Genomic DNA, 113,441 nt, shown 5'->3' on the forward strand with positions numbered 1-113,441 from the left:
TCGACGATGTTGCAGCCCTGTCCGGCCAGATAGTTCGAGATCGCCGCAACAATCCCACGCGTCGATTGGCACGTCACTGTCAATACATAGCTCGTCATGCTGATCTTCCTCCGCCATTCGCGGCCAAAATCCCTCCTTTGCGCCGGGGCGATCTGTCCCGGCACATGGGTCAATTCTCGCGTCTTTTTGCGCACTCAGATATCGAGCGTGCTGTCGCGCTCCCATTGCGTGAAGTGCGAGCAGTAGGCGTTCCATTCCTGATGCTTGAGTTTCAGATAGGCTTCGGAGAATTCCGAACCGATCGCCTGCTTCAGCCCCTCGTCCTCGTCATAGGCACGCAGCGCATCGAGCAGATTGAGCGGCAGGCGCGGCGCATTCTTCACGAGATGACCCTCCGCATACATGTCGATATCGTGATGAGGCCCGGGATCGGCCATGCTGCGCAGGCCATCCAGGCCGGCGGCGATGATGACCGCCTGCAGAAGGTAGGGATTGACGGCACCATCGGGCAGGCGCAGCTCGAAGCGGCCGGGACCGGGCACACGCACCATATGCGTGCGGTTGTTGCCAGTCCATGTCACGGTATTGGGGGACCAGGTAGCACCCGATGTCGTGCGCGGCGCATTGATGCGCTTATAGGAATTGACCGTCGGGTTGGTGATCGCCGCCAGCGACGAGGCATGTTTCATGATGCCGCCAAGGAAATGCTTGCCCTCGGCCGACAGACCGAATTCAGCTTCCCTGTCGGCAAAGACATTGGTCCTGCCATCATTGCTCCATACGGAAATATGGCAATGGCAACCGTTGCCCGTGAGCCCCTTGAAAGGCTTCGGCATGAATGTCGCTCTGAGGCCATGCTTCTCAGCGATCGACTTGACCATGAACTTGAAGAAGGAGTGCTTGTCCGCCGTCTTCAGTGCATCGTCGAACTCCCAGTTCATCTCGAACTGGCCGTTCGCGTCCTCATGGTCGTTCTGATAAGCACCCCAGCCGAGCTCCAGCATATAGTCGCAAATCTCGGCGATGACGTCATAACGGCGCATGACGGCCTGCTGGTCGTAGCAGGGTTTTTCGGCGGTGTCGTATTCGTCCGAGATCTTCGAGCCATCGGCGGTGATCAGGAAGAATTCGGCTTCGACGCCGGTCTTCACCCGCTTGCCTTCAGCCTCGGCCTGCTTGACGAGCTTCTTCAGCACGTTGCGCGGCGCCTGGGCGACGATCTCGCCATCCATCAGCAAATCGGCGGCGACCCATGCAACCTCTTTCTTCCATGGGAGCTGGATGACGGAGGAGGCGTCCGGCACGGCAAAAAGATCGGGATGGGCGGGTGTCATGTCGAGCCAGGTGGCGAAGCCGGCAAAGCCGGCGCCCTCTTCCTGCATCCCGACAATCGCCTGCGCCGGCACGAGCTTGGCGCGCTGACCGGAAAAAAGATCCGTATAACTGATCATGAAATATTTGATGCCTTTGTCCTTTGCAAAGGCAGCAAGATCCAGTGTCATTCTCGTTCCCCTTTGGATTTCTTCGAGACACTTCGATGATGCATGCAACGTCCGGGCCTCTCAGGCCCAGACGGAATCTTAAAAGCCTCCCTTGCCCGGGTACCAATTGGTGCCGGCAAGCGGAATCTGCGCCATGGCGGCAGCTTCCATCGTCAGCGCACAGAGGTCTTCCGGCTCCAGATTGTGCAGGTGATTTTTGCCGCAAGCGCGCGCGATCGTCTGCGCCTCCAACGTCATCACCTTGAGATAATTGGCCAGCCGCCGGCCCGCAGCAATCGGATCGAGCCGGCTTGCGAGCTCCGGATCCTGCGTCGTGATGCCGGCCGGGTCCTTGCCCTCATGCCAGTCGTCGTAGGCGCCGGCCGTCGTACCGAGTTTCTGATATTCTTCTTCCCACTTGGGATCGTTGTCGCCGATCGCAACCAACGCCGCCGTGCCGATGGCGACCGCATCCGCGCCCAGCGCCAGCGCCTTCGCCACATCGGCGCCGGAGCGAATGCCGCCGGAGATGATGAGCTGCACCTTGCGGTGCATGCCGAGATCCTGCAGCGCCTGGACCGCAGGGCGAATGCAAGCGAGCGTCGGCATGCCGACATTCTCGATGAAGACATCCTGCGTCGCGGCCGTGCCGCCCTGCATGCCGTCAAGCACGACGACATCGGCGCCCGCCTTCACGGCAAGAGCGGTATCGTAATAGGGGCGTGCGCCGCCGACCTTCACATAGATCGGCTTTTCCCAATCGGTGATCTCGCGCAATTCCATGATCTTGATTTCGAGATCGTCCGGACCGGTCCAATCCGGATGGCGGCAGGCCGAACGCTGATCGATGCCCTTCGGAAGGTTGCGCATGTGGGCGACACGATCGGAGATCTTCTGGCCGAGCAGCATGCCGCCACCGCCGGGCTTGGCGCCTTGACCCACAACGACTTCGATTGCGTCGGCACGGCGCAGATCCCTAGGGTTCATGCCGTAGCGCGACGGGAGATACTGATAGACCAGTGTCTGCGAATGGCCGCGCTCCTCGTCCGTCATGCCGCCGTCACCCGTCGTCGTCGATGTTCCAGCAAGCGTCGCGCCGCGGCCGAGGGCTTCCTTGGCGTTGCCGGAAAGCGCGCCAAAGCTCATGCCGGCAATGGTGATCGGGGTCTTCAGCGTGATCGGCTTCTTGGCGAAACGGCTGCCGAGGACGACGGTCGTATCGCACTTCTCGCGATAGCCTTCGAGCGGATAGCGCGAGATCGAGGCACCGAGGAACAACAGGTCGTCAAAATGCGGCACCTTGCGCTTGGTGCCGGCGCCGCGAATGTCGTAAATGCCCGTCGCCGCCGCGCGGCGGATTTCGGCGAGCGTATGATCGTCGAAGGTAGCAGACTTGCGAGGCGGCGTGTGCGGATTGTGGTAGTTCATGAGGTCCCCTTCGCCTTAGTACGCGTCGGCATTGTCGATGTTGAAATTATAGAGCTTGCGCGCCGATCCATAACGCTTGAACTCCTCCGGCCTGACGCCGCGCACGCCGGCCTTTTCCAGAAGCTCGGAGAGCTTCTCCAGATGCTCCGGGCGCATTTCCTTTTCAATGCAATCGGAGCCAAGGCTTTTCACCGAACCGCGGACGAAGAGCTTGGCCTCATAGAGGCTGTCCCCCAGCGCATCGCCGGCGTCACCGAGCACGACGAGATGGCCGGACTGCCCCATGAAGGCCGACATATGGCCGATATTGCCGTAGACGACGATATCAATGCCCTTCATCGATATGCCGCAACGCGAGGCGGCATTGCCCTTGATGACAAGCAGGCCACCCTGCCCGGTCGCCCCGGCATACTGGCTGGCATCGCCTTCGATGACGACGGTGCCGGACATCATGTTTTCCGCAACGCCTGGGCCGGCCGAACCGTGGATGGTGACGTTGCCGCCATCATTCATGCCGGCGCAGTAATAGCCGACGGAGCCCTTGATATCGACGGTGACGGGCGCGTCGATACCGGCGGCCACCGCATGATGGCCGCGCGGATTGACGACTTCGAAAGCAGTATCGTTGGTGCCGGCGGCGAGGCCATGAAGAGCGCTGTTGAGTTCGCGCAACGGTGTGACGGATAGGTCGAAAACTGGCATGTAAGATCTCTCTCGATTGCGGCGCTTCTGATCAGGCAGCCTTTTCGTGATCCCAGAAATAGACGGTCGCCGGCTCCGGCTCCCAGATACGGGCATCCTCGATGCCCGGAAGATTGACGAGCGCGCGATATTCGGAGCCGAAGGCGACATACTGGTCAGTCTCGGCCATGACGGCCGGCTTGCAGGCGATGGGATCGCGAACGACGCCAAAGCCGGACTTGGTGCCGACGACGAAGGTGAAGAAGCCGTCGAGATCGTCGACGGCGCTTTCGAGTGCCGCCCCGAGATCCTTGCCTTTCGCCATCTCGGCCGTGAGATAGGCAGCGGCCACCTCTGTATCGTTTTCCGTTTCGAAGACCATGCCCTCGCGCTTCAGCTCGCGGCGCAGGTTGTTGTGGTTCGAGAGCGAACCGTTGTGAACCAGGCATTGGTCCGAGCCGGTGGAGAAGGGATGGGCGCCGAGCGTGGTCACGGCCGATTCCGTCGCCATGCGAGTATGGCCGATGCCGTGCGTGCCAGACATGGCGGTCACGCCAAAGCGGGAGACCACATCCTTCGGCAGGCCGACTTCCTTGTAGATCTCGACGGTATCGCCGCTGCTCATGACGCGGATATTCGGACGTGATGCCGTCAGGGCCGCCCTACCCTCGTCAAGCTTGTCCTTGGCAAGGGTGATAACCGCATGCGTGCTCTTGACCACGACGGATACCGGGATGTCGAGCGCGCGCCGGAGTTCATATTCCAGGCCGTCGAAATCCTTTTCCGGATCGGCCGACTGGACTGTGATCTTTGCCGTCTTGCCATTATCGTTGCCGTAGATCGCAATGCCCGCACTATCGGGTCCGCGATCGGTCATCGTGATCAGCATGGAAGACAGAAGCGCGCCGAGTTTCGGCTCCAGCGCCTTATCTTTCAAGAAAAGACCGACAATTCCGCACATGCCCAAACCCTCCGTTTTCGCATCTGCAAAAATGGCTAGCAGGTCCAATGCGGTTTTTCAACTCAAAAGAATAATTTTTTCTTTTAAGGCAAGTCAGTCAGTCTTGCCTCTTTGTGGATAGCTGATGATCGACAGGTATTTGGCCGGCAATTTCACCAGCACCTCCGGGCCATGCGGCGCATCCGCATCGAAGAAGAGGCTGTCGCCCGGCTGCATGGGGTAGAGCTGATCGCCGTGGCGGTACATGACCTCACCCTCGAGCATATAAAGGAACTCCATGCCCTCATGCTGGAACGTCGGGAAGACATCGGAATCCGCCGTCAACGTGATGAGATAGGGCTCGACGATGACGCCGCTCGAATTGTTGTCGATATGGCCGAGGAGATTATATTGATGGCCCGCGCGCGTACCACGGCGTTCGAGTTCGACACCCTGACCGGCCTTGACGAAGACGGCGTTGCGCGGCTCTTCATAGCGACGGAAGAATGCGGTCAGCGGCACACCGAGTGCACGCGATAGCGATTGCAGCGTCGTCAGCGACGGCGAGATATTGCCATTTTCGATCTTCGACAGCATGCCGAGCGAGATCCCCGTCGCGGCGGCAAGATCCGTCACAGTGATGCCGAGCTTCTTGCGATAGGCGCGAACCTCGTGGCCGATCGCCATTTCGAGATTGTTTTCCTTCGGCTCGCGCACCGCATGCGGATTTTGGGAGAAGGCCGATCGTCCAGCATGGGATTGATCATCGGCCGATACAGTGTCTGCCTTGGTTTTCATTCCGTATCCTTCTTGCCGGCAGGGCTTGCTGGGAAGGACTCTATCCTCCCAGTGAAATGTTCTCAACTACGACGAAAATCAGCTACGGCGGGTTTCGCCGGGGGCGATCCCGTAAAGGGAGCGATAGGCTCTGGAGAAATGCGCGCCGCTTGAAAAGCCGGTGGCGACGGCAATCTCGGAGATAGAAAGCGGGCTCTGCTCCAGCAACCGCCGGCCATGCTGCAATCTTATTCGCCGATATTGATCAAGGAATGTCGAGCCGAGATGAACGGCAAACAGCCGGTCGAGATGACGCGGCGTAACGCCAGCGATGCGCGCCATGGCGGTGCGGTCGAGCGGCATTTCGATCGTCTCCTCCATTTTTTCCAGCACGCTCAGCAAGCCCGGATGGTGAACGCCGTAACGCTCGGCGAGCGAACCGCGTTGCGGCGCAGTCGGCTCGCCAACTTCGGTATGCAGATACCAGTCGCTGACGCGGCGAGCGAAATCGGCACCCATGCGCTCTGATATCAGCACATGCATCATATCGAGCGGCGCGATGCCGCCGCCGCAGGTGATACGATTGCCGTCGATGACGAAGCGTGCCTGGCGCGGCGATAGCGCGGGGAAGGCTTCGAGCAGGGCCGGCGCGTGCTCCCAATGAATGGTGAAATCGCGCTCGGCCAGAAGACCGGCGGCGGCCAATAGATAAGGACCGCCCGAGATGCCGCCGATGCGAACGCCCTCACGCGCGAGCTGGCGCAGGCAGGCAAGGACCGAAGGGTAGTGCCAGTCTCGCGGCGATCCGCCGGCGCAGACGAAAACCGTGCCAAGACCTGAGCCTCGACCAGGAAGAGGTTCGGCCGGCACCGGCACGCCGCCCGACGAGACCGCCGGGGTGCCGTCCGGCGAGAAGATCGACAATCGATAGATTTCCCGCCCGGCCAGGAGATTGGCCGCCCGCAACGGCTCGCTTGCCGAGGCAAAGGACATCAAGGCGAATCCCGGAATCAGTATGAAACCAATATTCTGGCTATTTTTGCTATCGATCGCCGTCATGTCCCTTTTCTATCGAAAAAGGTCCCAATTGGGCAAGTCGGCATTTGCCGCTCTGTCATCATGAACGCAATTCAAAGCGGACCTGACCATGCGCTATTCGGCTTTCTCTGTTTTCCTCAACGGTCTTCGCGGCAATACCGGCTGGGCGCCTGCCTGGCGCCAGCCGCAACCGAAGCAACATTATGATGCCATCATCGTCGGTGGCGGCGGCCATGGGCTGGCGACTGCCTACTATCTCGCCAAGACCTTCGGCATCACCAATGTTGCCGTTCTAGAGAAAGGCTATCTCGGCTCTGGCAATATCGGCCGCAATACGACGATTATCCGCTCGAACTACCTGCTTCCCGGCAACAATCCGTTTTACGAGCTTTCGATGAAGCTCTGGGAAGGGCTGGAGCAGGATTTCAATTTCAACGCCATGGTCTCGCAGCGCGGCGTGCTCAATCTCTTCCATTCGGATGCACAGCGCGACGCCTATACCCGGCGTGGCAATGCCATGCGCCTGCACGGCGTCGATGCCGAGCTGCTCGACCGCGAAGCCGTTCGCAAGAAGCTGCCCTTCCTGGACTTCGAAAACGCACGATTCCCGATCATGGGCGGCCTGTTGCAGCAGCGCGGCGGCACGGTGCGCCACGACGCAGTCGCCTGGGGCTATGCCCGCGGAGCCGATAGCCGTGGCGTCGACATCATCACCGGCTGTGAAGTCACAGGCATCCGCACCGACCAGGGCCGCGTGACGGGTGTCGAGACGACGAAGGGGTTTATCGGTTGCGGCAAGCTTGCGCTGGCGGCGGCCGGCAATTCCACCGTCGTCGCCGATATGGCGGGGCTGCGTTTGCCGATCGAAAGTCATGTGCTGCAGGCTTTCGTCTCCGAGGGCCTAAAGCCATTCATCGATTGCGTCGTCACCTTCGGCGCCGGCCATTTCTATGTCTCGCAATCCGACAAGGGCGGCCTTGTCTTCGGCGGCGATATCGACGGCTACAATTCCTATGCCCAGCGCGGCAATCTCGCGACTGTCGAACATGTCGCCGAAGCCGGTGTGGCGATGATCCCGGCACTGACGCGCGTGCGCTATCTGCGCACATGGGGTGGCATCATGGATATGAGCATGGACGGCTCCCCGATCATCGACCGGACCCACATCGACAATCTCTATCTGAACGCCGGCTGGTGTTACGGCGGCTTCAAGGCCACGCCGGCCTCGGGCTACTGCTACGCCCATCTGATCGCCCGCAACGAGCCGCATGAAACGGCGACGCAGCTGCGCCTCGATCGCTTTCGGCGCGGCTATCAGATCGATGAAAAGGGCGTCGGCGCCCAACCGAACCTGCATTGAGGACATGACACGATGGCAAGCCTGATTTCCTGCCCTCACTGCGGCACCCGGCCCAAGGAAGAATTCACCATCAAGGGCGATGCAAGCCTCCGCCGCCCTGCTCCGGATGCCGGCGCGGAAGACTGGTACGATTACGTCTATTTGCGCGACAACCCCAAGGGGTGGCACAAGGAATACTGGCACCATTCCTCCGGCTGCCGCCGCTGGCTGATCGTCGAACGTGACACGGTCACTCACAAGGTTCATGGCGTCAGCGACGCGGCACTTGCCAAGCTCGGAGGTGAGGCATGAGCAGCTATCGCCTCTCCTCCGGCGGCCGGATCGACCGCTCCAAAACCGTTGCCTTCAGTTTCGATGGCCGAGATTTGACCGGCCATCCGGGCGACACGCTTGCCTCCGCGCTTCTTGCCAACGGCATCCAGCTTGTCGGCCGCAGCTTCAAATATCACCGGCCGCGTGGCATCCTGACGGCGGGTGCCGCCGAACCCAATGCGCTCGTCACGACCGGCACAGGCGGCCGCACCGAGGCCAACAGCCGCGCCACGATGATCGAGCTCCATGAGGGGCTGATCGCCCGCAGCCAGAACCGCTGGCCCTCGCTTGCCTTCGATTTTGGCGCCGTCAACGGGCTTCTGTCGCCCTTTCTCAGCGCCGGTTTCTACTACAAGACCTTCATGTGGCCGGCCGCCTTCTGGGAAAAGGTCTACGAGCCACTGATCCGCAAGGCAGCCGGTCTTGGCAAGGCGTCCTATGACACCGATCCCGATTCCTACGAGAAGTGCTGGGCGCATTGCGACTTGCTCGTGATCGGTGCCGGGCCTGCAGGTCTTGCCGCGGCGCTGACCGCGGGACGCGCCGGAGCGCGCGTCATTCTCGCGGACGAAGGCTTTGATCTCGGCGGCAGCTTGCTCTCGGAGAGCAGCTCGCCCCTCAACGACATGTTGGACGAACTCGACAGCCTGCCGAACGTGCAATGCCTGTCGCGCACGACGGTTATCGGCTGGTACGACGACAATGTCTTCGGCGCGGTCGAACGCGTCCAGAAGCATGTGGCAACACCCGACCCCCGCCAGCCTGTCGAACGCCTCTGGCGCATCATCGCCAAGCAGGCGATCCTTGCGACAGGCGCCGAAGAGCGGCCGCTTGTCTTTGGCGGCAACGATATTCCAGGCGTCATGATGGCTGGCGCCATGCGCAGCTATCTGAACCGCCAGGCTGTCGCGCCCGGCAAACGTACGGTCGTCTTCACGACCAACAGTTCCGGCTATCGCACTGCCGCCGACCTTGAGGCCGCAGGCATTGACGTCGCCGCCATCGTCGATACGCGCGCCACAGGTGAACACTGGAACGGCAAGGCGCGGGTGCTGACCGGTGCATGCATCATCGATGCGGTCGGCCCCAAGCAGGTCCGCGGGGTCAAGATTGCGAGCGGCTCGGGCATGCAGGAGATCGATGCGGATGCTTTGGCCATGTCCGGCGGCTGGAGCCCGATCATTCACCTTGCCTGCCATCGCGGCGCCAAGCCGGTCTGGTCGGAAAAGCATGCAGCCTTCCTGGCGCCGGAAAGACAGGAAGGCTTGCTGATTGCCGGCTCCGCGGCCGGTCTTGCCTCCATCGATAGCTGCCTTGGCGACGGAGCGATCAAAGCCGCCGAGGCGCTGGAAGCCATCGGCTTTGGCAAGGTCGCTCCCGCTTTTGCTTCAGCAGAAGAAGTACCGACTGTTGCCGCGCGGCTCTGGCATATCAAAGGCGGCAAGGGCAAGGCCTTCGTCGACTACCAGAACGACGTGCATTTGAAGGATCTCGGGCTTGCCGTGCGCGAAGGCTATGGTGATGTGGAACTCGCCAAACGCTATACGACGAACGGCATGGCGACCGATCAGGGCAAGCTTTCCAACATCAATGCCATCGGCATCCTCGCCGACGCCCGAGGCGTCTCACCGGCCGAGGTCGGGATCACGACATTTCGGCCGTTCTATACTCCTGTTTCCTTCGGTGCTTTGACAGGTACTTCGCGGGCTAAGCATTTTCAGCCGGCGCGAAAATCCCCCTTGCACGAATGGGCAAAGAAGAACGGCGCAGTCTTCGTCGAGACCGGCCTCTGGTACCGCTCCTCCTGGTTCCCGTGCGAAGGCGAGAAGACCTGGCGCGAAAGTGTCGATCGCGAAGTCCTGAACATTCGAAAAAATGCCGGCATCTGCGATGTTTCGACGCTCGGCAAGATCGAGATCTTCGGCAAGGACGCGGCAACCTTCCTCGACCGCATCTATTGCAACGGCTTCGCCAAGCTGTCCGTCGGCAAGGCGCGCTACGGCATCATGCTGCGCGAAGACGGCATGATCTATGACGACGGCACCACCAGCCGCTTGAGCGAAGACCATTTCTTCATGACCACGACGACGGCGCTAGCCGCCGGCGTGCTCGCCCATCTGGAGTTCTGCGCCCAGACTCTATGGCCCGAGCTGGAGGTCTATTTTGCGTCATCAACCGATCAATGGGCTCAGATGGCGGTCGCCGGACCGAAATCGCGGACGATCCTCTCCGAGATCGTCGACGAAGATATTTCCGACGCCGCCTTCCCGTTCATGAGCGCGCGCGCGGTCTCATTGTTCGGTGGCAAGCTTGAAGGCCGCCTCTTCCGGATATCCTTTTCGGGCGAGCTCGCTTACGAGCTCGGCGTGCCGGCGGCCTATGGAGAGTTCGTCGCCGACGCCATCATGGAGGCAGGCGAGAAGCATGGTATCTGCGCTTATGGTGCCGAAGCGCTCGGCGTCATGCGCATCGAGAAGGGCCACGTCACCCATGCGGAGATCAACGGCACAGTCACACCGGGCGATCTCGGCTTTGCCCGCATGGTTTCGACGACCAAACCCGATTTCATCGGCAAGGCCATGCTCCAACGCGAAGGCCTGCAGGCCGCCGACCGGCCTTGCATCGTCGGGGTCAAACCGGTAGATCCGGCGACCAGCTTCCGTACCGGTGCCCATATCCTTGCGGACGGTGCGGCGGCGACGCTCGAAAACGACCAGGGCTATGTGACATCGAGCGCCTTTTCCCCCAGCCTCGGCCATACGATCGGGCTCGCTCTTATCAAGAACGGACCGGCGCGCGTCGGCGAAAAGATCATCGTCTGGAACGGGCTTAGAAACGAATACACGGATGCCGTGATCTGCAGCCCGGTCTTCATCGACCCTCAGAATGAGAAACTCCATGCCTGATTTGCCGATATCAAAGCCGGTCCTTGCCGGAAAGGCCGTTCTGCAAGGCCGGACCATCCGGCTGGAAGCCCTGCCGGAGGGCCATCTCCTGCATGTGATGGGTGCAACCACGAGCGAAGAGCTTGCGGCCCATCTTCCCGCGGCCGGCCTCAAGCAAAGTTCCGTACGCCCGGCGGGATACCGGCAATGGTTCATTGCCGGCAATGAGCCGCTCGCCGAATCCGAAAGGCAGGCTCTGGCTGATACCCTGGCCGGCCGTGCCTTCATCTGCGACCAGAGCCACGGCCGTATCCGCATCCTCATTTCCGGCCCGAACGCCCCCCAGCTGCTCAACAAAGGTACGGCCGTCGATCTGCATCCATCGAGCTTCCCGGAGGGGGGCAGTGCCATGACGCTTTTCGGTCATATCTCGGTGCAGCTCACGCGCACCGGCATGAACGATTTCGAACTGACTGTGCTGCGCAGCTTTGCGGAATCGCTTTATGAGGAACTCGAGGTTCTGGCTCGATCTCAGGGTGCCGAGCAGCTCGCGCTCTGAACCACATCCAAAGATGTTTTGGCGCGGATATAGTCAGGCAAGACTATCTTGCTCGCAGCCGTCATACGCGCAACGCGCGAGGTGCGCCTCAAACACAACGTTAGTAAGAAAAACTTATAATTAGTCCCCTGTTAACCATCTTGAGCTTAGAGATTGTTGATCCAGAGGCACGTCCGCCTTCCCCTGTTTTGCGAATAAATCGTTCATGTCGATCATCCACGCCCTCGGCGCAAATAGCGGTCGCCTCATCAGAATCACCTTTGGTCCGGGCGGACGCGAGCGCCCGCCAGTACGCGCAACGGGCAAAGCCAAACTCGCCAAAGCTCGCATCATGATGCTCGCGGGTGGGCTGCTCGTCTGTTATGTGGCGATCTTTGCCAGGCTTACCTATTTCGATATGGAGCCAAGGGCCGACACGTCGGCGATTCCGCCGGACCATGTCAGCGCTGCGCGCCCGGATATCGTCGACAGAAACGGCGAATTGCTCGCAACCGATATTCGCACCGTCTCGATGTTTGCCGAGCCCAACCGCGTGATCGATCCGGACGAGGCAGTGGAAAAAATCGCCTCGATCTTTCCCGATATCGACCGCAAGTCCCTTTATAAGAAGCTTGCCGACCGCCGCTCGCATTTTGCCTGGCTGCGCCGGCAGCTGACGCCGAAGGAACAGAGCGAAATCCTGGCGCTCGGCATTCCGGCGATCGGTTTTCGGCCTGAGGTCAAGCGCTTCTATCCAGGCGGGCGAACCGCCGCACATATTCTCGGCTATGTCGATATCGACAATCATGGCGTTGCCGGCATGGAGAAATATCTCGACATGCAAGGTCTGTCGGATCTCGCGTCCACGGGCCTGACGAGCCGCGACCAGCTGGAGCCGGTGCGGCTTTCGATCGACCTGCGCGTCCAGAACATCGTCCATGACGTGGTGTCGGACGCAATCAGCCGATACCAGAGTCAGGCGGCAGGCGCCGTCATTCTCGACATTCACACCGGTGAAGTCCTGGCTATGGCCTCCGCCCCCGATTTCGATCCGAACGATCCGCAGGCTGATGTCAAAGGCTGGCTGAACCGCATGTCGAACGGCACAGACGAGATGGGCTCGGTGTTCAAGACCTTCTCGATCGCAATGGCCATCGACACGGGTATGGTCAAGCTGACGGACACCTTCGACGCCAGCTCTCCCTTGCATTACGGCGGCTTCACCATCCATGACGACCGCGACGTGCCGCGGCGTGTTCTGTCGATCCCTGAAATCTTCCGCTATTCGTCCAACATCGGCACGGCCAAGATGATGGACAAGGTGGGCATGGCCATCCAGAAGAGCTATCTGACCCGCTTCGGGCTGTTGACGAAGATGCAAACCGAACTGCCCGAGGTGAAGGCGCCCAGCCAGCCAAAGGTTTGGAAGAAGCTCAACTCCATAACCATCGCCTTCGGCCACGGCGTCGCCACCACGCCGATGCAGACCGCCGTCGCTGGCGCAGCCCTCATCGACGGCGGCAAGCTGATCGAACCCTCCTTCCTTCCGCGCACACAGGAAGAGGCGGAAAAGACCGAGACGATGATCGTCAAGAAGAGCACCAGCGATACGATCCGCTATCTCTTCCGGCTGAACGGCGAACAGGGCACCGGCCGAGCCGCCGACGTCCCCGGCTATCATGTCGGCGGGAAGACGGGCACCGCAAACAAGGTCATTCACGGCGTTTACTCGCACAAGCTCAGCTTCAATTCGTTCCTGGCCGCATTCCCTATGGATAACCCGAAATATGTGGTGCTGGCCTTCATCGATCAGCCGCTGACGGGCGTGCACAACCTGAACCTTGCTGCAGAAACAGCGGCACCCATGGTCCATGACATCATCAGCCACGCCGCGCCGCTGCTCGGCGTCGAGCCCGATTTCGGGTCGAACTTGCTCGCCGCCTATTGAAGATTGGAGCAGTTCCAGGAAGAGTGCGCGGCGGATTTCCGTCCGGAATTGCTTGAAAACAAAGAGCTGGAACGGATTCGAAGAATCCGTCAAACGCCGCTATAGCCACAGCCGCGCAAGAAAAAAGTGGCAGCCTCGCGTGCATGATCTTCCATCTGCGACTTCACGGGCGTCAGATCGGCATGAAACAGCGAGGATATCATCATCGGCAGCAACGCCAGATCGATGAAGTATCGGGTGGTGGCTTCAAGGTTAGCCGGTGCGAAGGCAGGCAATGACTTGAGTTCTTCGGCCTCCGCCAATTCTGCCACGAGTTTCATTGCGGTAGCCGTTCCATGTGCCCGCATGGCATAGTGGATCGTCGTTGCCAGATCCGGATGACGGGTCGCTTCACCGATCACGCTGCGTATGAGCCCGATGGTCTCCGACCTTATGGCGCGCTGGACGATCAAGACACCTGCGGATTGGAAGCGTTCAAGGATGCTGCCCGACGTGGCTGAGGCCACCATTTCACCGGATTTTTGCGCCCAGCGGATGACGACTTCTCTGAACAAGGTCTCCTTGTTGATGAAGCGCGCATAGATGCTCGGCTTGCCGGCTCTCGCCACCTCGGCAATCTCGTCAATGCTGGCGCCCTCATAACCTCGGGCGATGAAGACCTGGAGGGCGGCCTGCAGAATTCTGTCCTCGACCTCTCCCGCCCTCTCCCGCGGCGGACGGCCACGTCGCGTTGCATTTGTCTTTGCCGGCGTAATCTGGGGTTTTGCCATTTCCCGCGGCATGACGGACCTCACTGCTTTTTGATTGGCTTGGACGCGGTTTAGCACCCTCCGCGGCTCTTGACTAACATCCCGATCAGTTCTACGTCAATATTTAAATTGAACGTTTCATTTCAATTTATGCCCTTGTGATAAAAGAGGTAGAAGATGAGCACGCCTCAGGATGAGACTCTCGGAAAATTGATCGTGCTGGAGCCGAAGACGGCCGGCGGCAAGGTAAATCATGAGCAAAGCGGCCTCTCGGCCGAACAGGAAAGGGCAGAAGTGCCGCAACCCGGCGACAAAACCCGAATACCTGACGAAACCGAAACGCCGGATGATCCCGGCCAGAAGGACGCGACCGGCAGCCCCTCCCGGCGCCGTCGGATGCTCCTGATCGGCGGAAGCGCGCTCGCTGCGGCAGCCGTGGTAACCTTTATCTATTGGGACAACGCCTCTCATTATGAAAGCACCGACGATGCCTTCATCGCTGCGCGGCAATATGCCATCACCTCGCGCGTAGCCGGTTATATTTCTTCCGTCCCCGTCACCGATAACCAGCACGTCACGAGCGGCGAAGTGATCGCCCGCATCGATGATCGCGACTATCAAACAGCTCTGGAGCAGGCACAGGCTCAGGTCGCTGCCGCAAACGCCAATATCCAGAATACGGAGGCGCAGAAGCGGGTTCAGGAAGCGAATGTGGAAGAGGCCAAGGCTCAGGTCGCACAGGCCCAAGCCAACCTCGTCTTCGCCCAGCAGCAAAACGACCGCTATCAGGGGCTGGTGAAGAGCGGCTCCGGCACTCTTCAGGAAGCGCAGCAATATACATCGCAATTGCACCAGCAACAGGCTGCACTGAACACCGATCAAGCCTCGCTGACCGCTGCGCAGCGTCAGCTCGACGCCTATGACTTCCAGATCGCCAACGTTCAGGCAACTCTTAAGCAAGATCAAGCCCAGCTCGACCAGGCCAAGCTCAATTTTTCCTACACGACGATGACAGCAGCTCAGCCCGGTCGAGTGGTGCAGCTGTCGGCCGGCGACGGCGAATATGTGCAGGCGGGCACGAATCTGGCCATGTTTGTGCCGGACAAGCTCTGGGTCACGGCCAACTTCAAGGAAACCCAGCTCGATCATATGCGCCCGGGCCAGCCGGTAACGCTGACTATCGACGCTTATGGCGGCCGCACGATCTATGGCCATGTCGCAAGCGTGCAGCCGGGATCGGGAACGGCATTCTCATTGCTTCCGGCAGAAAACGCCACCGGCAACTATGTAAAGATCGTCCAGCGCGTTCCCGTGAAGATCAAGCTTGATGACGTGCCGAGTGATGTCGCATTGGGCCCAGGTATGTCCGTCGTCCCGAAGGTGCGCACCGATGCCAGTCCCTCCTTATGGGAAAGCTTGAGGAACGTGTTGTGAGCACGAACGGCGTCGCCAGATCGGTGGCAAACCCCTGGATCATTGCGATCGTCGTCGCGCTTGCCAGCTTCATGGAAGTGCTTGACACAACCATCGCCAACGTCGCCCTGAATTATATTTCCGGCGGCCTCGGTGTCAGCCAGGACGAAGCGTCCTGGGTCGTCACCACCTACCTCGTTTCCAACGCCGTGATCGTGACGGCCACGAGCTATCTCGTGCGCATTCTCGGTCGCCGGACTTTCTTTCTCAGCTGCCTTGCGCTCTTCACCATCAGCTCCGTGATGTGCGGCTTTGCGCCCAATCTGCAATTCCTGCTGCTCGCCCGGATCCTGCAGGGCATCGGTGGCGGCGGCATGGTGCCGGTTGCCCAATCCATTCTGGCCGACAGCTTTCCGCCGGAAAAGCGAGGGCAGGGCTTTGCCTTGTTCGGCGTGGCCGTTGTCGTTGCTCCTGTGGTCGGGCCGACATTGGGCGGGTGGCTTTCGGATAATTTCTCATGGCACTGGTGCTTCCTGATCAACGGTCCCGTCGGCATCCTGACGCTTGCCGCCGTTGCCATGCTGATCAAGGAACCGGCAGGAGCAGCGCAAGAGCGCGCCCTGAAGCGCAGCCACGAGCCCGGCTTCGATTGGATCGGCTTCGGACTCGTCGCCACCTTTCTTGGAATGCTGGAGCTGATGCTCGACCGAGGATTGGAAGACGATTGGTTCGGCTCCAGCTTCATCGTTGCGGCAGCCGTGATCTGCGCGCTTGCCTTCCTGCTGATGATCCCCTGGGAACTGAAGCACAAGAATCCAGCTGTCGACATCAGGATGCTGGTCAGCCGACAGTTCGGCACCTGCTTTCTGGTAATGATGGCGACGGGCGCGCTTCTGCTCGCCACGACGCAATATCTGCCGCAGCTGGTTCAGCAGAATCTCGGCTACACCGCAACCTGGGCGGGGCTGATGCTGTCTCCCGGCGGCGTGGTCACCATGGTGATGATGTTCGTGGTCGGCTTCCTATCATCGAAAGTACAGCCGAAATATCTGATCGCGATCGGTGCCGGCTTCGTCGCCCTGTCGATGTATCAAGTAACCAGCGTCTATAGCGCCGTAGGTTTCTGGTATCTCGCCGAAGCCCGCATGCTGCAGGGGATCGGCCTGCCATTCATCTTCCTGCCGATCACCTCGGCCTCCTATGACGGGATTCCCGCCAGCAAGACCGACCAGGCCTCCGCGCTGCTGAACGCCGCTCGCAATACCGGCGGATCGATTGGCGTGTCGCTGATTTCCAACATCATCACCCATCGTGAGCAGTTCCACCAAAGCCGCCTGGTCGAACATATCATCCCGTCGAACGGCGCCTATCAGGATACCTACGGTCAGTTGAGCAACTATTTCATGGCGCAAGGAAGCTCGGTTCTGACCTCCCACCAACAAGCACTCGCCTGGATCAATCAGCAAATACAGAACCAGGCTTCGTTTCTTTCTTATGTCGATGCTTTCTGGGTTCTGACGCTGATCTCGCTAGCCGCCATTCCCCTTGCCTTGACGTTACGCAACGTAACGCTCGGCAAGAAAGCATCCATGGGACATTGACGCACCGGCGCTTCCGGTCGGAGCTTTCGAGGCGACGGAAGTTCCGACCCGGAAAGAAATGGCCGCGGGGCACTCTCAGCTACCGCGGTTCATCACCGCTATCGCGACGCGTCGGCGGAACTTCACGGACAAAAACCCTGACAGCTGTCAGGGTTTTGGCCCATGGCCGCCAGAGGTAGCGCGACGCATGTTGCCTCTCTGCCGGTCGCCGGGCGACGCAAACCTCCCAGGACCGCCTTTCCAGCGTTCGTTATTTGCAAAACCCTGACAGCTGTCAGGGTTTCGGTGCGAACACCAAGGCTGAGCGGGCTCGCTCCGGCCAGAAAAGAACTACCCCGACCAGGTGTTGAAGGTGGCCCGGCCAACCCGCCAGGATCGTCCCTCGCAGATATCTCCATTGCGGCTACCTTGAACTTTGGGAATTCCGACATGTCCCTTGAGTTATACGCAGCATTCATCGCGGCAACGGTCGCGTTCGTACTGCTGTCAGGTTCCAACGCCGCGCTGACTACGGCGAATTCTATTGCCTATGGTCGCAGGTTCGGATCACAGTCCTTGAAACAAGTACGGCAACGATCCAACACATCGAAAAGCCGGGAGAACTTCACTTGCTGGTCATGAGCGATGTTATCTTCGCCATGCCAGAAGCGTCGGTAGCCGACGAATAATAACTGAAATCAAGGAGAGGTATGATGAACGCTTCACAGTTTCTCATCGGCGAGAGCGATGGGTGGCTTGTCAGCCATCGCGCGAATTCGGCCCTTCCCGGCTATCTCATGATCGCATCGAAAAGATCCGCAAATGATCTTTTCGATCTACCCGATGCCGCTCTTAGGGAGATCGGTCCGCTGCTGGTGCTGTCTCAGGCAACATTGAAACAGGAGCTGGGCGCTCCACGCGTCTATATCGGCCGATATGGTCATGTTTCCGGACTTACCTTTCACTTCCATGTCATCCCCATTTACGATTGGGTGGAGAAACTGTTCTGGCAAGATGCTCGCTATCGGATCCTCGAACAATTTGCCGAAGGGGAGGGGGAGACCGAAACGGACGGCGCGGAACTGACCCTGTTCGTCTGGCGCGAATTCTGCGAACGTCTGCAGCCGCCTGAGATTGAAGGACCAAATGTTCCGGAGACCATCGCGCTCCTGCGCGAGGCGATGCGGTTCTGTCTGCGGGCGATTTGAGCGATGTGCTTAATCGACAATTTCCTTGACTAATCGGTCGGTTTGGCATGCTATATCACGCAAGACGGACGAAATGCTTCGCTTTCCGTGCCTAAATTCGGCGCTGTCTAAATAACGGATTTTCAAGGAAAAATTTGTAATAGAGAAGCTAAATCCTGGTTAGCTTCCATGAGCCATACAGCGTGGATGCAGGCTTCGGAGCCACGCAAAGGCGCCACGCCCAAGCGGTAATTTCGCCTCAAGGATCGGGGTAAAACAGCCTCCCGATGAGCATTTTTGTCGGCTTTTTGGATGAATTTTCGTCCAGCTTTCCCAATCACCGGATATCCCGAACCAATGAATTTCCAAGGAAGCTTGGGCTCGCCCGCGAGCGCGGCCTCAGCTGCCACCCACTCATGACTAATGGGCAACGTCGTGAGATAGCGCGACAAATGCGATCGGCTGAGACCGATCCTGGTCTAGGTAGCTCAAAGCCAAGGCTAACTGCTCTGGCAGTTGCCGCGCGGGCTTTCGGATGACTGCAATCGCCAAGACGCATTACAAAATTGTAAGGGTGCTATTCATTTTCGGTTAAGTCTCGATCGGTCATCAAAGTCATGCGTAAACGCGCAGCATCAACCCCCAATGCTTACGAGGTTTAATATGAAAAGCCTGCTTCTCTCTTCGGTGATCGCCCTGGCATCCATGGTCGCCGTCAGCGCCCCCTCTCAGGCAGCTCCGTTTCATCGTCATCACCACGATTGTTTCGTGAAGACGGTGAAGCATAAGGTTCATGGCCACTGGGTCGTCCGCAAGGAACGCGTCTGCCGTTAATCCAAGGCGCGGGTCTAGGCCGCCGCCGACTTTCGGCGGTCAATGGACGGCCATGGCTGAAAGATCGGCTTTGGCCGTCTCAATTGATGGAAAGGACTGTCCTGCCGCCGCTCGCTCGGTAACGGCCGAGGCTCATTCCAAGGGCGTATTTCAGATCGTCGATACCCTGGAAACTGAAGCAACCCATCACGAAACCCTCAATATGATATTGCTGTCTCTGTTATTTGCTCGAAGCAATGCCATGAGCGCGGGACCGAGTGAAAACTCACCGCGTTTCGCCTTTGATGTAAGATCTCGCAGATAAGCGCCGGCCGAATTGATATGCCCTGATCGCTCGAGAATACAAGCTATCGTCGCGGCGGCGTTTTCCGGCCCCATTATCTCGCAAGCATCCTGATAGGCCGAAGCACTGACGCCCAGCATAGATCGCACGACGACCGCCGCGCACATCAGGTCTCGCCAGCTGTTGATAATGCCCGTCGGCCCATAGGAGCTTATTTCCGGGCACGCCTTCAGCACGAGGGCTAAAGGAAATATTCGCATCGCTTCTTTCCTGGACCCGCCTCTTTCTATGGACCTCGTGTCCGGCTTTGTTCGAAAGCTTGGTTCAAGTTCATTAAGAGATTCGGGATTCGAACTCTGTATGTGCTGCTCATCATGGGCATCATTGGTGCTATAATTTTCAATTTCTTGCTGCGTTTCCAGCAGGTTGATGATCTCGCGGCGAAGAAGCTCCATGTCTTCGAGAACGGAAATGATGTCGGGCATCGTCGGCGAACGAGGAATGCGAGCGACGATGGCGTTATAGCTGTCTTCGATCGGCGCCCAGTTGCCACCGAAGCCTTCCGTGCAGGCCGCCGTGATCAATTTGCGGACGTCGCGCCGGCAGATCGTCAGGCTTTCCTTGGCGCGACGAAGGGCCATTCGCTCCGCCACGACCTGCTGAGCCGTGATCGCAAGCTCCTCGGCGCGCAGCAGCAGCGGTGAGATATCGAAGCCGAATGCGTTTTCGATCTCACCCGTCCGGCTTTTTCTCGCATAGCGCTTGCCATTGGCGCTATCCTTTCTGGCGATCAGGCCAGCCTCGACGAGAAGCGCAAGATGCCTGCGAAGTGTGGCGCCCGCGATGCCGTGAGCGCGCAAGGTCAACTGCGCATTGGATGGAAAGACAACGAGCTGGCCACCCTGGCGGAGTTCATTTTCGGGATAAAAGCTCAATAGAGCGTCAAGCACGGCAAGGCTACGATCTTGCAATCCGAGCTTTTGCCGCGCTTCGGATGCGTCTCGAAAGACTTTCCATTTATCGACCGACTTGCCAGGCTCGATCCTATTTACGGCGATCTGTTGCCGAAGCAGGGCAAGCGTCATCGGCCGCCGCCCAAAAGGCGTCGTTACACTTCCATTCTGCATTTTCCTCACCTTCAAGAGGCAAAAGAAATACGATCACCAAAAACGGTGCCAAAGACTCTTGACTGGGATTCGAGGAAATGCGATTCTTCAGTTGCTACATTGAAGAGAAGGCTTCCACGACGGCAACGTTTGGGGGCCTTTTTTCTTTTGCTAGGTTTCCTTTCCAATCAAAAAACCCTGACAGCTGTCAGGAGTTGCGTTTGTTTCTCGAACGAGTGAAGCGCTCGACAAGGTCGGGCAGCTCTTCCTCGATAAATCTTACGAATTCCGTGCCCAATTTGCCCTCGGCGGAGATTCGAACCTCTCCAGGCGATGTCGTAAACACACCCAGCCTGGCTCCCGATGTATCGGAAATCGCGATCTGGGTGTTGCGTGCCTCAGGCGGAGGCTTGATTGCCTTCAACGCCACCTGAAATCGCTGGTCGGAGGTTTCATTGGCCTTATTCGCGTCGGAGAGAGCGGCGCGCACCGTTTCAAGGGCGTTTGGAGCCGCGGAGATTGTCTTCGCCAGGTCCAGCCAACGTGGGCGGCCGACTTTCGGTGCCCTGCCGATCGCTTCGATGATATCCGCTGGAATCGTGCGATAGACGCTACGCATTCGCGCGAGCTCCGCATCCTCGATAGAAAGGGCAGCGTAGATGTGGCGTGCCTTGATGCCTGCATCGTCCATGCGCGAGGCAAACAGGGCGCGTTCAATCCATGTCAGATCCTGACGGCTGGCATTTTCAATACCCTGAGCTAGGACCAGGTCGAGATCGGAGATCTCGACCTCTATGGCACGAACGGTTCGGCCGAGCTCAAGAGCGGCGCGCCATCTGCGATGGCCATAGACGACCTGATACCGATCGCTTGAAGAAGGGTGTCGTCGAACCTGAATCGGAACCTTTTGGCCTTCCTCCTCAAGGGAACGCTTGAATCTCTCGAAATCCTGAGCATCGTCGTCGGGCAGGCGATCCGGATAAGGAGACGCATCGATCACATGAGGATCAAGGTCCTGTATCCAGCCTTCGCCGGATTCGACAATCGCACGCAGCCGATCTCGCTCCGCGCGTATGTCTCCGATTGCGCGATGCGCGGCGCCGATCACGCCAGCGCCGACGCGCCCCGATTGCGCGGGGGCAGGGGCAGAAGGCGTCGGATCCGCCGTGCTTTCGCTGCTTTCCAACTCGGCGGAAAGCAGGCCGAAACTGGCGACGATGGATTTTCTCGGGCTTTTGCTCATCCACGCCCCCAACTTGTATTGATGAGATGAACGATGGCTTCGTTGACGGCGTCTACCGCCTCGCGGGCGCGCTTGTGTGTGTCTCGGCCGATCTGCCCCATTTCAAGTTCGTAGAGGGAGCGCTTGGCAAGCCCGGCAGCCTCGACCGCGGTGCTCTCAATTGCCGTCGGCAAGAGGACATCGGTGCCGAAGAGATGGCGCAGCATCGCAACGACTTGCGATTGCGGCGCATCGTTCGGGTCGTGGCGCGTGATCAGATAGCGGATGAAATCCTGATCGAGCTGCGCGCCGCTTTCGTCGAGCACGCTGATAAGGTCGCCCATCATGAGCAGGAACTGGCTCATCGATGCCACGTCGAGCATGGCCGGATGCACCGTAATGATCATGCTTGTAGCCGCGTAGATGGCGCTAAGGGTCAGAAATCCGAGCGATGGCGGTGTGTCGAGGATGACGATGTCATAATCCTCTTCGACTTCGGCAAGCGCCAGCTTGAGGCGCTCGAAAAAGATGGCGCCGGAGCCGGATCTTTGGGCAAGAACGCGTGGCGTCTCGTGCTCATACTCCATGACCTCCAGGTTACCCGGAACGAGATCAATGCCGTCAAAATAGGTTTTGCGAATGATTTCGCGGATCGAGCGCCTCTCGGTCGCGTCGTATCTGAGTGCGGCATAAATGGTTTCGTTGGCGCCGACATCGATTTCCGGCTGAGCGCCGAACATAGCCGAAAGCGAGGCCTGTGGATCGAGATCGAGTGCGAGCACGCGATAGCCATGCAGCGCAAGATAATGTGCGAGGTGAACGCAAGTGGTCGTCTTGGCGCTGCCACCCTTGAAGTTGGCGATCGCGATCACCTGCAGATGTTCCCCCGGTCGCCGCCGAGGCAGGAAGCGAAGGGCTTCTGCCGGCTTCTGCTTGGCAAACAGCTCCCGCAATTCGTTGATCTGGGCAAGCGTGTAGACGCGATGGTTGTTTTCCAATCGGCTGGGAACTGGGCCGCGGCCTTCGCTCGACATCAGCTTCAGGGTCGAATCCGGGATCGAAGTCAGCTTGGACACTTCGTTGGTCAGGAACTGGCGCAGCATCTTCTCGGATTTCGGCGGATACATGCGCGTTCTGAGCTGCTGGAGCTGACCAGACAACACCGTTGCATGCCGCGCAATTTTGCTGGCTGCATTTTCCTTTGAAGGAGCTAAAGTCTCCGTGCGGTTCGCTATCGCCATTTGTCCCTCTTGGCGGCCTGTCGCCGGTTTGCCGACCTTTGCCCGCCAGAAGATAGAACACGATTCTGTCAGGCCGTCCAGAGATTAACGGTTAATGACTGGTTAACGTGTGACAGCTAAGACTCTGTCCTTCGCCACTTAATACGCTGCTTTTCCTATATTTTCTGCAGTAAGTCGCCGAAGATGGCCGCAGCGATGACTCACACCTTTTGATAGTAAGTGCGATTACCATCGATCGCCCGACGCCTATCCGGCTAAGATTAGCGACGATTGTCGTCGATGAGAATCACTATATCGGTCCGGGTGAGTCGACCCACAACGGGTGATCTCCCGCGAAATCTCAGCCTTCCTTCGCGGCCGATACAGGTGAAACGCATGGTGAAGAATCGCGTCGTTCGGCATCCGGGACGCCCGGGCGCGACAGTCTGCCTTTCTGCACCAACGGTTTTTCCCGAGGGTTTTCTCCTGGCCATCAGATGGTTTCGACATCGCCTTAGTCGAAGTATCGCGGAAATATCCGTTGTGGACGAATCATCACTATCCCTTGTCGAAAGGCGGGTCGGCTCTAGTTTGCGAATCATTAATGATTTGTGAGGGTTAGTGATTTTGAGTTATGATTGGAGCGGCGTCAGGACACGACGCATCAAAGCGATCAAGATGGCAGTTTCGGTGATGATCGCCGTTGCAATTCTCGGCACCCCAACAATGCTTTGGCTGCACGGTTCGTTTTGACCATCAAGCGGCTTGAACCGTCCGCTGACAACGTCGGGTAGGTTCATGTTTAGTGCCTTTCGGACAATGGGGTTGGAATGCATAACCCCATTGCCGGCGATGAGAGCGATCGCTTGCATCGCAGAACGCCGATGCGTCAGGCCTTTATCTCGATTGCCACTCGGCCTGCGAGCGGTCGAATTCCAGATTCTTCGATACATGATCGATAAAGCGGGCCAACAGGGGGCTCGTATGTTTGCGATTCCAGCAGATCCCAACCGGCCATCTTGCTTCCGGTCCTGAGAGAGACTGCTTGTGGCTGGACCCCGCCAATGCCTGCACACCACGCCAGGGCAGGAATGCCGCGCCGAGGCCGGCAGAAACGATGGCATGTACCGTCAGGATGTCGTCGGCATATTGGGCGGTGCGAGGCTCGAAACCGGCAAGCGCACACCAGCGTCTGATCTGGTCAGACAGTCCCGGTCCGCGCGATGGCGAAAGTGCCACGAAGCCAAGCTCATTCAACTCCGCCAGCCGATCCTGGGCCGGTACGGTCACCTCAATTGGAAGCACCAGGGCCAGACGCTCTTCGATGAGGGGCGTGAAAGCCAGGTCGCTATCTTCCTCCGGTGCCCGACAGAAACCGATATCAAGCCGGCCGTCGAGCAGGCGCCGATGCTGCTCCCGCGAAGGCAGGTCGTTGAGCGTGATGCTGCAATCCGGCGTTGCCGCACGAAAGCCGGCGATCAGCCGCGGCGCGACGGCAAGGGTCGATATTCCAAATCCGATATCGAGGTATCCGGTAAGGCCAGCCATGGCGCGATGCATCTTGCGGTCGACATCGTCGTTCAATTGAAGAAGCGGCCGCGCTTCGCGCTGCAGAAGTTCTCCAAGAGGCGTGAGTTTGGCGCCATGGCGGCCGCGTTCGAACAACGCTCCGCCCATTGCCGCTTCCAAAGCCTGAATCTGCTTGGTCAGGGTCGATTGGGTGACGAACAGTTTTGCCGAGGCCTTGCCGTAGTGGCCGGTGTCGATCAATTGAATGAAGGATCGGAGGAGCTTTATTTCCATTCTGTCCAGGAATAATTTCAATCGATAAAGTCATTTTACGAAAGAGAAGCCACATGGTCAAATTGCTTCATGGCGAAAGGAGCAATCGACATGGCGCTCAAAATTTCATCCGTGCAGTTTCAGCATCGGGCCAATGACAAGGCCTATAATCTCTCGCGCATAGAGCATTTTACGGAAGAAGCCGTTCAGGCTGATAATCAGCTCGTCGTCTTTCCTGAGATGTGCATCGGCGGATATTGGCATGTTCCCAAGCTCGATGGTCCCGCGCTGCAGGCGCTGGCGGAGCCGCTCTCCGGTCCATCGATCAACCGGGTAGCCGCCCTGGCGCGGGTGAAGGGCATTGCGATCGGTGTTGGCTTCCTCGAGTTGGGTGAAAACGGAAAGCTCTATAACAGCTATGCGGTTTGCATGCCGGATGGGAGCGTCTATTGCCATCGCAAACTGCACGCCTGGGAGCACCGCCTTATTTCCAGCGGCGATGCCTTCACGGTCTTCGATACACCTTGGGGAATTCGTGCCGGCATCCTGATCTGCTGGGACAACAATCTGGTCGAGAATGCGCGTGCCACGGCACTGCTTGGCGCCGAATTGCTGATCGCGCCGCATCAGGCCGGCGGCGGCCATTCGGTTAGTCCGCACGGGCTGAAGCGGATACCGGTCGAAAAATGGATCAATCGCCACGAAGATCCGGAGGCGATCGAGGCCGAATTTCGAGGTCCGAATGGCCGGGAGTGGTTCATGCGCTGGCTACCGTCGCGCGCCCACGACAACGGAATGTTCCTCGTCTTCAGCAACGGCGTCGGACAGGATGAAGACGAGGTGCGCACCGGCAATGCCATGATCCTCGATCCCTATGGTCGGATCCTGGCCGAAACCTGGGCGGCCGCCGATGCGAGGGTGAGCGCTGAAATCGATCTGGCATTGCTCGACAAGTGTACGGGCCAGCGCTGGATAAGAGGCCGTCGCCCGGAACTCTATAGTATCCTGACACAACCCAATGCCAACGGTCTCGCCCCAATGGACGCGCGTTACTCGGAAGCGTCTACCCGCACCAGCGGGTAGGGTTGATTTCCATATGCCTGGCCGTCGTCTATTTACCCGTCGTTTCTTCGAGATCGGCATAGACCAGATAGCGAAGTGGCCCCGAGGTCATGGCGTCGAAGGGAAAGCAAGTCGCCAGCACGAGATGGACGCCGCGCGCATCGGGGTCGATCTCTGCTTCATCCCAGCGGGCAACGGCCATGTGGGTCACGCGGAAGGTGAAGATCTGGCCATCGCTGCGCGCGATGCGGAGACGGTCGTTCTCCCTGATATTTCTCAGGAAGGTAAAGTGAGTATCGCGGTGCGCCGCATAGACGGCCGTGCCCTCTTCGCCAGCCTGCGGGGTGTTGTCGAGGTGGCCGGGGCCGAAGGCAAGCGCCTGGCCGCTTACGCCCTTGAGCGCGATGGCGGAAACGCCAAGGCGCGGAACTTCGATACGCGCCACCGGCCACGTGTCGGCCCAACTCCAGGGTTTGACCGGTGTTCCTGATATCACGCTTTCGGCAAAGGCGCGCTCCAGGAGAAGCTGCGCCAAGGCCGCTTTGGCATAGATCCATCCTCCCTGTGCGGCGAGGAAGAGACCGGCGGCGATGAGAATGCCGGCCGCAAAAGTCAGAAGGGAGCGCGCTGGCGCGCTCCCGATGGTTTGGAGGCGAGTGGCGACGATCATGCCCGGTTCCTTCGCAATGCGAGGAACAGCAGCGAAGCCCCACACAGAAGAGCAAGCAATCCCTGAAGAATGAGAAGCATTCCCGGCGTTGCGGTCTGAGGTAGCGGAACGCTGGTCTGAGCCGGTGCGGAGATTGGCTCGAGCTCCGCATCGCCATCGGCGCTCTCCGACTTGTCGGCTGCCTGCTGATGCCTGGTGTCAGCCTTCGCATCCCGCGTTGTACCGATGCCGAGAAGCTTGTTGTAATCCCAGCCTGCGGGAAGCTGCAATGGAATGTCGGCCTGTGTCAGCGGCGCGTTTGTCGGCCGCAGACGCTTGGTATCGACGGCGAGGAGACTTGTGAGACGTGTGACCAGATGATGGTCGAGCGCCAATTGCAAGATGCGCTTGTCGGCATCGGCCTGCGAGATCTTGCCTAGCGTGAGATTGACCTCGGCATCGTCGATCTGGCGCCCTGCCCAGATCTTGGAGATGCCTTTGGCATTGCTTGCCTGATCGAGCGGCAGGGAGATCGTCCAAGGGCGGTCACCGATCTTGCCGCTGACGGTCAGGGTTCCGGCTGCTTTTCCCATCCGGGCCGCCAGAACGAGCGGTTCGCCATGGTAGATGTCGGGGAGGAGATTGGGCGACAGGCTGGCATTCTTTTCCGAAAAGGAAGCCGCGACATCGGTGACGGCCGGATTCTCCAGCCTGTCGAAGAGGGCGCGCATGCGCTCGTTCACTTCGGCGACCGAACCGATGTGGGTGAAGCTGCCACGGCCAAGTTCGGCCGCGCGGCTCATCAGGTAGGTGTTCGGCGCCGAGCCGATGCCGACCATGAAGATGCGAGAGCGTCCACGCAACTTCGCGATCGCATCGAGAAGCTGCTGCTCGTTGCTGACTTCGCCGTCGGTCAGAAACACCACTTGGCGCAATCCGTTGGCCTGGTGGCTATCGTCGAGTGCTGCTTGAAGCGGCGGCAGCATTTCCGTTCCGCCTGCAGCTTCCAAGCCGGTGACGAAGCGGCGGGCCGAACCGATGTTTTCAGCCGTCGCCATGACCGAATCGGGGAAGAATTTGGTCATCGTGTTGTCGAAGCGGATAACGTTGAAGCGATCGTTCGGCTCGAGCCGGGACAGGGCATAATCGAGGCTCGCCCTTGCCTGTTCGATCGAGGTGCCGCCCATCGACCCGGAATTGTCGATGACGAAGACCACTTCGCGACCCGCCTTCTGCGGCGTTGCCACCGCCGGCGGCATCACATAGGCAAGCATATAGTCATCCTTGCCGACATGCTCGCGGAAGAGACCGACGCTCGGCATATTGCTTGCGATCGCGCTCCATTCGAGCACGAAGTCGCGATCGGCAGTCGCATCACCCTCCAGGACGATCCGGCGTGCGCTATCGCCTATTTTGTCGATCTTGACCGCGTGATAAAGGCTTTTGACATCATCGAGCGGAAAGCCGGCGTCGAGATTGACCTTGAGGGTGACAGGGTTGGCGCGGTCGCCGCCGGGGGCCATGAGCGGCGCGGAGATGGGCTGGTCGCTGCCCTTGCGCGATGGGCTCTGTTTGGTTTGACCCCAGCCGGCTTTCAGATCGGCCTGCTGGGTGATGGGCGATGCGCCCTGCGGGCTGTAGCGCGGCGCGACGACCAGCGGCACCCGCAGGGAGAAGCGGCCATCCGTCAGGCGGACTGACTGCTGATATTCGATCTGAACGACGATCTTTTCATGCGGGCCAATATTTGCGACCGTATTGGTGAAGACGTTTGGGCGCTGCTGTTCGACCAGGGATGCCTTTTTTCCTTCCCTACGCGCCTTCTCGTATATGGCGCGCGCAGCCTGCTTCTCCTTGATATCGGCGACGACGACCCGGTTGCCGACGATCATCTTCAGGGAATAGACGGCACTGTCGTCCGGAAGGGGAAATACATAGAGGGCTTCGACCCATTTGTCGGTCGTGTTCTCGAAGGCTTGGGTCAGGACTGCGCGTGTCGTCGGGCCGTTGACATCGAGATCGACATCGGTCGCAAGGCGGGGTGCCTCGATATATTTTCCGTCTTCGTTGGTCTGAAGAAGAAGGCTGCCCGCGCCCATCTCGTTCGGAGTGACGAAGGCTGCCGGTTGCGCGTGCGATTCCAGGGGATGCAGCAGTGCGAAGATGACGGCAAGCACCGGCAGCAGGATGGCATTGCTGAACCAGAGCAACAGGCCGAATCTGATGAGGACATTTTGCCGCTTCTGGTAGCGCGAGACGTGTGGCGAGGCTGACATGACAGGCTCCTTGTTCGCTGTTGGAATGACTGAAGCCATTGTGAACAAAGGCTATTTTCTCGCCAGCGTAAGCTTTGCCCTGTTTCGTCCGCATCTTGCCGCAAACGGTCTTGCCGGTTACGGCCATGTGTGGAATTGTGAAGAAAATTACGCAAACAGGAAACGAAGGAATGGTCCAGGGCGACCCCTATTTGTCCGACAGCCAGAACAGCGCCGTAGCGGCGCGGGTTCGCGAGGAGATCGCCAGACGGCGCATTTCCAGGCAACGTCTTGCCAATGATGCCCGCATCAGCCTTTCGACCTTGGAGAAGGCCCTTTCCGGCCACCGGCCCTTCACGCTCGCGACCCTCATTCGGCTGGAACAGGCGATGGGCGTCGTCCTGCGGGAGCCGGCTGGAACGCAAGCGCCTGTCGTCAACGACAGGCCCGGTCATGCTCCTGAAGAGCTTGGGGCCTATTCCCGCGCCTCAGTTTCCTGGCTGGAAGGCACCTACCTGACGCTTCGGCCGTCCTTCGGAGATGCGAAGGCGATCTTCGCCTATTGTACCGAAATCGCCTGGGATGGAGAACGGACCTGTCTGAGTTTCCGGGAACGCGAGCGCAGCGACGCCTCGTTTTCACAGCAGGGCTCGGTGTCGGTGCCGCACCTGTCGGGACATATCTATCTGGTGACGAATTCGTCCGGGCAATATCGCATGGCGATATTGTCACGGCCCAGTATCACCGGCGAAATGTTCGGTCTGCTGACGACATTACGCGCCGGGCAGGGGTCGCACCTCACACCCGTCTCGACGCCGCTCGCCCTCCTGCCTATGTCGGCTTTCGCGCAGCCGTCGCTCGGGCGCGTCCAGGCGGGCGATCAGAATCACGAGGCATACTCGGCCATCATGCACAGAATTACCGGAGAAAATTACGCCGGCTTCGTCGGTTAGCGACGCTCTTAGCGGGCGTCGTGAAAGATGATGCCGACAGTGTGGCGCATGCCTGAGCGGACCCGGCTTACCCCGTGCCTGAGATTGACACGATAGTTCCCTTTCGATCCCCGTATAGGCCGGTTATGGACCGCAAAGGCGACGGCGTCGCCCTGTCGAAGCGGCACGACTTCCACGCGGCTTTGCATGCGCGGCCGCTGCTCGGTCAGCACAAACTCGCCGCCAGTGAAATCCCGTCCCGGCTCGGAAAGCAGAATAGCCACCTGAATCGGAAAGGCAAGTTCGCCATAGAGGTCCTGATGCAGGCAATTGAAGTCTCCCGGCACATATTGCAGCAGCAACGGCGTCGGGCGCCTCTGACCGGCCTCATGGCATTGTCTCAGGAAGGCGGCATGCTCACCGGGATAGCGTTCTGCGACGCCCATGCGTTCGTTCCACCGGTTTGCGATATCGGCGAGATGAGGATAGAGCGCGGTGCGCAATTCACCGAGAAGCCCCGGCAGCGGATAGTTGAAATAGCGGTATTCGCCTCTTCCGAAACCGTGGCGCGCCATGATGATGTGGCTGCGGAAATGACGTTCCTCGGGATAAAGGCCGGAGATTACATCGCATTCATCGGGCGCGAGAAGCTTCGGAAGGACAGCGCAGCCGAAGCCGTCAAGTTCTCCCGCCAGCGACGGCCAATCATAGGCGTCGACCCGGGCCGCAATGGGGCTTTCCAAGGAACTTGGAGCAAAAGTGGAGATCGATGTGTTCATGTTCATGTCCTCGGTCTAGGCGGGCTTTCGAGGTCCCTGGATGCCGCAATAACCTGAAGCCTAGCGTCCGAACGGCAGCGGCGGCCACCCGATTTCCGATGAGCAGCTCACACGAATAGGTCTCGTCCGGCTACATTGCGATACAATCGAGCCGCTTCCTGAAATCTCGCGGATACAATTCGGGGCGATCTTTTCCGGATTATCCGTCAGACGGGAGTTCAAAATGAAGCTAGCATTCCTTGGCGCATTTGCCGTCTCAACCCTTGCCGTCGGCATCGCCGCTTCCCAATCGGCAGGCTCCGCCACGCCGCCAGAAAATGCCTCGCCGATCTACGGCGTGACCATCCCGGAAGGCTACAGGGACTGGAAATTCATTGCGCCTGCGCAGGAGGCTCCGCCGCTCGACGAACTTCGCGCCGTGCTCGGCAACGATATCGCCGTTGACGCTTACAAAAAAGGCACGCTGCCTTTTCCGGATGGGTCCATCCTCGTCAAGCTGGCCTATAAGCGCAAGCAATCGACGGAGTTCGCACCGGCAACGGTGCCGGGAGCGCCGACGACGGTGCAGGTCATGGTGAAGGATTCCAAGAAATATACCGATAGCCACGGCTGGGGTTTCGGGCGGTTCGTCGATGGCAAGCCGGTTGATATTGCTCAACATGAAACCTGTCTCAGCTGCCATGTAGGCAACGTCAGGGATCACGACTACGTCTTTACGCGCTATGCGCCGTAAGGCGCTGCAACGCGATTAAGTGAAATTTGCCGGCCTTGTCTCATCATATCGCGGCCGGCCGGCTATCCATGGTTTCTCCTCCCGCCAGGATAGCCGCCCCTATTTTACCCATAGACGAGCGCTGCTTCGAGCATGTAGCCATCAAGCCGCTTCCATCATCATGGAAGCGGAACTTCGTAAGCCCGCGCCATCTCTATGGGGTCGCCGCAGGGCTTGGCAGCCCCGCATTGCGTCATCTGCCACCCCAAGATTCTCCAAAAATTCTTCTTCACTGGCTACTCGGCCAAGTTCCATATTTTTCGGGTGCATTTTGCCGCTGGCAAAGTCAAAGCGCAGAGTTCTGTATTCCATTGTAGCCTCGGTCGATCCGGACACGGAAGGATACAATTTGGCTGGGTTGGGGACACAACCGGGATACACGCCGAAAGCAAAACTTCGCGGCATTCAACAAACCTCCCAAACTTTTGGAGATTCTGATGTCGCCTTTATCCTTCTCAATGAATAGACGCACCTTTGTGACTGCGGCTGCCGTCGCGGGAGCAGCGTCGCTCTTGAAGCCTGGCATGTCCTTTGCCGCATCGGACGCCTTGCCTGACGGTGTGAAGCCGTTCAAGGTCCATATACCCGACAGTGCAATTGCCGAGTTGAAGCAAAGGCTTGCGACGGCACGCTGGCCGCTCAAGGAAAATGTCGCTGACGATTCCCAGGGTGTGCAACTCGAACGTCTGCGTGATCTCGTCGGATATTGGGCCGACGGTTATGATTGGCGAAAGGTGGAACAGAAGCTCAATTCCCTGCCGATGTTCATGATCGAAATCGATGGGCTGGATATTCACTTCATTCACGTGCGCTCCCCACACGAAAACGCAATGCCGCTGATCATGACCCATGGTTGGCCGGGCTCGGTTCTGGAAATGCTCAAGGTGATTGATCCCTTGACGAATCCGACAGCGCATGGCGGCAGCGCCGAAGACGCCTTTCATGTCGTGGTGCCGTCTATCCCCGGTTTCGGCTTCTCCGGCAAACCCAGCGTCCGTGGATGGGGCTCCGATCACATCGGCCGTGCTTGGGGCACGCTGATGAATCGGCTCGGATATGAGAAGTTCGTCTCGCAAGGTGGTGATTGCGGCTCGGTCATCTCCGAGCGCATGGCGCATCAAAAGGTGCCGGGACTGCTGGGCATTCATCTCAACATGCCTGCGATCGTTCCAAAAGAAATCGTGCCGATTTTGGCTGCAGGTGCCCCGGCGCCCGCAGGTCTCACTGCGGACGAACGGGCTTGCTTCGACAAGCTCGCGATTTTCTACCGAGACAGCGCTGCTTACGCGCAAATGATGGTTACGCGTCCGCAGACGATCGGTTACTCGCTCGTCGATTCACCGATCGGAATGGCCGCGTGGATGTACGACAAGTTTGCCGAGTGGACGTATAGCAACAAGCAGCCGGAAAAGGTTCTCACTCGGGACGAGATGCTGGATGACATTTCTCTCTATTGGTTCACGGAGACCGGTACCTCGGCAGCCCAGATCTATTGGGAAGACCACACCAACAATTTCAACGCTCTCGAAAGGATCCCTTCCGTGCCGGTCGCGGTTAGTGTCTTTCCGGGAGAAATCTATCAGGCACCCAAATCGTGGACGGAGCGTGCCTTCGGCAATCTGATCTACTTCAACAAAACCGAGAACGGCGGGCATTTTGCGGCCTGGGAGCAGCCGGCGATTTTCACCAACGAAGTCAGGGCGGCATTCCGCTCGCTGCGTTAAGCGAGCCGAGGCTTCTGACTCGGTGAAAGCACTGCAGGCGAGCGATGCCCCACGCTCGACTGCGGAAGAAGGGGAAGCGAATAGCGTTCCACCTCACAGCAAATAACGGATTCTGGCGGATTTGTTCCAGGCGACTTTAGGGATAGCAGAGTCCTTACGCAAAAGCGCTGCGGCGGGCCGAAAGCGACCCGATACCCATCAAGGCGGCGAGGATAACCGGGATGCAGACAAGGTAGGCCGTGCGAATCCCCGCATGTTCGGCAACGAATCCCAGCAGCGGCGGAGCCAGGAAGAAGACGACAAAAGACATTTGTCCAAGCGCTGCAACATTGACATGGGCCGGTCGGTCGGTGCGCTGGGCGGCCGCCGAAACTGCAAGCGGATAGACCGCGCTGCAGCCGGCGCCCATGAAGGCAAAGCCAAGGAGTGCCATATTGGGGTGCGGTGCCAGCCAGACGGCGCAGAGGCCGGCGGTCGAAAGGAGTAGCAGCGCGAGCGCGACGGCGCGTGAGCCGAAGCGATCGACGAACCGGTCGGCAAACAGTCTTGCCAGCGCCATGAAGAAGGTAAAGAGCGTCAGTCCGAGACCGCCGATGAAGGGCTCGACGTGAAAGACATCGCGCATGTAGATCGCCGACCAGTCGATGCCTGCACCCTCGACCAGGAATGCCGCAATGCCGATGACGCAGAGAGGCAGCAGGCCGACTGTTGGCAGCGCGACATGCCCGGCTTCCGGGTGATCCTGTGCCGGGCGGGCGGGTGCATTGCGCATGCCGGCAATGACAAGCGAACCCACGATCAGGACGAAAGTGAATGTCAGGGCGAGGTGCAGCTGCATTGAAATGCCGGCCTGGCGTATCGCTGACGATACGAGCGCGGTGACGAAAAAGCCGAGGCTCCAGAAACCATGGGCGCGGTTCATCACCCCCCGGCCGAGCTGCGCCTCGATGCGATCGATTTCGACGTTAAGGTTGATTTCCAGCGCACCGGCCAGCAGGCCCTCGCAAAGCAGAACGGCAAAGACCAGGGGAGCAACGCCCATCCAGGGCACGAGCGCAAGGGATGCGGAGGTCCCGAGCACGGTGATGAATGCCGTCTTGCGCGCGCCGAGCCGCGCAACGATAGGGGAGGCGAAGGTGAGCGATATCAGCGCACCGATGGCCGCGCCGATCAGTGTCAGGCCGAGCTCGGATTTGTCGATCTGCAAGGCATCCTGCAAATCGGGAAGGCGCGACAGCATCGCGCCCATCGAGACCGCAAAGAGGAAGAAGCAGACATAAATTCGCTGCTGCGGTTCAAGACGCATTTCGATGCTCCGGAGAATCTGAACACGAGAGATGGAAAGGGTCTATCCGAAAGCAACCTGCGCTGGCAATACGAAGACTCTTAATTCATCAGACAAATTAGGAGTGTGGGCAAATTCGGCAAGTGTGGCGCAGCCGATCAGAAACAAAACCTGCGACTGGACAAATAAATTTGCCGACCTAACTCAGCCGGGCAGGACACGCATAAATCGCATCGCGCTCCATTTTTCATGCTTCGTCAACGGATCAGGAAACGGCAGATCAGATATGGGATTAGCACCGCTCACGAGGCCGACGGGCCAGACGCCGCAAACGGATTTGAACAGCTACAGGCTGATACCGCTCTCCAGTTGCCCGATTCTAGGCAGCGGTGCAGAATCGGGACTGCCGTCCGGCGTCGTTTTTTCCGGCCGGTCCTTCGAAGCGGCAAGCGACAACGCCCTATCCTGCTGCGGTCGCTATAACCTGAGGAACAGCCTGCATCAGGGCGTAGCCGCAATTGGCGATGACGGACATCTGATCTTTGCCGTCAACAGCTGGGTGAGCGGACAGCGCTGCACGGTCATGGGTGCCTTCGATCCCATGGGCAAGCCAGTTGCGCCGACCAAACCGCAGCAGGATTTGCTTGGAAAATATTTCCAGTCGCCCGAGCGTCCCATCGTTCTCGATTCAAAGGCGAAGAGCGACATCGGCTTCAAGACGAATGGGCTCAATCCGAACGTCGGTGTCTATGTCGGCAACAAGACGATCATCTTCGACGTCAAGGCACGGTCGTCGGATGGTAAGACCGAAGGCAGCGCCACGATCACGACTGATTTCAACGGCAAGGTTCAGGATCAACTCTACGAGCTGTCGACCAAGGGTAACAATTCGTCCCTGAGTGGCAGCTATGAACGCAAAGGCACCCAGACAGCGGAGAGCCTGAAAGCATCATGGGACAAATGGTCCTTGGAGGGCAAGCATTCCCGGGATGGCACAAGCAGGAACCGCGAGCTCAATCTTTCTTATCGTGCTACGGACAAGATAACGATCAAGGCCTCCTGGAGGCCGGACGTGAAGCCGCCATCTGCGCCTCCGCGCATAACCGACTATTCGATCTTTTCAGCCACCAACCCTAACCCGCCGCCGGCTCCTCCGAACTATAGCAACTATATGATTACGCTCGAAATTAAACTACCCTGAGCAAGGCTGCTTAAACTGAGTTGAAGCCGTCTGCGGCAAAAGACCGTAGACGGCTTGATTTTAGCGGGCAGGGCATCGAGAAATTTTGACGCCTGATACGGTGGCCAGCGGATTGATCACGCGCCGCAATTTGCCGGCAGCGACGACGGCTTGCGCGTGCCGATCAACACCAGCGCCAGGCCGGCGACGGCCAGCAGGCCTCCGGCGATCGAGACTGCTGCATAGCCGAAACCAAGGCTGATGACGGCGGCACCCGTTGCGGCCCCAAGGGCATTGCCGAGATTGAAGGCTCCGACATTGATGGAGGAGGCAAGGCCCGGCGCTTCTGCCGCTGCTTCCATGACGCGCATCTGCACGGGCGGAACGATGGCAAATGCTGCTCCGCCCCAAAGAAGCAGGCCGATGGCGGCTCCTGCATGGGTGATCATCGCCAATGGCAGCGCGAACATGATGGCGGCGAGCAAGGCCAGGAAGATCTTGGTCGCGCCGTCGAGCGACCAGTCGGCCAGTCGACCGCCAATCCAGTTTCCGATCGTGAAGCCAATGCCGATCAGGACCAGTCCAAGGGTCACGAAGCTATTGGATGCGCCGGTGAGTTCGGTGAGAGCCGGAGCGACATAGGTATATAGCGAAAACATCGCGCCTGCACCCATGACGGTGGTTGCCATGGCAATGAGCACGGTGGGATGGGTGAGCACGGCCAATTCCCGCCTGACATCAGGCATCGCACCGCGCTCGCCTTTCGGAAGAGCGACCCAAAGCGCTGCGATGGCGGCAATACCGATCAGCGCCGTTCCTGCGAAAGCCATGCGCCAGCCGATCTGCTGACCAACCCAGGTTGCGGCCGGCACGCCGCCGATATTGGCGATCGTCAGCCCCATGAACATAGCGGCAACGGCGCTTGCCTGCTTTTCCTTCGGCACGACGCTTGCCGCCACGACGGCACCCAGACCAAAGAAGGCGCCATGGTTAAGGCTGGTGACGAGCCGGGCAAGCAGCAGCGTGAAGTAGCCCGGCGCCATCGCCGACATGAGATTGCCGATCGTAAAGATGCTCATCAGCAGCATCAGCGCCGTGCGCTTGCCGAAGCGGCTGAAGGCGAGCGTCATGAAGGGGGCACCGACCATGACGCCGATCGCATAGGCACTGATGAGGAGGCCTGCCGTCGGGATCGAAACATCCACCCCCCTGGCGATGACCGGAAGAAGGCCCATCGGCGAAAACTCGGTCGTGCCGATGCCGAAGGCGCCGATCGCAAGCGCGAGAAGCGCCCATCGGGCGTGAGTGGATGTTTGAGCCTTTTGGGCCGTCGAAATCTTGGCGTCCATGTTGAAACTCCTTAGGTGTCCCATTCGGGGGCGAGGCCTGGAGGGCTGACGATGCGGCCATCCGGGCGGGCGAGAGCGGCGATGGCGGCGATATCCGCCTCATCGAGATTGAAGTCGAAAATCGCGATGTTCTCTTTGACGCGCTCGGGATTGGCCGTCTTGGACAACGCGATGTGGCCCTGCTGGATCAGCCAGCGAAGACCGACCTGCGCGGCGCTCTTGCCGTATCTGGCGCCGATCCGCTGCATCGCCGGATCCTTCGGTACAGCGCCGTCGGCCATGCCGTAGTAGGCGGTGATCGCAAGACCGCTTGCCCTTGCGGCTGCGACGAGCGCGTGCTGGGGCAGATAGGGATGGATCTCGACCTGATTGGTCACGATCGGCGTGCTGGAAAGTCTGACCGATTCCCGCATCTGCGCGATATTCTGGTTGCTGACGCCAACAAAGCGGGTCTTGCCGGCGGCCTGGACGGCATTCAGCATTTCGATCTGCTCCGCGATCGGAACCTTGTCGCCCGGCCAATGCAGAAGGAGAAGATCGACGCGGTCAGTCTTCAGCCTGTCGAGGCTTTCGTCGACCGAAGCTGCGAACTTCTCGTTGCTGTAATTGTCGACCCAGACCTTGGTGGTCAGGAACAGTTCGTCCCGTCGCGCGCCGGCGGCCTGGAGGGCCTGTCCAAGCGCTTCCTCGTTCTGGTAGATCTGTGCGGTGTCGAAATGACGGAAACCGGCCTCCAGTGCGGCGGGGATGACGCGTTCCACTTCCGCGTCCGACATGCGGAAGACGCCGAAGCCGAGCGCGGGAATTGCAGCGCCCTGGGCGGTAACGGTGAGCATCGAAAACTCCTTTTTGAATACCTCGGCGGCTGTGGCCGCCCTGAATGGGTGACGCGCCGGATTTGAAGGCGCAATCTCTTCGGCCTATGAAATAGAGAGAGCATACGCACTTGATAATTGGGTAGCTTTTCACATTATTTGTGAAATTAAATCAAAAATTGGTGCTCCATGGACAATCGCGTCGGCGAGATGCAGGTATTTCTTCGCGTGGTGGAAGCAGGCAGCTTTTCCGAAGCGGCCCGCCTGCTGCGCATGACGCCGTCCACCGTCAGCAAGCTGATCTCGCGCATCGAATCCAGGCTCGGCGTGCGGCTTGTCGAACGTTCGACACGACGGCTATCGCTGACCTTGGAGGGCCGGATCTACTATGAGCGCAGCCAGGCCCTCCTGCATGATCTCGACGAGGTGGAGCAGGAGTTGGCGCAGGGGGCGACGACGACGGGCGGCACTGTACGGGTCAACATTTCCGTTGCCTTGGGCGTGCTCGGGCTTGAACCGCTCTTACCGGAATTTTGGCGGACCTACCCCAATGTCGTCGTCGATCTCTCGCTGTCCGATGAAATCGTCGATCTTTATCTCGACCGTACCGACGTTGCTTTTCGGGTTGGAGCCTTGCCGGCTTCAGGCATGATCGCGCGCCGCATCGGCATTGCCCGCCGCAAGATCGTCGCCGCGCCCAGCTATCTCGATCGCCATGGAACACCGCTGACCGTCGAAGATCTGTCGCGGCACAATTGCCTGGGGTTCAATTTCCGCCGTCTTGCACCCGTCTGGCCGGTAAGGGAAAGCGGCCGCATCGTCGATCGCGCCATGACGAGTTCGCTGCTCGCCAACAATGGCGAAACCGTGCGGCGCATGGCGCTGGCAGGCGTTGGGCTTGCCCGCATGGGTGATTATCACGTCCGCGCCGACATTGCTGCCGGCCGTCTCATCGAGGTGCTCGCCGATGTTGTCGAGCCGGACGAGGAGCAGATTCACGCAGTCTTTCTTGGTGGCGCGCGCATGCCGCAGCGCGTGCGCGTCTTCCTCGATTTCGTCGTGCCGCGCCTCCGGCAATTCCTTGATGGGGAAGCCTGAACGGCCTTGGTAGGGATTTAATCCCGACCATGCTCTGTGTCGGCAATCCGCCACCGAGACGTCGGCGGGCAGGGATCACTGCAGGGGACGCGATATCGCGCCGGGTCGAGGCCGGATCGACAGATTTTCGTCTTCCTGATCAGTCTCGAGGCGCTGCAGGATCGGGCAATGCGGACGATGGTCGCCCTGGCAGGAATTAACGAGCATGGTGAGTGTGTGCTCCATGTCCTGCAGGTCGGCGATCTTTTTTTTCAACGCTTCGATATGGCCCTGAGCCAGGCGCTTGACCTCCACGCTCTGGCGGCTTTCGTCGCGCCAGAGTTCCAAAAGCTCGCTGATTTCCGCAACAGCAAAGCCGAGATCGCGCGCACGGCGGATGAAACGCAGCATATGCACGTCGGTGTCCGAATAGTCGCGATAGCCCGATGCCGTTCTGCCGGCGGCCGGAATGAGGCCGGTCTCTTCGTAATAGCGGATCATCTTGGCCGAAACGCCCGATGCCTTTGCTGCCTGTCCGATATTCATGAATGTTCTCCTACACAAGACAGCCGGCCCCTTCGGGCCAGCTGCATTCGATTGTTAGTTGATGACCCTAAAGCGGCGCAGCCGCAGCGCATTGCCGAGCACGAAGACGCTCGACAATGCCATGGCCCCGGCAGCGAAGACCGGCGAGAACAGGATGCCGAAGGCCGGATAGAGCGCGCCGGCGGCGACCGGGATCAGCGCCGTATTATAGGCGAAGGCCCAGAACAGGTTCTGCCTGATGTTGCCGATCGTTGCCTTGGACAGGGCGATGGCATTCGGCACACCCTGCAGACTTCCCGACATCAGGATGACATCGGCCGCTTCGATGGCGATATCGGTGCCCGTGCCGATGGCAAGGCCGACATCGGCCTCGGCCAGAGCCGGTGCGTCGTTGATGCCATCACCGACGAAAGCCACCTTGCCGTGCTGGCGCTTGAGGCGGCGCACCGCCTCCATCTTGCCGTGCGGCAGCACTTCGGCCACGACTTCGTCGATCCCGAGCCGTGCGGCAATGGCCTTCGCCGCGCGGGCATTGTCGCCGGTGACCATCGCCACTTTCAGGCCAAGATCGTGCATCGCCTTGATCGCTGCCGGTGTCGTCGTCTTGATCGGATCGGCGACCGCAATGATTGCGGCGAGCTTGCCGTCGATCGCCGCATAAAGCGGGGACTTGCCCTCGTTGCCGAGGCGCTCGGCGGCTTTAGAGAAGATTGCGACGTCAAGCCCAAGCTCGGCCATGTAGCGGTCCGCACCGATCTGGATGCGCTTGTCATCGGCCTTGGCGCTCACGCCGAAGCCCGTCACCGATTCGAAATCCGACACGCTTGGCAATGCCAGATCTTCGGAAGCGGCTGCCTCGACGATCGCGCGGGCAATCGGATGCTCGGATTTTGCCTCGACCGCCGCCACCAGGCGCAGCACGTGAGAACGGTCAAAGCCTGCTGCCAGTTCCAGATCGGTCAGTGCCGGCTTGCCTTCCGTCAGCGTGCCCGTCTTGTCGATGGCGACAACGCTTGCGTCCTTGAGCAGCTGCAAGGCTTCACCCTTGCGGAAGAGCACGCCCAGTTCAGCGCCGCGGCCCGTGCCGACCATGATCGATGTCGGAGTGGCAAGTCCCATGGCGCAAGGGCAGGCGATGATCAGCACGGCAACCGCGTTGATGAGCGCAAAGGTGAGGGCAGGTGACGGACCGAAATAGAGCCAGGCGGCGAAGGTGACGGCAGCCACCACCATCACGGCAGGTACGAACCACATGGTCACTTTATCGACCATGGCCTGGATCGGCAGCTTCGACCCCTGTGCCTCTTCGACCATGCGGATGATCTGTGAAAGCACCGTGTTGCCACCGACGGCCGTCGCGCGGAAGGCAAAGGCGCCCTTCTGGTTGACCGTGCCGCCAACAACCTCGCTGCCGATCGTTTTCAGGACCGGGATCGGCTCGCCGGTGATCATCGATTCGTCGACATAGCTCTCGCCCTCGACCAGCTCTCCGTCGATCGGAACCCGCTCGCCGGGGCGAAGCTCGACGATGTCGCCGGAAACGACCGAACCGATCGGCAGATCGACGGCCCTGCCGTCGCGCCGGACGCGCGCCGTCTTGGCCTGTAGCTTCACCAGGCGCTTGATCGCTTCGGAGGTGCGCCCCTTGGCCCGGGCTTCGAGCAGTCGGCCGAGCAGGATGAGCGTGACGATGACGGCGGCCGCTTCGAAATAGACATTGATCGTGCCCGATGGCAGCAGGCCGGGCGCGAAGGTCGCAACCAGCGAATAGCCATAGGCGGCCAATGAGCCGACGGAGACCAGCGAGTTCATGTCGGGCGAAAGGCGGAGGAGCGCCGGCAGCCCCTTTTTATAGAAGCGGATGCCGGGAACGAAGAGGACGAGCGTCGTCAGTGCAAGCTGGATGTACCAGCTCCGTTGCATGCCGATCGTCTCTGCGATCAGACCGTGGACGCCGGGAATGAGGTGCGATCCCATCTCCAGCAGAAAGACCGGCGTCGTCAGTATAGCGGCGACGGTGAAATCGCGGGTGAGCTCTCGCCGTTCGGCATCTTTCTTCTGCGCGCGTTCGGCTTCTTCGTCTCCTCGGTCGACGCTTATGATTTTCGCCTCGTAGCCGGCGTTCTCGACCGCTGCGATAAGGCTTGCGGCGTCCGCCGACCCCTTGATCGTGACCCGCTCCGTCGCAAGATTGACGGCGGCCTCACTCACGCCCGGCACGGTCTTCAGAGCCCGTTCGACGCTGCCGACGCAGGAGGCACAACTCATGCCCTCGATCGAAAGCTCGACGGAACCTGTGGCAAAGGTGAAATTCTCCGGGACGGAGTAGCCGACATTTTCGACGGCCCGAACGAGTTCTGCCTGATCGATGCCTGCCTGTGCCGTGATGCTCGCCTTTTCGGTGGCGAGATTGACCGATACCGCATCGACGCCTGGAACGTTCTTCAAGGCGCGCTCGACGCTACCGACACAGGATGCGCAAGTCATGCCCTCAATGGGCAGGGATATGACAGTCGACAAATCCATTGGCCGAACTGAACTATTCATGGGAGGTCCTTTCACGCTCCGGAATCTGAATGTGAAGGGAAGGTGAGGCTTCCAACCATTGGAAGGTCAATAGCATTTTTTTCGCCGGATGACACTTGACCTTACCATGGTTGGAAACTCCATTTTGAGCGCCGTGAGATCGAAACCAAGGAGAATTCTCATGGAGCTTAGAATTGAAAGCATGACCTGTGGCGGCTGCGCCAGATCTGTCGCCAAGGCCATTCAAACCGTCGATCCCGACGCCAGGATCGAGGTCAATCCGGATGCGCGCACCGTCAAGGTCGAGACGACTGCCTCTCAGCCGGCCCTCCAGCAGGCTCTCGAACAGGCCGGCTATCCGGCAGTCGCGAATTGAGCGGTTCAGATCCTGAACACGCTGCTCCTGACCTTCATCGACGCAGGCCCGCCGACCGTGCAGAGCCGGCGGAGGACGGCTCTTTGAAGCCGCCTTCGACACAGAGACAAAGAGCGCGATACCTTGGTGAGCGGCCTTCTGGGTGTATCGTTTCCAGGTGAGCAAGAGGAAGCAATCGATGTACAGACGTAATTTTCTAGCGGGGCTGGCGGGCCTTGCGATTTCCGGACGTGCCTCGGCCCAGATGATGCACGACATGGGCAGCATGAACGGCACTCACAACATGACGCCTGCGGCCGGCAACACGCCCGTCCTGCCGGAGGGGCAGCCTCTGCGCGAGTTGCCGCGCTTGAGGAACGAGGCCGGCGAAGCCGGTTTGTTCAAGGCAAGGCTTACCGCCGAGCGGGGGCTTGCTCGCTTCGCCGAAGGGCTCGATACGCCCGTGCTCCTCTACAACGGCGGAAATCCCGTGGTCGAGGCCTATGAGGGCGACAGGATCGAGATCAGCTTCAGGAACGGCATTCCCGATGAGCCAACGACGGTTCATTGGCATGGGGTGCCGGTGCCGGCCGATCAGGACGGCAGTCCCATGGAACCCGTCGCTTCGGGCAGCGAGCGCATCTATGCTTTCGATCTTCCGCTGGGCAGCGCCGCATCCTATTGGTTCCATCCCCATCCGCATGGTCTTACCGCCGCGCAGGTCTATCGCGGCCTCGCAGGCATCTTTCTGGTCAAACCCAAGGATGACCCGATCCCTGCCGAATATGGCGATACGATGCTGATGTTCACCGATCTTCGGATCGCCGAAGATGGAAGCATGCCGGCGAGCAACATGATCGATCTGATGAACGGGCGTGTCGGCGATCATGTGTTGGTCAATGGCCAGAAAAATCCGGTTCTGGCCGTCGCCAAAGGGGAAAAGCGTCGCCTGCGCCTCCTCAACGCGACAAATGCGCGATTCCTGCGGCTGAGATTCGAGAATGCCACCATGGTGCTCGTCGGAACGGATGGCGGCCTTATCGAGGCTCCCATCAGCATAGACGATTTGCTGCTTGCGCCCGCCGAGCGCGTCGAGCTCATCATCTCCTTCGACAGACCGGGAGCGGCAAAGCTTGTCACGCTCGACTATGAGCGTGGGTGGATGGGGCCGGGCAAGCCCGATGAGGCCGGCATGACCTTGCTGACGGCAAGTGTTTCAGAGGAAGCTGCACCTGTCGCGCCGCCGCTTCCCGCGAAGCTGCGCACCATTGATGGCCTCGCGGAACCGTCAGCCACGCGTCGCTTTGTATTGACGGAATCCATGGAAGGCATGGAGATGAAGTTCCTCATCAACGGCGCCAGTTTCGATATGACGCGCGTTGATGAAGTTTCGAAGGTCGGACAGGTCGAGCTCTGGGAAATCGTCAATCAAGCGGATATGGACCATCCGTTTCATGTGCATGGGACGCAGTTCCAGCTTATCGAACGCGAAAAGGACGGCGCGGTCACCAAGTCATCCTATCGGGCCTGGAAAGACACCGTGAACGTCGCCGCCGGCGAGACGGTACGCATCCTGCTGCGACAGGAATTGCCGGGGCCGCGCATGTATCATTGCCACATCCTCGAGCATGAAGATCTCGGCATGATGGGCATGATCGACGTTAGGGCCTGACAAGCTTCATCATTGATTGCAGCCGAGGAAGGAGAATTGATATTGTCCTTCCCTTTATCCTTGAGTCTCGAAGACTGCGCCCGATGAGGTTGCCGCGTCAATGCCGATTGAAGGTTGAGGACGATTTCGCCTTTGCCGGTGTGAGTATGATGTTCTGGTCTTGCGCAAACAGCGGGTTAGGCGCTTTTATGTAAGCGCGTCCTACTGCAGCGAAGGTGTTCGCGGCGGCCTCGGAGGAGGGCCTTATGCGATCTCGCAGTGGATGCCAAATTGTGCTGACGGTGGCATTCAAGGGGAGGACTCGATGGCCGCTAATCATCAGACGCAATACCGCGAACGCGTGCGCTCTGCCCATCAGGCCGTTGCCTTAATACCATCGGGCGCGAAGATCGCCATGCCGATCGCTGCCGGCCAGCCGCCTGCCATCCTTGCGGCGCTGGCCGACCGTGCGCGGGCTGGCGCGGTGGACAATGTCCGGCTTTACTACCTGCTTTGTACAGGCGTCGCCGGCTCCAGCGTGCTCGACTTCGACCTGCGCGATCGCATCGTTCCCATGAGTTATTTTCATGGAGCGGTGGATCGCGCCCTGGATAAGCGGCGAATGGCGGAGATGCTGCCCGCCGCCGAAATCGTGCCGTGCCATTTCAGCCAGGTGCCGCGCTCGCTGGTGGAGCATGTCGGCGTCGATACGTTGATCGCTACCGTCTCGCCTATGGATGAGGACGGGAATTTCAGTCTCGGCGCCAGCACGGATTATGCCCTGGCGGTCGCCCGCAAGCCCGGCGCTCGGCTGATCCTTGAAGTCAATCCCAGCATGCCCTACGTGCGGGGCAATTGCATGATCCCGGTCTCGAGCGTCACCGCGCTTGTCGAGAACGACGCAAGCCTGCCGGCGCTCGCTGCCGCGCCTCGCTCGGAAGTCGATGATGCGATCGGCGCCATCGTCGCGGGACTCGTGAACGATGGCGATTGCCTGCAGATGGGCATCGGTGCGCTGCCTGACGCTGTTTGCGCCGGTCTCTCACAGCACCGCCATCTGGGCATCCATACCGAAATGATGACATCGGGACTTGCCGCCCTGGTCAGGGCTGGCGTGGTCGACAATAGCCGCAAGCAGATACATCTCGGGCGAACCATCTTCACCTTTGCGCTGGGAGATAAGCCGCTTTACGACTTCCTGAACGATAATCCCGATGTCGAAGCGCATCCCGTTGACTATGTGAACAATCCGTTCGTCATCGCGCAAAATGACCGCATGGTGTCGGTCAATGCGACGCTGCAGATCGATCTCAATGGCGCGTGCAATTCCGAATTCGTCAATGGAAGGCAGTTCAGCGGCTCGGGCGGGCAGGTGGATTTCGTCCGAGGCGCCTACGGCTCACGCGGCGGCCGCTCGATCATCGCCTGTCATGCGACGGCGGCCAAAGGAACGCTTTCGCGTATCGTTCCAACGCTGACAGGTCCAGTAACGACGTCGCGCAACGATATCCATATCGTTGTCACGGAATATGGCTGGGTGAACCTTAAGGGAAAATCGGTGGCGGAGCGGGCAAAGGCGATGATTGCGCTTGCCCATCCCGATTTCCGGGAGGAGCTGGATCGGGCCGCCCACCAGGCGGGGTTCTATGCGCCGGATTGACGTAACATCGTTGATCTTGCATGGAGATAAGAAGGACCCGGGGAAATCGGATCCTTCCGGCTTTGATCGGAGGTCAACCGATCGATGGGAGAAGCCTGATGGATCGGTACATCAGGCTTCCCGTCCCTGGTCCCAGGGGACCAGGGAAATCGCTCTTAGAAGCTACGCTGGAAGCGCAAGATGCCAGCCCACTGATCCTGGTTCACAGAATCGAAATTGGTGTAGGAGACTTCCGGCTCGATGAGCAGGTTCTTGACCGGGTTCCACTTGACGTTGGTGGTTGCGGCAAAGATCTTGGAGTCGGTATAGGCGAGCATTTGTTCAGGTTGTCGCCGTCCGTGTTCCAGCCGCCCATCAGGAAGGCCGAGAAGGTACCGAAGTCGGCATCGACACGAGCCTTGATGGCGCCTTCCGACTTGATGGAGTCGTAACCGCCGACGACCTTGAAGCCCCATGCGCCAGACTTGAAGCCAGCACCGGCAACGACGTCAGGAGCGTAGTGGTTCGCCTTGTCGTCGCTTGCCCAGCTCGCGCCATAACCAGCGCCCGAACCGCTGGAGTTGCTGTCTTCGAGCGAGACGACAGCCGTGAAGCCATTGCCGGCATCGTAGCTATAGGTCAACTGGTTGAGTTCATACGGGCCGTCATAGATCACGTCGTCGTTGATGACGTCGCCGGCATAACCGATGTAGTAGTTATACTGCGAATCGGCCTTACCGACGAGGAAGCCGCCGAGGCTGATGTTGGCGAACAGCAGCTTGCTGGAGGTCGAATTGCCTTCCTGCCAATCCCAACGGATGACCGTGTTGGTCTTCAGCGGGCCGTATTCGGTGTCGGTCGCGGTGTCGAGACTCAGCTGGGCGCGGGTATGCCACAGAGTGCCGTTGTGACTGTTGGCATTATAGGCATCGTACCACTTGCCTTCGGTACGGACCATGCCGCCGACCTTGAGGCAGGTTTCGGTTCCGGGAATGAAGAAGTAACCTGCACCATATGCGTCGCAGATGCGAACGTATTCCAGCGGCTCGGGCTCAGCAGCGACGATCGCGTCAGCAGCATGAGCACCGGATACTGCTGCCAGCGCAGCAGCGGAGCCGAGAAGAGCTCTTGATGTTCATTTTAAACTCCTTGTCGTAATTATTCCTACGTAATCCAAGGAGCGAGCATAATAGGCTATCCTGGAAGTGCTCCCCGCAAACAGGAAGCAAAACCAGGCACTGCATCTGCAATAGACCGCCGGTACTATCCCCACCCCGATGGAGCCTCGTTAGCTGGCGACTGAAACAACACCCCACCAGATCGCAAGCTAATTAGGTCCTGATGACAGGGCTATATACATTCAGATTGTTTGTAAATCTGAACCGGAACCATTCGGAAACGGAAAAACTGGTTGTTGATTTAATGCAACACATGCTTGGCGGGAAATCCGGACAGGAAAGCCCATCCGCGCAATCGACGGATCGACCGAATGCATGGATGGCCCACCTCTCTTGTTTCATCGGCAGCGTCAGCATGCGATCGCAAAAAGCTCCATCGCATTGGCGAAGCCCTTCAGCGGCTGCCGCCCGATCGAGATGGCATCGGTGATATCAGCCTTTTGCTGGAAGGGGCTTGATATCAGGAGCGCTTCGCCGCTCTCGCTGCAGACGCTCTGGATACGGCTGACGATATTGACGTCAGGGCCGATCAAGGTGAAGTCCAGGCGGTTGCCGGAGCCGACATTGCCGTAGCTCACCTCGCCATAGTGCAGCGCGATACCGACCTTGACGCGGATGCCTTCATATTCGAAGCTGCTTATTTCATCGAGGATTGTCTTTGCCGCGGTCAGCGCGGCATCGCAGGCTCCGGTCGCATCGGCGCCCGGAAAGAATGCCAGAACCGCATCGCCCATGAATTTCAGCACTTCTCCGCCTTTGTGGGTGATCGCCGGTATCACCTTGTCAAAATAAGCGTTCAAGAGCCCGAGCACCGTGCCGCCAGGCAGCCGATTGGAAAGCTCGGTGAAACCGCGCAGGTCGCACAGCAGAAGTGCAGCCTCCATCGATTCGATTTCCCCGCGGCGGATGTGTCCGGCAAGGATGCGGCTCGCCGTCATCGGGCCGATATAGGTGTCGAGAAGGCTGAGTTCGCATTGTCTGAGGACGCGGAGTTCGCACGTGTTGCGCAATGCCGGCAGGATGCGCTCGAACAGATCATGCTCGCCGGATGTGAAGCCGCCTGGCCGCCGCGTGGCGAAGACGGCGCAGCTGATCGGTCCGTCGGCGTTGCAAAGCGGCGCCACGATCAGTTGCACCAGCCCCCGGCCGGAAAATATGTCGATATGTTGCCAGCGCCCGTGCGGACTCTCGCCTGGACCGACGACGAGCGGTTCGCGCATCTCCTGTGCCTTCATGAGCGGCGTATTGGCAAGCGCGAGACGCGAGCCATGTTCGCGATCATGGATCTCGACCGGCTCGCCGGGCGCCCAGGCGAAGGTGCGGCCGATGAATTCGGGATGCAGGGTCGTCAGGTGCAGCGTCAATCGATCGATGGGAAGGTCGAGGGCCCGCAGGCGGCGGCCGAGCCCGGCGACGAGGCCGGCCTCGTCGAGAGCGTGGCATTCATCGCCCGTCAGCCATTCGATCAGGCTGAGGGTAGCCGCGGTGTTGACGCCACTATTGCCCGCTCTGGAATTGATGACCGCGGTCTTGGGCATGTCGTGCAGCAGGGTCATGGCTATCTCCTCCTCTTTGAGATGCGGCCCTCAGTGTGCCGCACCGCCGGAAAGGTGGCCGGGTTTCTTCAGAAGCAGGCTCGCGACGAGGGCGATGACCAGCGCGACGCCGAGCAGGAAGAAAGTGTCGCTGAAAGCCATGATGTTGGCCTGCTTGCGAAGGCTGGCGGCGATGGCGACGATCGCCTTGTGCGTGGCAAGCGCCTGGTCGCTGACACCATGGTTCATGAAGTAATTCGTCAGATTGGCAACGCGGGCACGGGTCGCCTCTTCGAATACGGAGACCGAATTCGTGAGGATGTTGGAATGGAACTGCTCGCGCTTGGTGAGAAAGGTCTGCAGCGCTGCAATGCCGACCGCGCCACCGAGATTGCGCATCATGTTGAAGAGCGCCGAAGCGGAACCGGCATTTTCCTGCTCGATGCCGGCGGTGGCGATCGCCGTCAGCGGCGTGAAGGCGAGTGCCTGGCCGACGGCACGCACGATGTTCGGCCAGAAGAGCTGGTCGCTGGCATAGTTGCTCGTCATGTAGATATTCATGAAGTTCGAAGCGGCAAAGAGCGCGAAGCCGACAATGATCAGCAGCCGGGCGTCGACACGCTTCATCAGCCGCGGCACCAGCGGGATCAGAATGAGCTGCGGAATGCCGGTCCATGCAAGCACCATGCCGATCTGCTCGGAATTATAGCCCTGGATGCGCGTCAGATAGATCGGCAGGATGAAGACCGAACCATAGAGGGCGACGCCCATCAGGAAATTGGCGACGATGCCGAAGCCGAAATTGCGGCGTGCCAGCAGACGCAGATTGAGGAGCGGATGAGCGGCGCGGAGTTCGATAACGAGAAAGAGCGTCAAAGAGACCGCGGCGATGACGGAGAGGCGGACGATGAACGGCGAGCCGAACCAGTCGTCCTTATTGCCTTCTTCAAGCACGGTCTGCAGTGCCGCAAGGCCAACCGCCATGGTGATGATGCCGGGCCAATCGCCCTTGGCGAGCAGCGAAAGGTTCATCGGTGCGCGGTCAAGCGAGGCCCAGAGCATGCCGACCATCAGTATGCCGGGTACGAGATTGACATAGAATATGTATTCCCAGCCCCAGTTTTCCGTGAGGTAGCCGCCGATGGTCGGGCCGATCGCCGGCGCGAAGGTGGCGGAAAGAGCAAAGAGGGCAAGACCCATCGGTTGCTTGGGCTTCGGAAGCAGCGTGATGATGATCGTGAAGGCCATGGGGATCAGCACGCCGCCGGAAAAGCCCTGTATGGCGCGCAGAATGATCATCTGCTGGAGGTTCGCGGCAAAGGCGCAGCCGACTGAGAAGAGAAGGAAAAGGATAGCGTTGGTCAGCAGATAGATGCGTACCGAAAAAACGCGGGCGAGCCAGGCGCTAAGGGGAATGACCACAATCTCGGCGATCAGATAGGAAGTCGAGATCCAGCCGCCATCGTCCGTTCCGGCGCCGATCGCGCCCTGGATGTCGGCAAGCGAGGCATTGACGATCTGGATGTTGAGAACGGCCATGAAGGCGCCAAGTGTCGAACCAACGACGGCGGTCCACATGCGCAGCGGGCTCATGGCGGCCCGGGCAACCGGAGCGGATGCGGCTGAATTGTTGTTTGCGGCGATCTGAAGGGTAGCCACGACGTGTCTCCTTCCGGCTCATGCCGGAATAATCTCATGACGATACAGAGGTGATAATCGATGAAGATCGGGAAGGATCATCCAGCGTGGCTGGATAATCCTTGTGCATCCGTCGTCGATGTCTGGGTGGCCTTGGTGTCGATTTCCGGCTCCACCGACATGCCGGAGCGCAGCAGCCCGGCCAGATTATCGTCATCGATGACGATCTTCACCGGTATGCGCTGGACGATCTTGGTGAAATTGCCTGTCGCATTGTCCGGTGGCAGCAGCGAGAATTCGAGCCCGCTTGCCGGCGAGAGGCTGTCGACATGGCCCTTGATGGTGACGTCCGGGAAGCTGTCGACCTTGATTTCGACCGACTGTCCGGGACGTACATAGGTGAGCTGCGTCTCCTTGAAGTTCGCGACGACATAGACCGAGTGCAGCGGCACCACCGCCATCAGCTGCGTTCCCGATGTCACATACTGCCCGACGCGAATCGAGCGGGCGCCGACCGTGCCGTCGACGGCGGCGACAATGTTGGTATAGGAAAGATTGAGCTCGGCCTGCTGAACGGCCGCGGCGGCCCGATCGCGCTGGGCGGCTGCCTGGTCTCGCTGGGTCTGCAGCACCGGTACCTTGTTCTGAGCGGCGACCAGCGCGGCTTGGTCGCGCTCGACGGCGGCGGCGGCCTGCTTTCTGGCCGATGCCGTCTCTTCGGCCCGCGACTGTGTGCCGACGCCATTGGTGATCAGACGAGCCGAACGCGCGGCATCCGATATCGCATAATCCAAGGAGGCTTGCGACGCGTCGACCGTTGCCTTGGCCTGCCCGATCAGCGATTGCTGCAGCTGGATCTGCGCATCGATGTTGGAAATCGCCGCGTCAGCGGCCTTGAGGTCCGCCTTCGCCTGGGAAAGTGCGGCCTGGAAATCGCGACCGTCTATGCGGGCGAGCACCTGGCCGGCCTTGACCTTGTCATTGTCGTTGACAAGCACATCCTTGATATAGCCGGCGACCTTCGGCGCGATCGTGGTGTAATCGGCCTTCACATAGGCATCGTCTGTGGATTCGATGAAGCGTCCGACCGTCCAGTAGCGGTAGCCGAAATCCGCCGCGATCGCGACGCCAGCCAGCAGCGCGGCGATCAGCACGCCGCGCTTGATGAGCTTTCTGCCAGCCTTGGGCGTGGCCGAAGCGACAGGCGCTTCGACGGTCACGCCCTGCGGGGCTTCGGTTGCCGGAGACCTGGCGACCTCGTTGGCCGGAGCAGCATCGGCTTGGCTCGCGTTCCTGAACGCTTCGTTGCGGGGGAGTTCCACCATTGTCCGTTTCCTTCAATGCGCCACCCCTTTGCCCGGGGCCATTTTGATGCGATGAAGATGCGTCCGAACCGTCCTTCTGATAATCTCCTCAAATCGGGAAGGATCATCAAGTCATAGTGGATAATCCGAGGACAATATGGATCGGTTGACCAGCCTCACAGTCTTTGGCCGGGTGGTGGAATGTGGCGGCTTTTCCGCCGCCGCCCGCCGCCTCAACATGTCCGTCACCATGGTGGGCAATCACGTGCAATCGTTGGAAGACCGCTTGGGCGCGCGGCTCCTGAACCGGACGACGCGCCGGATCAGTTTGACGGAAACCGGCAAATATTATTATGAGCGTTCCTTGCAGATCCTGGCCGATCTCGAGGAGGCCGATCGGGCCGCCGGTGCGCTTAGTACCACGCCGCGAGGCACGCTGAAGCTCTACACCAGCGGCGCCATCGTCCGCTTCCTGCTTCCCGTCGTCAACGAATTCATGACGCAATATCCCGCGATCTCGCTCGATTTCAACGTCGGAGAACGGTCGATCGACATGGTCGAGGAGGGTTACGATCTTATGATCCGAACCCTGCCCGCGTCCGACTCGACACTCGTCGCACGCAAGCTTGCGCCCTGGCGGCACATGCTCGTCTGCTCGCCCGAATATCGTGACACACATCCGATGCCGAAGGTTCCGGCCGATCTCGCGGAGCATAATTGCCTGCAATATACCTATTACCCCTATGGCGACGAATGGCGTTTCGAGGATGCCGATGGAAAGCAGGTAGGAGTCAAGATTTCCGGCAATGTCGTCTCCAACAGCGCGGAGACGCTGCGCTTTCTCCTGGCAAGCGGGCAGGGCATCTTTCTCGCGCCGAGTTTCATCGTCTTCGAAGAGGTGGCCGCTGGCCGTCTCGTGCGTGTCATGCCCGACTATCGCGCCGTGGAATTCATGATCAGCGCGATCTATCCGAACCGTAGCCATCTGCCGACGAAAGTGCGATTGTTCATCGACCTTTTGGCAGAGCGTTTCGCCGAGCACCGCAAGTGGATGACCTGATCAGGACAGGGCCTATTCTTACGTCGGTGACGCAGCCGTAAATGGAGCCATCTCAAAGCCATGGCGAACCGAATAACATGCAATGCTCGTCCGGAGCTGCCCGCGATCAGATGCAGAACGGATTGACCGACGTTTTCATGGAAGTTCTCGCCATTGCTGGGTCGGCGTTGGCGCAGACGAGGTCAGAGCAAGCGTTTTCATCCTGGATCGCATCGCGAGATCAGGCAGTCTTGGGACTTGGAGCGGTGGGATTCGACATCGCCGAAATGCCTTGGCACGTTGCAACATTTGCCGAGGATCGGAATTTTCTAATTCGGGCGATCACTGCCGCGGAATCGAAAGTCGGTTGGGAGAAACTGGGCTACGAGCCGAAAGAAGACTGGCTAATGCCGTGCCTGACGCGCTTGCGGACGCTGGTGTCGGTATTTGGATCACACGATATCAGGGCAAGCGCTGCGGCAATCCATTCGACCTTTTCCGAGAGCGCCCTCAGCCGCTGCGAAACGCATGGGATCATCATGCATGCTGACGGATGCCCCGTCTGCAACAGGTCGATGCCCTCCTGAAATCCATGGGCATGGCATCGTGTTACCGATCGTACATGACACCTCTCGGGTCGATCCCGTCATGACTGCGGTTGTTCGGCGGGCTGGCGGGTCTCCGCCTGGCGTGCGGCAGAAACGAGGCGCCGTTGCGCCCGGATAGCGCTCCATTGCTGGTCGATCAAGACGCCGATCAGGATGACGCCGCCCATGACGGCGAAGTTGAGCGAGGAAGGGATACCCAAAAGGTTGACGAGGTTCTGCAATTCCTGCAGCAGGATCGTGCCCAGCACCACGCCGATCAGCGATCCTTCACCGCCGCGCAGCGAAAAGCCGCCAAGAACCGCCGCGGCGATCGCGTAGAGCTCATAGAACTGCCCGTGGCTCGCCGGCGAGATGGAGCGGGTGTACATGGCAAAATAGATCGCGGAAAGCGCCGTCAGCACGCCGCAGATGATATAGGCGACCGTTACCATCTTCGTGGTGCGGATGCCGGAATATTTTGCCGCCTCCTCATTCTTGCCGATGGCGTAGAGATAACGGCCATAGACGGAGCGATGCAGAACGATCCACATGACGGCGGCAATGATCACAAGCGCGATGAAGGTGTTCGGCACTCCATAGAAGCGGCCGGCGGTCAGGAATTCGAGGGTCGGAAAGTTCTGGCCGAAGGCGAAGCCGGCCGTCCCGTCTGCCGTGTAGAAGCGCGCGGCGCCACGATAGATCAGGAGGCCGCAGAGCGTGACGACGAAAGGCTGGAGGTTGAGCCGGGTAATCAGCCAGCCATGGATCGCTCCCAGGACGCCGCCAAGGATCAGGATCAAGGGCAGGGCAATGGCCCAGGGGATGTTCTGGACAGCGATGAAATCGATGAACAGGACGCCGAGCAGGGCAACCAGCGAGCCTACCGACAGTTCGATGCCGCCGGTGATGATGACGAAAGCCTGGCCGATCGACAATATTCCGAAAAGGCCGATGAGGTTCGAGGTATTGGCGAGGTTGATCGGCAGAAGGAAGCGCGGATTGATGATCGTCACGACAATGCCGACGACGATGATCAACAGAAGCAGGCCCAGATCTTTCTTACTCATCGATATCAATTCCCATTGATAGCAGCCGTTAGAGCAATTCCATGGGAAAGCACCGAGCGTCTTTCGTTGGAAATTGCGTAAAAACAATGAGTTAGGATGGCTCAAGATTCGATGAGCCGCTCTAGTGTAGCGTTTTGCCGACGGCCAGCAAAAGCACGTTTTCCTGACTGAACTGATCCTTTTCGAGAATGCCGGAGATCCGGCCTTCATGCATGACCGCGATCCGGTCGGAGACCCCGATCACTTCTTCCATGTCGCTCGAGATCATTAGGATCGCCACACCGGCATCGGCAAGCTTGCGCATCAGGCTGTAGATTTCGCTCTTCGCGCCAATATCGATCCCGCGGGTGGGCTCGTCGAAGATCAGCACCTTCGGATGCATCGCCAGCCATTTGGCGAGCGCGACCTTCTGCTGGTTGCCGCCCGAAAGCGTGCCGGTACGGGTTGCGACCGATGGAGTCTTGATGGCGAGCTGCCTGCGCTGCGTTTCGGCCATGGTATTTTCTCGCTCCGGTGAAACCATGGAGCGGCGCGCAAAGGCCGGAAGGTTGGGCAACGATATATTCTGCGAGATCGGCATGTCGAGCAGGATGCCATTCAGCTTGCGATCTTCAGGCACCAGAAAAATGCCGTTGGCGACAGCGTCTCTGGCGGATCGCAATTTCAGGTCCTGTCCACTGAGGGCGATGGTGCCGCCATAGCTATGGTCGACCCCGAACAGGACGCGGGCAAGTTCCGTCCGGCCTGAGCCGACGAGGCCGGCAAGGCCCAGGATTTCACCGTAACGGATATCCAGGTTGACGGGCTGCGCCGGATAGGCGGCTGTGCGAACTGCCGCGATCTTCAGGGCGATATCGCCCGGCGGACGGGCCGCTTCCACGGAGCGCGCGGCCAATGCCCGCCCGATCATCAGCTTCACCATGCGATCGTGGTCGATGGCGTCTTTCGGCAATGTGCCGACAAGCGTGCCGTCGCGCAGAACGATGACGCGATCGGCGACACGTTCGACCTCATGCAGGCGATGCGAAATGAAGATGACGCTGATCCCTTCGGCTTTCAGCGAGGATATGACGGCCAGCAGCTTTTCCGTTTCAGCAAGCGGCAGGCTCGAGGTCGGCTCATCGAGAATGACGAGACGGGCATTGATGGACAGTGCCTTGGCGATTTCGACCATCTGCTGCTGGGCAAGCGATAGTGACGCCACCGGCGTATCCGGCGAGAAATTGGCGCCAACGCGCTTTAAAAGAGGGGCGACCATCTCGCGCAGACGGGCGCGGTCGACCAGTTTCAAAGCGCCGCCCCACAGCGGTTCGCGGCCAAGGAAAATATTGGCCGCAACATCGAGATTTTCAAAAAGGTTGAGCTCTTGATGGACAAAGGCAATCCCGGACGCAATGCTGCTTTCGACCGTGAAGGCGCCATGCTCGGCTCCATCGAGCCGAATGCTGCCATGATCCGGCCTGACGACGCCGCCGAGGATTTTCATGAGCGTCGATTTGCCGGCGCCGTTCTCGCCGACAAGACCGATCACCTCGCCGGGGCTGACGTCCATCGAGAAATTATCGAGCGCCACCACGCCCGGGTAGGTCTTGCCGATTCCCGAAAGGCTGAGAATGGGCGTTGTGGTTTCAGCCGATGCCAAGTTATCCGAACGCTGGTTCATAACGAATATCATGCCTGTGCGATGTGGCTTCGAGAGCCGCGGCGACGTGAGCAACTGCATTCGAGCAGCGCCGGTCCCCGTAACCGGCGCTGCCGGCTGGCCTCAATTGCCAGCCATGGCCTTCAGATTGGCCGCATAGGCATCGACGTCGTCCTTGCCGATGATTTTCGTCGGGATGATGATCAGCTTGTTGGCGGGAATGCCTGATTTGTCACCCTTCAGATAGGCGGCCATCAGCTTCATGCCCTGATAGGCCCAGAGATAGGGCTGCTGCACCACCGTGGCGGCGATCGTTCCTTCCTTGACGCCGCCGAGCGTGATCGGGTCATCATCGAAACCGACCACGGTGATCTGGCCGAGTTTGCCGGCTTCGCGCAGTGCTTCATAGATGCGCGGCGTGTTGTAGGAGTAAAAGCCGACCATGCAGGTGACGTCAGGGTTCGCAACGAGCGCGTCTTCGACATTCTTCTTCGCTCTCGTCTGGTCGATGTCGTCGCCGCGCACGTCGGTCAATTCGATCTTCGTGCCCGCCAGGCCATCCTTCATGCCCTGGATGCGCTCCTTGGCATTGTCGGCGCCGAGAAGCCCCACGAAGCCGATGCACTTGCCCCCGTTCGGCATGGCTTTCTTGGCGATTTCGGCGGCTTGTTTGCCGGCATCGATGTTGGATGAGCCGATATAGGCGACGCGGTTCGTATCCGGTGCGTCGCTATCGGTGGTAAACAGCGCAGTTTCCGAACCGATCTTGTTCAGCCCTTCCGTCGAGGTCTTGGGATCAACGGCCGAAACCATGATGCCCTTGACGCCGGCCGCCACGAGATCTTCCATCAGTCGCTGCTGAATCGCGACCGACGATTGTTCAGGATATTTCAGTTCCATATTGAAGTCAGGCAGTTCGGCCTGAGCCTTCTTGACGCCGGCTTCGGCCGCCTTCCAGAAGTCGGATGCGCCGTTGACCACAAATGCGAGAGTGGGCTTGTCGGCGGCGTAGGTCGCCGTCGCATAGCTCATCAGCAACCCTGCCGCAAAGGCGGCAGCGCCCCGTGTTAGGTACTTCATGATCATCCTCCCATAGATCCGCGTGCGAGATCTAGTTGCAACTCGCGGCAGGCCGGTCCTAACCCCCTCCTAGGGTTTCTCGCCAAACGAGATACGGCACGTCCAACCACGCAAGCGACCGTATATGACTAATTTCAATTAGTAAATAGTATTAGTAATACAGTTGCGTGTGGGCGAAGCGGTGGAATCTCGAAAATCTAGCTATTCGGTTCAATTGCCAGCGATCTCGCGCTTGCAGATGTGGGCGGCAATTGTATGCCTGTCCGCACCGGTTGCCGAGATCGTGCATTTGATGATAATAAAAATTAGCGCATGAAGGCGGCCGTGGGGATTGTAGGCCGTTTTCAGTTCAGGGGAGATGAGACGCAGTGAAGAAGATATCGGCCGCAAACGGCGATCGCACGGCCATCGACAGCAGGGCAACGAAGCGAAGCGGCCGTCGTTCCGGCACGAGGGTCACGATGACCGATATTGCCAAAGCGGCCGGATGTTCGCAGAGCGCGGTATCCTTCGTCCTCAACAATACGCCCGGCATGCGCCTGTCGCAGCAGACCCGCGAGAGGGTCATCGAGGCAGCTCGCCAGCTTGGCTATGTCGCGCCGGTGCTTGCCGCGCCGCCGGCGTTGCTGTCTCCGTCAAGGCTCGATGGCATCATCGGCTTTGCGGTCGACCAGCTTGCAACCAGTCCAGAGGCGGTCGTCGCGATCGAAGGCGCGCGTCAGGCCTGCTGGAATGCCGGAAACGTTCTGCTCGTCGCACAGACCATGAGCGATCCCGTCATGGAGCCGAGAGCGATCAAGGCGCTCACCAGCAGCGGCATCTCGGCGCTCATCTACATGACGATCTTCACCCGCGAGGTGGAAGTGCCGGATTATCTCTATGATCTCAATGTCCCGATCATTCTTCTGAATTGCTATACGTCCGACTATGCCTTTCCGGCCGTCGTTCCGAGCGAAATAGCCGGTGGGCAGACCGCGACGCGGCATTTGATTTCGCATGGTCACCATCGCATTGCGACGATCACGGGCGAACCTTGGATGCAGGCCGCCCAGGATCGGTTGACCGGCTATCGTCGCGCTTTGGCGACAGCCGACATTCCATTCGACCCGGAGCTTGTCATCGAGGGTGACTGGTCGGCGAGCGCCGGCTATGCCGGTACCATGAAACTGCTTTCGCTGCCGGAGCGCCCGACGGCGATCTTCTGCCAGAACGACCGTACCGCCATTGGCTGCTACGAAGCGTTGAAGGAGGCTGGCCTCCACATTCCGGAGGACATGTCGGTCATGGGCTACGACGACGAGGACATCTGCCGTCATCTCGTGCCGCCTTTGACGACCTCGGTCCTGCCTCACATGGCAATGGGCCAATGGGCGATCGAGCATCTCGAAACGACCGTCTTGCCGCGAGAGCGCCGCTACCAGATCACCAAGCTCGAATGCTCGCTTGTCAAACGTGCGTCGGTTGCCGCGCCGGCTGGCGTCAGAACCGGGCGCAAGGTGCGAAAGGTTTGATCGATTCCACAAGCAACCGCAGGTGATCCGTTCGCCTGGCAACCTGTAGCGGCGTCTTGGCGACTGGCGGTTCGATTGTTACTATATGCGCCATGACGGTTCTCTCCCAGGATACCCGCTCGCCGCTCCGGCTTCTGTTCCGGCTGCCATCGCTCACTCTGCAACTGCTGTGGCGTTTCTGGCCGCAGCTGATGGCGCTGTGGCTGCTCGGATTGATTGGAAATTCACTTCTCAACGAACTTGCCGTCATGATCGGCCGGCTGAATGCACTGGCCGGGCTTTCTACTCTGGCCCTTGTCGTACTCCTGAAGCTTGTCATCATCGTCGCGCTGTTCGAGACCGTACGACCCGGATTGCCGTCGCTTGATGCCGCCTCGCGTGCTGCGGCGGCCCGGCCGGAAACCGATACTGGCGACGGTTCTGCCACGCCGGGATTCACGTCGATACTCGCGCTGACGCTCGTGCCATTCTTCGCCTACTACGCCGCTTGGGGATTTCTCGGCGACACCGTGAGGGAATATTCCAGGCTATCGCTCGACCTGATGCTGTTCGGGGAGGATTATAATCCTCTGAAATTCGGCAGCAGTGGCTGGCTCCTCGTGTCGGTTGCTATCGCCTGGGCAGTCAGGCGCTTCGCCAAATTCATGCATTCGCGTTCGAAAGCACCGGTCTGGGCCGTTATCATCGTTGTTTGTGAGGCGAACTGGGCCTTCATCGGTCTCTTTGTCATTTCGACCTGGGAAGGCGACATCCGTTCCTGGATCGCTAGGCTTCCCGAAACGATCGGGCATTTTTTCGGCTTTCTCAATCCGGTTGGCGATGCCGCAGCAGCTACCATCTTTCCGCCGACGGCGGAGGACGCATCGTTTTCCTTTTCCCGGCAAATGCGCGGCCTCTTCTTCTATGCTCTTTATCCCATCGTCTGGCTGACGCTTGCCGCCTTGGTCTATGGCTACGACATCAATGGCGAGCGCCCGCTGACGGAAGGCCGGTTGGCGCGTGCGGTTTCGCGCTGGCAGTCGCTGCCAAAGGCGATCCGTGATTTCATTTCGCATTTCATTGCGGGCACGGCAAAACGCTATCGCGCATTGGCCGAGGGCGTTGGCCTGACCCTCGGTTCCGGTCTCGGGCTGATGCTATCGGTCATTCTGCTATACCGGCTGCTGGATTGGGGCTCGGCCTGGGCCTGGTACGGCGTCTCCAGGCTCATCGGTCCGCACGATCTGCCCTTGTGGCAGATGATTGCGCAGGCCATTTCGCTCGTCTTCGGCAGTCCCAGTGCGCCGGGCGACGGCGTCCTCATCATGCCGATCAAGATTTGCCTGCTTGCCGCAGCTCTGGAAATCGGCTTCGCGCACGGGCGGGAATGGCGCCGCGGCGGAAGCTGAAGCCCGGAGCGGTTCAGCTTCTCATGGCTCTGCTTTAATTCAGCCGCAGCGGGAAGGATATGGCGTCCGGTCTCGTTGAAGCGAAGCTCAGCTGCGCTGATAAAGAGGGAATTGCGTCGGCTGGCACGACGAATTTTTCCTCCATAAGCGTGTTTGCCCTTTTGGCAGGCGGCTGGCGCGATATGGTATCGCAGCCATCGATGGGGGTCGCCTTTGGATCGAGGTCGCGGCTGAGATCCTTGGAAAGAATGAAATTGAGGGGCTGCCAGCGGCGCCCCGTCGGATCGGTCAGGGTCAGGCTGCATTGAGCCCAGGACTGCCCGATATCGTCTTCGGCTTTCGCAGCCAGCCTTACGACCACCAGGCGCATCTGGCCGGGGAAGGCAATTTTTCCGTCACGCCCATCGCCGATCACCCTTGCCTGGTTGAGCGTCCAGGAGGCCTTGGCATAGGTCTGTCCGCCGACATTGTCGCTTACGCGCAGCTCGTTTCGCTTGATGTAATCCTCGGCATTGCGCCATGCGTTGATGGCGTAATTGCCAGCCAGCAGGAAGGGCAGGCTAAGCAGGGATGCCAACCACAGCCGTCTCTCCCGTCTAGACGCCATTATTGCCGATCTCCACGCGGTCGCGCGTTTCGACGGTTTCGCCGTCGAGCTTGACGCGAATTTCCGAATCCAGCTGAGGGGACGGCTGCCTGGAAAGCACCAGCGCCATATTGCTCGTTTCGTCTTCCGGCAGCTCGAAGATGAAGATGCCCGTCGTCGGCAGACCCGGCTGCAAATCCTTGGACGGCAGAAGGCGGGGGGCACCATCGGCACGATGAGTCTGCCGGTAGGAGCGGCCGGAAGCTCCTTCAATCGCTGCGGCCTGGATGGTCATGGTATCATATTTCGACTGCAGTTCGACACTGACGATCAGCCAGGCGCCTTCGGTCTGCCGCTCGACAGGCTTGCCATAAGAGGTAAACGCGATCGTCTTCGCGCGCAGGAGCTTGGCGACCTTGACGCTGAACGTCTTGCTCGACACGGTGTCCTTCTGTGGTCCTGACGTTTCGATGGGGCCGGTCAGGACGGCATAGCTCGGTGTCGTCGATTGCAGGAACGCCAAGAGCAGGGCGGTCATGCCGACGAGCAATAAGGAAAGTAAAAGGCGTATCAAGGATTTGCTCCTTGTCCCACCGAAAGCGGCAAGCCGACGCGCGCCACGTCGTTCGGGTTGAACCAGCCCGGCGCGGCATAGAGATTGTCCTTCGGCTTGTAAGTGGTTCCCACGATCGCGACATTCAGCACCTTGGGAAGCGTCTGCGTCGCAGGCAATTGCCAGACGACCTTGACCTTTTCCGGCATCATTGGCTGAAGGTCCCAAAGCAAATCATTGTCCCGGACAAGATAGAATTGTGGGGCCGGGGGGTTAGCAAGATTTTCGAGCTTCAGCGTATCCCGATACAAGTTCGAGCTTTCCGCTGTCATGTTCTCAAGGGTTAGATCGAGTGTCAGCGCTTTCTTGCCATCGGGAAGGTGTCGGCCATCCGGCGTTTCGGTCGCGACGCTGCCGGAATTGAGAATAACCATCCATTGGCCCGCGTCGACGGGTTTGCCGGGTGGCACCTGCGCCACCTCTGTTCCCGTGCGGGTTTCGTAGATCGACAGCCCGAGCGACAGTGCGCCCGCCAGAAGCCCGCCGATACCGGCGATGATCCGTGTATAGAGCGCCTTGTTCGCTTTGCTGATGGCAGATTGGTTCATTGCCTGATGCGATCGGGTGGTGACTTTCGCCGCCTGCAGCCGAAGGACGAGCGGCAATCTCTATTTGGTTCAGCCGGTCGATACGGCAAGGGTGGGTGGCGTCCGAGCGCGGGAATATGTGCTAATATTACCGGACGGATATGTTGTAAATCGATTTGCAAAAGCGTTTGCAAATCGATTTACATTGCCGTAACCTACTCCCATGACCACAATCGCCAAAGTTGCCAAGCGTGCCGGAGTGTCGCCGACCACTGTGTCGCATGTGCTAAATCATGCCGATCGCGTTTCGGCGGACTTGCGCAAGCGCGTTCAGGAAGCGATCGCGGAGCTTGGTTATGTGCCGAACCCGCTCGCCCAAAGCCTCCGGACCGGCCGTACCAATCTCGTTGCCATGCTGATCCCGGATATCCGCAACCCCTTCTATCCAGAAATGGTGCAGGCGGCGCAGTCGGATCTCGAGGCGATCGGGATCGATCTCCTGATCTTCAATACCGATGTTCCCGGCGGCCATTCACAGGAGCATGGCAAGCACTACCTCCGCCAGATCCGCAGCCGGCGTATCGATGGCCTCATCGTCGGCGATTTCGCGCTCCATGGCATGCATGACGCGCTGCTCGAAATCGATCTTCCCACAGTGTTTATCGGCGACCTGCCGAACCGGGCGGTCGACAGTGTCAAGATCGACGATTTCGGCGGCGGCCATCAGATGGGAAGCTATCTGGCCCAGAAGGGCCATCGCCGGATTGCGCATCTGACCGGCCCCTCCTTCTTCGCCGAAGCCATGGCGCGGGCTGCCGGTTTCGAACAGGGCCTGCGTGACAACGGCGTCGAGCCGATTGCCGAACTGCGGCGGGAAGGAAGTTATCTTGGCCCGTCAGGGCAAGAGGCAGTCGATTGGCTCCTAGCGAACTATGGCGACAACCTGCCCTCAGTGATCTTCTTCGGAAACTACCTGATGGCTGCCGGAGCGCTCGCCGCCTTCTTCGATCGCGGCATCGGCGTGCCGAAGGATATCGGCATCGCCGTCTTCGGCGACCAGCCGCAGCTCGAATATGTCAGGCCGCGGATCACAAGGGTCGGCAACACGCCGTCGCTGCTTGCTCATCGCGCAACCGAGATGCTGCTGGAAAGGCTTTCGGGAGCTTATGCCGGACCTGCGCGTTCGGACGTGATCCCCTGCAATCTACACGCCTTCGATACCGCATGAATTGAGGCTCTGTCACCCGGGAGGAGAGTGGTGGCGGTAACGCTAAATGGGAGGAAGTCATGACTGGTAAGGATAAGTTCATCACCCCCGCAACCCGTCGCGGCGTGCTCAAGAGCGGCGCGATCTTCGCCGCCGGCGCGGCTGCCGGGTTGAGCGGTTTTCCCTACATATCGCGCATGGCCGTCCGTGCGCAAAGCGCGCCGTTGAAGTTCTGGCAGTTCTATGCGCCGGGCGGTCCGGTCCAGAGCCAGATCGACTGGTTCGAGAAGGCGGTCGCGGCCTGGAACGACAGCCATCCGCAAAAGGTTGAACTCGAATATGTGCCGAACGCGGAATATATCAACGGACCGAAGCTCGCGACCGCATTCGCCTCCGGCGAGGGGCCGGACATCTTCCTGATCTCGCCGGGCGATTTCCTGCGCTATTACAATGGTGGCGTCCTGCAGGACCTGACGCCCCATATCGATGCCAAGGAGGATTTTCCGGAGAGCGTGATCGCCAACCGCATGGTCGACGGCAAGATCTACGGCATTCCGATGGAAGTCGAGCCGATGGCGATGTACTATTCGGTCAAGGCTTTCGAAGAGGCGAAGCTGAACGAGAACGATATTCCGAAAACGTGGGACGACCTGCTTGAGCTTGCCAAGAAGCTGACGACGCCGAAACGCTTCGGCATGTTGTTCGAGACCCAGCCGGGCTACTATCAGAACTTCACCTGGTATCCTTTCCTCTGGCAGGGAGGCGGCGAATTCCAGGGCAAGGACGGCAAGAGCGCCTTCGATTCTCCCGCCACGGTACAGGCTCTGAAGTTCTGGCAGGATGCCGTCAATTCCGGGGTGGCACCCCGCCAGGTCATGGGCAGCGGCGCGAACGACACGGTCGCCAATCTCGCATCGGGTTACTGTGCCATCCAGAATGTCGGCATCTGGGGAATCTCGCAATTGCAGAGCAATGCGAAGGATTTCAAATATGGTGTCTTCCGCCTGCCGACACCGCCAAACGGCAAATATGTAACCGTCGGCGGCGGCTGGGCCTTCGTCGCCAATGCCAAGAGCAAGAATCCGGATGCGGCGGCTCAGTTCTGTGCCTGGGCGCTGGCCTCCAAGGAAAAAGACTCCGTTCAGCGCGTCGCCGACTGGTGCACAAAGGGCAAGTCAGACATGCCGCCGCGCGAAAGCGCGCTTGCTGCCGGCGGCGATGCTTTCAAGACCGGCATGATCGGCAAATTCGCCTCCGATGTCTATCCGGGCGCCCGCGCCGAACCGCGCGTGCCGCCGGAGGTCTACAAAATCATCTCCGATGCGATCCAGCAGACGCAGCTCGGCGGCGCCGATCCCCAGGCGACGGCAACCTCGGCCTCGCAGCAGCTCGACGCGTTCCTTGGTTCCTATAGCGGCGCGCCGATCCTCTAAGAAACGCCGGTCGCTGGGCAGCCAGCCTAAGCGGCCGTCTCTCTTTTCGGGACGAGATCATGACGACAATTGCAGATGCGACGACAAGCCATGCGAATGGCAGGCGCAAAGGCCTTTCCGCCCGGCATCGCGAATGGGTCGCGGGCTACCTCTTCGTATTGCCCGACGCGCTCGGCCTCTTTCTGTTCCTCGGCGTGCCGATGCTTCTGTCGCTCGCCTTGAGCGTCTATGAAGTCAATGGTTTCGGCGGATACAATTTCGTCGGCGCCAAGAACTATATCCGCATGTGGCATGACCCCCTGTTCTGGAAGGGGGCGAGGGTAACGGCGCTTTATGCCGTCATGCTCGTGCCCTCGCTTTACGTGACCGGTCTGGGGCTGGCGCTTCTCGTGCAGCAGACCAATCGTTTCAATGCCGTCATGCGGTCGATGTTCTTCGCGCCAAACATGGTGAGCCTGGTGGTCGTGGCCCTTGTCTGGCAATTCATGGTGATCGACAAGATCGGCGTCGTTGGTCAAACCATGGCGAACCTCGGTCTTACCGCTATTTCATTTCTCGGCGATCCGAATTTCGCATTGATCACCGTCGTGCTTGTCAGCGTCTGGTTCCTGATGGGCTTCTATATGCTGATCTTCCTGGGTGGCCTGCAGGACATACCGAAGGAGTATTATGAGGCGGCGATGATCGATGGCGCCGGCCCGGTCAAGCGCTTCCGCTACATCACACTGCCGCTCTTGAAGCCGACGAGTTTCTTCGTTCTCATGGTGTCGATGGTCGCGGCCGTTGCCGGTGCCCAGGCCTTCGACATCATCTATGTCATGACCAAGGGCGGTCCGGCCAATTCGACGGCGGTGCTGATTGTCTACATCTATCAGCAGGCCTTTTCCTTCGGTGCCTTCGGTTATGCGGCTGCAATGTCGTCGATCCTGGTCGTCGCACTCATGGCCGTGACAGCCATTTTCTTTGCCGTCACGCGCGGAGGACGTTTCGATCATGCCGAATGATGTCTCCAATGCCTATCTCGCGCGATCGCAGGTAACGCTGGTGCGCTGCCTGTGGATGCTGATCGCTGCCATCCTGGCGCTGATGACGCTGTTTCCGCTGCTCTGGATGGTCTCGATCGCCTTCAAACCAGCAGCCGAATCCTTCTCCTCATCGCTGATACCGGAAGCGCCGACACTCGACAATTTCATCTATGTGCTGACGGGTGTGCCCTTCATTCGCTACATGCTCAACAGCTTCTTTGTGTCGGCGACGGTTACGATCGTCGCGCTGTTCTTCCACACCATGGCTGGCTATGCGCTCGCGCGCCTGCGCTTTCCCGGGCGTGAGATCATCTTTCTGGCGATCTTCTCGACCTTTCTCGTCTCGCTCCCAGTCGTGATCGTGCCGCTCTTCATCATCGTCAAGGCGATGGGCATGATCAATTCCTATGCGGGCCTCATCATTCCCGCGATCTTCAACGCCTTCGGCATCTTCTTATTGCGGCAATATTATCTCTCATTACCGCGCGAGATCGAGGAAGCGGCGGTGATCGACGGCGCCGGCTATTGGCGTATCTATTGGAGCGTTATTCTGCCCCTGAGCCGACCGATCATGTCGGCGCTCGCCATCCTGTTCTTCCTCGCCAACTGGAACTCCTTCCTCTGGCCGTTGACGATCACCTCCAATCCGAACCTCTGGATGGTGCAGGTCGGCATCGCCAACTTCAAGAGCCAGTATTCGGCTTCCTGGAACTACATGATGGCTGCCTCCACCATCGTCGCAATTCCCACTCTCATCCTCTTCGTGATTTTCCAGCGGCAGATCATGGATTCCCTGAAGACCAGCGGCCTGAAATAGCCGCCTTCATTCAAGACAGGAGACATTTATGAGCAATCTCGGCCTTTCACCTCTGCGCGGGCTTGCGAAGCTGCGCGAAGCAAAAACGCGCCGCTTTTCGAGCTATGATCGCACCGGCGGCAACGACGATCGCTTCCATATCGAGCCGGGAAAGACGGAGGCGATCGCCGAGCACTCGGGCGCCGGCATTATCACCCATATCTGGGCGACACTTGCCTGCGAGAGCGAGAATTTCCTGCGCAAGATCGTGCTTCGCGCCTACTGGGACGGCGAGACGGCGCCGAGCATCGAGGCACCGATCGGCGATTTCTTCGGCATGGGCCATGGCCGCACGGCGAATTACGCCAGCCTGCCGATGCAGGCGAGTCCCGAAGACGGCAAGGCGTTCAACTGCTACTTCCCCATGCCCTTTGGCTCGCACATGAAACTGACGGTGACGAACGAAGCCGAACACGACCTGCTATTCTACTATTATGTCGATCTCGAGCTTCATCAGACGCTCGAGGAGGACATGGGACGCTTCCACGCGCAGTATCGCCAGTCTCAGCCTCAAGGCATGAGCGACGCAGGCCTCACCAACGAGGAATATCTCTTCGGCGGCGAGAATGTCGACGGCAAAGAGAATTACACGATCCTCGAGGCCGAAGGCCGCGGTCACTATGTCGGCGTTCTCTACAGCGTTTATTCGCGGCGCCGCTCCGAGGTGTGGGACTGGTATGGCGAAGGCGATGACATGATCTTCATCGATGGCGAACAGGGGCTCTCGGTGCCGGACACGGTGCGCAAGCCCGATCCGCGCATCGGGCAGAAGGCGGCGCTGATCGAAGCGCGAGATGAATCCGCACCTGGCGCCAATGACGCCTGGCCGCCGACACTGCACGGCACCGGCACGGAAGACTATTTCAACACTGCCTGGTGCCCGACCCAGGAATACAGCGCGCCCTATCATGGCATCATCGCTGCTGGTGGTCCGAACTGGACCGAGCCGGTCACGCTCTACCGCTGGCATATCGAAGATCCGGCGATCTTCCAGAAAAGCATCCGGGTGACGATCGAGCACGGCCACGCCAACCGCCGCTCCGACGATATTTCTTCAGTTGCCTTCTGGTATCAGGCCGAGCCACACAAGCCGTTCGGCGCGTTTCCTTCTGTTACCGAGCGCGTGCCCACCTTTCGCCGTCCGTTCAAGGAAATGGAGATAGCGGTCAAGAAGGCGAGAGGATGAGTGGAGGGCTTCTTTGCTCCGTGTCGATGGCAGCGATGTGAACGTCACGGCAACCCATGTTCCTCGCCTTGATTTTATACAAATACGCTCCTAAAAGTAGTCATAAGTGACCTCTTTTAGGAGCTTACCATGACAACGATCAGCTTAAAGGATGCCAAGGCGTCATTTTCTCATGTCGTCGATCAGGCTGCCGCCGGTGAGTTCGTGACGATTACGCGCCACGGGCGCGCTGTAGCCGTCGTCGTTAGCGTGGGGGTGGCCGAGGCGGCAAGAAAGGCGATCCGGAGCGGCCGGCCGAGCCTGGTGCAATATCTGAAGACCTTTCCGGCCGATTCCGATCCTATTGACGATGTTTTCTCAAGAAATCCCGCTCCCTCTCGTGAGGTCGATTTGTGAGCTTTCTTCTCGACACCAACGCGATCTCCATGTTCGCCCCGTCCAAGGCAAGTGCATCGAACACGTTTGCCCAATGGATGGATGAACAGGATCGGCGGGACGCAATCTATCTTTCTGCGTTGACTATCCACGAGATCGAAAAAGGCGTTCGATTATTGGAAGCAAAAGGTGCGAAGACAAAGGCAGCAGGGATTCATACCTGGCTACAAGGGCTAATTGCCGGGTATGGTGATCACATCCTGCCCGTCGACAAGGATGTTGCGCTTGAATCCGGGAGGCTCGAGGCGAAGGCGGTCATTGCCGGGCATAATCCAGGCGCGGCAGATGCAGTCATCGCAGGAACGGCAAGTGTTCATAAGCTCGTTGTGATCACAGGCAATCTCAAACACTTCCTGCCGTTTGACATTCCCGTCCAATCGCCGGACCAAATCGCGCGCTAATGCTCCGGTTTGAATAGAGCGTCCTGGTGATTGCACAAAACAGCAAGCTGGAGTGCATAGCATGCGCTACCGGCATTTCCCTTTCCTGCATCGATGAGATCCTGTGGATTCAAACTGAAAGCGGGATGCTCTCGTGCGAATGGATGAATTGAAAAGCTGGTGCGTTAGGGCGCTTTATGTATCGGGCGCGAAACGTAAGAGGACGGTTTCTTTCGCCGCGCCCGGTTAATGCCATAGGCGAGTTGCTGGTCTCATGCGTCTCATACTTGTCAATGATGTTTCGATCGTTCGCGGTGGCGCAACCAAGGTGGCGCTGCAATGTCTTGAGGCAAGCAGAGATGCCGGGCTGACATGCGCCATACTGGTCGGCGATGATGGCGAAGGCCTCAAGCCGCGCTTTACCGGTATCCGGACGGTTGCGCTGGGCGAACGCGCCCTTCGAGAGGGCCCGGCGACCGTCGACATCCTTGCGAAGAACTACAATCGGCGAGCCTATGAGGCGATGGAGGGCCTGCTTCGGGAATCGGATGAGGAAACCGTTGTCCATGTACATGGCTGGTCGCAGATCCTCTCGCCCTCCATTTTCTATGCGCTTGCCAAGCATCGGGTCAAAGTCATCGTCACGGCGCATGATTTCTTCCTGACCTGCCCGAATGGCGGCCTTATCAATTTCCGCAGTGGCGAGGTTTGCGACATCAAACCGCTTTCTCTCGCCTGCTTGACGACCAATTGCGACAAGCGCAGTTATCTCCATAAGCTTTGGCGCTTCCGTCGCACCCTGACACAGCAGGGGGTCGGCGAAGGGTTCTGGAACCAAGTGGGCATCGTCCTGGCGCATGAGAGCATGGAGGCGTTTCTGCGCACTGGCCCCTTCCGGCACTTCACGACGCTGCGCACGCCGACGCAGCCATTGACGCCGGCACCCGTCGAGGCGTGGCGCAATCGCCGCACTGTTTTCCTCGGCCGCATGTGCTGGGAAAAGGGGGTTCATACACTGGCGGATGCGCTCAACAAGACGGGCAGGACGGCAACGCTGATCGGGCGCGGGCCATTGCTTGCCGAGATGCAGCGGCTGTTGCCGCATTGCTATGTGCCTGGCTGGCTAAGCGACGAGGAGGTGACCGAGATCGCCGGCACAGCGCGCGTTTTCGTCATGCCGTCGCGCATGCCCGAGCCTTATGGCCTGGTCGCCGCCGAAGCATTGATGTCCGGCATTCCGGTCATCGTCAGCAGCAATGCGTTGATTGCGACGGAGGTCGAGGAGAATGGCGCCGGTCTGATATTCGATAGCGGCGATGCGGATTCGCTGGCCGAGAAATTGATGGCGACGGATGACGACCGATTGATGCGGCGGTTGAGCGAAGGGGCGTTGGCCCTTGGCCGCCGCATCGCGCCGAGCAGAGCGGAATGGGGGCGTCGCATGGTGGATATCTATCTGGGACGGAGCGATTTTTCTGCATAGTGGTTGGGGGAGACGATGGCACGCGCATTGGTGACTGGTGGTTGCGGTTTCGTGGGCCGGCATCTTGTCCGGCGACTTCTTGCCGAGGGCTTGGATATCGTTTGCGTCGATTCACTGGTCGCGGGAACGGGCGCGCTGCATCCGGAACTGTGGCAGCGGCTTCAGCGTTCCCGCTTCACCTTTTGGGAAGAGGATTGCCGGACGTTCTTCGCACGGCCTCCCGAGCATTTCGACTATGTCTTCCATCTAGCCGCGCTCGTCGGCGGTCGCTTGACGCTCGAGACGCGCGCGCTCGACGTCGCCGAGGATCTGGCGGTCGATGCGGAACTGTGGCAATGGGCATCGCGCGCCAAACCCGGTTCGGTCATATTCTTCAGCTCCAGTGCGGCCTATCCGGTGTCGCTACAGACCATCGCCAATCATCGGCTGCTGTCGGAGGAGATGATCAATTTCGACGCCGCCGTCGGTGTTCCCGATCTCAGCTATGGCTGGGCAAAATTGACCGGCGAATATCTGATGAAACTCTATGTCGAACGCTACGGCCGGCGGGCCATCGCCTACAGGCCCTTCAGCGGCTATGGCGAGGATCAGGATCTTGCCTATCCTTTCCCGGCGATCTGCCGTCGCTTGCTTGCGGAAAAGGGTGCGCCGGAAGTCTTCGTCTGGGGCTCGGGCCGTCAGTGCCGAGACTTTATCCACATCTCGGACTGCATCGACTTCATCTGGCAGACGAGGGAACTGCTTCCAGACGGGGCAAGCCTCAATCTATCGACCGGCACCGCGACTTCCTTCATCGAACTGGCCGAGGCGATCAGTCGGCAGATCGGCTGGCAGCCGGCCGTCACCGGGCGATCGAACCATCCGGAAGGTGTCTTTTACCGCTGCGGCGACACGGCCCTGCAACGCTCCTACGGACTGACCCCCTCGGTCAGTCTGGAAGAGGGGGTTGCACGGACGCTCGCATATCTTCAGGCCGAGCAGCCGTCATACGCGCTCGCCATGTGACCCATCACCAGTCATGCCTCTTGCGTCCCGTCGATGCGCCTCGGGGCCGACCGCGTGTGCCCATCTGAATTCGGCGTCCCCGCTGCAATCGCTCAGGCCACGAATTGGCCAATTCAACCTCGAGATTTATCTACCGATCCGAGAGGGCACGAAATAATGCTTGCGCGTCTCATATAATTAGGTAAGTTGCCTAACAAATGGATTGAGACGCATGATTGCTGGAATTGATATTGGCGGAACCAAAACGCAGCTTATCGCCGAGATGAATGGCGAGACGGTTGGCGAAAGAACGGTCCACACAGCCGAATGGCGCGCTCGCGTCGATCATGATGCGGATGCGCAGGCCCTCGTTTCGCTGCTTGTCGCAATGGCCGGAGCGACACCGAAGATCACGGTTGTCGGCGCGCATGGCTGCGACAGCGACGAGGATCGGCTTGCGCTGCAAACAAGGCTTGCCCGGCGCTTGCCCGGCGCCGTGCTCGTTCTCAACGACTCCGAACTGTTGCTGCCGGCGGCAGGCAAGTCGAGCGGCATTTCCGTTATCAGCGGCACCGGTTCGATTGCGGTCTCGCGCAACGCCGCGCGCAGGATGATCGCATCCGGCGGCTGGGGTTGGTATCTGGGCGACGAAGGAAGTGCGAGCGGTCTTGTGCGGGAAGCAGCCCGAACCATCCGCTTTGCGCTTGACCAGGGACAACCGCTTGATCTTCTCGGTCGGAACCTCATCGAAGCCCTTGGCATATCGTCGCCGATCGAGATCGGGCGGGCGTTGGGCGAGATCGGATCGGCAGCCGGCATAGGCCGGCTCGCACCCTTGGTATTCGACGCAGCGGATGCAGGTTCGCGATATGCCGATAAGGTCATCACCGAGGCGGGTGCCTCACTTGCCGTACTCACCGCGCAATTGCTGGAACGCGGCGCGCCGCGTGGCGATGTCGTCACCGGCGGTGGCGTCATTGCCCGTCAGCCGCGGCTTCTCGCAGCCTTCAAGACCGCCCTCGGCGACCGTCAGCCTGATCTGACGCTGACCCTTCTCAACGAGGCGCCGGTGGCAGGGGCGATGGTGCTCGCCCGCAAGCTCAGCCGTGGTGACCTGCCGGCCACCTTGCCGCCGCCGCATATCGACGGCGAGTTGAAAACTGCCGATGATTGGAGAGCCGCATGACCTCCCAAAAAATCATTCCCGCACGAAACTGGGGGCAGCGATTGATCGCGGTCGTGCTGATCGCTGTCGTCGTATTGCTGGCGTTCATGGTCGCCACTAGCCGCCACATCGCCTGGTCCGCCATACCCCAATATATCTTCGACGAGACGATCCTGGATGGGATCAAGCTGACTATCCTGTTCACCGTCTTGTCGATGATCATCAGCATCGTTGCCGGCGCGATCCTTGCCACGATGCGGCTCGCATCCAATCCGGTGCTGTCCGGTTTCGCAAGCCTCTATATCTGGTTCTTCCGCGGCACGCCGTTGTTGGTCCAGATCATCTTCTGGTTCAACATCCAGCTCTTCATACCGAGTATCGATGTCGGATCGATCCATATCGACACCAACTCGATCGTCACCGCTTTCGTTGCAGCGCTTCTTGCCCTCAGCCTCAATGAGGCGGCCTACATGGCCGAGATCATTCGCGGCGGACTGCTCGCCGTCGATAGCGGCCAAAATGAAGCCGCCAAGGCGCTCGGTTATACGCCCGTCCAATCGATGCTGCGCATCATCTTTCCCCAGGCGCTTCGCGTCATCATCCCGCCGATCGGCAACCAAACGATCTCGATGCTGAAGACGACCTCTCTTGTCTCCGTCGTCGCTGCCCAGGATCTGCTGACGCGTGCGCAGAATATCTATGCCAGGAACTTCCTGATCATCGAACTGCTGATCGTTGCCAGCATTTGGTACCTCGTGATGACCACGATCGCCTCCGCCATCCAGCTCGTCATCGAAAGCCGGCTTGGAAAATCCACGAACCAGGCGCCCGGCCTCCTGCAAGGCGCCCTGCGCCTCATGGGCGCGGAAGGGAGAAACGGATGAGTGCTCCTGCAACATCGTCCTCGGCAAGAGCCCTCGTCCAGGCGATCGACGTCCACAAATCCTTCGGTTCGCTGGAAGTGCTGAAGGGCATCAATCTCTCCGTCGACAAGGGCGAGGTCGTCTGCCTGCTCGGTCCCTCGGGAAGTGGGAAATCGACCTTCCTCAGATGCATCAACCACCTGGAACGAATGACAGCGGGCCGCATTCTCGTCGACGGCCAGTTGATCGGCTATCACGAGCGGGGCGATGCCTTGCACGAGATGAGCGGCAAGGAACTGGCCGTGCAGCGGCGCGACATCGGCATGGTGTTCCAGCGTTTCAATCTTTTCGCCCACCAGGACGTGCTGACGAACATTTCTCAGCCGCCGATCCTCAATCGCGGAAAGTCGCGCGAGGAGGCGGTATCTAGAGCACGAGAGCTCCTGAAGATGGTGGATCTCGAAGGCCGCGGCAGCGCCTATCCCTATCAGCTCTCCGGTGGCCAGCAGCAGCGCGTGGCGATCGCCCGGGCGCTGGCGATGAACCCGAAGCTGATGCTCTTCGACGAGCCGACATCCGCACTCGATCCCGAACTCGTCGGCGAGGTGCTGAATGTGATGCGCAAGCTCGCGGCGGACGGAATGACGATGATCGTGGTGACGCACGAACTCTCCTTCGCCCGTGATGTCGCCGATCGGATCGTATTCATGGATCAGGGCATCGTCGTCGAGGAAGGGCCGGCAGGCGAAGTCCTCGACAATCCGCGACAGGAAAGAACCCAGGCGTTTTTGAGACGGATGCACTGACGGCAGGCACCGCGATGAGGCCGCACGTCCTTCACGTGCACCACGAAAAAAGGGGAATGACAATGACAGGGAAGACCAAACTGACAATCACGCTCGCTTTGGCGACTATGCTTGCGAACTCCACGGCCTGGGCTGAGGGTGTGGACCAGAAACTGCACGCCATGCTGCCCGAAAAGATCCAGTCTTCGGGCGAGATCAAGGTGGGCACGGAACCGCAGACACCGCCCTACGATTTCTACGGCGAGGACAACAAGACGATCATCGGCCTCGAACGCGAACTGCGCGATGAGATGGGCGCTCGCCTCGGTGTAAAATTTACCGATGTGCCGGCGCAGTTCGCCAGCATCATTCCCGGCATCCAGGCTGGCCGTTTCGATATGGGCATGTCCGCCTTCGGCGATTTTGCCGAGCGTGAGAAGATCGTCGATGTCGTCAACTACATGCTCGAGGGCACCAGCATCATCGTGCTGGAGGGCAATCCGAAGGGCGTGCACAAGCTCAAGGACGCCTGTGGGCTCAATGCCGGCGCGGTCCAGGGGTCGATCCCGCTTCAGCTTCTCGACAAGCAGAAGACGCTCTGCCCGGCCGATAAGCCGCTCAACGTCATGCAGTTCCCGTCGAACGACCAGATCAAGATCGCCTTGCAGAGCGGTCGCGTCGACCTTTCCATGGACACGACCGGTGTAGCGGCCTACAGCCTCCAGCATCAGCCGGCGGGTAACAAGAAACTGGAACTCGTGACCGGTACCCAGTATGCGGTAGGCTACCAGGCAATGCTCGTAGGCAAGGATGATCCGAAGCTGCGCGATGCGCTGGCGGCCACCATGCAGTCGATGATCGACGATGGCTCCTATGCCAAGATCTTCGAGAAATGGGGCCTCGGCGAAAACAAGCTCGACAAGGTCACCATCAACGATGCGGCGCGATTCGCCGACTACATGAAGCTGGATTGAGATCGGCCAAACCTCGGGCGGCCGTTATTTGCGCGGCCGCCTTTCCTTGCAAAGATACGGGAATGATCATGACAGACAGAGTGCCTTACCGCGAAGCGATCGCATTGCAGCCCGCTGCCCTCAATACCTGCTTCGGCGCCGTCTCCACGCGGCTGGAAACCCTCGATCTGGAGCCGGTAAGGCGTGGACCGACGGTCCTCGTCGGGATCGGTGCCAGCCTTTATGCGGCCGTCGTCGCCGCGGCGCAGATGCGCGCGCAGGGCCTGCGCGCCTTCGCCCTGCCGGGTACCGATCTCTATGACCCATCGGTCGATGCCGGCGAGGCCTATATCGCCTTTTCCGCCTCCGGCCGCAGCGAAGAGCCGGCGCGCGCGATGGAACTGCGTCCCAACGCCCATTCCTACGGTATCGCCAAGGCGGACGGCACGCCGATTTCGCGGGTCGTGAAGCATATGATCGCAACCGAGAGCGGCGCGGATAGCGGTCCGAACACAACGAGCTATCTCGGATCGCTTCTGAGCGTGGCCTTGCTCATCGACAAGGCCGGTCGCCCGTCCGGCACGAATTGGCAGGAACTTTCAGGTCGCGCCGAGGCTGTATTGACCGAAACGCGCGCTCAGGCCGACAAGGCCGCCAAGTTGCTGGCCGGCAAGACGTCAATCGATTGCGTTGGCGCGGGCACGGCACTCGGCACGGCTGGCTATGCCGCGCTCCTGATCCGCGAAGCCGCACGCGTCGCTGCCCAGGACTGGGATACGCTGAACTTTCTCCATGGGCCGATGGAGCCGAACGACAGGGATAGTGGGGTGCTGTTGTTCGGCAATGGTCGCGAGGTGAAGCTGGCGCGGGATCTTGCCGGCTTCGGCATTCCCTCGGTTCTCATCACCGCGCGGACCGATATCGCGGATGCCGACAATCTCGTCGTCATCCATGTGCCTGCCTTCTCCGAAGGCATTGGCGATGCCATTCTGCAGGCTATTTCCGCACAGTTGCTGATTGCGACGCTCTCAGAGGATGCCGGCCTGCCGGTCTGCGAGTTCCGCTACCGTCAGACCGATACCAAGCGTGACATCTGAGCCTTGCTCAGATGCTGATTTGATTGACGGCGAGCGCGCTCGGATAGAGGAAGGCAGTCTTGCCTTCCTCTCCCAAAAGTCTCGCCATGGCGAAGTCGATGGCGAGACGCACGGCCCCAAGCACGGTCGCCTGGTTCGATAGCTGGCCATTGACCACTTCCACCGGCCAGCACAATTCCTTCACCACATCCCTCACGCCAGGCAGCAATTGCGGGTTCTGCCCGACGCCGCCGCCCAGCACGATCAGTTGCGGATCGAGCACGCTGACGCAGGCGGCAGCGAGGTTTCCGACATCGCGGGCATGCTGCTCGACCATGGCGCGCGCCGTCGGAGATTGCTCCACGCGGGCAAAAAGTTCGCTGGCACTCTTCGGTGGGGCGCCTTCACCGGCGGGCCATTTTGCTGCGGCGCGCTCGAGAAGGGCCGCGGACCCCATATAGGTTTCCACCTGTTGCCATTTCGGCCGTTCGTGTTCCGACCATGGAAAGGGCAGGTGGCCGATTTCGCCGGCGCCACCCTTGAAGCCCCGGAAAAGCCTGCCGTCCAGCACGATGCCCATGCCGGTCTTCACGCCGATCTGCATGTAGATTACGAAGGAATACTGTTTTGCCGATCCTTCGTGATATTCGGCAAGGGCAGCGCAGTTGACGTTGTTTTCAAGCAATACAGGCGCGGCGTAGGTAGCTTGCAAATGCTCGAGAACGGGTATCAAGGTCTCGCGGCCGAACATTCGCTCCAGCGACGCGGAAATGATGTTCGGCAGGGCGATCGCGATTGCGCGCAATGGCGTCGATCGCGCTTCGAACTGGGAAAGCAACCGTGCAACGACGTCTTCTATCAGAAGAAACCGTTCATCGGCGGATTTGTCGACAAGCGGCATTTCGACGGTTGCGAGTGTTGTCCCGTCAAGGCCGCGGGCAATGGCGTTGATATGGGTCGTGCCGCAATCGACGCCGATGACGAAGCCCGCCTTTGGCCCTAGGCCGTAGGTGACGGAGGTCCGCCCGACCGAGCCGCGATTGATGCCGGCCGGGGCGAGCAGGTCGTGCCGTTCAAGTTCGCTGACGGCTGCCGACATGGTGGGTTTCGAAAACATCAGCGCCGCGCTCAATTGCGGTCTGGTCGCGGGGCCGCTGCTCGCAATGGTTCGCAGCACTGCCCGCGCACTCTCCGTCAGCGGCGGCGCGTCAATTCCGGTCTGTTGCCAAGCTGTACTCAAAGGACACCCGGGGCAGTGAAGTCATTCGTAAAGCTCCCTTACCATCGGTGTCATGAAATTGACAGTCATATCCTATTGAAAAATATCGATTTGCTCGGATGATCGCATGCGGATGCCTTTCTGTCAGATGGCGGTAAAGCCATTGTCGACGAAGAGGTGGATGCCGTTGACGAAGTTGGACTCATCGGAGGCCAGATAGAGAGCGGCGCGTGCCACATCCTCGGGCTCGCCGATGCGCCCTTGCTGGGCCGCGATCGCCGCATCCGAGACATCGACGCCGAGAGCCTGCAGCTCCGCGACCTCGCGCAGCCCGTGCGGCGTGCGGATGAAACCGGGACAGACGGCGTTGCAGCGGATATTGCGATCGCGGAACTCGACGGCGATGGCGCGGGCGAACATATGCACCGCTCCCTTCGTCGTGTCATAGAGCACCTCCATCGGGGTCGCCGCGACGGCGGAGATCGACGAGGTGCAGACGATGGAGCCGCCGCCGGCGGCGATCATGCCCGGCAGCACCGCCTTGGTCATGAGGAACATCGAGCGGACGTTGACGCCGTGCAGCCACTCCCATTCCTCGAGCGTCGTTTCGAGGAACGGCTTGATGACGATGGTGCCGGCATGGTTGAACAGTACGGTCACGGCGCCAAAGCGGCCCTCGATGTCCTTGACCGCGGCATTGACGGCCGCTTCATCCGAAACATCGGCAACCCAATGATCCGCGATGCCGCCGGCATCGCGGATTTCGCGCACGGTCTCAGCCGCCGCGTCGCCATTTCTGTCGATGACCGCGACCTTCGCGCCTTCGGCCGCGAACAGGCGCGAGGCCGCACCGCCCATGCCGGTGGCGCCCCCCGAAATGATGGCGATCTTGCCCTTGAGCCTGTCTGTCATGTCTTCCCCCATCCGCCGCATGTCCAGGATCGGCGCCTTGCGATGCCCTTCGAAACGCTCGAGCCCGTCGAGCTTATCGCGAAAGATGCGCTCGGTTCCATGGTGAAGCAAGGGCAATCAGGGGGCGGTTCCGGATTACCTCATCGCAGATAGTGAATATGCGGCCGGGAGTGGTGAGGAGAGGCTTCGACCCTTGCCTCGACAGTAAAGACGTTTCTCAGCAGATCTTCGGTCAGCACGGCTTCCGGGGTGCCGGAGGCGACTATCCTGCCTTGCTGCATGACAATCAATTCATCGCAGAACATGGCGGCATGATTGAGATCGTGAAGAGCGATGATGCTGGTGACCGGCAGGCCGGCAACCAGCCGCATCAGGCTGATCTGATGCTGGATATCGAGATGGTTGGTCGGCTCGTCGAGGATCAGTTCCTTCGGCGCCTGTGCCAAGGCGCGTGCGATGTGGGCGCGCTGCTTTTCGCCACCCGACAGGCTCTGCCATCGGTCGTTGCGTTTCTCTCTCATGCCGGCGCGTGCGAGAGCATCTTCGACCGCCTCGTCATCTGCCGACGTCCAGCCGGAAAACATCGAGCGATGCGGAAACCGGCCGAGCTTCACGACATCGATGACCTTGAGATTGGCGTTGGTGGTGCTGTGCTGCTCGACGAAGGCGACGCGCCTTGCGATCGAACGGCGGGACATCCGCTGCAGATCCTTCCGTTCGAGCGTGATGCGACCGGAATTCGGCCGTTTCAATCCGGCAAGCAGACGTAGGAGCGAGGTCTTGCCGGAGCCGTTCGGTCCAAGCAGGCCGAGCATCTTGCCTGCGGGTGCCTCGAACGAGACGCCATCGAGGACGGTCTTTGTGCCGATTTTCCAGGTGATGTTGTCGGCCTTGATGCTCATGATGCGCGCTGGAACCGGTAGAGAATAATGGAGAAGAAGGGAACGCCCACCAGCGCCGTGACCACGCCGATCGGCAGAACCTGCTGCGGGATGAGCGCGCGCGAGGCGATATCCGCCAGCACCATGAAGATCGCTCCGACAATGGCGCAGGCCGGCAGCAGCCGGATATGCAGCGGGCCGACGAAGAAGCGGGCCGCGTGCGGCACGACGAGACCGACGAAGCCGATCGATCCCACCATGCTGACGATCGTCGCAGTCATCATCGCAGTCAGCGCGAAGAGCCAGATCCGCGCCTGCCCGACATTGACGCCGAGAGACGAGGCGGCCTCATCACCAAAGGCGAACGCATCCAGCACGCGCGCATAGAGCAGACAGACCGCGAGTCCGAAACCGACAATGGTCGCAACCAGCATGAATTCCGGCCAGCGGACGCCACCGAAACTGCCGAGCAGCCAGAACATCACATCCCGCGCCTGCTGTGCGTTTCCCGATGTCGTCACGATATAAGATGTCGCAGCGTTGAACAGCTGGGAGGCGGCAACACCGGCAAGGATCGTGCGGTCGGCGCCGCCTCGCGTGCCGTTTGAAAGCAGAGCGACGAAAAAGAAGGCCGCGAATGCGCCGGCAAAGGCACCAGCCGAAAGGGAAACCGCTCCAGCACCGATGTTGAGTATGACGATCGCGACCGCGCCGGTCGAAGCGCCCGCCGAGATGCCGAGCACATAGGGTTCGGCAAGCGGGTTGCGAAGGAGCGACTGCATGATCGCGCCTGAGAGCGCCAGGCCCGCTCCGCAGAAAGCGGCCACGAGCGCCCGGCTGAGGCGATAGTCCCAGATCACCGTTTCGTGGATGCGGTTAAGTTCGATCCCCGTCCATCCCAGCCTGTTGGTGATGGCGTAGAAGGTCGTCGAAAGCGGGATCGGCAGGTCGCCGATGCCGACGCTGACACCGATCGTCAGGCCGATCGCCGCGAGAGAGGCAAAAAGCAGCAGGCCGATGATGGCGAGCTGCCTCAGGGTTCGATATGTGTCGGTCACTTCAGAAGACCAAGTGCCTTCAGCTGCTGGGCGACCTGCTCTGCGCCATAGATCGTCCGGATGGTCGGGTTCATGGCCTGGCCGTCCATGACGACGATTGCCTTGTTCTTGACCGCGGCTAGCTGGCTGACGGCAGGATCTGTGGTGAGGAACTTGATCTTGGCTTCCGGCTTGTCGAGCTCCCAGCGATTGCGATCAAGGCTGGCAACGACAATGACATCGGGGTTGGCGGCTATGATGCTCTCCCAGCCAAGTGTCGGCCACTCCGCTTCGGTGGTAATGGCATTGCGGCCGCCAAGCAGGTCGGCGATATAACCCGAGGGACTGTTTTTTCCGCCGACATAGGCATCCGCGGATGGCGACGGGCTGGAAAACCAGAAGACATAGGAGAGCTTCTTGCCATCCTTCGGCGCATTTGCGCGCAGTGCCTCTTCCCGCTTTTTGAAATCCGCGATCAGCGCCTGGCCCTTGTCGCGGACATCGAAAATCTGCGAGAGTTCGTCGATTTCCTGGTAGAGCGTGCTCATGTTCCAGATCTGGCTACGGGCGGCATTGCCGTATTTGTCCTGAGAGGCGCCTTGGGCCGGGCAGATGCTGGGGGAAACATAGGTGGGAATATTGAACTTTTCGAAGTCCTCGCGCTTTGCCACCTTGCTGCTCGGTCCCATCAGGGTCGGCAGCGCGGCGGTGACGAAGTCAGGATTTTCCGAGAGGATCGATTCAAAGGTCGGGAACTCGACCGTCAGCAGCTTGACCTTGGAATTGGCTTCCGCAAGCTGTGGCAGAACCTTGTTGGGCCAGAAGGCGGTGCCGACCATTTTGTTTTCGAGGCCGAGCAGGAGAAGAATTTCGGCGCTGTTCTGCCCGAGCCCTATTGCACGCTCCGGAGCCTTCTGGAACGTGACCTTGGTGCCGCAATTGTCGATGGTCAACGGATAGCTGGTGGAGGCGGCAGAAGCTGCCGTTGCGGCAAAGGCGAGCGCGGCGCAAAGAGCTGAAATGGTCAAAACTGATTTCAATATGGTCACGAATATATCCCGGTGGCTATTGTCAACGCGATCGGACGAAAGCGTCCGCGCGATATAGCCTTGTCGCCCGGTCACAAACAAGAGAAAAAAAGTCATATTATTTCTTTGTGCTGCGAGCATGTGTAAACTTTGCCCGCCATGCGTTCTCGACAGAAGACGTACTTTTCATCGGCTCCGGTTGGCCGTGTCATCTTCGCGTCTGGGTCTGGAAAGGAGAAGGCGGTTCATCTCCGGAACGAAGCGAATCATTCTGAAGCCTGCGGTCTCCAAGATTTTCCTTGAGGCTGCATTTTCAGGATGGGCAAAGGCGCGGACCTCTCGAATCTGCAGTTCCCGGTCTGCCAGCTGCAACGCCGTCGTGACCAATTCCGATGCATATCCGCATCCCCAGGCATCTCGATGGAAAAAATATCCGATTTCGCATCCCCAGTCTGGTTCAAACGGATCGTCGTATAGGCCGCCCCAGCCGATGATTTTTGCATCATCCTTCCTGATCACCGTCCAGGGTGCATATCCGTCGCGTCGACGCCGCCATTCATGAACGGCGATCCTGCGACGGCAGGCGGCAGGTGTCGCGTCCACATGAGTGTGCCTCATGGCTTGCTGGTCGCCGAGAAATTCGAACAGGGCGGGGGTATCGGACAGAAGCGACGGGCGGAGCAGCAGTCTTGACGTTTCGATCTGCGATCCGGTGTTCCTCATATGATTTCGCCTTCCATATCCGAATGCTTCACGAAGCGAGCGGCAAGCCGACATGGTGCTGGAAGGCTGAACCGAACGTAGTGGCCGATCATGACCTAAGAACTTAATGGGAAACTCTTAATCCAGTCTTGAATATGTTGCGCAGTCTCCGGGGGAGATGAGGCTGTGTTATCGATGGTCGTTCTATGTGTTGCTCCATCGTCGAAAAGCGAGCGCTCGACGACAAGCTTATTTAAGATCTCTGCCTTTCGACTTTTTCCGCGGTTGCCGCGATCTTCGCTGACGATGCGGCGAGCATTCTCGATGGGTGAGCACGTCAGCGTAACGGAGAAGAGCGGGCAATTTCGCGCTTGCGCGAGATCGATGATCGCTTGCCAATTTTCCTCAAGAAATCCGCTTGATCCTCCGCGGGCAACAACGCTTGTCAAAATGACGGGCAGATCTGACGGCAGTTTCAAAATTGCCGCGAAGGCGAGAGATCTGACGGCGCGGACCAAATCGTAATATTCTGCTGTCCCGCCTTCGGCCAAAGCGCGCCCGACATTCAAAATAGTGTGGTTGTCGAGTAGCTTTCCGCCGAGGATTGCCTGCAACTCGCGCCCAGTCGTCAACTTACCAACGCCCGGCCACCCGCTTATGTTGACTAGCATCGTGAACTCCAATCGGCTTTCGGGCTGGAAAGACGCCTCTCTTCCGCGGCCTAGCCATCAGCGCGGGCGATCCGGACATGGCTGAGCCTTCGCGACCGCCGGATGTAGAGGCTACGACAGGAAACCGGTCATTGCCCAGCGGAAATGGCGTCGAAGAGGGTGGCGAAATGCGATTGCGTGCCTATTTCAATAACCGGGAAATGGAGAGCAGGAGGACCGGAATAATGGCAAAGAATGCGATTTGCTTGTGGTACGACAAGGATGCAGAGGCCGCCGCCCAGTTTTACGTCGAGACTTTTCCAGATAGCGCCATGGGCACCGTCATCCGCGCGCCGGGAAACTATCCGGAGGGCAAGCAGGGCGATGTGCTGGTCGTCGAGTTTACGGTCGCGGGTGTTTCCTGCGTCGGCTTGAATGGCGGCCCGGTGTTCAAGCACAATGAAGCCTTTTCGTTTCAGATCTATACCGAAGATCAGGCAGAGACGGATCGCTATTGGAACGCCATTGTCGGTAATGGCGGCCAGGAAAGCGAATGCGGCTGGTGCAAGGACAAATGGGGCGTCTCCTGGCAGATCACGCCGCGTATTCTGATGGAAGCGCTTCGCGAGGGCGGCGATCAGGCCAAGCGCGCTTTCGATGCGATGATGACCATGAAGAAGATCGATGTGGCGGCGATCGACGCGGCCCGGCGTGGCTGAGGATTGAAACGGCTTGCCCGGCGCGTATCCCATCCCATGGTCGCCGATGCCATGGTGATTTGGGATGGCTGTCGTGCGCGGGGCCATGATTGCTTTTATTCAAGACTCCATTAAATATGCATTCTGGCATATGAAATCGGCTGTTGTGGATCGGATAATAACAACTTATCCTTGATCGAATGCAGAGGCAGGCCAATGGCGGTTGACTGGTGAGGTTTGCAGAGTATGGCCGCACTGAACGCCGCCAGCTGGAATCATTGCAAGGTCACCGCCGTCCTCAGCGGGCGACGTGCACGACCGTGTGATGAACGCCTTGGCCAAGGAATTTGGCTGATCGAACCTGCCAGTCCCCACAAAAGTCGCTTTCCACGCAAAGATTGGCCGCAGGCTGCCATGTGCTTGCGACTGCTTCGGCGCCGGCGGGTTTCTGGGAGGATTGCCGTGAAATCCCGTCGCGCCGACGCCATCAGAATTCCTCCCGACCTGTTCCCGAAGAGTAGAGTTACCACTCATGATAAAACGCATGATAATCATGCTGATCATCATAGGCCTGATCCTTGGCGGGATCTTCGGCTTCCAGGCATTCAAGAACCGCATGATTGCGGCCTATCTGGCTAATCTCAAGTCGCCACCGCAGACAGTCTCGACAATCACCGCGGCGATGAGCCCGTGGCAGACGACACTGCAGTCGATCGGCAGCTTCAATGCCGTCGAAGGCGCCAATCTTTCGGCGCAGGTCCAGGGCATCGTCCAGAAGATCGGCTTCGAGGATGGCCAGGACGTCAAGAAGGGCGATCTCATCGTGCAGCTGCTTGCCGATCAGCAGATCGCGACGCTGGAACAATACAAGGCGACGATGGCCAATGCGCAGATCGCTTATGATCGCGATTCCAGGCTGATCAAGGCGAACACCATCGCGCAAAGCCAGGTCGATAGCGATCTGGCGACATGGAAGGCGGCGCAGGCGCAGGTCGCGTCGCAGCAAGCGTTGATCGATCAATATTCGATCCGCGCGCCCTTCGATGGCCATCTGGGCATCAGGCTGGTCAGCCTCGGCCAGTATCTATCGGCGGGAACCGCCGTGGTGACCTTGCAGTCGCTCGATCCGATCCAGTTCGATTTTTCGATGCCGCAACAGGCTCTGTCGCAGCTGAAGGTCGGCCAAGCGGTGACGGCGACGGTCGATGCCTACGGCAACCAGACGTTCGACGGCAAGATCACCGCGATCAGCCCGCTCGTCGATACCCAGAGCCGCAACATCACCATCCGGGCAACCTTCCCCAATCCTGACCGCAAGCTGTTGCCCGGCATGTTCGGCAACATAACGGTGGTGGTCGGGGAGCCGAAGGAATATATCTCCCTGCCGCAGACAGCCGTCACCATCAACCCTTACGGCAACGTCGTCTATGTGGTGACCGACAAGGGCAATGGCGTGGATGGCAAGCCGCAGCTGGTCGCCAATCAGAAGTTCGTCAGCACGGGACAGGCCCGGGGCGACCAGATCTCGGTGACCAAAGGGTTGAACGCGGGCGAAGTGGTGGTGACCTCCGGCCAGCTGAAACTCAATAACGGCTCACCTGTCATCATCAACAATGAGGTGCAGCCGTCGAACGATCCCAATGCGAACCCGGCAAATCCCAACTGAGGTGTGGCGATGAATATCACAGATATCTTCATCAAGCGCCCCGTTCTTGCACTGGTGGTCAGCGCGTTGATTATCGTGATCGGCTACCAGTCGTTCCGTTCGCTCACCGTGCGGCAATATCCGCAGACCCAGAATGCCGTCGTCACGGTAACGACCACCTATCCCGGTGCGGCGCCGGACGTCATCGCCGGCTTCATCACGACACCGCTTGAAAACGCCATCGCGCAGGCCAACGGCATTGATTACATGACCTCGACGAGTACCAGCGGTACGTCGACGATCACCGTCAACCTGCGGCTCAACTATAGTGCCGATGCGGCGATGACCGAAATCAACGCCAAGGTATCCTCCGTTCTCAATCAGCTGCCCACGGGCACGCAGCAGCCGATCATGACGGTTTCCATCGGCCAGTCGATCGACGCCATGTATATCGGCTTTCGCAGCGACGTTCTGGCCAGCAACCAGATCACCGATTATCTGACGCGCGTCGTTCAGCCGAAATTGCAGGCGGTCAACGGCGTTCAGACGGCCGAAATCCTCGGCGCGCGAACGTTCGCCTTGAGAGCCTGGCTGCAGCCGGACAAGCTTGCCGCCTACGGCCTGTCGGCCGGCGATGTCTGGACCGCGCTTGGCGCCAACAACTATATCTCCGGCATCGGCACCACGCGCGGCCAGATGACTCAGACGGTGCTGACGGCGCAGACCGACCTGCATTCTGCGGATGAATTCAAGGAAATGGTGGTCAAGCAGATCGGTAGCACGATCGTGCGGCTGAAGGATGTCGCGACCGTTGCCCTCGGGTCCCAGAATCCCGACGTCCAGATCGGCTTCGATGGGCAGGACGGCGTATTCATGGGCATCCAGATCGCCCCGACAGCCAACCTGCTCGACGTGATCGCCGGCGTACGTGCGGTGTTTCCGGGTATTCAGCAGCAATTGCCGCAGGGGCTCGAAGGTTACATCGTATACGATTCCAGCACCTTCGTTACCACTTCCATCGATGAGGTCGTAAAGAGCCTGGTCGAGGCTCTCGTGATCGTCATTTTCGTGGTCTTCGCCTTTCTCGGTTCGCCACGATCGGTCGCCATTCCCGTCGTCGCCATACCTCTGTCGCTGGTCGGCACTTTCGCGATGATGCTGATCTTCGGCTTCTCGATCAATCTTTTGACGCTGCTTGCCCTGGTTCTGGCGATCGGCCTCGTCGTCGACGATGCCATCATCGTGGTCGAGAACGTCAACCGTCACATCGAAGAGGGATCGACACCCATGCGGGCGGCGCTGGACGCGGCGCATGAACTCGTCGGGCCGATCCTGGCCATGACGGTCGTGCTGATCGCCGTCTATGTGCCGATCGGTTTCCAGGGCGGCCTGACGGGCGCGTTGTTCACGGAATTCGCCTTCACCTTGGTCGGTGCCGTTACCGTGTCCATGATCATTGCGCTGACGCTGACGCCAATGATGTGCTCGCGCATCCTGAAGCCGCACCTGACCGATCGCAGCGGCTGGGAAGAGCGTATCTCAGACTTCATCGACCGCCGCTTTTCGGAAATCCATCGGCCCTATGTGCGCATGCTGCACGGCAGCCTGAATACTGTGCCGGTGGCACTGGTCTTTGCCGTGATCGTGCTTGGCAGCATCTATTTCCTCTATACCAGCGCCAAGACCGAGCTGGCTCCCAACGAAGACCAGGGCTTCCTGGCCGCGCAGGTGACGAACCCTCCCAACGCAACGCTTCAGCAAAAGCTGCTCAATTCCAACCAGGTCACCAAGATCTTCCGCAGCTTCCCCGAAACCGACAAGACCCTGCAGGTCGAAGTGCCGGGCACATCCTTTGAGGGCATGGTGCTGAAGCCCTGGGACCAGCGCACGAGAACGGCCGATCAGCTGCAGCCACTGGTGCAGGCCGATCTGGCAAAGATCGCTGGCGGACAGTCCGTCGTCTTCCAGATACCGCCGCTGCCCGGCGCCAGCGGTCTGCCCGTGCAGTTCGCCATCGGCAGCACCAGCGGCTTCGAGCAACTCAACGAGGTATCCACTGCCTTCCTGCAGGAGGCGCAGAAGTCGGGCGAGTTCATCTTCCTGACGAAGGATCTTTACGTCGATAACCCGCAATATTCGATCCAGATCGACCGCAGCAAGGCCTCGGCCCTCGGCCTGTCCATGAACAATGTCGGTTCGGCGCTCGCCTCCATGCTGGGCGGCGGCTATGTCAACTATTTCAGTATCGACAACCGCTCGTATCAGGTCATCCCGCAGGTCGAGCAACGGTCGCGCCAGACCATCGATCAGATCATGAACTATCCGATCGCGAACGTGAACGGTAACAAGATCCCGCTTTCGGCGATCGCGACGGCTAAACTCCAGGCGACACCGCGTTCGGTCGCGCACTTCCAGCAATTGAATTCGGCCACCATCTCCGGCGTGCCGGCGCCGGGCGTCGCCGTCGGCGATGCGCTCAATACGCTGAAGTCGATTGCGGCACGGACGTTGCCGCAGGGCTACTCGGTCGACTATGGCGGGCAGTCGCGTCAATACGTGCAGGAATCGAGCGGCATGGCGACCACATTCGCGCTCGCCCTGATCATCGTGTTCCTGGCGCTTTCGGCGCAGTTCAACAGTTTCCGAGATCCCTTCATCATCCTCGTGTCGGTGCCGATGTCGATCGCAGGCGCGCTTGCCTTCATCAGCCTCGGCGTCGGCGGCGCGTCGATGAACATCTATACCCAAGTGGGGTTGGTGACGCTGATGGGGCTGATCAGCAAGCACGGCATTCTGATCGTCGAGGTGGCAAACACGCTGCAGGCCGAGGGAAAGACCAAGCGCGAGGCGATCGAAGGTGCCTGCGGCATCCGCTTGCGGCCGATCCTGATGACGACGGGCGCCATGGTTCTCGGCGTCGTGCCGCTGATACTGGCGACCGGAGCGGGAGCTGTCGCCCGCTTCAACATGGGCCTGGTGATCGCCGCCGGTCTTGCCATTGGAACGCTGTTCACGCTCTTCGTCGTGCCCGCGGTCTATATGCTGCTCGCAGCCGATCATCACAAGAAGGATGCGCCGGAAACAGAAGCAGAGCCGGCCCCCACGCATTGATGGGGTCGGCAGCAAGATGGGCTTGCTCGCACCGGTTGGCCAGCTGACGCATTGATGGCGGGTTTGCGCGGCGGCCGGAGAAACTCAGTCGACGCCGGTCGTCCTTACCACTTCACTCGCAGTCCGACATTGCCCTGGAACGTTCGCTGATGTTCGCCGCTGACATCGAACCGATAGTCCGCCGTCGCAAAGACGCTGAAGGTTGTGTTGACGGCATAGACCACGCCGCCGCAAACCTCCATCGAGGTGCCCTTCATCGAAGTATTCATCGAGCTCGGGATATGCCGAGGAGGGAAAGCACGTGGCTAACGTTTCGCGCGCGTTGAGCGGGCAACTCCTCAATGCCACAAACCATGAGTTCTGGAGAGAGAAGCACGCTCATCGTGATATCTTCAAATCAGCTGGCGATTCCGCAGCGCTTCGATACGATATAGCGTCATCGCTCTGAAGTGAAGTGCTTTTTCCCCCTGTTGCCGCGAAGTGGCGCGGTAAGACATTCGCGCGTTAGGTCTTTGAAAACAAGACGACCTGCGTTTTGATCTCTTCTTCGTCCATCTCTAGAATACGATAGCCGAATGTCCCCGTATCGGCCTCGAGACGTTCGGAATGCTTGACGATCTGATAGGAGACCGCTGGCGAGACATATTGTCTGATGTTTGCCTCCCGGGCTTCGTCGATCATGTGGTAGTGACCGCAGAACAGGGATATCCGGCAATCCATGCCGATCAGAAGCGATCTGACCTCGTCCCGATCGCGCAGGGCTGCTCCGGTTCTATCTATCGGCGTGTCGAGCGGCAGGATCGGATGATGCAGAAAGATCGCGGCCCGCTTCACACCCTTGAGTTCGCGGGCGAGCCACTTGCTCTGGCCGTCGCCGACGGCGTTGTCGGACGTATCGAGGAAAATCCGTTTCAAATGCGGATCTTGCTGCGAGTAGCACAGTTTCCCTGCCACGGTACTGCCGCCCATGTCGTAGTCCGGCGCGACATTGCCGTAAGTATCGTGATTGCCGAGGATGAGCGACACATCGAAGGCATAAGCGCGCAGGAGTTCGAAAAAGCTGCCGACCGAATGTGCGGTGCCGATATCGCCGCCGAAGACGACCCTGGAAATGCCCTTGCGAGCGATGTCGTCGAGGACCAAGCGGAGGTGGTGCTCGTGCTCTTGCGGCGTCTCTTCATAGCCCATTTTGTCGCCGGCAATTTCGGTCTTGGTGACCAGCTTCTGGCCGAGATGGGTGTCGGTGAAAAAGGCGAGGATGGTCTTTGTCATGGGTCGGTTCCGCGGCAATTGCTTGAGCGGTCAGTCTAGGATGGCAATCTGCTCCAATGCTTCGATACGTGTCGAAGCATGCGAACTATTTCGGTGTTATGGTGCAGCCTGATATGAAGAGACCTAGACATGACGACCCAGCCGAATATAGCAGCCGTTGCCTTTCTGATTGCCGATCCCACGCGGGCCGCCATGCTGTCGGCGCTCCTCGATGGTCGGGCGCGGCCAGCGGGCGAGCTTGCCTACGCTGCCGGCGTGACGGCACAGACGGCCAGTTCCCATCTTGGCAAATTGTTGGCCGGCGGGCTGCTGGCCGTGGAAACCGAGGGGAGGCATCGATACTATCGTCTCGCCGGTTCCCATGTCGCGCTGGCGCTCGAGACCCTGGCCTCGATCAGTCCGGCGGAATCGGTGCGAAGAAAGCCACTGACCCGGGATGCGCAGAAGCTTCGGTTTGCGCGCTGCTGCTATGATCATCTGGCCGGCCGGGTCGGGATCGCCGTGACTCATGGGTTATTGGAGAAGGGGTTCCTTGTCGCGGCCGAAAAGAAGCGGTTCGAACTTACGCCTGATGGTGCGAAGTGGTTCGACTGCATGGGCATGAACACGGCAAGCATCAGACCCACGCGCTACGGGCTTGCCCGGCAATGCCTCGATTGGACGGAGAGAGAACATCATCTTGCCGGACTCCTTGGCGTTCATTTGACCAACCTCCTCTTCGCGGAGGGTTGCATCCGGCGGGCGCCGTCGTCCCGCGCCGTTGACGTGACGCCGAAAGGCTGGAAGGTGTTGAAGGAGCATTTCGGCATTCAAGAACAAGCCTTGCTCTGACGGGGGGTCTGCTGCATTGACTTCATTTCGACAATAGATGATTTTGGTAGGCCATATTATGGTATCCGAAGATCGAGGGTGCGGAAATGAATGATGATGCGCAGGGCGCCGCAATTCGCGTGGAGCGTCCGACGAAGACGTTGCGGGAGCTCGCCCTCGACAAGGTGCGGGAGGCGATCATCAACGGCTATTTCCGCCCGGGCGACCGCCTGGTCGAACGCGATCTTTGCGCGCAGCTCGGCGTCAGCCGCACGATCGTGCGCGAGGTCCTGCGCCATCTCGAATCCGAAGGCCTCGTCGCCAATCTTCCGAACAAGGGACCGATCGTCGCCCAGCTCAATCATGACGAAGCCAAGCAGATCTACGAGATCCGTGCCGCACTCGAAGGGATGGCGGCACGGCTTTGCGCCGAGCAGAACAATCCCGCGATCGCCGATGCCCTGGACAAGTCGCTCGAGGACATAAGGCATAGCTACCGCGAGAAGGATATGGCCGGCGTGCTCGCCCATACATCGTCCTTCTATCAGACGCTGTTCAGCATGGTCGACCGCCATGTCGCCTGGGGCGTCGTCAACCTTCTGACCGTGCGCATCAATCACCTGCGCTCCATGACGATCAAGACGCAAAATCGCGATGTTCAAGGGCCTGCGCAGATGGCGCGTATCGTCGATGCTATCAGGCGTGGTGACGGCGATGGTGCCTATCAGGCGGCGATGGATCATGTCACCAGTGCAAGCGCCATCGCCCAGGCCGTGCTTTCCGGGCGGCAGCCGATCGATTGATTTTTCGCCAAGGCCATGAAGATGACGGCTTCCTCTTCCTTTCTCGGCTTCCCGGACCGCTTTGACGATGGTCGTCTGCCGCATGTGGTGATCTTCGGCGCCGGTCACGGCAGCACCTATCCCGGCAAGGACAGCAGCGGCCATGCCCTGTCGGCCGGGGCAATCCGGGACGCCAGCGGGGAGGATGCCGGGCTGATCGAACACTGGGATTTCGATCTCGGCGGTCCGCTGTTCGACGGCAAGCCAGCTTGCTGCGTCGATGCCGGAAACATCGAGACTGTCATGCACGACAATGCCGGCAACCGCGATCGGATTCAGGAAAAGACGCGCGAGATCCTGGCATTGCCGGCCGTGCCGATCCTGCTTGGCGGCGATTGTTCCGTCACGATCCCCTTCATCGCCGGCTTTGCGGATGAGGGGCCGGTCTGGATCTTGCAGATCGATGCCCATATCGACTGGCGCGACGAGTTGCATGGCGAGCGCTACGGTTATTCAAGCCCGATGCGGCGGGCAAGCGAGATGCCACATGTCGCCGGAATGGTGCAGGTCGGTCTGCGCAGCGTCGGCAGCGCCCGTCCTTCGGATGTCGAGACGGCACTGCGCTATGGCAGCTGCTTTGTCACGGCCCGCGAGATCCACGCCCAAGGGGTCGAAGCCGCTCTTCGGCATATTCCGGAGGGAGCTCGAGTCGTCGTGACCCTGGACTGCGACAGCATCGATCCCGGCATCATGCCGGGCGTGGCGGCGCGGACCCCCGGCGGTCTCACCTATACGCAGGTCATCGACCTGATCGCCGGCCTAGGCCGGCGGGCTGACATCGCGGGGTTTGATCTGGTGGAGCTCTATCCTCCCGCCGATATCGATGGCCTTTCGGCCCTGACCGCCGCGCGCATTGTCGTCAATGCAATCGGCGCTATCGTCCGCCAAGGGTAACGCCGGCGAAATTCCCGCGGTGTGAGGGGCCGACTTGCAGGACGCCGGACGATACCGGTGGGCGTCACACCTCATCACATTATCGTTTGCCTGGTGAAGCGGGTTGACTCTCCCACGCCTTCAGGGTGACGGTATACCATAATAATGAATACAAAAGCGGAATATTGACAGGTGAAGATATGCGACGACAGGCATCGCTTGTCGCTGCTATCGATAAGGCGCTGATATAACTGGTCATTTCTGATGTGCGGCAGGTTTTTCAGTCCGGTCGCTTAAAGATGCTTGACAGTCTTATATTATGGCATACCATCATACATAATCCTAGATGGGAGTGAGCCGTGGGCCTTCAAATCCGAAAAACCGTCCTGCAGATCGAAACGACGCTTGTCGAAGGGGGGAAGGCGGCAGTGACGCCGTTGAAGCTCTTTTCGGCCTGCGCGATCGTCAAAAATCCCTGGGCCGGCCGCGGCTTCGTTGCGGATCTGAAGCCCGAGATTCATGCCGCTGCGCCTGTTCTCGGTGAATTGCTCACCAAGATGATCATCGATGCGGTCGGATCGGGCGAGGCGGTCGAAGCCTATGGCAAATCGGCCGTCGTCGGTCTCGATGGCGAAATCGAACATGCATCCGCGCTGATCCACACCCTGCGGTTCGGCAATCACTATCGCCATGCCGTCGGCGCCAAATCCTATCTCGCTTTCTGCAACACGCGCGGACCGGCCAATGCACCGATCATGATCCCGCTGATGGACAAGAATGATGAAGGCCGTCGTTCGCATTATCTGACGATCCAGACGTCGGTCCCCGATGCGCCTGCCGCCGATGAGATCGTCGTGGCTCTCGGCGCCTCCGTCGGTGGGCGGCCGCACCATCGCATCGGCGATCGTTACCAAGACCTCAAGGATCTGGGGCAGGACGCCTCCAATCCGGCCGGCGTGTAAGGATCGGATGTCTGGATGCCGGCGATGGAAACCATGGACCAGAGCAAGCCCGATCATCTGAAGACGGAAGGTTTGCTCCGCAAACACACGGCAGTCGGCACGGCCTATCATGAGGTCGGCAAAGGCGAGCCACTGGTTCTGATCCACGGCGTCGGCATGCGGCTTGAAGCTTGGATGCCACAGATCGAGGTTTTTTCTCGTAGCCAGCGCGTCATCGCCGTCGATATGCCGGGCCATGGGGAAAGCGTTGGTTTGCCCTCCGGCAGCAAGCTGGAAGCCTTCGTCGCCTGGTTCGGTGGTTTTCTTGATGAGATGGAACTCGGCAAGGTCAATGTTGCCGGCCATTCGATGGGTGCGCTCGTTGCAGGAGGGGCTGCCGCCACCTTCGGTAAGCGGATCAAGCGGGTCGCCTATCTCAATGGTGTCTATCGGCGCGATCCCGAGGCCAAGGCGGCCGTGCTGGCGCGCGCAGCCGCAATACCGATTTCAGGTGTCGACAAGGAAGGTCCGCTGCTGCGTTGGTTCGGCGATGATGCTCAAAGTGGAGTCGCGCGGGAGCTCACGCGGACCTGGTTGGGCCTTGTGGATCCGAAAGCTTATGCCACTGCCTATGCGGCTTTTGCCGGCGGTGATGAGACCTATGCCGATCGCTGGCCGGATGTCGGAGCACCTGCGTTGTTCCTGACGGGTTCGGACGATCCGAATTCGACGCCGCGGATGGCGGAGCAGATGGCTGCGGCTGCACCCAAAGGCTGGGCGCGCATCGTCGAAGGCCACCGCCATATGGTGAACCTGACGGCGCCTGAAATCGTCAATGAGCTGCTTGCCGAGTGGCTTTCATGCGGGGAGGACGCAAGATGACGACACAAGATTTCGATCCACGGGCGTTGCGTGACGCCTTCGGCGCATTTCCGACCGGTGTGACGGTCGTCACCGCACGCGATCAGGCGGGTCTGCCGCTCGGCTTTACAGCCAATTCCTTCACATCGGTCTCGCTCGATCCGCCGCTTCTTCTCGTCTGCCTTGCCAAGACCTCGCGTAATTTCGCGGCCATGACGAGCTCGAAGCACTTTGCCATCAATGTGCTGTCGGAAACGCAGAAGGCCGTCTCCAACACCTTTGCTAGGCCCGTTGAAGATCGGTTTGCCGCCGTCGAATGGAATTCTGGGGTAAATGGTTGTCCGATCCTTGCCGATGTCGCCGCTTGGTTCGAGTGCGCCATGGAGCAGGTGGTCGATGCCGGCGACCATGTCGTCCTGATGGGTCGTATCGTCTCGTTCGACAATAGCGGCCGCAATGGCCTCGGCTATGCCCGCGGCGGCTATTTCACGCCGATCCTGGCAAGTGAGGCAGTCTCCGCCGCTGCGGAAGGCAATATCGAGCTTGGCGCGGTGGTCGAGCGCGATGGCGAAATCCTGCTGCTTGGCCATGATGTTCTTGCTCTTCCGAATTGCGAGGGCCGGGAGGGAAGCCCAGCCGACATTCTCGGTCAGTATTTGCAAACGCTCACCGGCCTTACCGTGACTGTCGGCTTTCTCTATTCCGTCTATGAAGGCAAGAGCGACGGCAAGCATCACATCGTCTATCGGGCCTTTGCTTCACAAGGTGAGCCGCGCGAGGGCCGGTTCCTCAAGCCGGATGCACTCAAGACCGCGCATTTCAAGACCAGCTCCACGGCCGATATCGTCTCCCGCTTCGCGCTGGAAAGCCAGATCGGCAATTTCGGGGTCTATTTTGGCGATGAGACCTCCGGCATGGTGCGGCCGGTTTCCGGGAAGGCGGTACAAGCATGAAATTCTCTCTCTTCGTTCACATGGAGCGCCTCGACGCGAACCAGACGCATAAAAGCCTCTATGAGGAGTTCGTCGCGCTGTGCGAGATCGCCGACAGGGGCGGCATGCACGCGATCTGGACGGGCGAGCATCACGGGATGGATTTTACCATCGCACCGAACCCTTTCGTGACCATCGCCGATCTGGCGCGGCGGACATCGCGGGCAAGGCTCGGAACGGGAACGGTGATCGCGCCCTTCTGGCATCCGATCAAGCTTGCCGGTGAAGCCGCCATGGCCGACATCATCTGCGACGGCAGGCTCGATATCGGCATTGCCCGCGGCGCCTATTCCTTCGAATATGAGCGATTGTTGCCGGGTCTCGACGCCTGGGGCGCTGGCCAGCGCATGCGCGAGCTGATCCCGGCTGTCAAAGGCATCTGGCAGGGGGATTACGCCCATGAGGGCGAATTCTTCAAATTCCCGTCGACCACTTCAGCGCCGAAGCCGCTGCAGCAGCCGAACCCGCCGATCTGGGTTGCCGCGCGCGACCCGAATTCGCATGAATTCGCCGTCGCCAATGGCTGTAATGTCCAGGTGACGCCGCTCTGGCAGGGTGACGATGAAGTCGAGGCGCTGATGGGGCGGTTCAACGATGCCTGCGCCAAGAGCCCGTATATGGAGCGGCCGAAGATCATGCTCCTGCGCCATACCTATGTCGGCTCGTCCGAGGACGACATCGCGCGGGCCGCTCACGAGCTCAGCGTCTACTATAACTACTTCTTCGCCTGGTTCAAAAACGAGAAGCCGGTCCATCAGGGCCTGATCGAGCGGATTCCGGAAGAGAATATTCGCGCCAATGCCATGCTGTCGGATGCGGTCATGCGCAGCAACAATGTCGTCGGCGATGCCCAAACCGTGATTGCCCGACTGAAGGCCTATCAGGCGATGGGCTACGACGAATATTCCTTCTGGATCGACACAGGCATGTCGTTCGAGCGCAAGAAAGCCTCGCTCGAACGCTTCATCGCCGAAGTCATGCCGGCATTTCAGGAGTAAACGACGTGCAGCGCTTCCAGCACTATATCGACGGTGAGTTTTCGGATGGAGAAGCCCGCTTCCAGAGCATCGATCCCGCGACTGGCGACGTCTGGGCCGAGATGCCAGAGGCGCGCGAGGTTGATGTCGACGGGGCGGTCAATGCCGCCGAGAAGGCACTTTACGAAGGCCCCTGGGCGAAGATGACGGCGACGCAGCGTGGCAAGCTTCTCTACAGGCTTGCAGACCTCGTCGCGGCCAATGCGCGGAAACTTGCCGAACTGGAAACGCGCGACACCGGCAAGATCATCCGTGAGACCTCGGCGCAGATAGCCTATGTCGCCGATTACTATCGCTACTATGCCGGCATCGCCGACAAGATCGAGGGCTCCTATCTGCCGATCGACAAGCCGGACATGGATGTCTGGCTGCGCCGCGAGCCGGTCGGCGTCGTTGCCATGGTCGTGCCCTGGAACAGCCAGCTCTTCCTGTCGGCGGTGAAGATCGGCCCGGCGCTCGCCGCCGGCTGCACCATGGTCGTCAAGGCGTCCGAAGATGGGCCAGCGCCCTTGCTCGAATTCGCGCGCCTGGTCCACGAAGCGGGCTTTCCGGCCGGCGTCGTCAACATCATCACCGGTTTTGGCCCTTCTTGCGGCGCGGCACTCGGGCGGCACCCCAAGGTCGCGCATATCGCCTTTACCGGCGGACCGGAGACGGCACGCCATGTCATCCGCAATTCGGCCGAGAACCTTGCTTCGACCTCGCTGGAACTGGGCGGCAAATCGCCCTTCATCGTCTTTGCCGATGCCCATCTCGAGAGCGCCGCGAATGCGCAAGTCGCCGGCATTTTCGCGGCGACCGGTCAAAGCTGCGTTGCCGGCTCGCGGCTGATCGTCGAGGCCAGCGTCAAGGACGCCTTTCTGTCGATCCTCAAGCGCAAGGCCGAGGCGATCCGCATCGGTTCGCCGCTCGACATGGCAACGGAGGTCGGCCCGCTCGCCACGAAGCGCCAGCAGGATCATGTGGCCACTCTCGTCGAGAAATCCATTGCGAGCGGCGCTCGGCTGGTCACCGGCGGCCAGAAGCTAGACGGCGTGGGTTATTACTTCCCGCCGACGATCCTCGATTGCGATGGTGTCAACTCGCCGTCATTGGCCGAGGAATTCTTTGGACCGGTTCTGTCGGTTGTCTCGTTCGAGAGCGAGGCAGAAGCGTTGAGGCTTGCAAACGACACCCGCTACGGCCTGGCATCCGGCGTCTTCACCCAGAACCTGACGCGCGCCCATCGCCTGATGAAGGGCATCCGCGCCGGCGTCGTCTGGGTCAACACCTATCGCGCGGTATCGCCGATCGCGCCCTTCGGTGGCTTTGGCCTTTCCGGCCATGGCAGGGAAGGCGGGCTTGCGGCGGCGCTCGACTATACCCGCACCAAGACGATCTGGCTGCGCACATCAGATGATCCGATCCCCGATCCCTTTGTCATGAGGTGAGGCCGATGTTTTACGAGATCCGCACCTACCGGCTGAAGAACGGCACCATCCCGCAATATCTGCAGGTCGTGGAAGAGGAGGGGATTGCGATCCAGAAGGCGCATCTCGGCAATCTTGTCGGCTACTTCTACTCGGAAATCGGTGTCATCAACGAGATCGTTCACATCTGGGCCTATTCAAGCCTCGATGATCGCGAGGCGCGGCGCGGGCGGCTGGCCGCCGACACCAATTGGCAGGCCTTCCTGCCGAAGATCCGCGACCTGATCGAACAAGCGGAAAACAAGATTATGAAGCCCGCCGGTTTCTCCCCCTTGGGGTGAACGGGCGGGTGCGTAAGGCATGCTTCTAAAAACTGAAAAACAAGGACAAGGGAACATGAAAGCAAGAATTGCACTCGCGGCCTTTGCCGCAATGATGGCCGCATCCATGCCCGCCAAGGCCGACACCATCGTCTTCACGAGTTGGGGAGGAACGACGCAGGATGCGCAGAAGGTCGCCTGGGCCAACCAGTTTACTGAGAAGACCGGTATCGGCGTCATGCAGGACGGTCCAACGGATTACGGCAAGCTGAAAGCGATGGTCGAAGCCGGCCAGGTGAGCTGGGATGTCGTCGACGTCGAGGGTGATTATGCCGCGCAAGCCGGCAAGGCGGGTCTGCTCGAAAAGCTGGACTTCTCCGTCATCGACAAGTCCAAGCTCGATCCGCGTTTCGTCAGCGACTACTCCGTCGGTAGCTTCTATTATTCCTTTGTCATCGGCTGCAACGCCGATGCGGTCAGCGCCTGCCCGAAGACCTGGGCCGATCTCTTCGACACGAAGAAATTCCCCGGCAAGCGGACCTTCTACAAATGGTCCGCGCCGGGCGTCATCGAAGCGGCGCTCTTGGCCGATGGCGTTCCCGCCGACAAGCTTTATCCGCTCGATCTCGATCGTGCCTTCAAGAAGCTCGATACGATCAAATCCGATATTGTCTGGTGGTCGAGCGGCGCGCAATCGCAGCAGCTGCTGGCGTCGGCCGAGGCGCCTTTCGGCAGCCTCTGGAATGGCCGTATGACCGCGCTTGCCAACAGCGGCGTCAAGACGGAGACCTCCTGGAGCCAGAACATCACGGCTGCGGATTCCCTTGTCATCCCGAAGGGTGCGCCGAACCTCGAAACGGCGATGAAGTTCATCGCGCTCGCGACCTCGGCACAGTCGCAGGCCGATCTGGCCAAGGCTACCGGATACGCGCCGACCAACCTCGGCTCGGCGAAACTTATGGACCCTGAGATAGCCAAGACCTTGCCGGACCAGCAGACCGCCAACCAGGTCAATGCCGACATGAATTATTGGGCCGCGAACCGAGATGCCATCGGCAAGAAGTGGTACGCCTGGCAGGCGCAGTAAGCGGCGGAGATGACCAGACCACCGCGGAAAAATCTCCGCGGTGGGGCAATGCGAGGTCCAGGCCCGCGAGTAGCGATCGCTGCCCGTCGGCGCCCGTGGTGGGAAAGGATTGCCATGTCGACATACATAGACGTTGCGGACGAGGCCGCACCGGCGCGCAAGGCGGCAAGGCCTACCGGATTTGCCCAGGTGGCGCCGGCTCTCGCTTTCGTCGCGATCTTTTTCATCTTTCCGGTCATCGCGCTGCTTTTGCGCAGCATGATGGAGCCGGCATTCGGCTTTGGCAATTACGCGGAATTGCTGGGCTCCGAGACCTATCTGAAGATCTTCGGCAATACCTTCATCGTATCTGGTGTCGTGACCGTCCTGTCGCTGCTGATCGGTTTTCCCGTCGCGTGGACGCTGGTGATCATGCCTTCGCGCTGGTCTTCGGTCGTCTTTGCGATCCTGCTGCTGTCGATGTGGACCAATCTGCTAGCGCGCACCTATGCCTGGATGGTGCTTTTGCAACGCACGGGATTGATCAACAAGGTGCTCATTGGCATGGGCCTGATCGATAAGCCGCTTGCCCTCGTCAACAACCTGACCGGCGTGACGATCGGCATGACCTATATCATGCTGCCCTTCATCATACTGCCGCTCCACGGCGTCATCAAGAAGATTGATCCGGCCGTGCTGCAGGCGGCAGCACTCTGTGGCGCCAGCCGTCTGCAGTGCCTCACTCGCATTCTGATACCGCTTGCCGCTCCCGGCATGATGGCGGGAGCCTTGATGGTGTTCGTCATGTCGCTCGGCTACTACGTCACGCCGTCACTGCTTGGCGGTACCGCAAACATGATGCTCGCCGAACTCATCGCTCAGTTCGTGCAATCACTCGTCAATTGGGGCATGGGCGGCGCGGCGGCCTTCGTCCTGCTCGTCGTCACTTTGACGCTCTATGCCGTCCAGCTGCGGCTCTTCGGCGTTCAGAGCACGGGAGGACGCTGAGATGCTGCTGAATTTCGATCGTCTCGGGTGGTGGAAATATGTGCTGCTTGCTATCACCGTCCTGACCGCGGCCTTTCTTCTTCTGCCGATCCTGTTCATCGCCGCCTTGTCCTTCGGCTCATCGCAATGGCTGATCTTTCCGCCGCCGGGCTGGACCTGGCGCTGGTACGCAGAACTGCTTTCCGATCCGCAATGGCTGGCTTCCGCCTGGACGAGCTTCAAGATCGCTTCGATCGTCACCGTGCTTTCGGTGCTGCTCGGTCTTGTGACCTCCTTCGGCCTGGTGCGCGGGAAGTTCATGTTTCGCGATGCGCTGAAGGCACTGTTCCTGACGCCGATGATCCTTCCCGTCGTCGTCTTCGCCGTCGCTCTCTACGCCTTCTTCCTGCGAATTGGGCTGGGCGGCACCTTGGTCGGCTTCGTGTTGTCCCATCTTGTCCTGGCGCTCCCCTTTTCCATCCTCTCGATCACTGGCGCGCTCGAGGGCTTCGACAAGTCGATCGAGGATGCCGCCGTGCTTTGCGGCGCGTCTCCGCTGGAGGCGAAAATCAGGGTCACGCTGCCCGCCATCAGCCATGGATTGTTCTCCGCGGCCGTGTTCTCGTTCTTGACGTCCTGGGACGAGGTGGTCGTTGCGATCTTCATGGCGAGCCCGACGCTGCAGACGCTGCCCGTCAAAGTCTGGGCTACGCTCCGGCAGGACCTGACGCCAGTGGTTGCTGCCGCCTCCACTCTTCTCATCCTATTGACGGTCATGTTGATGACGCTGGCCGCGACCGTGCGCAAGGTTCTAAAAAAATGAGCGAATCCTTCCTGAAGATCAAAGGTATCCGCAAGGAATATGGTCCCGTCGTCGCAGTCCACGACGTCAATCTCGAGGTCAAGCGCGGCGAGTTCCTAACCTTTCTCGGCCCCTCCGGCTCGGGCAAGAGCACGACGCTTTATATCCTCGCCGGTTTCGAGAACCCGACCAGGGGCGATATCCTGCTGAATGGCGAGACGCTACTGTCGACGCCGTCGCACAAGCGCAATATCGGCATGGTGTTCCAGCGCTATACGCTATTTCCGCATTTGACTGTCGGAGAGAATATCGCCTTTCCGTTGAAGGTTCGCCGCAAGTCGAAGGCAGAGGTCGACAGCCGGGTCAGGGAAATGCTGCGTCTCGTCCGCCTCGAAGGCTTCGAGGACCGCAAGCCCGCGCAAATGTCAGGCGGCCAGCAGCAACGCGTGGCTCTTGCAAGGGCACTCGCTTATGATCCGCCGGTGCTTTTGATGGACGAGCCGTTGTCGGCTCTCGACAAAAAATTGCGCGAAGAGATCCAGCACGAGATCAAAAGGATCCACGAGCAGACCGAGGTAACGATCCTCTATGTGACCCACGATCAGGAAGAGGCCCTGCGGTTGTCCGATCGTATCGCCGTCTTCTCCAAAGGCATCATCGACCAGATAGGAACCGGCCCGGAACTCTATGCCAATCCACGCACGCGCTTTGTCGCCGAATTCATCGGCGACAGCGACTTCATCCCCTGTCATCTGCTTTCATCGGACAATGGCCAGGCGACGATCTCACTCGGCGACAAGATCATCTTCGACAGCATCCCGGTTCACGGCCGACCGACATCGGGGAGCAAAGCGGCATTGATGTTGCGGCCGGAACGCATCCGGCTCGGGCGCAAGGCGGGTGTGAGCAAGGGCCTCAGTGCGACGGTCAACGATATCACCTTCCTCGGCAACAACGTGCATGTGACCACGCGGATTGCCGCCGGCGAAACCCTGTCCGTGCGCCTGCCCTTCGGCCACGAAGCCATCTCGGGTCTCAGCCGCGGCGATAATGTGCATCTGGAGTTCGATCCCGATGCCGCGCATGTCTTCTGCTAGCGCTGGCCGGGTCGGCGTTCTCGACGCACGATGAAGACAGCCGTGCGAGGGCGGCAGCCCTATTTGCGTCAGAGTGCGTTCTATGACCATGCAGCGCTTCCTGCGTTTATGTCGCGCAGCAGCCAGCCGTTTTTCATCAATGAAAAATACCCTGCAGATTTGGCTGTTTATCGCTCAGGCATCTCTTCCTATGTCTGCCTGCAACGATAGATGACCGTGGAGGACGACATGCTGACCAAACCCGATAGCGCGACCACAATGACGCTCTGGAATGACCGGGAAATTCCACGCCTGGGCATGGGATGTTGGGCAATCGGCGGACCGTTTTACGCTGGCGATGTGCCGCTCGGCTGGGGTGATGTCGATGATGATGAATCGGTCCGTGCTATCGACCGGGCGGTGGATCTTGGCATTCGCTTCTTCGACACCGCCTCGAATTACGGGGCTGGGCATTCCGAGGAGGTGGTCGGCAAGGCGATCGGCAATCGCGACGATATCACCATCGCCACCAAATTCGGCTTCGCGACGGACGAGAAGACCAAGCAAGCCACGGGCGCCTTTTCCGATCCTGCCTTTATCCGGCAGTCCGCTGAGACGTCATTGCGCCGCCTGCGCCGCGATCGTCTGGATCTGCTGCAGTTCCATCTTAACGATTTTCCGCTCGAAGCTTCTGACGAGGTATTTGAGACACTCGAAGCGCTCAAGGCCGAAGGCAAGATCGATGCTTTCGGCTGGAGTACGGACTATCCGGACCGCGCCGCACGTCACGCGCATCGCGCAGGGTTCGTTTCGGTTCAGCATACGATGAACGTCTTCGAGCCGGTTCCGGCGATGATCGATGTCATCGAGCATAATGGTCTGATTTCCATCAATCGCGGTCCGCTCGCCATGGGGCTGCTCAGCGGCAAGTTCACACCTGACAAGGCTGTCGGCGAAAAAGATGTGCGTGGTGCGAGCCTCGACTGGATGGTCTACTTCAAGGACGGCAGGATTGCTCCCGAATTTGCCGCGCGCCTGGAGGCGGTCCGCAATCTGCTGACTGAGGGCGGCCGCACGCTCACACAGGGCGCGCTTGCCTGGTTATGGGCGCGTTCGCCGCGCACACTGCCAATTCCCGGCTTCCGCACGGTTGCCCAAGTCGAGGAAAACGCCGGAGCCTTGGCCAAGGGACCGCTGCCGGCAGATGTGATGGCGGCGGTCGATCAGGCGCTGGCGGGTCTCCAGCCATCGCTCCATGAATAGGATGATGGGTTAGGCCTCTTTGCCGTCGTGTCGCGGCTGCAATAACCCGGCGGCAATGCGTCCTCAGTTGGAATTTCATTTTGGCCGCAGGCAATCGTAACCGCGAAAGATAAATCTCGTGGATTTCAGCGGCTGGTGGTCTGGATTGGAAGGGTCGTTGTTCAAACATTAAGAGTTATCTCTACAGCTCGTTGAAGCGCTCTCGCGCGTGACTTGAACTGCTCGCATCATCATGGATCCGCGAAAGCAAAGGTGAGACCTTGTCACAGCCTTAGGTCAATCACGCCGGGGGGTAATCATGATCACCGCGACGCCGGTCAGGATCACTGCAATTCCAACCAGGGAAATCGGCGTTGGCTTTTCGCCGAGCACAGCCCATCCAAGCATGACGCCGACGAGTGGATTGACGTAGGCAAAGGTTGAGGCAACGGCCGGCGAATAGATTCTCATCACCGCGATATAAGCGAGGAGGCTGATGACAGAGCCGCATATGACCAGATAAAGAAACGCTGCGACCTGGGAGGGGGAGAGATCTAGCGGCGGCATGAGTGCTATGCCATTCGCCGAGCAGATGCCGGTCAGAACGATCGCCGCAGCGAGTGTCTGGAGCCCCGCGGCCCAGATCGGCGAGATCGCCGTGAACAGCGGTTTCTGGATCAGGCTGCCGAGCGACCATGTGAAGCCTGCAGCGCAAAGCACGAATGCCAGCCAGACGGAGTATCCGGCCTCGACGGATGGAGAGTTGGCCAGGAATACAGGTGGGCCAACGACGAGAAGCAGGCCTAAGAGTCCGATTGCGAGCCCGGCGACGGTGCTGCGCGAGGGCCGCGTGCGTTCGATGATGCTGGAGATCAGCGTCGTCCATATCGGGATCACGCCCATTGCCATGACAACGAAGCCGGAAGCAGCATGGCGCGAGGCGAGTGTGGCTAGCCCGTTGCCCGCCACCCACATGGATATGCCGGAGGCAGCGCAGATTGCCAGCTGTCGCGTCGAAAGCCGTGGCAGGCGCCTCGTGCGGGCAAGGCCAATGGCAATCAGTAACAGAGCTGCCGCCCAAATTCGCCAGGTCTGCAGTTGCAGCGGCGCGATGGCGGGCGGCCCGGTGACGGTGATCTTCACCGCAAAATAGGTGCTTCCCCAGACGATGTAGACGATCAGCAGATTGCCGATCCCGCTCCACGAGGCGCCGTGAGGTCGTTCCTGGTCAATGGCGGCCATGATCAGCCTTCCCGCATGAAGATGCGCGCGAGGCCTTCCTTCATCGTGTCCATGGCATCGGTGGCGCTGATCCGGATATGGTCGCCCATGATCCGCGACGCTGTCTGCCCGTCTCGCTTCAGCATCGCATCGGCAATGCTTTTATGTTCGGTATAGGTAGTCGAGAGACGCCGGTGCTTTTCAACCTCGATCTGCCGGACGAAATGAATACGGGTATTGATCCCCTCGATCATCTTGGCCAGCTCGGGATTGCCGGAAAGCTGGGCGATACGCATGTGGAATTCTTCGTCCTTGGCCGTCAGGTCCAGGCTGGACAGGGAATCTGCCATGGCGGAGGTCTTCTGCCACCAGTCAACCAGTGTCCGAAGTTCCTGTTCCGAGGCCTTTTGCGACGCCAGGAACACGGCTCGTTCTTCCAGCAGGATACGGACATCGGTCAGATTGAGGATTTCCTCGACGTCAAAGCCCCGGCAGAAGAAGCCACGATTGACCTGAAAGGTGATCAGCCCTTCGGTGACGAGGCGCTGCAGCGCCTCGCGGATGGGGCTGCGGCTCACCTGCATCTTGGCCGCCAGTTCCAGTTCGTTGATCCGTTCGTTCGGCTTGAACCGGTATTCCATCGCCATGCGGCGGATTTCCTCATAGACACGAGGTCCGGTTTTCGCGAGTTTCGGTGCCAACACGTCTTGATCCTTGAGGTTGTGATGGTATGACGGCCAGACCATTGCGCTCATGCCATGCAACCTGTCAATTGAAACCGGTGCGGCCATGCCCGGATGACCGTCCCGAGCGGTGTCAGATGCCGGCGATAACGGCAATTTCGACGGCAAATTGCGGAGCGGCGAGCCTGGATTCGACGCAGGCGCGTGCCGGCGTGTTGCCGGGAGCGATCCAGGCATCCCAGACCGCGTTCATCTCGTTGAATGTCGCAATGTCCGTCAGCCAGATCGATGCGGAAATGAGCTTGCTCTTGTCCGATCCCGCTTCAGCCAGAAGCTCGTCGGTCTTGGCGAGAATGTCGGCCGTCTGGTCGGTGACGGACGCGCCGGGAGCGCGCAAGGCGACCTGGCCGGCGAGAAAGACTAGGTTTCCATAGGCGACGGCCTGTGACATGCGTGGGCCGATGCCAAATCTGGTGATCTGGTTCATGCTGTCTCCTTTGGTAGGTTGGAATTGCTGCCGCTTTCTTTTCAGGCGGCGACGCGGGGAATGGTGTCGAGAGTGACCGGAGAGCTTCGTCCTGACATCAGGTCGGCGATGATCCGCGCAGAGCCATGCGACATCGTCCAGCCGATATGGCCGTGGCCGGTATTGAGCCATAGATTGTCGATGTCCCGTCGCCCGAGGACGGGCAGGTTGTCGGGAGTCATGGGCCTGAGGCCCGCCCACATATGGGCCCGATCATAAGCGATACCCTTGGGAAACAGCGAGCGGGTCACGTCCATCATGAAGGCGAAGTCGGAGGGCTTATGCGACCGGTCGTAGCCGGCGAACTCCGCCGTCGCGGTCACGCGGATCGCATCGCCCATCGGCGTTATCGCGACCAGATTGTGTTCGTCGAGGACAGGCACCTTCGGCGCCAGCTCCGGATCGGTGATCGGAATGGTCAGCGAATAGCCTTTGATCGGGTAGATCGGCAGTGACAGCCCGATCTTGCGGGCAAGCAGGGGGCTTTCGCTGCCGAGGCTGAGCACATAATTATCCGCGGTAAACTCGCCCTTGCTGGTGAGCACCCGGCTAATCCTGTTGCCACTGCGCTCGAGCTTCAGGATTCGCGTATCGGTCAGGATACGCCCGCCGCGGCTGCGAACGATCTCCGCCAGCGCCTTCGTGAATTTCGACGAATTGCCAGTCTCGTCCGTCGGGCAGAGTATTCCGCCGGCGATCAGTTGGCGTGAGTCGAGCAGGGCCGGTTCGCGGCGGACGATTTCGTCGGCATCGATGACACGGATCTCCTGGCCGTCGCTCTCCAAAAGCCGCATGTTGCGAATGCCGGTTTCGAGGGCCGTTTTGTTCCGGTGAAAATAGATGATTCCGGACGTCGTGCGGTCATAGATCATTGCTTCACGGGTGACGACATCCCGCAAGACCGATTGAGAATGGATCGCAAGGCGATGCTTGCGAAGCGTATTCAGCCTTGCCTTCTCCGCCGTGCACTCCATCAGGAAGCGCATCGACCAACCGTAGAGATGCGGATCGGCCGACAGGCGGAACCTCAGCGCCTGGTTTTTCATAAAGAGCGATTTCAAGAGGATCTTCGGTGCTGCCGGTGACGACCAGACGAAGGAATGGCCAGGCGCGATCATGCCGGCATTTCCCCAGCTCGTGCTCTCGGCCACTTCCTTTTCCTGCTCCAGGACAGTCACCTCATATCCGTCCTGGAGCAATTGGTAGGCCGTGGTAATGCCGACGACACCGCCGCCGAGGATCAGAGCATGCATCAAAATTTCCTTTGTCGAATTGATTGTCGACAATTATGCGTGCCAATAACTCGCTGTCAACAACGTTTATATCGCACAAAACCCCCGTATTTTGTCAGAGAAATGGCGCCTGGAGATGAGTGCGTTGCAAAAAAAATGTTGCGCCGCACTTGACGAACAAATTTATTGTCGTTTCTATTGTCGACAATAAATTCTTACAAAAAGGGGTACGCCATGAAGAGCATTTTATTGAGTGGCATTTTCGTTCTGGGTCTGTCCGCAGCAGCCTATGCGCAGGAAGCGGTTATCGGCGCGATCCTTCCGCTTTCCGGCTCAAGCGCGACGCAGGGAGAAGACCAGCGGCGAGGCATGGAACTGGCGCTGGAGAAGATCAATGCCGATGGCGGTGTCTTGGGTCATCCGCTCAAAATCGTCACGGAGGATTCCGGCGGCCGCACGGCCACTGCACTGGACGCGGCCAAGAAGCTCGTCACCGTCGACAAGGTGCCGGTCGTCCTCGGAGAGTTCTCGTCCGGCATTACCATTCCGATTGCCCAGTATCTGCTGCAGCAGGATCGCGTGCACATCAATATCGGCAGCTCCAGCACCCAGATCCGCACCCTGGGCAAGGGCGCTTTCAGTGTCATCGGCCTTGATGATGTCTCCGGCGCCTTCGCCGCGCAGGACGTTTTTGCCGACGGCGCTAAGAAGGTCGCGGTCATCGCCCCGAACAATGCCTATGGCCAGGGTATCACCAATGCCTTTGCCGCCAAGTTCAAGTCGCTCGGCGGTGTTATTACCTCCACGGTCCTCTATACGGAGGGGCAGACCACCTACCGCCGGGAGCTGCAGCAGCTCGCCGCCGGCGAACCGGATCTCTATGTCTATACGGCCTATGGCAAGGAATCGGCCACCATCAACCGGGAGAGTTTCGAGCTCGGTCTCAATGACAAGAAGTGGTACGGACTTTATCTGACCATGTGCACTGCCGACAGCGATGCGCAATATGTCGAGGGTCAGATCGGCATGGACCTGAATTATATCGGCGGCAATGGCGCCGACTATCAGAAGGCCTATGAGGCCAAGTTCAAGGGTAGCTTCACCTCGACCTTCAATGGCTTTGCCTATGACGGCGTCATGCTGGTCGCAGCCGCCATCAACAAGGCTAACTCGCTCGACCCGAAGAAGATCGAAACGGCGATCGCCGACATCGGCAAGAGCTACGAGGGTGTCACGGGGCCGATCGTTCTCGATGCCGATGGCCAGCGCAGTGCCCAGCCCTATCTTCGCCTGAAGGTCGAAAGCGGCAAGGCCGTTGCCACCCAGTAAGCGAGAGGACGCCGGCGACAGGGCCTCGGCCCCGGTTCCGCCGGCGCTTGGACTTCTTTCCGTTTGAACTGGGCGAAATCATGTTTCAATTTCTTGTCGACGTGCTCATGCGTGCCTGCGATCTCATGCTCGTGGCGATCGGCATGAGTGCCGTCTACTCGCTGATGAAGTTTCCCAACATCGCACTGGTCCAATATGCCGCCACCGGTGGCGTGCTGGCGATCGTATTGCAGAAGACAGGCATGCCCGTCGTCATCGCGATCGCCTTTGCTGTTCTGCTGACGGGCCTGCTTGCCGTCATCTTCAACGAATTCCTGTTCAATCGCATGCTGAAGATCGGCTCCTCGACAGCGATGATCGGATCGCTCGCTGTCAGTATGATCTTCTCGGCCGGGTTTCTCGTCACGGTCGGACCCAGCCCAAGCCGCTTTGCGATGCCGCTTTCGCGTCCGGTCCGGATCCTCGATGCGCGTATCACCGAGCCGCAGCTTCTCAGCTTTGCCATCGTTGCCGCCGCGATCGGCATGTTCGCGCTCCTCTATTTTCGCACCGATCTCGGACGTTGCATGCGCGCGACCTCAACCAACGAAGTGCTGGCCGATGCCACCGGTATCAACACGGCCCGGATGAAGACGATCATCGTTCTGATCAGCGGCGTCATGGCCGCGCTTGGCGGCGTCGCCATCGCGCTCAAGGGGGAAGTCGACATCCAGATGGGTATGGATCTCCTGTTGCCGGTTTTCGCTTCCGCCATTCTGGGTGGCCTTGGCAACCCGTTCGGCGCCATCGCCGGTGCATTACTGATTTCATTTGCGGAGACGGCGGTGACCGCCGTCAATTTCGGTCCGCTGCTCGGGCAGGTCGTCGCCTTCCTGCCGGTTGCCTATGCCAGCGCCATTTCCTTCCTCCTGCTTGTTGCGGCCCTTCTGTGGCGCCCGCGCGGCCTTTTCGTCAGCGAGGTCAAGCGTGTCTGATTTCATCGTTCATGTCACCATCATGTCCGGCCTCTATGCGCTGCTCGCACTGAGCCTCAACCTTCAGGCAGGCTTCGGCGGCCTGATGAATTTCGGCCAGATCGGCCTCTTTGCCTGCGGCCTCTATGGCGCAGCCATCGCCTTCCAATTCGATTTAAGCGCCATCTTCGGATTTGCGTTTGCCATCGTCGCAGCCGCTCTGCTGGGCTGGGCTTTCGCCAGCGTTGGCCGAAACCTCCAGGCGGATTATTGGGGCATCGTCACGCTGGCGCTGGCCGAAGTGATCCGGATCATCGCGACGAATGAGGATTGGCTGACTGGCGGCGCACAGGGCATTGGCGGCATTCGGCCGTTCTATTTCGATCTCGACAGCCAGACACGTCAGATCGCAATTCTCCTTACGGTTCTTGCGCTTGTCCTTGCGGCCGCTCTGCTCTGCCGTCATCTCATTGGCGGGCGTTATGGCCTGTCGATCAAGATCATGCGCGAAGAGCCACAACTCGCCGCGTCGCTCGGCTACAATACGATCACGCTCAAACGCCAGCTGATGGCCGTATCGAGCGTGCTTGCCGCGATATCAGGCTTTCTGTTTGCACATTATATCAGTTTCGCCGGTCCGGAGCAGATCGACAGTTCGGAGACCTTTCTGATCTGGGCGATGATCGTGGTCGGCGGTCTCGGCAACAATATTGGTGCCATCGTCGGCGCATTTCTGCTGCAGTTCGCCTTCGCCTTCATTCCCTTCGTCAAGGACTGGATCGGTCTGCCGACGGAATATGTGGCTGCCGGTCGGCTGTTTCTGACCGGTGGCGGATTGATCATCTTCATTCTCTGGCGCCAATCGGGCATCGTGCCTGAACGTGTGGGAGGGGGCCGTTATGTCTGAGCCGGTCCTCACTCTTGAAGGCATCGCCAAGTCCTTTGGCGCCAATCAGATCCTCGCCAATGTCGGCTTCAGCATCCGGCCCGGCGAGGTCGTCGGCCTGCTCGGCCCGAACGGATGCGGAAAATCCACGCTGCTCAACCTCATTTCGGGGGTGTTTCCCGCCGATGCAGGACGTGTGATATTCTGCCGCGAAGACATTACCGGCCTGGGCATGGATCGGATTGCCCGCAGAGGGCTGGTCCGCACCTTTCAGCTCCCCTCCATGCCCCGCAGGATGACCGTTGCCGAACTGCTCTACGCAGCATCGGCGCGCAAGGCGGGCTTCCGCAGCCTGTTCCGGCGAGAAACCGACGAGAAGGCGGAAATCGACGGTCTGCTGGACGATCTGGCGCTGTCACATGTCCGCCATCTGCCGGCTGCCTCGCTGTCCGGCGGGCAGAAGAAGCTGCTGTCAATCGCACTCGTCCTGCGGGCATCGCCCCGGATGATCTGCCTCGACGAACCGACAGCCGGTGTGCATCCCAATCTGCGCCATCACATGATCGGGCTTCTGCAGCGCATCCGGGCCTCCGGCATCACGCTTTTGATCATCGAGCACGACATGCATTTCATCCGCGAACTATGCACCCGCTGCGTCGTGATGGATCGCGGCGCGGTGATTGCGGACTGCCTGCCGTCTCAGCTCACATCCAACGAGCAGGTCGTGGAAGCCTACCTTGGCAATGCCAGACAGAAGAGGGCGATGGCATGATCGAAGTTAGCGAGGTCAGGGCCGGTTACGGCGACGGGCCGGATATATTGAACGGCATTTCGCTCAAGGCCGAGCCGGGCAGGATCGTCACCATTCTCGGCCCGAATGGGTGCGGCAAGTCCACCTTGTTGAAATGCATCGCTGGATTTGTCCGCCCGCGGGCGGGCCACATCCGCATGTCGGGCGAGATTGTCACCGATGTCGAGACCTATCGCAAGGTTCGGCATCACAGGGTCGGCTTCGTGCCCCAGATGGACAATGTCTTCGCGACGATGACGGTCGCGGAAAATATATTGCTCGGCGGCCGCCTGATGGAGAGAAGGGACAGGGAGCGCCGTTTCGATGCGCTTCTTGACCAGTATCCGAGCCTGGCTGCCAAGAAGAACAGGCGGGCATCTGCCCTGTCCGGCGGCGAGCGGCAGTTGCTGTCCCTTGCCCGGGCGCTGATCTTCGAACCATCCATTCTTCTTCTGGACGAACCCTCGGCCGGGCTTTCGCCGCGCATGATGCACGACGTCTTCGAGGCGATCGCCGATATCAGGCGCCGGGATGGTCCCTCTATCCTGATGGTGGAACAGAATGCCTTCGAAGCGCTGCACGTCTCCGACACCGCCTATGTCCTGTCGCTCGGCAGCGTCGCGATCGAGGGCGCTGCCAGCGACCTCCTTGCTGATCCGGCAATGCGCTCGCTCTATCTCGGCGGCGACAAACACTGAATTTCATTTTCCCATTTTCCGGAGACATATCCAATGACCATCCATTCGCCATCGTCCGCAGCCCCCCTGGCCGTCAACAAGGAAGGGTTGCCTTTCGAGATCGACGAAGGCATCGGTACGCTTGCCAATCTCGGTCTGCTGGTTCTCAGGACCGATCAGACGATCGAGGATGAATTTCGCTTCGCACTGCCGTCATCGGACGTGGCGCTCTATGAAGCGCGGCTCTACAGCGACGTCGAGATCACGCCGGCCAATCTGATGAAGATGTCGGACGAGATTCCCGGGACGGTTGGCCTGCTGCCGGATGTGGAATTCGATGTGATCGGCTTTGCCTGCACGTCCGGCTCGCTCGTCATCGGCGAGGAGCGCATCACGGAGCGCGTGCACGAGGTTCTGCCAGGCGTGAAGGTGACCAATCCAGTCACCGCCGCTCGCGCCGCGATGGAAGCGCTTGGCGCCCGACGCATCGCGCTGCTCACGCCCTATATGCCGGAAATCAACCACTCCCTGCGGCTCTCGCTGATGGCGCGGGGAATGGATATCCCGGTCATGGGCTCCTTCCATGAGCCGGACGACAATCGTGTCGCGCGCATCACTTCGGCTTCGATCGAACGCGCCATTCTTGATCTTGGACGTTCGGATGAATGCGATGCGGTCTTCGTATCTTGCACCAGCCTGCGCGTCGCCCGCATCGTGGCGCAGGTCGAAACCAAGCTCGGCAAGCCGGTAACCTCAAGTAATCATGCACTCGCCTGGCACATGTTGCGGCTTGCCGGATATGACCGGCCGATGCTCAATCTCGGCCGCCTGTTCGAGCTTACGGACCGGCCAAAGCCTTGAATGCCCTTCTATTCCGAAGAATCTTTCGGCCCGGCCAAAAGCGTAATCAGCGAAGCAGCTGGAGGTGGAAAGTGCCTTGTCCACTTCAACGAGTGGCGGCTGAATGTAGTAAGCGGTCGCCGAGGCGACCGCTAGCAGGCCAACAGCGCAATCGCTGAGTTACTGCTATCAAAGTTTTTTGCTCTGGAGCCAGCGTCGGATGACCTGGATGAGTTCTTCCTTGTGCTCCAACGGCAGCCAATGCCCGCAGCACAGACTCGCCACGGTAAGGTCTCGACAGGCTGCACGCATCGGGTCGCCCTGACGATTTCCGTTGATGCTGCAGATCTGATCGAAGTCGCCGTTGACGAACAGCACCGGCTGCGACAGTCGGCCCCCATTGGGCGCCTCGCGAGCGTAGGCAGTGTTGGCGTCACCGTTCAGATACAATGCGCAGGTAGGGCGGAAGCCGCGAAGCTTGAACGCGCGCACCAGCTCTTCGAAGTCCACCGGCGGCCACAGTGCCGGGTCAGGCTGAGTGGGCGGGGCTCGGTGTGCGGCGCCGAAGCGCCCACCGTTGCGCGTGACTTTCGCGGATGGCGAAACCTTGCCGACGGCGGCAGGGCTGCCCGATCGAAAGATCGATGCCAACGATGCTTCCGCGTCCGCGTCGAGGTCAGCCACCGCCGACTCGAAATGCGTCGTGTAGTAGCGGTAGTAGTCCCATTGGCCGTCCGGATATTGGTCGGCGGGGTAAATCGTTCGATCGACCAGCGGGACGAGCGTGGGCAGGGCGTTCCCGTCGGGAAAATACGCCCACGAGATCAGTACGACGCCACGGCAGCGCTTCGGCTCATGCGCGGCCAACGCACCGGCTACGATGCTGCCCCAGTCGTGGCTAACCCAGATTGCAGCCTCGCGGTCAAGGTGGTCATGGAGCTCAGTCATGTCCGCCACGATTTCCTCGATGGTGTAGGCATCGTTGGCTGCAGGTGCGAAAGAGCTGCCAAAGCCGCGAAGATCAGGAGCGATGCAGCGCCACCCGTCGGCGGCGAAGGCGTTCATCTGGGCGCGCCACATCAAACCTATGCTCGGCCAGCCGTGGAGGAAGATCATCAGCGGTCCATCGGCCGGCCCGCATTCGATGTAATGCGTTGTCTGACGGGACGTGCTGCAAGTGCGTGAAACCAGCGTTGGTGAGGGTGAGGGCGTCTCCCCTGCTACGCCTGGCAGGACGGCTACACCGCTCCCGATGGCGATCGAACGTTGGTTGGGATGTCCGATCAGGATCGGACCTTCGACAGGATGGTGTTGGATCATAGGCATGCGCAACCGTATGCCGAACAGATGCTTGCGATTAGCCCTGAAATCACACATGAAGTATGAAGCAAAACTTCAAGGTGGATCACTTGCGACATAAAAATATCCTCGAAGGTGTGGCTGTGTTTGTCGCCGTGGCCGAAGCCGGTAGCTTTTCCGAAGCAGCGAGGCGTCTCGGTATTTCTCCATCCGCGGCCAGCCAGGCGATCCGAAGCCTTGAGGGGCGGCTCGGTACGCCGCTTTTGCGCCGCTCGACCCGCAGTTTAAGTTTGACGGAAGTAGGTGCCGACTATCTCCTCGCGGCAGCTCCTGCCCTGTCGCAATTGAAGCGAGCCGCGGAGGAGGCCGCACGGCGGGGCGGTCGGCCAGCAGGCCCTTTGCGCCTCACCATGCCACGCGCGCCTTTCGACCTGCTCATTGCCGCAGCATTGGCGGCTTTTCAGGACACCTATCCTGAGGTGGAGCTCGAGATCGCCGTCGAAGCGCGCATGATCGACATCGTCAAGCAAGGCTACGACGCAGGATTACGCTATGGCAATTGCCTCGAGAAGGACATGGTGGCAGTTCCAGTCGCCCCCGAATCAGAAGCCGTTCTCGTCGCTTCACCTGCCTATCTTCATGCTCGAGGGGTGCCAAATCTCCCAAGCGATCTGCTCAGTCACCGCGCCGTGGTGTGCCGCAGTCAGACGACCGGCTTGATCATACCATGGATCCTGCAATCCGCGGGCGAGACCGTGCAGATCGCGCCGCCCGCGGCAACGATCGTTCACGATCTCGCCTCCCAGATCGAGCTGACTGTAAGGGGCTTAGGAATTGTCAGCGCGCCGGCTGCGAGCGTGTCCGACCTCCTCGCCGCTGGAAAGTTGTCACGGGTCCTGCCTGAATGGTCTTCGCCGCTGGAGGCGCTTTACCTCTACTTTCCGAGCAGGCGCCACCAATCAGCGGCATTGCGCGCATTCGTCGCGTTTCTGAAGGGCCGCTCCCATCTCCCCTCCAACTGAGTAATAGTCGCGTCAAAAATGCAGATGGGCGAGATGAAGCCCCATCCCGGCGGGGATCAAATTCGCGCTCGGCCTCAAGACTGCTCAGCCTGAAGGTTAGCAAGCAGTCTGGAGCATACCGATTCTATGATCCGGCAACCTTCGCCATGCTACAAAGGCGGGTGTGATCGTCGGTCGCCTCCTTCTGCGACAAGCCAGTCGACGAAGCTGGCAACTACGTTTCCGGCATCGGCATGACGGGGCGTCACCGCGACATAGCCGGTTCGCGGCACTCGGATGTCCGGCAGTGGCGTCATCAGCCTTCCGTTGGCGACATCGATCTCCAGCATCGGCAGCGGACCAATGCCGATGCCGAGCCCGTCTTCCACCGCCTGGCGCGCCACGTGGAAGTGATCGAAGATCTGGCGGGGGAGGCCGGCCAGGTGTTGGAGCCCGGCAGCTTCGAGCCAATCCGTCCAATCACCGCCGCGCGTCTCGGCCGCGAACAGCGTATGTCCCTGAATGTCGGCCGGCTTCAGGATCGGACGCTGTGCAAACAGGGCCGGGCTCATGATAAGCGTATCGATATCCTCCAGCACGGGGACCACGCGATGCTGCGGCCATGCATCCTGCCGGGCAGTGCCGCGCCGGATTGCTACATCGACGCCGCCGCGCAAGTCGTCGAGCACGCATGAGACCGTGGTC

The 113,441-nt window shown here is 59.8% G+C and carries 106 protein-coding genes and 2 pseudogenes (1 of these 108 running past the window's edge); 60 read left to right on the plus strand and 48 right to left on the minus strand.

Going from position 1 to position 113,441, the window contains the following annotated elements; translation table 11 throughout:
* The 7 genes and pseudogenes from purU to PH558_RS26515 all read right to left on the minus strand — a co-directional run.
* A pseudogene (gene purU / locus PH558_RS26485) lies at positions 1–98 on the minus strand (formyltetrahydrofolate deformylase); the annotation flags it as partial.
* A 96-nt stretch (positions 99–194) separates the two neighbouring features.
* Complete coding sequence (gene glnT / locus PH558_RS26490; protein ID WP_285207409.1) at positions 195–1,502, minus strand: type III glutamate--ammonia ligase; 1,308 nt, start codon at positions 1,500–1,502, stop codon at positions 195–197.
* A gap of 78 nt (positions 1,503–1,580) precedes the next feature.
* Positions 1,581–2,909: an FMN-binding glutamate synthase family protein gene (locus PH558_RS26495; protein ID WP_285207412.1), complete on the minus strand. Its 1,329-nt coding sequence runs from the start codon at positions 2,907–2,909 to the stop codon at positions 1,581–1,583.
* Positions 2,910–2,924: 15 nt separating this feature from the next.
* The gene (locus tag PH558_RS26500) at positions 2,925–3,611 is read right to left on the minus strand and encodes a GltB/FmdC/FwdC-like GXGXG domain-containing protein (protein WP_095438570.1); all 687 of its coding nucleotides are present in this window, start codon (positions 3,609–3,611) and stop codon (positions 2,925–2,927) included.
* A gap of 31 nt (positions 3,612–3,642) precedes the next feature.
* Positions 3,643–4,551 carry a class II glutamine amidotransferase gene (locus PH558_RS26505; protein ID WP_285207415.1) on the minus strand — a complete coding sequence of 303 codons (909 nt, stop codon included), beginning with the start codon at positions 4,549–4,551 and terminating at the stop codon, positions 3,643–3,645.
* Positions 4,552–4,644: 93 nt separating this feature from the next.
* Entirely contained in the window at positions 4,645–5,328 is a 684-nt protein-coding gene (locus tag PH558_RS26510) for a helix-turn-helix domain-containing protein (protein WP_285207421.1), read from the minus strand.
* A 78-nt stretch (positions 5,329–5,406) separates the two neighbouring features.
* Entirely contained in the window at positions 5,407–6,366 is a 960-nt protein-coding gene (locus PH558_RS26515; protein ID WP_285207422.1) for a GlxA family transcriptional regulator, read from the minus strand.
* 88 nt (positions 6,367–6,454) lie between these two features.
* Here PH558_RS26515 and PH558_RS26520 point away from each other — a divergent pair, with 88 nt between their 5' ends.
* The 5 genes from PH558_RS26520 (at position 6,455) to PH558_RS26540 (ending at position 13,388) form a co-directional block, all read left to right on the plus strand.
* Positions 6,455–7,705, plus strand: a complete 1,251-nt coding sequence (locus PH558_RS26520) for a sarcosine oxidase subunit beta family protein (protein WP_285207424.1) — start codon at positions 6,455–6,457, stop codon at positions 7,703–7,705.
* Positions 7,706–7,717: 12 nt separating this feature from the next.
* A complete protein-coding gene (locus PH558_RS26525) occupies positions 7,718–7,996 on the plus strand; it encodes a sarcosine oxidase subunit delta (protein WP_113409943.1) in 279 nt (92 codons plus the stop codon).
* Positions 7,993–10,923 (plus strand): sarcosine oxidase subunit alpha family protein, encoded by a 2,931-nt coding sequence (locus tag PH558_RS26530; protein WP_285207425.1) that lies wholly within the window; start codon positions 7,993–7,995, stop codon positions 10,921–10,923. The genes PH558_RS26525 and PH558_RS26530 overlap by 4 nt, the downstream gene beginning before the upstream one ends.
* On the plus strand, positions 10,916–11,461 hold the full coding sequence (locus tag PH558_RS26535) for a sarcosine oxidase subunit gamma family protein (protein WP_095438564.1): 546 nt from the start codon (positions 10,916–10,918) through the stop codon (positions 11,459–11,461). The genes PH558_RS26530 and PH558_RS26535 overlap by 8 nt, the downstream gene beginning before the upstream one ends.
* 205 nt (positions 11,462–11,666) lie before the next feature.
* On the plus strand, positions 11,667–13,388 hold the full coding sequence (locus tag PH558_RS26540; protein WP_285207428.1) for a peptidoglycan D,D-transpeptidase FtsI family protein: 1,722 nt from the start codon (positions 11,667–11,669) through the stop codon (positions 13,386–13,388).
* An 89-nt stretch (positions 13,389–13,477) separates the two neighbouring features.
* Here the strand turns inward: PH558_RS26540 and PH558_RS26545 are convergent, their stop codons facing one another.
* The gene (locus PH558_RS26545; protein WP_285207430.1) at positions 13,478–14,158 is read right to left on the minus strand and encodes a TetR/AcrR family transcriptional regulator; all 681 of its coding nucleotides are present in this window, start codon (positions 14,156–14,158) and stop codon (positions 13,478–13,480) included.
* Positions 14,159–14,314: 156 nt separating this feature from the next.
* Here PH558_RS26545 and PH558_RS26550 point away from each other — a divergent pair, with 156 nt between their 5' ends.
* The 3 genes from PH558_RS26550 (at position 14,315) to PH558_RS26560 (ending at position 18,338) form a co-directional block, all read left to right on the plus strand.
* A complete protein-coding gene (locus PH558_RS26550) occupies positions 14,315–15,571 on the plus strand; it encodes an HlyD family secretion protein (RefSeq protein ID WP_285207432.1) in 1,257 nt (418 codons plus the stop codon).
* Positions 15,568–17,151: a DHA2 family efflux MFS transporter permease subunit gene (locus PH558_RS26555; RefSeq protein WP_285207435.1), complete on the plus strand. Its 1,584-nt coding sequence runs from the start codon at positions 15,568–15,570 to the stop codon at positions 17,149–17,151. Before PH558_RS26550 ends, PH558_RS26555 begins: the two co-directional genes overlap by 4 nt.
* 689 nt (positions 17,152–17,840) lie before the next feature.
* The gene (locus PH558_RS26560; RefSeq protein ID WP_483314190.1) at positions 17,841–18,338 is read left to right on the plus strand and encodes an HIT family protein; all 498 of its coding nucleotides are present in this window, start codon (positions 17,841–17,843) and stop codon (positions 18,336–18,338) included.
* A 122-nt stretch (positions 18,339–18,460) separates the two neighbouring features.
* Here PH558_RS26560 and PH558_RS26565 read toward each other — a convergent pair whose 3' ends face one another.
* Entirely contained in the window at positions 18,461–18,769 is a 309-nt protein-coding gene (locus PH558_RS26565; RefSeq protein WP_285207439.1) for a hypothetical protein, read from the minus strand.
* Between the two features lie 211 nt (positions 18,770–18,980).
* Here PH558_RS26565 and PH558_RS26570 point away from each other — a divergent pair, with 211 nt between their 5' ends.
* Positions 18,981–19,151, plus strand: coding sequence for a hypothetical protein (locus PH558_RS26570; RefSeq protein WP_168192627.1), 171 nt, complete (start codon positions 18,981–18,983; stop codon positions 19,149–19,151).
* A gap of 186 nt (positions 19,152–19,337) precedes the next feature.
* Here PH558_RS26570 and repC read toward each other — a convergent pair whose 3' ends face one another.
* From repC to PH558_RS26595, 5 genes are all read right to left on the minus strand, one after another.
* Positions 19,338–20,561: a plasmid replication protein RepC gene (gene repC / locus PH558_RS26575; RefSeq protein WP_285207442.1), complete on the minus strand. Its 1,224-nt coding sequence runs from the start codon at positions 20,559–20,561 to the stop codon at positions 19,338–19,340.
* Positions 20,562–20,748: 187 nt separating this feature from the next.
* Positions 20,749–21,783, minus strand: coding sequence for a plasmid partitioning protein RepB (repB, locus tag PH558_RS26580; protein WP_095438556.1), 1,035 nt, complete (start codon positions 21,781–21,783; stop codon positions 20,749–20,751).
* On the minus strand, positions 21,780–23,003 hold the full coding sequence (gene repA, locus PH558_RS26585) for a plasmid partitioning protein RepA (protein WP_285207445.1): 1,224 nt from the start codon (positions 23,001–23,003) through the stop codon (positions 21,780–21,782). The genes repB and repA overlap by 4 nt, the downstream gene beginning before the upstream one ends.
* 611 nt (positions 23,004–23,614) lie before the next feature.
* Entirely contained in the window at positions 23,615–23,854 is a 240-nt protein-coding gene (locus PH558_RS26590) for a hypothetical protein (RefSeq protein WP_158225484.1), read from the minus strand.
* A gap of 25 nt (positions 23,855–23,879) precedes the next feature.
* Positions 23,880–24,785: a LysR family transcriptional regulator gene (locus PH558_RS26595; RefSeq protein ID WP_285207447.1), complete on the minus strand. Its 906-nt coding sequence runs from the start codon at positions 24,783–24,785 to the stop codon at positions 23,880–23,882.
* A 90-nt stretch (positions 24,786–24,875) separates the two neighbouring features.
* Here PH558_RS26595 and PH558_RS26600 point away from each other — a divergent pair, with 90 nt between their 5' ends.
* Positions 24,876–25,847, plus strand: a complete 972-nt coding sequence (locus tag PH558_RS26600; RefSeq protein ID WP_285207451.1) for a nitrilase family protein — start codon at positions 24,876–24,878, stop codon at positions 25,845–25,847.
* A gap of 28 nt (positions 25,848–25,875) precedes the next feature.
* Here PH558_RS26600 and PH558_RS26605 read toward each other — a convergent pair whose 3' ends face one another.
* A complete protein-coding gene (locus PH558_RS26605; RefSeq protein ID WP_285207453.1) occupies positions 25,876–26,496 on the minus strand; it encodes a class GN sortase in 621 nt (206 codons plus the stop codon).
* Entirely contained in the window at positions 26,493–28,751 is a 2,259-nt protein-coding gene (locus PH558_RS26610) for a marine proteobacterial sortase target protein (RefSeq protein ID WP_285207456.1), read from the minus strand. The genes PH558_RS26605 and PH558_RS26610 overlap by 4 nt, the downstream gene beginning before the upstream one ends.
* A gap of 170 nt (positions 28,752–28,921) precedes the next feature.
* On the opposite strand from PH558_RS26610, the gene PH558_RS26615 reads away from it, so the two are divergent.
* Entirely contained in the window at positions 28,922–29,683 is a 762-nt protein-coding gene (locus PH558_RS26615; protein WP_285207458.1) for a helix-turn-helix domain-containing protein, read from the plus strand.
* Between the two features lie 8 nt (positions 29,684–29,691).
* Here the strand turns inward: PH558_RS26615 and PH558_RS26620 are convergent, their stop codons facing one another.
* On the minus strand, positions 29,692–30,441 hold the full coding sequence (locus PH558_RS26620; protein WP_483314191.1) for a 2OG-Fe(II) oxygenase: 750 nt from the start codon (positions 30,439–30,441) through the stop codon (positions 29,692–29,694).
* A 223-nt stretch (positions 30,442–30,664) separates the two neighbouring features.
* Here PH558_RS26620 and PH558_RS26625 point away from each other — a divergent pair, with 223 nt between their 5' ends.
* A complete protein-coding gene (locus PH558_RS26625; RefSeq protein ID WP_095438551.1) occupies positions 30,665–31,174 on the plus strand; it encodes a cytochrome P460 family protein in 510 nt (169 codons plus the stop codon).
* Positions 31,175–31,315: 141 nt separating this feature from the next.
* On the opposite strand, the gene PH558_RS26630 is transcribed toward PH558_RS26625, so the two are convergent.
* Positions 31,316–31,525 carry a hypothetical protein gene (locus tag PH558_RS26630; RefSeq protein WP_285207464.1) on the minus strand — a complete coding sequence of 70 codons (210 nt, stop codon included), beginning with the start codon at positions 31,523–31,525 and terminating at the stop codon, positions 31,316–31,318.
* Positions 31,526–31,650: 125 nt separating this feature from the next.
* On the opposite strand from PH558_RS26630, the gene PH558_RS26635 reads away from it, so the two are divergent.
* Positions 31,651–32,937 carry an epoxide hydrolase family protein gene (locus PH558_RS26635; RefSeq protein WP_285207465.1) on the plus strand — a complete coding sequence of 429 codons (1,287 nt, stop codon included), beginning with the start codon at positions 31,651–31,653 and terminating at the stop codon, positions 32,935–32,937.
* A 154-nt stretch (positions 32,938–33,091) separates the two neighbouring features.
* On the opposite strand, the gene PH558_RS26640 is transcribed toward PH558_RS26635, so the two are convergent.
* On the minus strand, positions 33,092–34,243 hold the full coding sequence (locus tag PH558_RS26640; RefSeq protein WP_285207471.1) for an MFS transporter: 1,152 nt from the start codon (positions 34,241–34,243) through the stop codon (positions 33,092–33,094).
* Between the two features lie 265 nt (positions 34,244–34,508).
* Here PH558_RS26640 and PH558_RS26645 point away from each other — a divergent pair, with 265 nt between their 5' ends.
* Positions 34,509–35,423 (plus strand): hypothetical protein, encoded by a 915-nt coding sequence (locus tag PH558_RS26645; RefSeq protein ID WP_113409918.1) that lies wholly within the window; start codon positions 34,509–34,511, stop codon positions 35,421–35,423.
* Positions 35,424–35,539: 116 nt separating this feature from the next.
* Here PH558_RS26645 and PH558_RS26650 read toward each other — a convergent pair whose 3' ends face one another.
* Positions 35,540–36,751, minus strand: coding sequence for an MFS transporter (locus tag PH558_RS26650; protein WP_285207485.1), 1,212 nt, complete (start codon positions 36,749–36,751; stop codon positions 35,540–35,542).
* Positions 36,752–36,762: 11 nt separating this feature from the next.
* On the minus strand, positions 36,763–37,587 hold the full coding sequence (locus PH558_RS26655; protein ID WP_285207489.1) for an aldo/keto reductase: 825 nt from the start codon (positions 37,585–37,587) through the stop codon (positions 36,763–36,765).
* 168 nt (positions 37,588–37,755) lie between these two features.
* Here PH558_RS26655 and PH558_RS26660 point away from each other — a divergent pair, with 168 nt between their 5' ends.
* Positions 37,756–38,664: a LysR family transcriptional regulator gene (locus tag PH558_RS26660; RefSeq protein WP_285207497.1), complete on the plus strand. Its 909-nt coding sequence runs from the start codon at positions 37,756–37,758 to the stop codon at positions 38,662–38,664.
* Between the two features lie 75 nt (positions 38,665–38,739).
* Here the strand turns inward: PH558_RS26660 and cueR are convergent, their stop codons facing one another.
* Together cueR and PH558_RS26670 are read right to left on the minus strand one after the other, a co-directional pair.
* Complete coding sequence (gene cueR / locus PH558_RS26665; protein WP_113409912.1) at positions 38,740–39,189, minus strand: Cu(I)-responsive transcriptional regulator; 450 nt, start codon at positions 39,187–39,189, stop codon at positions 38,740–38,742.
* Between the two features lie 54 nt (positions 39,190–39,243).
* Positions 39,244–41,736 carry a heavy metal translocating P-type ATPase gene (locus PH558_RS26670; protein WP_285207516.1) on the minus strand — a complete coding sequence of 831 codons (2,493 nt, stop codon included), beginning with the start codon at positions 41,734–41,736 and terminating at the stop codon, positions 39,244–39,246.
* Positions 41,737–41,896: 160 nt separating this feature from the next.
* Here PH558_RS26670 and PH558_RS26675 point away from each other — a divergent pair, with 160 nt between their 5' ends.
* From PH558_RS26675 to PH558_RS26685, 3 genes are all read left to right on the plus strand, one after another.
* Positions 41,897–42,091: a heavy-metal-associated domain-containing protein gene (locus PH558_RS26675; protein ID WP_095438542.1), complete on the plus strand. Its 195-nt coding sequence runs from the start codon at positions 41,897–41,899 to the stop codon at positions 42,089–42,091.
* Between the two features lie 178 nt (positions 42,092–42,269).
* Positions 42,270–43,742 carry a multicopper oxidase family protein gene (locus PH558_RS26680; RefSeq protein WP_095438541.1) on the plus strand — a complete coding sequence of 491 codons (1,473 nt, stop codon included), beginning with the start codon at positions 42,270–42,272 and terminating at the stop codon, positions 43,740–43,742.
* A gap of 304 nt (positions 43,743–44,046) precedes the next feature.
* Positions 44,047–45,381 carry an acetyl-CoA hydrolase/transferase family protein gene (locus tag PH558_RS26685; protein WP_095438540.1) on the plus strand — a complete coding sequence of 445 codons (1,335 nt, stop codon included), beginning with the start codon at positions 44,047–44,049 and terminating at the stop codon, positions 45,379–45,381.
* A gap of 155 nt (positions 45,382–45,536) precedes the next feature.
* Here the strand turns inward: PH558_RS26685 and PH558_RS26690 are convergent.
* The 4 genes and pseudogenes from PH558_RS26690 to PH558_RS26705 form a co-directional block, all read right to left on the minus strand.
* Positions 45,537–46,499, minus strand: a pseudogene (locus PH558_RS26690) (porin).
* 389 nt (positions 46,500–46,888) lie between these two features.
* Positions 46,889–48,076, minus strand: coding sequence for an adenylate/guanylate cyclase domain-containing protein (locus tag PH558_RS26695; RefSeq protein ID WP_446740135.1), 1,188 nt, complete (start codon positions 48,074–48,076; stop codon positions 46,889–46,891).
* 48 nt (positions 48,077–48,124) lie between these two features.
* A complete protein-coding gene (locus tag PH558_RS26700; RefSeq protein ID WP_095438537.1) occupies positions 48,125–49,732 on the minus strand; it encodes an MDR family MFS transporter in 1,608 nt (535 codons plus the stop codon).
* A gap of 77 nt (positions 49,733–49,809) precedes the next feature.
* Positions 49,810–51,036 carry an HlyD family secretion protein gene (locus tag PH558_RS26705; protein WP_285207522.1) on the minus strand — a complete coding sequence of 409 codons (1,227 nt, stop codon included), beginning with the start codon at positions 51,034–51,036 and terminating at the stop codon, positions 49,810–49,812.
* Between the two features lie 136 nt (positions 51,037–51,172).
* On the opposite strand from PH558_RS26705, the gene PH558_RS26710 reads away from it, so the two are divergent.
* Positions 51,173–52,075: a LysR family transcriptional regulator gene (locus tag PH558_RS26710; protein WP_095438535.1), complete on the plus strand. Its 903-nt coding sequence runs from the start codon at positions 51,173–51,175 to the stop codon at positions 52,073–52,075.
* Between the two features lie 122 nt (positions 52,076–52,197).
* Positions 52,198–52,641, plus strand: coding sequence for a hypothetical protein (locus PH558_RS26715; protein ID WP_285207523.1), 444 nt, complete (start codon positions 52,198–52,200; stop codon positions 52,639–52,641).
* A gap of 59 nt (positions 52,642–52,700) precedes the next feature.
* Here the strand turns inward: PH558_RS26715 and PH558_RS26720 are convergent, their stop codons facing one another.
* The 3 genes from PH558_RS26720 to PH558_RS26730 form a co-directional block, all read right to left on the minus strand.
* Positions 52,701–53,708: an ABC transporter permease gene (locus tag PH558_RS26720; RefSeq protein ID WP_285207527.1), complete on the minus strand. Its 1,008-nt coding sequence runs from the start codon at positions 53,706–53,708 to the stop codon at positions 52,701–52,703.
* 121 nt (positions 53,709–53,829) lie between these two features.
* A complete protein-coding gene (locus PH558_RS26725) occupies positions 53,830–55,371 on the minus strand; it encodes a sugar ABC transporter ATP-binding protein (RefSeq protein WP_285207536.1) in 1,542 nt (513 codons plus the stop codon).
* Between the two features lie 102 nt (positions 55,372–55,473).
* Positions 55,474–56,430, minus strand: coding sequence for a sugar-binding protein (locus PH558_RS26730; protein ID WP_285207538.1), 957 nt, complete (start codon positions 56,428–56,430; stop codon positions 55,474–55,476).
* A 407-nt stretch (positions 56,431–56,837) separates the two neighbouring features.
* On the opposite strand from PH558_RS26730, the gene PH558_RS26735 reads away from it, so the two are divergent.
* Positions 56,838–57,941: a LacI family DNA-binding transcriptional regulator gene (locus PH558_RS26735; protein ID WP_483314198.1), complete on the plus strand. Its 1,104-nt coding sequence runs from the start codon at positions 56,838–56,840 to the stop codon at positions 57,939–57,941.
* Positions 57,942–58,033: 92 nt separating this feature from the next.
* Entirely contained in the window at positions 58,034–59,329 is a 1,296-nt protein-coding gene (locus tag PH558_RS26740; RefSeq protein WP_285207539.1) for a hypothetical protein, read from the plus strand.
* A 34-nt stretch (positions 59,330–59,363) separates the two neighbouring features.
* Here PH558_RS26740 and PH558_RS26745 read toward each other — a convergent pair whose 3' ends face one another.
* From PH558_RS26745 to PH558_RS26755, 3 genes are read right to left on the minus strand one after another with little or no spacing between them, the layout of a single operon-like run.
* Positions 59,364–59,906, minus strand: coding sequence for a hypothetical protein (locus PH558_RS26745; RefSeq protein WP_285207541.1), 543 nt, complete (start codon positions 59,904–59,906; stop codon positions 59,364–59,366).
* A 19-nt stretch (positions 59,907–59,925) separates the two neighbouring features.
* Positions 59,926–60,489, minus strand: coding sequence for a hypothetical protein (locus PH558_RS26750; RefSeq protein ID WP_146214435.1), 564 nt, complete (start codon positions 60,487–60,489; stop codon positions 59,926–59,928).
* On the minus strand, positions 60,486–61,076 hold the full coding sequence (locus PH558_RS26755) for a hypothetical protein (protein WP_146214434.1): 591 nt from the start codon (positions 61,074–61,076) through the stop codon (positions 60,486–60,488). Before PH558_RS26755 ends, PH558_RS26750 begins: the two co-directional genes overlap by 4 nt.
* 202 nt (positions 61,077–61,278) lie before the next feature.
* Here PH558_RS26755 and PH558_RS26760 point away from each other — a divergent pair, with 202 nt between their 5' ends.
* The 14 genes from PH558_RS26760 (at position 61,279) to PH558_RS26825 (ending at position 74,907) form a co-directional block, all read left to right on the plus strand.
* The gene (locus PH558_RS26760) at positions 61,279–62,283 is read left to right on the plus strand and encodes a LacI family DNA-binding transcriptional regulator (protein WP_285207544.1); all 1,005 of its coding nucleotides are present in this window, start codon (positions 61,279–61,281) and stop codon (positions 62,281–62,283) included.
* A 59-nt stretch (positions 62,284–62,342) separates the two neighbouring features.
* A complete protein-coding gene (locus PH558_RS26765; RefSeq protein ID WP_095438527.1) occupies positions 62,343–63,695 on the plus strand; it encodes an ABC transporter substrate-binding protein in 1,353 nt (450 codons plus the stop codon).
* Between the two features lie 59 nt (positions 63,696–63,754).
* Positions 63,755–64,699, plus strand: a complete 945-nt coding sequence (locus PH558_RS26770) for a carbohydrate ABC transporter permease (protein WP_095438526.1) — start codon at positions 63,755–63,757, stop codon at positions 64,697–64,699.
* Complete coding sequence (locus PH558_RS26775) at positions 64,689–65,537, plus strand: carbohydrate ABC transporter permease (RefSeq protein WP_095438525.1); 849 nt, start codon at positions 64,689–64,691, stop codon at positions 65,535–65,537. Before PH558_RS26770 ends, PH558_RS26775 begins: the two co-directional genes overlap by 11 nt.
* Positions 65,538–65,565: 28 nt before the next feature.
* A complete protein-coding gene (locus tag PH558_RS26780; RefSeq protein ID WP_113409890.1) occupies positions 65,566–66,762 on the plus strand; it encodes a glycoside hydrolase family 172 protein in 1,197 nt (398 codons plus the stop codon).
* A 129-nt stretch (positions 66,763–66,891) separates the two neighbouring features.
* Entirely contained in the window at positions 66,892–67,158 is a 267-nt protein-coding gene (locus PH558_RS26785) for a type II toxin-antitoxin system Phd/YefM family antitoxin (protein ID WP_095438523.1), read from the plus strand.
* A complete protein-coding gene (locus PH558_RS26790; RefSeq protein ID WP_285207552.1) occupies positions 67,155–67,598 on the plus strand; it encodes a type II toxin-antitoxin system VapC family toxin in 444 nt (147 codons plus the stop codon). The genes PH558_RS26785 and PH558_RS26790 overlap by 4 nt, the downstream gene beginning before the upstream one ends.
* 253 nt (positions 67,599–67,851) lie before the next feature.
* On the plus strand, positions 67,852–69,060 hold the full coding sequence (locus PH558_RS26795; protein ID WP_113409888.1) for a glycosyltransferase family 4 protein: 1,209 nt from the start codon (positions 67,852–67,854) through the stop codon (positions 69,058–69,060).
* A gap of 15 nt (positions 69,061–69,075) precedes the next feature.
* Complete coding sequence (locus tag PH558_RS26800; RefSeq protein ID WP_285207559.1) at positions 69,076–70,065, plus strand: NAD-dependent epimerase/dehydratase family protein; 990 nt, start codon at positions 69,076–69,078, stop codon at positions 70,063–70,065.
* Between the two features lie 211 nt (positions 70,066–70,276).
* Complete coding sequence (locus tag PH558_RS26805; RefSeq protein ID WP_095438519.1) at positions 70,277–71,230, plus strand: N-acetylglucosamine kinase; 954 nt, start codon at positions 70,277–70,279, stop codon at positions 71,228–71,230.
* Positions 71,227–72,093, plus strand: coding sequence for an amino acid ABC transporter permease (locus PH558_RS26810; RefSeq protein WP_285207576.1), 867 nt, complete (start codon positions 71,227–71,229; stop codon positions 72,091–72,093). Before PH558_RS26805 ends, PH558_RS26810 begins: the two co-directional genes overlap by 4 nt.
* Complete coding sequence (locus PH558_RS26815; RefSeq protein ID WP_095438517.1) at positions 72,090–72,878, plus strand: amino acid ABC transporter ATP-binding protein; 789 nt, start codon at positions 72,090–72,092, stop codon at positions 72,876–72,878. The genes PH558_RS26810 and PH558_RS26815 overlap by 4 nt, the downstream gene beginning before the upstream one ends.
* 62 nt (positions 72,879–72,940) lie before the next feature.
* Positions 72,941–73,831, plus strand: coding sequence for an ABC transporter substrate-binding protein (locus PH558_RS26820; RefSeq protein ID WP_095438985.1), 891 nt, complete (start codon positions 72,941–72,943; stop codon positions 73,829–73,831).
* Positions 73,832–73,899: 68 nt separating this feature from the next.
* Positions 73,900–74,907 (plus strand): SIS domain-containing protein, encoded by a 1,008-nt coding sequence (locus PH558_RS26825; RefSeq protein WP_285207584.1) that lies wholly within the window; start codon positions 73,900–73,902, stop codon positions 74,905–74,907.
* A gap of 7 nt (positions 74,908–74,914) precedes the next feature.
* Here PH558_RS26825 and PH558_RS26830 read toward each other — a convergent pair whose 3' ends face one another.
* The 7 genes from PH558_RS26830 to PH558_RS26860 form a co-directional block, all read right to left on the minus strand.
* Positions 74,915–76,003 carry an ROK family protein gene (locus PH558_RS26830; protein WP_285207586.1) on the minus strand — a complete coding sequence of 363 codons (1,089 nt, stop codon included), beginning with the start codon at positions 76,001–76,003 and terminating at the stop codon, positions 74,915–74,917.
* A gap of 246 nt (positions 76,004–76,249) precedes the next feature.
* Positions 76,250–77,017 carry an SDR family NAD(P)-dependent oxidoreductase gene (locus PH558_RS26835; RefSeq protein ID WP_113409880.1) on the minus strand — a complete coding sequence of 256 codons (768 nt, stop codon included), beginning with the start codon at positions 77,015–77,017 and terminating at the stop codon, positions 76,250–76,252.
* A 140-nt stretch (positions 77,018–77,157) separates the two neighbouring features.
* Positions 77,158–77,919, minus strand: coding sequence for an ABC transporter ATP-binding protein (locus PH558_RS26840; protein ID WP_285207596.1), 762 nt, complete (start codon positions 77,917–77,919; stop codon positions 77,158–77,160).
* Entirely contained in the window at positions 77,916–78,956 is a 1,041-nt protein-coding gene (locus PH558_RS26845; protein WP_113409877.1) for a FecCD family ABC transporter permease, read from the minus strand. The genes PH558_RS26840 and PH558_RS26845 overlap by 4 nt, the downstream gene beginning before the upstream one ends.
* On the minus strand, positions 78,953–79,984 hold the full coding sequence (locus PH558_RS26850; RefSeq protein WP_483314192.1) for an ABC transporter substrate-binding protein: 1,032 nt from the start codon (positions 79,982–79,984) through the stop codon (positions 78,953–78,955). Before PH558_RS26850 ends, PH558_RS26845 begins: the two co-directional genes overlap by 4 nt.
* 165 nt (positions 79,985–80,149) lie before the next feature.
* Positions 80,150–80,686, minus strand: a complete 537-nt coding sequence (locus PH558_RS26855) for a GNAT family N-acetyltransferase (protein ID WP_285207604.1) — start codon at positions 80,684–80,686, stop codon at positions 80,150–80,152.
* Between the two features lie 95 nt (positions 80,687–80,781).
* Complete coding sequence (locus PH558_RS26860) at positions 80,782–81,336, minus strand: DEAD/DEAH box helicase family protein (RefSeq protein ID WP_285207608.1); 555 nt, start codon at positions 81,334–81,336, stop codon at positions 80,782–80,784.
* A gap of 224 nt (positions 81,337–81,560) precedes the next feature.
* Between PH558_RS26860 and PH558_RS26865 the strand changes: the two genes are divergently transcribed.
* From PH558_RS26865 to PH558_RS26875, 3 genes are all read left to right on the plus strand, one after another.
* Complete coding sequence (locus PH558_RS26865) at positions 81,561–82,034, plus strand: VOC family protein (protein ID WP_113410000.1); 474 nt, start codon at positions 81,561–81,563, stop codon at positions 82,032–82,034.
* Positions 82,035–82,557: 523 nt separating this feature from the next.
* Positions 82,558–83,679 (plus strand): efflux RND transporter periplasmic adaptor subunit, encoded by a 1,122-nt coding sequence (locus PH558_RS26870; RefSeq protein WP_285207617.1) that lies wholly within the window; start codon positions 82,558–82,560, stop codon positions 83,677–83,679.
* Positions 83,680–83,688: 9 nt separating this feature from the next.
* Positions 83,689–86,769 carry an efflux RND transporter permease subunit gene (locus tag PH558_RS26875; RefSeq protein ID WP_095438509.1) on the plus strand — a complete coding sequence of 1,027 codons (3,081 nt, stop codon included), beginning with the start codon at positions 83,689–83,691 and terminating at the stop codon, positions 86,767–86,769.
* A gap of 104 nt (positions 86,770–86,873) precedes the next feature.
* Here PH558_RS26875 and PH558_RS26880 read toward each other — a convergent pair whose 3' ends face one another.
* Entirely contained in the window at positions 86,874–87,026 is a 153-nt protein-coding gene (locus PH558_RS26880) for an autotransporter outer membrane beta-barrel domain-containing protein (RefSeq protein ID WP_158225483.1), read from the minus strand.
* A gap of 247 nt (positions 87,027–87,273) precedes the next feature.
* Positions 87,274–88,041: a metallophosphoesterase family protein gene (locus PH558_RS26885; RefSeq protein WP_285207641.1), complete on the minus strand. Its 768-nt coding sequence runs from the start codon at positions 88,039–88,041 to the stop codon at positions 87,274–87,276.
* Between the two features lie 129 nt (positions 88,042–88,170).
* Between PH558_RS26885 and PH558_RS26890 the strand changes: the two genes are divergently transcribed.
* The 14 genes from PH558_RS26890 to PH558_RS26955 all read left to right on the plus strand — a co-directional run bounded on the left by PH558_RS26890 (position 88,171) and on the right by PH558_RS26955 (position 101,320).
* The gene (locus PH558_RS26890; RefSeq protein ID WP_285207647.1) at positions 88,171–88,872 is read left to right on the plus strand and encodes an ArsR/SmtB family transcription factor; all 702 of its coding nucleotides are present in this window, start codon (positions 88,171–88,173) and stop codon (positions 88,870–88,872) included.
* A gap of 86 nt (positions 88,873–88,958) precedes the next feature.
* On the plus strand, positions 88,959–89,654 hold the full coding sequence (locus PH558_RS26895; RefSeq protein ID WP_095438506.1) for a GntR family transcriptional regulator: 696 nt from the start codon (positions 88,959–88,961) through the stop codon (positions 89,652–89,654).
* 21 nt (positions 89,655–89,675) lie between these two features.
* A complete protein-coding gene (locus PH558_RS26900) occupies positions 89,676–90,587 on the plus strand; it encodes an agmatinase (protein ID WP_285207648.1) in 912 nt (303 codons plus the stop codon).
* Between the two features lie 338 nt (positions 90,588–90,925).
* A complete protein-coding gene (locus PH558_RS26905; RefSeq protein WP_113409864.1) occupies positions 90,926–91,528 on the plus strand; it encodes an amino acid synthesis family protein in 603 nt (200 codons plus the stop codon).
* 24 nt (positions 91,529–91,552) lie between these two features.
* Positions 91,553–92,389, plus strand: coding sequence for an alpha/beta fold hydrolase (locus tag PH558_RS26910; protein WP_483314193.1), 837 nt, complete (start codon positions 91,553–91,555; stop codon positions 92,387–92,389).
* Positions 92,386–93,321, plus strand: coding sequence for a flavin reductase family protein (locus PH558_RS26915; RefSeq protein ID WP_285207655.1), 936 nt, complete (start codon positions 92,386–92,388; stop codon positions 93,319–93,321). Before PH558_RS26910 ends, PH558_RS26915 begins: the two co-directional genes overlap by 4 nt.
* A complete protein-coding gene (locus PH558_RS26920; RefSeq protein WP_285207656.1) occupies positions 93,318–94,358 on the plus strand; it encodes an LLM class flavin-dependent oxidoreductase in 1,041 nt (346 codons plus the stop codon). Before PH558_RS26915 ends, PH558_RS26920 begins: the two co-directional genes overlap by 4 nt.
* 5 nt (positions 94,359–94,363) lie before the next feature.
* Positions 94,364–95,827 (plus strand): aldehyde dehydrogenase, encoded by a 1,464-nt coding sequence (locus tag PH558_RS26925; RefSeq protein ID WP_285207657.1) that lies wholly within the window; start codon positions 94,364–94,366, stop codon positions 95,825–95,827.
* Between the two features lie 5 nt (positions 95,828–95,832).
* Entirely contained in the window at positions 95,833–96,147 is a 315-nt protein-coding gene (locus PH558_RS26930) for an NIPSNAP family protein (RefSeq protein WP_285207658.1), read from the plus strand.
* Positions 96,148–96,202: 55 nt separating this feature from the next.
* Positions 96,203–97,213: an ABC transporter substrate-binding protein gene (locus tag PH558_RS26935; protein WP_285207659.1), complete on the plus strand. Its 1,011-nt coding sequence runs from the start codon at positions 96,203–96,205 to the stop codon at positions 97,211–97,213.
* Positions 97,214–97,327: 114 nt separating this feature from the next.
* Positions 97,328–98,200: an ABC transporter permease gene (locus tag PH558_RS26940; protein ID WP_285207660.1), complete on the plus strand. Its 873-nt coding sequence runs from the start codon at positions 97,328–97,330 to the stop codon at positions 98,198–98,200.
* Between the two features lies 1 nt (position 98,201).
* Positions 98,202–99,002, plus strand: a complete 801-nt coding sequence (locus tag PH558_RS26945; RefSeq protein WP_095438497.1) for an ABC transporter permease — start codon at positions 98,202–98,204, stop codon at positions 99,000–99,002.
* Complete coding sequence (locus tag PH558_RS26950) at positions 98,999–100,078, plus strand: ABC transporter ATP-binding protein (protein ID WP_285207661.1); 1,080 nt, start codon at positions 98,999–99,001, stop codon at positions 100,076–100,078. Before PH558_RS26945 ends, PH558_RS26950 begins: the two co-directional genes overlap by 4 nt.
* Positions 100,079–100,306: 228 nt before the next feature.
* Complete coding sequence (locus PH558_RS26955) at positions 100,307–101,320, plus strand: aldo/keto reductase (protein ID WP_285207662.1); 1,014 nt, start codon at positions 100,307–100,309, stop codon at positions 101,318–101,320.
* Between the two features lie 276 nt (positions 101,321–101,596).
* Here PH558_RS26955 and PH558_RS26960 read toward each other — a convergent pair whose 3' ends face one another.
* The 4 genes from PH558_RS26960 to PH558_RS26975 all read right to left on the minus strand — a co-directional run bounded on the left by PH558_RS26960 (position 101,597) and on the right by PH558_RS26975 (position 104,982).
* Positions 101,597–102,541 carry a DMT family transporter gene (locus PH558_RS26960; protein WP_285207663.1) on the minus strand — a complete coding sequence of 315 codons (945 nt, stop codon included), beginning with the start codon at positions 102,539–102,541 and terminating at the stop codon, positions 101,597–101,599.
* Between the two features lie 2 nt (positions 102,542–102,543).
* A complete protein-coding gene (locus tag PH558_RS26965; RefSeq protein ID WP_285207664.1) occupies positions 102,544–103,275 on the minus strand; it encodes a GntR family transcriptional regulator in 732 nt (243 codons plus the stop codon).
* Between the two features lie 61 nt (positions 103,276–103,336).
* Positions 103,337–103,690 (minus strand): RidA family protein, encoded by a 354-nt coding sequence (locus PH558_RS26970; RefSeq protein ID WP_095438493.1) that lies wholly within the window; start codon positions 103,688–103,690, stop codon positions 103,337–103,339.
* A 41-nt stretch (positions 103,691–103,731) separates the two neighbouring features.
* The gene (locus tag PH558_RS26975) at positions 103,732–104,982 is read right to left on the minus strand and encodes a D-amino acid dehydrogenase (protein WP_095438492.1); all 1,251 of its coding nucleotides are present in this window, start codon (positions 104,980–104,982) and stop codon (positions 103,732–103,734) included.
* A 213-nt stretch (positions 104,983–105,195) separates the two neighbouring features.
* On the opposite strand from PH558_RS26975, the gene PH558_RS26980 reads away from it, so the two are divergent.
* From PH558_RS26980 to PH558_RS27005, 6 genes are all read left to right on the plus strand, one after another.
* A complete protein-coding gene (locus PH558_RS26980) occupies positions 105,196–106,290 on the plus strand; it encodes an ABC transporter substrate-binding protein (RefSeq protein ID WP_285207665.1) in 1,095 nt (364 codons plus the stop codon).
* Positions 106,291–106,370: 80 nt separating this feature from the next.
* Entirely contained in the window at positions 106,371–107,264 is an 894-nt protein-coding gene (locus tag PH558_RS26985) for a branched-chain amino acid ABC transporter permease (protein ID WP_285207666.1), read from the plus strand.
* The gene (locus tag PH558_RS26990; RefSeq protein WP_285207667.1) at positions 107,257–108,150 is read left to right on the plus strand and encodes a branched-chain amino acid ABC transporter permease; all 894 of its coding nucleotides are present in this window, start codon (positions 107,257–107,259) and stop codon (positions 108,148–108,150) included. The genes PH558_RS26985 and PH558_RS26990 overlap by 8 nt, the downstream gene beginning before the upstream one ends.
* Positions 108,143–108,901, plus strand: coding sequence for an ABC transporter ATP-binding protein (locus PH558_RS26995; protein WP_113409841.1), 759 nt, complete (start codon positions 108,143–108,145; stop codon positions 108,899–108,901). Before PH558_RS26990 ends, PH558_RS26995 begins: the two co-directional genes overlap by 8 nt.
* The gene (locus PH558_RS27000; RefSeq protein WP_285207668.1) at positions 108,898–109,617 is read left to right on the plus strand and encodes an ABC transporter ATP-binding protein; all 720 of its coding nucleotides are present in this window, start codon (positions 108,898–108,900) and stop codon (positions 109,615–109,617) included. The genes PH558_RS26995 and PH558_RS27000 overlap by 4 nt, the downstream gene beginning before the upstream one ends.
* Before the next feature lie 33 nt (positions 109,618–109,650).
* The gene (locus PH558_RS27005; RefSeq protein WP_285207669.1) at positions 109,651–110,457 is read left to right on the plus strand and encodes a maleate cis-trans isomerase family protein; all 807 of its coding nucleotides are present in this window, start codon (positions 109,651–109,653) and stop codon (positions 110,455–110,457) included.
* A gap of 168 nt (positions 110,458–110,625) precedes the next feature.
* Here the strand turns inward: PH558_RS27005 and PH558_RS27010 are convergent, their stop codons facing one another.
* A complete protein-coding gene (locus PH558_RS27010) occupies positions 110,626–111,552 on the minus strand; it encodes an alpha/beta hydrolase (protein ID WP_285207670.1) in 927 nt (308 codons plus the stop codon).
* Between the two features lie 293 nt (positions 111,553–111,845).
* On the opposite strand from PH558_RS27010, the gene PH558_RS27015 reads away from it, so the two are divergent.
* Positions 111,846–112,757 (plus strand): LysR family transcriptional regulator, encoded by a 912-nt coding sequence (locus PH558_RS27015; RefSeq protein WP_285207671.1) that lies wholly within the window; start codon positions 111,846–111,848, stop codon positions 112,755–112,757.
* A gap of 149 nt (positions 112,758–112,906) precedes the next feature.
* Here the strand turns inward: PH558_RS27015 and PH558_RS27020 are convergent, their stop codons facing one another.
* A protein-coding gene (locus PH558_RS27020; protein ID WP_285207672.1) for a LysR substrate-binding domain-containing protein crosses the window boundary here: on the minus strand, positions 112,907–113,441 show its 3' portion. 377 nt of this gene lie beyond the right edge of the window; only the last 535 of its 912 coding nucleotides appear in the window; its start codon lies beyond the right edge, outside the window — the gene reads right to left on this strand; its stop codon occupies positions 112,907–112,909.

Source organism: Rhizobium pantanalense, assembly GCF_030182525.1.
In the GTDB taxonomy this organism is placed as follows: Bacteria; Pseudomonadota; Alphaproteobacteria; order Rhizobiales; family Rhizobiaceae; genus Rhizobium.

What these genes read in the sequence shown, in the direction of transcription:
- glnT (WP_285207409.1), bottom strand. Translation starts at nt 1,502, where the DNA reads ATGACACTGGATCTTGCTGCCTTTGCAAAGGACAAAGGCATCAAATAT.
- PH558_RS26495 (WP_285207412.1), bottom strand. Translation starts at nt 2,909, where the DNA reads ATGAACTACCACAATCCGCACACGCCGCCTCGCAAGTCTGCTACCTTC.
- PH558_RS26500 (WP_095438570.1), bottom strand. Translation starts at nt 3,611, where the DNA reads ATGCCAGTTTTCGACCTATCCGTCACACCGTTGCGCGAACTCAACAGC.
- PH558_RS26505 (WP_285207415.1), bottom strand. Translation starts at nt 4,551, where the DNA reads ATGTGCGGAATTGTCGGTCTTTTCTTGAAAGATAAGGCGCTGGAGCCG.
- PH558_RS26510 (WP_285207421.1), bottom strand. Translation starts at nt 5,328, where the DNA reads ATGAAAACCAAGGCAGACACTGTATCGGCCGATGATCAATCCCATGCT.
- PH558_RS26515 (WP_285207422.1), bottom strand. Translation starts at nt 6,366, where the DNA reads ATGACGGCGATCGATAGCAAAAATAGCCAGAATATTGGTTTCATACTG.
- PH558_RS26520 (WP_285207424.1), top strand. Translation starts at nt 6,455, where the DNA reads ATGCGCTATTCGGCTTTCTCTGTTTTCCTCAACGGTCTTCGCGGCAAT.
- PH558_RS26525 (WP_113409943.1), top strand. Translation starts at nt 7,718, where the DNA reads ATGGCAAGCCTGATTTCCTGCCCTCACTGCGGCACCCGGCCCAAGGAA.
- PH558_RS26530 (WP_285207425.1), top strand. Translation starts at nt 7,993, where the DNA reads ATGAGCAGCTATCGCCTCTCCTCCGGCGGCCGGATCGACCGCTCCAAA.
- PH558_RS26535 (WP_095438564.1), top strand. Translation starts at nt 10,916, where the DNA reads ATGCCTGATTTGCCGATATCAAAGCCGGTCCTTGCCGGAAAGGCCGTT.
- PH558_RS26540 (WP_285207428.1), top strand. Translation starts at nt 11,667, where the DNA reads ATGTCGATCATCCACGCCCTCGGCGCAAATAGCGGTCGCCTCATCAGA.
- PH558_RS26545 (WP_285207430.1), bottom strand. Translation starts at nt 14,158, where the DNA reads ATGGCAAAACCCCAGATTACGCCGGCAAAGACAAATGCAACGCGACGT.
- PH558_RS26550 (WP_285207432.1), top strand. Translation starts at nt 14,315, where the DNA reads ATGAGCACGCCTCAGGATGAGACTCTCGGAAAATTGATCGTGCTGGAG.
- PH558_RS26560 (WP_483314190.1), top strand. Translation starts at nt 17,841, where the DNA reads ATGATGAACGCTTCACAGTTTCTCATCGGCGAGAGCGATGGGTGGCTT.
- PH558_RS26570 (WP_168192627.1), top strand. Translation starts at nt 18,981, where the DNA reads ATGAAAAGCCTGCTTCTCTCTTCGGTGATCGCCCTGGCATCCATGGTC.
- repC (WP_285207442.1), bottom strand. Translation starts at nt 20,561, where the DNA reads ATGCAGAATGGAAGTGTAACGACGCCTTTTGGGCGGCGGCCGATGACG.
- repB (WP_095438556.1), bottom strand. Translation starts at nt 21,783, where the DNA reads ATGAGCAAAAGCCCGAGAAAATCCATCGTCGCCAGTTTCGGCCTGCTT.
- repA (WP_285207445.1), bottom strand. Translation starts at nt 23,003, where the DNA reads ATGGCGATAGCGAACCGCACGGAGACTTTAGCTCCTTCAAAGGAAAAT.
- PH558_RS26590 (WP_158225484.1), bottom strand. Translation starts at nt 23,854, where the DNA reads ATGCAAGCGATCGCTCTCATCGCCGGCAATGGGGTTATGCATTCCAAC.
- PH558_RS26595 (WP_285207447.1), bottom strand. Translation starts at nt 24,785, where the DNA reads ATGGAAATAAAGCTCCTCCGATCCTTCATTCAATTGATCGACACCGGC.
- PH558_RS26600 (WP_285207451.1), top strand. Translation starts at nt 24,876, where the DNA reads ATGGCGCTCAAAATTTCATCCGTGCAGTTTCAGCATCGGGCCAATGAC.
- PH558_RS26605 (WP_285207453.1), bottom strand. Translation starts at nt 26,496, where the DNA reads ATGATCGTCGCCACTCGCCTCCAAACCATCGGGAGCGCGCCAGCGCGC.
- PH558_RS26610 (WP_285207456.1), bottom strand. Translation starts at nt 28,751, where the DNA reads ATGTCAGCCTCGCCACACGTCTCGCGCTACCAGAAGCGGCAAAATGTC.
- PH558_RS26615 (WP_285207458.1), top strand. Translation starts at nt 28,922, where the DNA reads ATGGTCCAGGGCGACCCCTATTTGTCCGACAGCCAGAACAGCGCCGTA.
- PH558_RS26620 (WP_483314191.1), bottom strand. Translation starts at nt 30,441, where the DNA reads ATGAACACATCGATCTCCACTTTTGCTCCAAGTTCCTTGGAAAGCCCC.
- PH558_RS26625 (WP_095438551.1), top strand. Translation starts at nt 30,665, where the DNA reads ATGAAGCTAGCATTCCTTGGCGCATTTGCCGTCTCAACCCTTGCCGTC.
- PH558_RS26630 (WP_285207464.1), bottom strand. Translation starts at nt 31,525, where the DNA reads ATGGAATACAGAACTCTGCGCTTTGACTTTGCCAGCGGCAAAATGCAC.
- PH558_RS26635 (WP_285207465.1), top strand. Translation starts at nt 31,651, where the DNA reads ATGTCGCCTTTATCCTTCTCAATGAATAGACGCACCTTTGTGACTGCG.
- PH558_RS26640 (WP_285207471.1), bottom strand. Translation starts at nt 34,243, where the DNA reads ATGCGTCTTGAACCGCAGCAGCGAATTTATGTCTGCTTCTTCCTCTTT.
- PH558_RS26645 (WP_113409918.1), top strand. Translation starts at nt 34,509, where the DNA reads ATGGGATTAGCACCGCTCACGAGGCCGACGGGCCAGACGCCGCAAACG.
- PH558_RS26650 (WP_285207485.1), bottom strand. Translation starts at nt 36,751, where the DNA reads ATGGACGCCAAGATTTCGACGGCCCAAAAGGCTCAAACATCCACTCAC.
- PH558_RS26655 (WP_285207489.1), bottom strand. Translation starts at nt 37,587, where the DNA reads ATGCTCACCGTTACCGCCCAGGGCGCTGCAATTCCCGCGCTCGGCTTC.
- PH558_RS26660 (WP_285207497.1), top strand. Translation starts at nt 37,756, where the DNA reads ATGGACAATCGCGTCGGCGAGATGCAGGTATTTCTTCGCGTGGTGGAA.
- cueR (WP_113409912.1), bottom strand. Translation starts at nt 39,189, where the DNA reads ATGAATATCGGACAGGCAGCAAAGGCATCGGGCGTTTCGGCCAAGATG.
- PH558_RS26670 (WP_285207516.1), bottom strand. Translation starts at nt 41,736, where the DNA reads ATGAATAGTTCAGTTCGGCCAATGGATTTGTCGACTGTCATATCCCTG.
- PH558_RS26675 (WP_095438542.1), top strand. Translation starts at nt 41,897, where the DNA reads ATGGAGCTTAGAATTGAAAGCATGACCTGTGGCGGCTGCGCCAGATCT.
- PH558_RS26680 (WP_095438541.1), top strand. Translation starts at nt 42,270, where the DNA reads ATGTACAGACGTAATTTTCTAGCGGGGCTGGCGGGCCTTGCGATTTCC.
- PH558_RS26685 (WP_095438540.1), top strand. Translation starts at nt 44,047, where the DNA reads ATGGCCGCTAATCATCAGACGCAATACCGCGAACGCGTGCGCTCTGCC.
- PH558_RS26695 (WP_446740135.1), bottom strand. Translation starts at nt 48,076, where the DNA reads ATGCCCAAGACCGCGGTCATCAATTCCAGAGCGGGCAATAGTGGCGTC.
- PH558_RS26705 (WP_285207522.1), bottom strand. Translation starts at nt 51,036, where the DNA reads ATGGTGGAACTCCCCCGCAACGAAGCGTTCAGGAACGCGAGCCAAGCC.
- PH558_RS26710 (WP_095438535.1), top strand. Translation starts at nt 51,173, where the DNA reads ATGGATCGGTTGACCAGCCTCACAGTCTTTGGCCGGGTGGTGGAATGT.
- PH558_RS26720 (WP_285207527.1), bottom strand. Translation starts at nt 53,708, where the DNA reads ATGAGTAAGAAAGATCTGGGCCTGCTTCTGTTGATCATCGTCGTCGGC.
- PH558_RS26725 (WP_285207536.1), bottom strand. Translation starts at nt 55,371, where the DNA reads ATGAACCAGCGTTCGGATAACTTGGCATCGGCTGAAACCACAACGCCC.
- PH558_RS26730 (WP_285207538.1), bottom strand. Translation starts at nt 56,430, where the DNA reads ATGAAGTACCTAACACGGGGCGCTGCCGCCTTTGCGGCAGGGTTGCTG.
- PH558_RS26740 (WP_285207539.1), top strand. Translation starts at nt 58,034, where the DNA reads ATGACGGTTCTCTCCCAGGATACCCGCTCGCCGCTCCGGCTTCTGTTC.
- PH558_RS26755 (WP_146214434.1), bottom strand. Translation starts at nt 61,076, where the DNA reads ATGAACCAATCTGCCATCAGCAAAGCGAACAAGGCGCTCTATACACGG.
- PH558_RS26760 (WP_285207544.1), top strand. Translation starts at nt 61,279, where the DNA reads ATGACCACAATCGCCAAAGTTGCCAAGCGTGCCGGAGTGTCGCCGACC.
- PH558_RS26765 (WP_095438527.1), top strand. Translation starts at nt 62,343, where the DNA reads ATGACTGGTAAGGATAAGTTCATCACCCCCGCAACCCGTCGCGGCGTG.
- PH558_RS26770 (WP_095438526.1), top strand. Translation starts at nt 63,755, where the DNA reads ATGACGACAATTGCAGATGCGACGACAAGCCATGCGAATGGCAGGCGC.
- PH558_RS26775 (WP_095438525.1), top strand. Translation starts at nt 64,689, where the DNA reads ATGCCGAATGATGTCTCCAATGCCTATCTCGCGCGATCGCAGGTAACG.
- PH558_RS26780 (WP_113409890.1), top strand. Translation starts at nt 65,566, where the DNA reads ATGAGCAATCTCGGCCTTTCACCTCTGCGCGGGCTTGCGAAGCTGCGC.
- PH558_RS26785 (WP_095438523.1), top strand. Translation starts at nt 66,892, where the DNA reads ATGACAACGATCAGCTTAAAGGATGCCAAGGCGTCATTTTCTCATGTC.
- PH558_RS26795 (WP_113409888.1), top strand. Translation starts at nt 67,852, where the DNA reads ATGCGTCTCATACTTGTCAATGATGTTTCGATCGTTCGCGGTGGCGCA.
- PH558_RS26800 (WP_285207559.1), top strand. Translation starts at nt 69,076, where the DNA reads ATGGCACGCGCATTGGTGACTGGTGGTTGCGGTTTCGTGGGCCGGCAT.
- PH558_RS26805 (WP_095438519.1), top strand. Translation starts at nt 70,277, where the DNA reads ATGATTGCTGGAATTGATATTGGCGGAACCAAAACGCAGCTTATCGCC.
- PH558_RS26810 (WP_285207576.1), top strand. Translation starts at nt 71,227, where the DNA reads ATGACCTCCCAAAAAATCATTCCCGCACGAAACTGGGGGCAGCGATTG.
- PH558_RS26815 (WP_095438517.1), top strand. Translation starts at nt 72,090, where the DNA reads ATGAGTGCTCCTGCAACATCGTCCTCGGCAAGAGCCCTCGTCCAGGCG.
- PH558_RS26820 (WP_095438985.1), top strand. Translation starts at nt 72,941, where the DNA reads ATGACAGGGAAGACCAAACTGACAATCACGCTCGCTTTGGCGACTATG.
- PH558_RS26825 (WP_285207584.1), top strand. Translation starts at nt 73,900, where the DNA reads ATGACAGACAGAGTGCCTTACCGCGAAGCGATCGCATTGCAGCCCGCT.
- PH558_RS26830 (WP_285207586.1), bottom strand. Translation starts at nt 76,003, where the DNA reads ATGTTTTCGAAACCCACCATGTCGGCAGCCGTCAGCGAACTTGAACGG.
- PH558_RS26835 (WP_113409880.1), bottom strand. Translation starts at nt 77,017, where the DNA reads ATGACAGACAGGCTCAAGGGCAAGATCGCCATCATTTCGGGGGGCGCC.
- PH558_RS26840 (WP_285207596.1), bottom strand. Translation starts at nt 77,919, where the DNA reads ATGAGCATCAAGGCCGACAACATCACCTGGAAAATCGGCACAAAGACC.
- PH558_RS26855 (WP_285207604.1), bottom strand. Translation starts at nt 80,686, where the DNA reads ATGAGGAACACCGGATCGCAGATCGAAACGTCAAGACTGCTGCTCCGC.
- PH558_RS26860 (WP_285207608.1), bottom strand. Translation starts at nt 81,336, where the DNA reads ATGCTAGTCAACATAAGCGGGTGGCCGGGCGTTGGTAAGTTGACGACT.
- PH558_RS26865 (WP_113410000.1), top strand. Translation starts at nt 81,561, where the DNA reads ATGGCAAAGAATGCGATTTGCTTGTGGTACGACAAGGATGCAGAGGCC.
- PH558_RS26870 (WP_285207617.1), top strand. Translation starts at nt 82,558, where the DNA reads ATGATAATCATGCTGATCATCATAGGCCTGATCCTTGGCGGGATCTTC.
- PH558_RS26875 (WP_095438509.1), top strand. Translation starts at nt 83,689, where the DNA reads ATGAATATCACAGATATCTTCATCAAGCGCCCCGTTCTTGCACTGGTG.
- PH558_RS26880 (WP_158225483.1), bottom strand. Translation starts at nt 87,026, where the DNA reads ATGAAGGGCACCTCGATGGAGGTTTGCGGCGGCGTGGTCTATGCCGTC.
- PH558_RS26885 (WP_285207641.1), bottom strand. Translation starts at nt 88,041, where the DNA reads ATGACAAAGACCATCCTCGCCTTTTTCACCGACACCCATCTCGGCCAG.
- PH558_RS26890 (WP_285207647.1), top strand. Translation starts at nt 88,171, where the DNA reads ATGACGACCCAGCCGAATATAGCAGCCGTTGCCTTTCTGATTGCCGAT.
- PH558_RS26895 (WP_095438506.1), top strand. Translation starts at nt 88,959, where the DNA reads ATGAATGATGATGCGCAGGGCGCCGCAATTCGCGTGGAGCGTCCGACG.
- PH558_RS26900 (WP_285207648.1), top strand. Translation starts at nt 89,676, where the DNA reads ATGACGGCTTCCTCTTCCTTTCTCGGCTTCCCGGACCGCTTTGACGAT.
- PH558_RS26910 (WP_483314193.1), top strand. Translation starts at nt 91,553, where the DNA reads ATGGAAACCATGGACCAGAGCAAGCCCGATCATCTGAAGACGGAAGGT.
- PH558_RS26915 (WP_285207655.1), top strand. Translation starts at nt 92,386, where the DNA reads ATGACGACACAAGATTTCGATCCACGGGCGTTGCGTGACGCCTTCGGC.
- PH558_RS26920 (WP_285207656.1), top strand. Translation starts at nt 93,318, where the DNA reads ATGAAATTCTCTCTCTTCGTTCACATGGAGCGCCTCGACGCGAACCAG.
- PH558_RS26930 (WP_285207658.1), top strand. Translation starts at nt 95,833, where the DNA reads ATGTTTTACGAGATCCGCACCTACCGGCTGAAGAACGGCACCATCCCG.
- PH558_RS26935 (WP_285207659.1), top strand. Translation starts at nt 96,203, where the DNA reads ATGAAAGCAAGAATTGCACTCGCGGCCTTTGCCGCAATGATGGCCGCA.
- PH558_RS26940 (WP_285207660.1), top strand. Translation starts at nt 97,328, where the DNA reads ATGTCGACATACATAGACGTTGCGGACGAGGCCGCACCGGCGCGCAAG.
- PH558_RS26945 (WP_095438497.1), top strand. Translation starts at nt 98,202, where the DNA reads ATGCTGCTGAATTTCGATCGTCTCGGGTGGTGGAAATATGTGCTGCTT.
- PH558_RS26950 (WP_285207661.1), top strand. Translation starts at nt 98,999, where the DNA reads ATGAGCGAATCCTTCCTGAAGATCAAAGGTATCCGCAAGGAATATGGT.
- PH558_RS26955 (WP_285207662.1), top strand. Translation starts at nt 100,307, where the DNA reads ATGCTGACCAAACCCGATAGCGCGACCACAATGACGCTCTGGAATGAC.
- PH558_RS26960 (WP_285207663.1), bottom strand. Translation starts at nt 102,541, where the DNA reads ATGGCCGCCATTGACCAGGAACGACCTCACGGCGCCTCGTGGAGCGGG.
- PH558_RS26965 (WP_285207664.1), bottom strand. Translation starts at nt 103,275, where the DNA reads ATGAGCGCAATGGTCTGGCCGTCATACCATCACAACCTCAAGGATCAA.
- PH558_RS26970 (WP_095438493.1), bottom strand. Translation starts at nt 103,690, where the DNA reads ATGAACCAGATCACCAGATTTGGCATCGGCCCACGCATGTCACAGGCC.
- PH558_RS26975 (WP_095438492.1), bottom strand. Translation starts at nt 104,982, where the DNA reads ATGCATGCTCTGATCCTCGGCGGCGGTGTCGTCGGCATTACCACGGCC.
- PH558_RS26980 (WP_285207665.1), top strand. Translation starts at nt 105,196, where the DNA reads ATGAAGAGCATTTTATTGAGTGGCATTTTCGTTCTGGGTCTGTCCGCA.
- PH558_RS26985 (WP_285207666.1), top strand. Translation starts at nt 106,371, where the DNA reads ATGTTTCAATTTCTTGTCGACGTGCTCATGCGTGCCTGCGATCTCATG.
- PH558_RS26995 (WP_113409841.1), top strand. Translation starts at nt 108,143, where the DNA reads ATGTCTGAGCCGGTCCTCACTCTTGAAGGCATCGCCAAGTCCTTTGGC.
- PH558_RS27000 (WP_285207668.1), top strand. Translation starts at nt 108,898, where the DNA reads ATGATCGAAGTTAGCGAGGTCAGGGCCGGTTACGGCGACGGGCCGGAT.
- PH558_RS27005 (WP_285207669.1), top strand. Translation starts at nt 109,651, where the DNA reads ATGACCATCCATTCGCCATCGTCCGCAGCCCCCCTGGCCGTCAACAAG.
- PH558_RS27010 (WP_285207670.1), bottom strand. Translation starts at nt 111,552, where the DNA reads ATGATCTTCCTCCACGGCTGGCCGAGCATAGGTTTGATGTGGCGCGCC.